Origin of the sequence: Chimaeribacter coloradensis, from assembly GCF_002858715.1 — a bacterium.
Taxonomy (GTDB): Bacteria; Pseudomonadota; Gammaproteobacteria; order Enterobacterales; family Enterobacteriaceae; genus Chimaeribacter; species Chimaeribacter coloradensis.
Map to the genome: position 1 here is coordinate 286,970 of NZ_PJZH01000003.1, position 115,343 is coordinate 402,312.

The 115,343-nt window shown below is 61.3% G+C and carries 99 protein-coding genes (2 of these 99 running past the window's edge); 69 read left to right on the forward strand and 30 right to left on the reverse strand.

Annotated features, from left to right (window positions below; translation table 11 throughout):
* From ilvI to lpxC, 19 genes are all read left to right on the forward strand, one after another.
* A protein-coding gene (ilvI, locus tag CYR32_RS05760) for an acetolactate synthase 3 large subunit (protein WP_101823435.1) crosses the window boundary here: on the forward strand, positions 1-1,493 show its 3' portion. It extends 226 nt beyond the left edge of the window; 1,493 of the gene's 1,719 nt are visible here — the last part of the coding sequence; the start codon falls outside the window, past its left edge; it ends in the stop codon at positions 1,491-1,493.
* A gap of 2 nt (positions 1,494-1,495) precedes the next feature.
* A complete protein-coding gene (gene ilvN / locus CYR32_RS05765) occupies positions 1,496-1,987 on the forward strand; it encodes an acetolactate synthase small subunit (protein WP_165698185.1) in 492 nt (163 codons plus the stop codon).
* 261 nt (positions 1,988-2,248) lie between these two features.
* A complete protein-coding gene (cra, locus tag CYR32_RS05770; protein ID WP_101823436.1) occupies positions 2,249-3,253 on the forward strand; it encodes a catabolite repressor/activator in 1,005 nt (334 codons plus the stop codon).
* A 717-nt stretch (positions 3,254-3,970) separates the two neighbouring features.
* On the forward strand, positions 3,971-4,429 hold the full coding sequence (gene mraZ, locus CYR32_RS05775) for a division/cell wall cluster transcriptional repressor MraZ (RefSeq protein WP_072928818.1): 459 nt from the start codon (positions 3,971-3,973) through the stop codon (positions 4,427-4,429).
* A gap of 2 nt (positions 4,430-4,431) precedes the next feature.
* On the forward strand, positions 4,432-5,373 hold the full coding sequence (gene rsmH, locus CYR32_RS05780; RefSeq protein ID WP_101823437.1) for a 16S rRNA (cytosine(1402)-N(4))-methyltransferase RsmH: 942 nt from the start codon (positions 4,432-4,434) through the stop codon (positions 5,371-5,373).
* Positions 5,370-5,690 carry a cell division protein FtsL gene (ftsL, locus tag CYR32_RS05785; RefSeq protein ID WP_101823438.1) on the forward strand — a complete coding sequence of 107 codons (321 nt, stop codon included), beginning with the start codon at positions 5,370-5,372 and terminating at the stop codon, positions 5,688-5,690. Before rsmH ends, ftsL begins: the two co-directional genes overlap by 4 nt.
* A 23-nt stretch (positions 5,691-5,713) precedes the next feature.
* Positions 5,714-7,486 (forward strand): peptidoglycan glycosyltransferase FtsI, encoded by a 1,773-nt coding sequence (locus CYR32_RS05790; RefSeq protein ID WP_101823439.1) that lies wholly within the window; start codon positions 5,714-5,716, stop codon positions 7,484-7,486.
* Positions 7,473-8,960, forward strand: coding sequence for a UDP-N-acetylmuramoyl-L-alanyl-D-glutamate--2,6-diaminopimelate ligase (murE, locus tag CYR32_RS05795; protein WP_165698186.1), 1,488 nt, complete (start codon positions 7,473-7,475; stop codon positions 8,958-8,960). Before CYR32_RS05790 ends, murE begins: the two co-directional genes overlap by 14 nt.
* Positions 8,957-10,318: a UDP-N-acetylmuramoyl-tripeptide--D-alanyl-D-alanine ligase gene (murF, locus tag CYR32_RS05800; protein WP_101823440.1), complete on the forward strand. Its 1,362-nt coding sequence runs from the start codon at positions 8,957-8,959 to the stop codon at positions 10,316-10,318. The genes murE and murF overlap by 4 nt, the downstream gene beginning before the upstream one ends.
* Positions 10,312-11,394 carry a phospho-N-acetylmuramoyl-pentapeptide-transferase gene (gene mraY / locus CYR32_RS05805; RefSeq protein WP_101823441.1) on the forward strand — a complete coding sequence of 361 codons (1,083 nt, stop codon included), beginning with the start codon at positions 10,312-10,314 and terminating at the stop codon, positions 11,392-11,394. Before murF ends, mraY begins: the two co-directional genes overlap by 7 nt.
* Positions 11,395-11,396: 2 nt before the next feature.
* Positions 11,397-12,713, forward strand: a complete 1,317-nt coding sequence (gene murD / locus CYR32_RS05810; RefSeq protein ID WP_101823442.1) for a UDP-N-acetylmuramoyl-L-alanine--D-glutamate ligase — start codon at positions 11,397-11,399, stop codon at positions 12,711-12,713.
* Complete coding sequence (ftsW, locus tag CYR32_RS05815; RefSeq protein ID WP_420912820.1) at positions 12,713-13,933, forward strand: cell division protein FtsW; 1,221 nt, start codon at positions 12,713-12,715, stop codon at positions 13,931-13,933. The genes murD and ftsW overlap by 1 nt, the downstream gene beginning before the upstream one ends.
* Positions 13,934-13,935: 2 nt before the next feature.
* Entirely contained in the window at positions 13,936-15,042 is a 1,107-nt protein-coding gene (gene murG, locus CYR32_RS05820; protein ID WP_101823444.1) for an undecaprenyldiphospho-muramoylpentapeptide beta-N-acetylglucosaminyltransferase, read from the forward strand.
* Positions 15,043-15,063: 21 nt separating this feature from the next.
* Positions 15,064-16,539, forward strand: coding sequence for a UDP-N-acetylmuramate--L-alanine ligase (gene murC, locus CYR32_RS05825; RefSeq protein ID WP_101823552.1), 1,476 nt, complete (start codon positions 15,064-15,066; stop codon positions 16,537-16,539).
* Positions 16,532-17,452, forward strand: coding sequence for a D-alanine--D-alanine ligase (locus CYR32_RS05830; protein ID WP_101823445.1), 921 nt, complete (start codon positions 16,532-16,534; stop codon positions 17,450-17,452). Before murC ends, CYR32_RS05830 begins: the two co-directional genes overlap by 8 nt.
* A 1-nt stretch (position 17,453) precedes the next feature.
* A complete protein-coding gene (ftsQ, locus tag CYR32_RS05835) occupies positions 17,454-18,296 on the forward strand; it encodes a cell division protein FtsQ (RefSeq protein ID WP_101823446.1) in 843 nt (280 codons plus the stop codon).
* Positions 18,293-19,549 carry a cell division protein FtsA gene (gene ftsA, locus CYR32_RS05840; protein ID WP_072928843.1) on the forward strand — a complete coding sequence of 419 codons (1,257 nt, stop codon included), beginning with the start codon at positions 18,293-18,295 and terminating at the stop codon, positions 19,547-19,549. The genes ftsQ and ftsA overlap by 4 nt, the downstream gene beginning before the upstream one ends.
* Positions 19,550-19,620: 71 nt before the next feature.
* Positions 19,621-20,781, forward strand: a complete 1,161-nt coding sequence (gene ftsZ / locus CYR32_RS05845) for a cell division protein FtsZ (protein ID WP_101823447.1) — start codon at positions 19,621-19,623, stop codon at positions 20,779-20,781.
* 101 nt (positions 20,782-20,882) lie between these two features.
* Positions 20,883-21,800, forward strand: a complete 918-nt coding sequence (lpxC, locus tag CYR32_RS05850) for a UDP-3-O-acyl-N-acetylglucosamine deacetylase (RefSeq protein WP_072928848.1) — start codon at positions 20,883-20,885, stop codon at positions 21,798-21,800.
* Between the two features lie 8 nt (positions 21,801-21,808).
* On the opposite strand, the gene CYR32_RS05855 is transcribed toward lpxC, so the two are convergent.
* The gene (locus CYR32_RS05855) at positions 21,809-22,327 is read right to left on the reverse strand and encodes a DUF721 domain-containing protein (RefSeq protein ID WP_101823448.1); all 519 of its coding nucleotides are present in this window, start codon (positions 22,325-22,327) and stop codon (positions 21,809-21,811) included.
* Between the two features lie 27 nt (positions 22,328-22,354).
* Here CYR32_RS05855 and secM point away from each other — a divergent pair, with 27 nt between their 5' ends.
* The 3 genes from secM to mutT all read left to right on the forward strand — a co-directional run bounded on the left by secM (position 22,355) and on the right by mutT (position 26,251).
* Positions 22,355-22,879 (forward strand): secA translation cis-regulator SecM, encoded by a 525-nt coding sequence (gene secM / locus CYR32_RS05860; protein ID WP_101823449.1) that lies wholly within the window; start codon positions 22,355-22,357, stop codon positions 22,877-22,879.
* Between the two features lie 80 nt (positions 22,880-22,959).
* Positions 22,960-25,674, forward strand: a complete 2,715-nt coding sequence (gene secA / locus CYR32_RS05865; protein WP_101823450.1) for a preprotein translocase subunit SecA — start codon at positions 22,960-22,962, stop codon at positions 25,672-25,674.
* Between the two features lie 184 nt (positions 25,675-25,858).
* On the forward strand, positions 25,859-26,251 hold the full coding sequence (mutT, locus tag CYR32_RS05870) for an 8-oxo-dGTP diphosphatase MutT (RefSeq protein ID WP_101823553.1): 393 nt from the start codon (positions 25,859-25,861) through the stop codon (positions 26,249-26,251).
* A gap of 44 nt (positions 26,252-26,295) precedes the next feature.
* Here mutT and yacG read toward each other — a convergent pair whose 3' ends face one another.
* From yacG to coaE, 3 genes are read right to left on the reverse strand one after another with little or no spacing between them, the layout of a single operon-like run.
* Positions 26,296-26,496: a DNA gyrase inhibitor YacG gene (yacG, locus tag CYR32_RS05875; protein WP_101823451.1), complete on the reverse strand. Its 201-nt coding sequence runs from the start codon at positions 26,494-26,496 to the stop codon at positions 26,296-26,298.
* Between the two features lie 31 nt (positions 26,497-26,527).
* On the reverse strand, positions 26,528-27,280 hold the full coding sequence (gene zapD, locus CYR32_RS05880; RefSeq protein ID WP_101823452.1) for a cell division protein ZapD: 753 nt from the start codon (positions 27,278-27,280) through the stop codon (positions 26,528-26,530).
* A 5-nt stretch (positions 27,281-27,285) separates the two neighbouring features.
* Positions 27,286-27,897 carry a dephospho-CoA kinase gene (coaE, locus tag CYR32_RS05885; protein WP_101823453.1) on the reverse strand — a complete coding sequence of 204 codons (612 nt, stop codon included), beginning with the start codon at positions 27,895-27,897 and terminating at the stop codon, positions 27,286-27,288.
* Positions 27,898-28,201: 304 nt separating this feature from the next.
* Between coaE and CYR32_RS05890 the strand changes: the two genes are divergently transcribed.
* Positions 28,202-29,242 carry a GMP reductase gene (locus CYR32_RS05890; protein ID WP_101823454.1) on the forward strand — a complete coding sequence of 347 codons (1,041 nt, stop codon included), beginning with the start codon at positions 28,202-28,204 and terminating at the stop codon, positions 29,240-29,242.
* 89 nt (positions 29,243-29,331) lie between these two features.
* On the opposite strand, the gene hofC is transcribed toward CYR32_RS05890, so the two are convergent.
* The 4 genes from hofC to nadC all read right to left on the reverse strand — a co-directional run bounded on the left by hofC (position 29,332) and on the right by nadC (position 33,524).
* Positions 29,332-30,537 (reverse strand): protein transport protein HofC, encoded by a 1,206-nt coding sequence (gene hofC, locus CYR32_RS05895; protein ID WP_101823455.1) that lies wholly within the window; start codon positions 30,535-30,537, stop codon positions 29,332-29,334.
* Positions 30,530-31,966 (reverse strand): type II secretion system protein GspE, encoded by a 1,437-nt coding sequence (gene gspE / locus CYR32_RS05900; RefSeq protein WP_175578804.1) that lies wholly within the window; start codon positions 31,964-31,966, stop codon positions 30,530-30,532. Before gspE ends, hofC begins: the two co-directional genes overlap by 8 nt.
* Positions 31,966-32,406, reverse strand: coding sequence for a prepilin peptidase-dependent pilin (gene ppdD, locus CYR32_RS05905; protein WP_101823457.1), 441 nt, complete (start codon positions 32,404-32,406; stop codon positions 31,966-31,968). Before ppdD ends, gspE begins: the two co-directional genes overlap by 1 nt.
* Before the next feature lie 227 nt (positions 32,407-32,633).
* Positions 32,634-33,524, reverse strand: a complete 891-nt coding sequence (gene nadC / locus CYR32_RS05910; RefSeq protein WP_101823458.1) for a carboxylating nicotinate-nucleotide diphosphorylase — start codon at positions 33,522-33,524, stop codon at positions 32,634-32,636.
* 129 nt (positions 33,525-33,653) lie between these two features.
* On the opposite strand from nadC, the gene ampD reads away from it, so the two are divergent.
* Positions 33,654-34,205, forward strand: coding sequence for a 1,6-anhydro-N-acetylmuramyl-L-alanine amidase AmpD (gene ampD, locus CYR32_RS05915; RefSeq protein ID WP_101823459.1), 552 nt, complete (start codon positions 33,654-33,656; stop codon positions 34,203-34,205).
* 44 nt (positions 34,206-34,249) lie between these two features.
* Positions 34,250-35,104, forward strand: coding sequence for a beta-lactamase regulator AmpE (gene ampE / locus CYR32_RS05920; protein ID WP_101823460.1), 855 nt, complete (start codon positions 34,250-34,252; stop codon positions 35,102-35,104).
* A gap of 150 nt (positions 35,105-35,254) precedes the next feature.
* Here ampE and CYR32_RS05925 read toward each other — a convergent pair whose 3' ends face one another.
* Both CYR32_RS05925 and CYR32_RS05930 read right to left on the reverse strand, forming a co-directional pair.
* The gene (locus CYR32_RS05925; RefSeq protein ID WP_101823461.1) at positions 35,255-36,211 is read right to left on the reverse strand and encodes a glycoside hydrolase family 43 protein; all 957 of its coding nucleotides are present in this window, start codon (positions 36,209-36,211) and stop codon (positions 35,255-35,257) included.
* On the reverse strand, positions 36,208-37,638 hold the full coding sequence (locus tag CYR32_RS05930) for a glycoside-pentoside-hexuronide (GPH):cation symporter (protein WP_101823462.1): 1,431 nt from the start codon (positions 37,636-37,638) through the stop codon (positions 36,208-36,210). The genes CYR32_RS05925 and CYR32_RS05930 overlap by 4 nt, the downstream gene beginning before the upstream one ends.
* Here CYR32_RS05930 and CYR32_RS21965 point away from each other — a divergent pair.
* Positions 37,637-37,762, forward strand: a complete 126-nt coding sequence (locus tag CYR32_RS21965) for a hypothetical protein (protein WP_277621938.1) — start codon at positions 37,637-37,639, stop codon at positions 37,760-37,762. The two genes, CYR32_RS05930 and CYR32_RS21965, sit on opposite strands and share 2 nt — an antisense overlap.
* Positions 37,763-37,880: 118 nt before the next feature.
* Here the strand turns inward: CYR32_RS21965 and CYR32_RS05935 are convergent, their stop codons facing one another.
* A complete protein-coding gene (locus tag CYR32_RS05935) occupies positions 37,881-39,233 on the reverse strand; it encodes an amino acid permease (protein WP_101823463.1) in 1,353 nt (450 codons plus the stop codon).
* 662 nt (positions 39,234-39,895) lie between these two features.
* Between CYR32_RS05935 and pdhR the strand changes: the two genes are divergently transcribed.
* The 6 genes from pdhR to yacL all read left to right on the forward strand — a co-directional run bounded on the left by pdhR (position 39,896) and on the right by yacL (position 51,061).
* Positions 39,896-40,660: a pyruvate dehydrogenase complex transcriptional repressor PdhR gene (pdhR, locus tag CYR32_RS05940; protein WP_101823464.1), complete on the forward strand. Its 765-nt coding sequence runs from the start codon at positions 39,896-39,898 to the stop codon at positions 40,658-40,660.
* A 121-nt stretch (positions 40,661-40,781) separates the two neighbouring features.
* Positions 40,782-43,445: a pyruvate dehydrogenase (acetyl-transferring), homodimeric type gene (gene aceE / locus CYR32_RS05945; RefSeq protein ID WP_101823465.1), complete on the forward strand. Its 2,664-nt coding sequence runs from the start codon at positions 40,782-40,784 to the stop codon at positions 43,443-43,445.
* A gap of 15 nt (positions 43,446-43,460) precedes the next feature.
* Positions 43,461-45,386 (forward strand): pyruvate dehydrogenase complex dihydrolipoyllysine-residue acetyltransferase, encoded by a 1,926-nt coding sequence (aceF, locus tag CYR32_RS05950; protein ID WP_101823466.1) that lies wholly within the window; start codon positions 43,461-43,463, stop codon positions 45,384-45,386.
* 252 nt (positions 45,387-45,638) lie between these two features.
* Positions 45,639-47,063 carry a dihydrolipoyl dehydrogenase gene (gene lpdA, locus CYR32_RS05955; protein WP_101823554.1) on the forward strand — a complete coding sequence of 475 codons (1,425 nt, stop codon included), beginning with the start codon at positions 45,639-45,641 and terminating at the stop codon, positions 47,061-47,063.
* A gap of 883 nt (positions 47,064-47,946) precedes the next feature.
* Positions 47,947-50,544 (forward strand): bifunctional aconitate hydratase 2/2-methylisocitrate dehydratase, encoded by a 2,598-nt coding sequence (gene acnB / locus CYR32_RS05960; protein WP_101823467.1) that lies wholly within the window; start codon positions 47,947-47,949, stop codon positions 50,542-50,544.
* Between the two features lie 154 nt (positions 50,545-50,698).
* Complete coding sequence (yacL, locus tag CYR32_RS05965; RefSeq protein ID WP_101823468.1) at positions 50,699-51,061, forward strand: protein YacL; 363 nt, start codon at positions 50,699-50,701, stop codon at positions 51,059-51,061.
* 54 nt (positions 51,062-51,115) lie between these two features.
* Here yacL and CYR32_RS05970 read toward each other — a convergent pair whose 3' ends face one another.
* A complete protein-coding gene (locus CYR32_RS05970) occupies positions 51,116-51,928 on the reverse strand; it encodes a hypothetical protein (protein ID WP_241523752.1) in 813 nt (270 codons plus the stop codon).
* A 650-nt stretch (positions 51,929-52,578) separates the two neighbouring features.
* On the reverse strand, positions 52,579-52,926 hold the full coding sequence (locus CYR32_RS05975) for a YacC family pilotin-like protein (RefSeq protein ID WP_101823555.1): 348 nt from the start codon (positions 52,924-52,926) through the stop codon (positions 52,579-52,581).
* A gap of 263 nt (positions 52,927-53,189) precedes the next feature.
* Between CYR32_RS05975 and hpt the strand changes: the two genes are divergently transcribed.
* Positions 53,190-53,726 (forward strand): hypoxanthine phosphoribosyltransferase, encoded by a 537-nt coding sequence (gene hpt / locus CYR32_RS05980; RefSeq protein ID WP_101823470.1) that lies wholly within the window; start codon positions 53,190-53,192, stop codon positions 53,724-53,726.
* Between the two features lie 100 nt (positions 53,727-53,826).
* Here the strand turns inward: hpt and can are convergent, their stop codons facing one another.
* Positions 53,827-54,477 (reverse strand): carbonate dehydratase, encoded by a 651-nt coding sequence (gene can / locus CYR32_RS05985; RefSeq protein WP_101823471.1) that lies wholly within the window; start codon positions 54,475-54,477, stop codon positions 53,827-53,829.
* A gap of 142 nt (positions 54,478-54,619) precedes the next feature.
* Between can and CYR32_RS05990 the strand changes: the two genes are divergently transcribed.
* Positions 54,620-55,546, forward strand: coding sequence for an ABC transporter ATP-binding protein (locus CYR32_RS05990; RefSeq protein WP_101823472.1), 927 nt, complete (start codon positions 54,620-54,622; stop codon positions 55,544-55,546).
* On the forward strand, positions 55,543-56,313 hold the full coding sequence (locus CYR32_RS05995) for an ABC transporter permease (RefSeq protein ID WP_101814785.1): 771 nt from the start codon (positions 55,543-55,545) through the stop codon (positions 56,311-56,313). Before CYR32_RS05990 ends, CYR32_RS05995 begins: the two co-directional genes overlap by 4 nt.
* A gap of 107 nt (positions 56,314-56,420) precedes the next feature.
* On the opposite strand, the gene panD is transcribed toward CYR32_RS05995, so the two are convergent.
* From panD to panB, 3 genes are all read right to left on the reverse strand, one after another.
* Complete coding sequence (gene panD, locus CYR32_RS06000) at positions 56,421-56,801, reverse strand: aspartate 1-decarboxylase (protein ID WP_101823473.1); 381 nt, start codon at positions 56,799-56,801, stop codon at positions 56,421-56,423.
* A gap of 104 nt (positions 56,802-56,905) precedes the next feature.
* A complete protein-coding gene (gene panC, locus CYR32_RS06005; RefSeq protein WP_101823474.1) occupies positions 56,906-57,760 on the reverse strand; it encodes a pantoate--beta-alanine ligase in 855 nt (284 codons plus the stop codon).
* Between the two features lie 35 nt (positions 57,761-57,795).
* Positions 57,796-58,590, reverse strand: a complete 795-nt coding sequence (gene panB / locus CYR32_RS06010) for a 3-methyl-2-oxobutanoate hydroxymethyltransferase (protein ID WP_101823475.1) — start codon at positions 58,588-58,590, stop codon at positions 57,796-57,798.
* Positions 58,591-58,746: 156 nt separating this feature from the next.
* On the opposite strand from panB, the gene qseB reads away from it, so the two are divergent.
* Positions 58,747-59,409, forward strand: a complete 663-nt coding sequence (gene qseB, locus CYR32_RS06015; RefSeq protein ID WP_101823476.1) for a quorum sensing response regulator transcription factor QseB — start codon at positions 58,747-58,749, stop codon at positions 59,407-59,409.
* Positions 59,406-60,755 (forward strand): quorum sensing histidine kinase QseC, encoded by a 1,350-nt coding sequence (gene qseC, locus CYR32_RS06020; RefSeq protein ID WP_101823477.1) that lies wholly within the window; start codon positions 59,406-59,408, stop codon positions 60,753-60,755. The genes qseB and qseC overlap by 4 nt, the downstream gene beginning before the upstream one ends.
* A gap of 4 nt (positions 60,756-60,759) precedes the next feature.
* On the opposite strand, the gene folK is transcribed toward qseC, so the two are convergent.
* The 6 genes from folK to thpR all read right to left on the reverse strand — a co-directional run bounded on the left by folK (position 60,760) and on the right by thpR (position 65,623).
* Positions 60,760-61,239 (reverse strand): 2-amino-4-hydroxy-6-hydroxymethyldihydropteridine diphosphokinase, encoded by a 480-nt coding sequence (gene folK, locus CYR32_RS06025; RefSeq protein ID WP_101823478.1) that lies wholly within the window; start codon positions 61,237-61,239, stop codon positions 60,760-60,762.
* Positions 61,236-62,654: a polynucleotide adenylyltransferase PcnB gene (pcnB, locus tag CYR32_RS06030; protein ID WP_101823479.1), complete on the reverse strand. Its 1,419-nt coding sequence runs from the start codon at positions 62,652-62,654 to the stop codon at positions 61,236-61,238. Before pcnB ends, folK begins: the two co-directional genes overlap by 4 nt.
* Before the next feature lie 135 nt (positions 62,655-62,789).
* Positions 62,790-63,662: a tRNA glutamyl-Q(34) synthetase GluQRS gene (gluQRS, locus tag CYR32_RS06035; protein ID WP_101823480.1), complete on the reverse strand. Its 873-nt coding sequence runs from the start codon at positions 63,660-63,662 to the stop codon at positions 62,790-62,792.
* Between the two features lie 59 nt (positions 63,663-63,721).
* A complete protein-coding gene (gene dksA / locus CYR32_RS06040) occupies positions 63,722-64,177 on the reverse strand; it encodes an RNA polymerase-binding protein DksA (RefSeq protein WP_072928917.1) in 456 nt (151 codons plus the stop codon).
* 192 nt (positions 64,178-64,369) lie between these two features.
* Positions 64,370-65,077, reverse strand: a complete 708-nt coding sequence (gene sfsA, locus CYR32_RS06050) for a DNA/RNA nuclease SfsA (RefSeq protein ID WP_101823481.1) — start codon at positions 65,075-65,077, stop codon at positions 64,370-64,372.
* Between the two features lie 18 nt (positions 65,078-65,095).
* The gene (gene thpR / locus CYR32_RS06055; protein ID WP_101823482.1) at positions 65,096-65,623 is read right to left on the reverse strand and encodes an RNA 2',3'-cyclic phosphodiesterase; all 528 of its coding nucleotides are present in this window, start codon (positions 65,621-65,623) and stop codon (positions 65,096-65,098) included.
* A gap of 90 nt (positions 65,624-65,713) precedes the next feature.
* Here thpR and hrpB point away from each other — a divergent pair, with 90 nt between their 5' ends.
* The 7 genes from hrpB (at position 65,714) to fhuB (ending at position 78,732) form a co-directional block, all read left to right on the forward strand.
* Complete coding sequence (hrpB, locus tag CYR32_RS06060; protein WP_175578805.1) at positions 65,714-68,179, forward strand: ATP-dependent helicase HrpB; 2,466 nt, start codon at positions 65,714-65,716, stop codon at positions 68,177-68,179.
* A gap of 182 nt (positions 68,180-68,361) precedes the next feature.
* Entirely contained in the window at positions 68,362-70,953 is a 2,592-nt protein-coding gene (gene mrcB / locus CYR32_RS06065; RefSeq protein WP_101823483.1) for a bifunctional glycosyl transferase/transpeptidase, read from the forward strand.
* A gap of 170 nt (positions 70,954-71,123) precedes the next feature.
* Positions 71,124-72,521, forward strand: coding sequence for a CBM96 family carbohydrate-binding protein (locus CYR32_RS06070; protein WP_101823484.1), 1,398 nt, complete (start codon positions 71,124-71,126; stop codon positions 72,519-72,521).
* Between the two features lie 237 nt (positions 72,522-72,758).
* The gene (gene fhuA, locus CYR32_RS06075) at positions 72,759-74,945 is read left to right on the forward strand and encodes a ferrichrome porin FhuA (protein ID WP_101823485.1); all 2,187 of its coding nucleotides are present in this window, start codon (positions 72,759-72,761) and stop codon (positions 74,943-74,945) included.
* A gap of 102 nt (positions 74,946-75,047) precedes the next feature.
* Positions 75,048-75,854 carry a Fe3+-hydroxamate ABC transporter ATP-binding protein FhuC gene (fhuC, locus tag CYR32_RS06080; protein ID WP_101823486.1) on the forward strand — a complete coding sequence of 269 codons (807 nt, stop codon included), beginning with the start codon at positions 75,048-75,050 and terminating at the stop codon, positions 75,852-75,854.
* Positions 75,854-76,750, forward strand: a complete 897-nt coding sequence (gene fhuD, locus CYR32_RS06085) for a Fe(3+)-hydroxamate ABC transporter substrate-binding protein FhuD (RefSeq protein WP_101823487.1) — start codon at positions 75,854-75,856, stop codon at positions 76,748-76,750. Before fhuC ends, fhuD begins: the two co-directional genes overlap by 1 nt.
* Positions 76,747-78,732 (forward strand): Fe(3+)-hydroxamate ABC transporter permease FhuB, encoded by a 1,986-nt coding sequence (gene fhuB / locus CYR32_RS06090; RefSeq protein WP_101823488.1) that lies wholly within the window; start codon positions 76,747-76,749, stop codon positions 78,730-78,732. Before fhuD ends, fhuB begins: the two co-directional genes overlap by 4 nt.
* Positions 78,733-78,808: 76 nt before the next feature.
* Here fhuB and hemL read toward each other — a convergent pair whose 3' ends face one another.
* Entirely contained in the window at positions 78,809-80,098 is a 1,290-nt protein-coding gene (gene hemL, locus CYR32_RS06095) for a glutamate-1-semialdehyde 2,1-aminomutase (protein WP_101823489.1), read from the reverse strand.
* A 236-nt stretch (positions 80,099-80,334) separates the two neighbouring features.
* Here hemL and clcA point away from each other — a divergent pair, with 236 nt between their 5' ends.
* Positions 80,335-81,765 carry a H(+)/Cl(-) exchange transporter ClcA gene (gene clcA, locus CYR32_RS06100; protein WP_101823557.1) on the forward strand — a complete coding sequence of 477 codons (1,431 nt, stop codon included), beginning with the start codon at positions 80,335-80,337 and terminating at the stop codon, positions 81,763-81,765.
* Between the two features lie 93 nt (positions 81,766-81,858).
* The gene (gene erpA / locus CYR32_RS06105) at positions 81,859-82,206 is read left to right on the forward strand and encodes an iron-sulfur cluster insertion protein ErpA (protein WP_072928938.1); all 348 of its coding nucleotides are present in this window, start codon (positions 81,859-81,861) and stop codon (positions 82,204-82,206) included.
* Between the two features lie 122 nt (positions 82,207-82,328).
* Here the strand turns inward: erpA and CYR32_RS06110 are convergent, their stop codons facing one another.
* The 4 genes from CYR32_RS06110 to mtnN form a co-directional block, all read right to left on the reverse strand.
* Entirely contained in the window at positions 82,329-82,601 is a 273-nt protein-coding gene (locus CYR32_RS06110) for a hypothetical protein (protein ID WP_101823490.1), read from the reverse strand.
* 311 nt (positions 82,602-82,912) lie between these two features.
* On the reverse strand, positions 82,913-83,533 hold the full coding sequence (locus CYR32_RS06115; RefSeq protein WP_101823491.1) for a TRIC cation channel family protein: 621 nt from the start codon (positions 83,531-83,533) through the stop codon (positions 82,913-82,915).
* Between the two features lies 1 nt (position 83,534).
* Entirely contained in the window at positions 83,535-84,386 is an 852-nt protein-coding gene (gene btuF, locus CYR32_RS06120; RefSeq protein WP_101823492.1) for a vitamin B12 ABC transporter substrate-binding protein BtuF, read from the reverse strand.
* A complete protein-coding gene (gene mtnN, locus CYR32_RS06125; RefSeq protein WP_101823493.1) occupies positions 84,386-85,087 on the reverse strand; it encodes a 5'-methylthioadenosine/S-adenosylhomocysteine nucleosidase in 702 nt (233 codons plus the stop codon). The genes btuF and mtnN overlap by 1 nt, the downstream gene beginning before the upstream one ends.
* Positions 85,088-85,225: 138 nt before the next feature.
* Between mtnN and dgt the strand changes: the two genes are divergently transcribed.
* From dgt to CYR32_RS06140, 3 genes are all read left to right on the forward strand, one after another.
* On the forward strand, positions 85,226-86,746 hold the full coding sequence (gene dgt / locus CYR32_RS06130) for a dGTPase (RefSeq protein ID WP_101823494.1): 1,521 nt from the start codon (positions 85,226-85,228) through the stop codon (positions 86,744-86,746).
* 165 nt (positions 86,747-86,911) lie between these two features.
* Positions 86,912-88,363 carry a serine endoprotease DegP gene (gene degP, locus CYR32_RS06135; protein ID WP_101823495.1) on the forward strand — a complete coding sequence of 484 codons (1,452 nt, stop codon included), beginning with the start codon at positions 86,912-86,914 and terminating at the stop codon, positions 88,361-88,363.
* 277 nt (positions 88,364-88,640) lie between these two features.
* On the forward strand, positions 88,641-89,798 hold the full coding sequence (locus CYR32_RS06140) for a CdaR family transcriptional regulator (protein WP_101823496.1): 1,158 nt from the start codon (positions 88,641-88,643) through the stop codon (positions 89,796-89,798).
* Between the two features lie 12 nt (positions 89,799-89,810).
* Here CYR32_RS06140 and barA read toward each other — a convergent pair whose 3' ends face one another.
* Complete coding sequence (gene barA / locus CYR32_RS06145) at positions 89,811-92,573, reverse strand: two-component sensor histidine kinase BarA (protein WP_101823497.1); 2,763 nt, start codon at positions 92,571-92,573, stop codon at positions 89,811-89,813.
* Between the two features lie 467 nt (positions 92,574-93,040).
* Between barA and relA the strand changes: the two genes are divergently transcribed.
* From relA to CYR32_RS06180, 7 genes are all read left to right on the forward strand, one after another.
* Positions 93,041-95,281 carry a GTP diphosphokinase gene (gene relA / locus CYR32_RS06150; RefSeq protein ID WP_101823498.1) on the forward strand — a complete coding sequence of 747 codons (2,241 nt, stop codon included), beginning with the start codon at positions 93,041-93,043 and terminating at the stop codon, positions 95,279-95,281.
* Between the two features lie 81 nt (positions 95,282-95,362).
* Positions 95,363-96,178: a nucleoside triphosphate pyrophosphohydrolase gene (mazG, locus tag CYR32_RS06155; RefSeq protein WP_101823499.1), complete on the forward strand. Its 816-nt coding sequence runs from the start codon at positions 95,363-95,365 to the stop codon at positions 96,176-96,178.
* A gap of 112 nt (positions 96,179-96,290) precedes the next feature.
* A complete protein-coding gene (locus CYR32_RS06160) occupies positions 96,291-96,560 on the forward strand; it encodes a hypothetical protein (protein WP_241523753.1) in 270 nt (89 codons plus the stop codon).
* A 209-nt stretch (positions 96,561-96,769) separates the two neighbouring features.
* Positions 96,770-98,407, forward strand: coding sequence for a glutamine hydrolyzing CTP synthase (pyrG, locus tag CYR32_RS06165; protein WP_101823500.1), 1,638 nt, complete (start codon positions 96,770-96,772; stop codon positions 98,405-98,407).
* A gap of 78 nt (positions 98,408-98,485) precedes the next feature.
* Positions 98,486-99,781: a phosphopyruvate hydratase gene (gene eno, locus CYR32_RS06170; RefSeq protein ID WP_072928962.1), complete on the forward strand. Its 1,296-nt coding sequence runs from the start codon at positions 98,486-98,488 to the stop codon at positions 99,779-99,781.
* 165 nt (positions 99,782-99,946) lie between these two features.
* Positions 99,947-100,618: a 7-carboxy-7-deazaguanine synthase QueE gene (queE, locus tag CYR32_RS06175; protein ID WP_101823501.1), complete on the forward strand. Its 672-nt coding sequence runs from the start codon at positions 99,947-99,949 to the stop codon at positions 100,616-100,618.
* Between the two features lie 357 nt (positions 100,619-100,975).
* Positions 100,976-102,211: a DUF2235 domain-containing protein gene (locus CYR32_RS06180; RefSeq protein WP_165698187.1), complete on the forward strand. Its 1,236-nt coding sequence runs from the start codon at positions 100,976-100,978 to the stop codon at positions 102,209-102,211.
* 64 nt (positions 102,212-102,275) lie between these two features.
* Here CYR32_RS06180 and queD read toward each other — a convergent pair whose 3' ends face one another.
* Positions 102,276-102,638 carry a 6-carboxytetrahydropterin synthase QueD gene (gene queD / locus CYR32_RS06185; protein WP_101823503.1) on the reverse strand — a complete coding sequence of 121 codons (363 nt, stop codon included), beginning with the start codon at positions 102,636-102,638 and terminating at the stop codon, positions 102,276-102,278.
* A gap of 394 nt (positions 102,639-103,032) precedes the next feature.
* On the opposite strand from queD, the gene cysJ reads away from it, so the two are divergent.
* From cysJ to surE, 13 genes are all read left to right on the forward strand, one after another.
* Positions 103,033-104,838, forward strand: coding sequence for an NADPH-dependent assimilatory sulfite reductase flavoprotein subunit (gene cysJ, locus CYR32_RS06190; RefSeq protein ID WP_101823504.1), 1,806 nt, complete (start codon positions 103,033-103,035; stop codon positions 104,836-104,838).
* Entirely contained in the window at positions 104,838-106,553 is a 1,716-nt protein-coding gene (cysI, locus tag CYR32_RS06195; protein WP_101823505.1) for an assimilatory sulfite reductase (NADPH) hemoprotein subunit, read from the forward strand. The genes cysJ and cysI overlap by 1 nt, the downstream gene beginning before the upstream one ends.
* A 41-nt stretch (positions 106,554-106,594) precedes the next feature.
* Positions 106,595-107,326 (forward strand): phosphoadenylyl-sulfate reductase, encoded by a 732-nt coding sequence (locus CYR32_RS06200; RefSeq protein ID WP_101823506.1) that lies wholly within the window; start codon positions 106,595-106,597, stop codon positions 107,324-107,326.
* Between the two features lie 198 nt (positions 107,327-107,524).
* Positions 107,525-108,943, forward strand: a complete 1,419-nt coding sequence (gene cysG / locus CYR32_RS06205) for a siroheme synthase CysG (RefSeq protein ID WP_101823507.1) — start codon at positions 107,525-107,527, stop codon at positions 108,941-108,943.
* Between the two features lie 9 nt (positions 108,944-108,952).
* Positions 108,953-109,861: a sulfate adenylyltransferase subunit CysD gene (gene cysD, locus CYR32_RS06210; RefSeq protein ID WP_101823508.1), complete on the forward strand. Its 909-nt coding sequence runs from the start codon at positions 108,953-108,955 to the stop codon at positions 109,859-109,861.
* Positions 109,862-109,873: 12 nt separating this feature from the next.
* Positions 109,874-111,301 carry a sulfate adenylyltransferase subunit CysN gene (gene cysN, locus CYR32_RS06215; protein ID WP_101823509.1) on the forward strand — a complete coding sequence of 476 codons (1,428 nt, stop codon included), beginning with the start codon at positions 109,874-109,876 and terminating at the stop codon, positions 111,299-111,301.
* A 2-nt stretch (positions 111,302-111,303) separates the two neighbouring features.
* Positions 111,304-111,906 carry an adenylyl-sulfate kinase gene (gene cysC, locus CYR32_RS06220; RefSeq protein ID WP_241523754.1) on the forward strand — a complete coding sequence of 201 codons (603 nt, stop codon included), beginning with the start codon at positions 111,304-111,306 and terminating at the stop codon, positions 111,904-111,906.
* 60 nt (positions 111,907-111,966) lie between these two features.
* Complete coding sequence (locus CYR32_RS06225; RefSeq protein WP_101823511.1) at positions 111,967-112,329, forward strand: DUF3561 family protein; 363 nt, start codon at positions 111,967-111,969, stop codon at positions 112,327-112,329.
* 166 nt (positions 112,330-112,495) lie between these two features.
* The gene (ftsB, locus tag CYR32_RS06230; RefSeq protein WP_101823512.1) at positions 112,496-112,816 is read left to right on the forward strand and encodes a cell division protein FtsB; all 321 of its coding nucleotides are present in this window, start codon (positions 112,496-112,498) and stop codon (positions 112,814-112,816) included.
* 4 nt (positions 112,817-112,820) lie between these two features.
* On the forward strand, positions 112,821-113,537 hold the full coding sequence (ispD, locus tag CYR32_RS06235) for a 2-C-methyl-D-erythritol 4-phosphate cytidylyltransferase (RefSeq protein WP_101823513.1): 717 nt from the start codon (positions 112,821-112,823) through the stop codon (positions 113,535-113,537).
* Positions 113,537-114,010, forward strand: coding sequence for a 2-C-methyl-D-erythritol 2,4-cyclodiphosphate synthase (gene ispF, locus CYR32_RS06240; RefSeq protein WP_101823559.1), 474 nt, complete (start codon positions 113,537-113,539; stop codon positions 114,008-114,010). The genes ispD and ispF overlap by 1 nt, the downstream gene beginning before the upstream one ends.
* 4 nt (positions 114,011-114,014) lie before the next feature.
* Positions 114,015-115,061, forward strand: a complete 1,047-nt coding sequence (gene truD / locus CYR32_RS06245; RefSeq protein ID WP_101823514.1) for a tRNA pseudouridine(13) synthase TruD — start codon at positions 114,015-114,017, stop codon at positions 115,059-115,061.
* Positions 115,042-115,343, forward strand: the start of a protein-coding gene (surE, locus tag CYR32_RS06250) for a 5'/3'-nucleotidase SurE (protein WP_101823515.1). 460 nt of this gene lie beyond the right edge of the window; only the first 302 of its 762 coding nucleotides appear in the window; it begins with the start codon at positions 115,042-115,044; the stop codon falls past the right edge of the window. Before truD ends, surE begins: the two co-directional genes overlap by 20 nt.

The window sequence follows — 115,343 nt, forward strand, 5'->3', positions numbered from 1 at the left end:
GCCCCGGTGCCACCAATGCCATTACCGGCATTGCCACCGCCTACATGGACTCTATTCCGATGGTGGTGCTCTCCGGGCAGGTGCCCAGCTCGCTTATCGGCTATGACGCCTTCCAGGAGTGCGACATGGTGGGGATCTCGCGCCCGGTGGTGAAGCACAGCTTCCTGGTGAAACGCGCGGAAGACATCCCGACTATCCTGAAAAAAGCCTTTTACCTAGCCTCTACCGGCCGCCCCGGCCCGGTGGTGATCGATCTGCCGAAAGATGTGGTGAACCCGGCGGTGAAACTGCCCTACGCCTACCCGGAACAGATCGCCATGCGCTCCTATAACCCGACGGTACAGGGGCACCGCGGCCAGATTAAGCGCGGCTTGCAAACGCTGCTGGCGGCGAAAAAACCGGTGCTGTATGTGGGCGGAGGGGCGATCACGGCCGGCTGCCATGCCGAGCTGGTGCAGCTGGCCGAGGCGCTGAACCTGCCGGTGACCAGCTCACTGATGGGGCTGGGCGCGTTTCCCGGCTCGCACCGCCAGAGCCTGGGGATGCTCGGGATGCACGGCACCTATGAAGCCAATATGGTGATGCACAACACCGACCTGATTTTCGCCGTCGGCGCGCGCTTTGATGACCGCACCACCAATAACCTGATGAAGTATTGCCCGAATGCCACGGTGCTGCACATCGACATCGACCCGACCTCAATCTCCAAAACCGTTAACGCCGATATTCCGATCGTCGGTGACGCGCGCCAGGTGCTGACCCAGATGCTGGAGCTGCTGGCGCAAGGCAGCGACGGGCAGGATCAGGCGGCACTGAGCGGCTGGTGGCAGGAGATTGAACAGTGGCGCGCCCGCCATTGCCTGGCCTATGAGAAAGCCGGTAACACCATCAAGCCGCAGGCGGTGATCGAGACCCTCTACCGGCTGACCAACGGCGACGCTTACGTCACGTCTGACGTCGGCCAGCACCAGATGTTCGCTGCGCTTTACTACAAATATGACAAACCGCGCCGCTGGATTAACTCCGGTGGCCTCGGCACCATGGGCTTCGGCCTGCCGGCCGCGCTGGGGGTAAAACTCGCTCTGCCGGAGGAGACCGTGGTCTGCGTCACCGGTGACGGCAGCATCCAGATGAACATTCAGGAGCTTTCCACCGCGCTGCAATATGGCCTGCCAGTGGTGGTGGTGAACCTCAACAACCGCTATCTGGGCATGGTGAAGCAGTGGCAGGACATGATCTATTCCGGCCGCCACTCCCAGTCCTATATGGAGTCCCTGCCGGACTTCGTGAAACTGGCGGAGGCGTATGGGCATGTCGGTATCGCCATCCGTACGCCGGACGAGCTGGAAAGCAAACTGGCGGAGGCGCTGGCGCAGAAAAACCGCCTGGTGTTTGTGGATATCACCACCGACGAGACGGAGCACGTCTACCCGATGCAGATCCGCGGGGGTGGGATGGATGAAATGTGGTTAAGCAAAACGGAGAGGACCTGATCATGCGCCGGATTTTATCGGTATTACTGGAAAACGAATCGGGCGCCCTGTCCCGCGTGGTCGGCCTGTTCTCCCAGCGCGGCTACAACATCGAAAGCCTGACGGTCGCCCCGACGGATGACCCGACGCTCTCCCGCATGACCATCCAGACGGTGGGGGATGAGAAGGTAATCGAGCAGATCGAAAAGCAGCTGCACAAGCTGGTGGATGTGCTGCGCGTCACCGAGCTGGCCCAGGGCGCACACGTCGAGCGTGAGATTATGCTGGTGAAAGTGCAGGCCAGCGGCTACGGGCGGGAAGAGGTCAAACGCTGCGCGGACATTTTCCGCGGCCAGATCGTCGACGTCACGGCAACGCTTTACACCGTTCAGCTCGCCGGAACCAGCGACAAGCTTGATGCATTTTTAAGCGCCGTGCGCGATGTGGCGGAGATCGTTGAGGTCGCCCGCTCCGGCGTGGTCGGCGTTTCGCGCGGTGATAAGATCATGCGCTAAACGCGTAAAATAACAGGCTTAATTAGGCGAAGGGGCCGGGCAGAATATGTCCGGCCCCTTTTTTTGCGCGCGCGCTGATACCTTTCGGCAAAACACCTTGCTCCACCCCGGCGATTGGGGTTAGATAAATACAGGTTATTTATCCCGGCGGCCCCATTCACCTGCTTATAACAAGACGCATCCGGGAAATATTGGCTGTGCGCCCCTGCTGTGACCCGACAAGGCGGGGCGGAATATCACTTCAAGCAATGAGAGGACGTCGTGAAACTGGATGAAATCGCGCGGTTAGCCGGTGTTTCGCGTACCACGGCCAGTTATGTCATTAATGGCAAAGCGAAGCAGTACCGTGTCAGCGATAAAACCGTTGAAAAAGTCATGACGGTCGTCAGGCAGCACAATTACCACCCCAATGCTGTGGCGGCCGGGTTACGCGCCGGCCGGACGCGCTCCATCGGGCTGGTGATCCCCGATCTGGAGAACACCAGCTACACCCGGATTGCCAACTACCTGGAACGCCAGGCGCGCCAGCGCGGCTATCAGCTGCTGATCGCCTGTTCGGAAGATCAGCCGGACAACGAAATGCGCTGTGTGGAGCACCTGTTGCAGCGGCAGGTGGATGCGATCATCGTCTCGACTTCCCTGCCGCCGGAGCACCCGTTCTACCAGCGCTGGGCCAACGATCCCTTCCCGATCATCGCGCTGGACCGTGCGCTGGACCGTGAGAATTTTGTCAGCGTGGTGGGGGCCGATAAAGAAGATGCCGTAATGCTGGCCACGGCGCTGCGCAGCTTTCCGGCTGAATCGATCCTCTACCTGGGGGCGCTGCCGGAGCTGTCCGTGAGTTTCCTGCGTGAGCAGGGGTTCCGCGAGGCCTGGGCTGACGATGCACGGACGGTCGACTATCTCTACGCCAACAGCTTTGAGCGCGCTGCCGCCGGTGAGCTGTTCCGCACCTGGCTCAAAACCAACCCGATGCCGCAGGCGCTGTTCACGACTTCATTCCCGCTGTTGCAGGGGGTAATGGATGTGGCGCTGGCGCAGCAGGGGCAGCTACCGACCGACCTGACCATCGCGACCTTTGGCGATAATGAGCTGCTCGACTTCCTGCAATGCCCGGTGCTGGCCGTGGCACAGCGCCACCGTGACGTAGCGGAGCGGGTACTGGAACTGGTGCTCGCCAGCCTGGATGAGCCGCAAAAACCCAAACCGGGGCTGACGCGCATCCGCCGTAATCTTTATCGCCGTGGCGCGTTAAACCGTAAATAAAAAGCCGGTGCAACCCTGTTGCACCGCAATTATTTCCGTCCTGTAGACCGGGCTATTTGCATTCTTTACAGTTTTTTACGTGCAATTAAGCGCAGCGGCTGAATGACGAAAGAAAGCGGAAATAATTTATGTAAGAAATTAATTCAATACGGTGAGCAGCCAATTAAGATGAATCTTAATAATAACGCAGGAAATATAATTGATCCGGGCCTAATAATTTCTGAGCATTATTTACGGCTTTTTGTCAGCTGCGAATAAAGTCTGCAGGAAATAAGCGCGGAAAGATGGCCGTAATTTAAGCTATCCCCTTTCTCATCAGCACGTTATCTGCTGCCGGGGGCGCAAACCCGCCGTAACCAACGCCGCTGCGCTCCCCGTCTGTTAACCTTTTAAGCCGCCATGCCTGCCGTCAAAAGCCGGATAAAAATGAGAGATTGATAACAGAAGAATATAAGAAGCTATTTATTGTCCAATTTGCCTCTTTTTTAATCTATTGCAGCAGGGTAAGAAAATTTTCCTCAGCTAATCATAACGTTATTATTTATAACCTGACGAAAGGGTTGGAAGGCAGTCAATTTCGCTCTGCTAACCCCTCAGAAATATTGCGAAACCGCCTCCGCGCTGGCTTGACAAGGTTTTCATACCCTCCGTAAACTCCTTTAGGTGGGAATTTGTGGGGGAAAGTGGTGAAAATGGTTATCAAGGGGTAATTCAGCCATGTTCCGAGGGGCGACGCTCGTTAACCTCGACAGTAAAGGGCGGCTCGCCGTTCCTACCCGGTACCGGGAAATGCTGACCGAGGGTTCCCAGGGCCAACTGGTATGTACCATTGACCTTCACCAGCCCTGCTTACTGCTTTATCCCCTCCCTGAATGGGAAGTCATAGAACGAAAATTGTCCCGTCTGTCGAGCATGAACCCCGCCGAGCGCCGCGTGCAGCGCCTGCTTCTGGGGCATGCCAGTGAATGCCAGATGGATAACGCCGGGCGCCTGCTGATTGCCGGTACGCTGCGCCAGCACGCCGGGCTCACCAAAGAAGTGATGCTGGTCGGGCAGCTTAACAAGTTTGAGCTGTGGGATGAACAGACCTGGTATCAACAAGTTAAGGAAGATATTGACGCTGAACAATCGAGTCAGGAGCCTTTGTCTGACCGGTTACAGGACTTGTCATTATAAGCATGTTGGAAAATTATAAGCATAAGACCGTGCTGCTTGATGAGGCCGTTAATGGCCTGAACATCCGCGGCAATGGCATTTACATCGACGGTACTTTTGGTCGCGGTGGCCACTCTCGCCTGATTCTGTCCCAGCTCGGGCCGGACGGGCAACTGCTGGCAATCGACCGTGACCCTCAGGCCATTCAGGCTGCCCAGTCTATTACCGATCCCCGCTTCACTATCGTACACGGCCCGTTCTCTGAGTTGTCGCACTATGTGCGCGAACGCGGCCTGGAAGGGAAGATCGACGGCATTTTGCTCGATCTGGGCGTCTCTTCTCCCCAGCTGGATGACCCGGAGCGCGGCTTCTCCTTTATGCGTGACGGCCCGCTGGACATGCGTATGGACCCGTCCCGTGGCCTGTCAGCCGCCGAATGGTTGCAGAAAGCCGAGGCCGAGGACATCGCCTGGGTGCTGAAAACCTTTGGCGAAGAGCGCTTTGCCAAACGTATCGCCCGCGCCATTGTGGAGCGCAATCGTGAACTTCCGATGACACGCACCAAAGAGCTGGCGGAGCTTATCGCGGCCGCGACGCCCATCCGTGACAAACACAAACACCCGGCGACCCGCAGCTTCCAGGCTATCCGCATCTATATCAACAGCGAGCTGGAGGAGATCGAGCGTGCGCTCGACGGCGCGCTTGAGGTGCTGGCGCCCGGCGGCCGCCTGTCGGTGATCAGCTTCCACTCGTTGGAAGACCGCATCGTGAAGCGCTTTATGCGCCAGCACAGCCGCGGCCCGCAGGTGCCTGCCGGCCTGCCGATGACTGAGCAGCAGCTCAGCGAGCTGGGCGGCCGCTCCCTGAAAGTGGTCGGCAAAATGATGCCGTCAGAGCCGGAAGTGGCTGAAAACCCGCGCGCCCGCAGTTCGGTGCTGCGCTTCGCTGAGAGGACCGGCGCGTGATTGGCACTGAGCGGCATGGCCTGGTCGGCGTCATCGGCGGTGATCTGCTGCGCCACGGCAAAATTCCGGTGATCTTACTGGTTGCCGTGCTGGTCTCCGCCATTCTGGTGGTGACCACCGCTCACCGCACCCGCCTGCTGACGGCAGAACGTGAACAACTGGTTCTGGAACGGGACGCGCTGGACATCGAATGGCGCAACCTGATTCTGGAAGAGAATGCCCTGGGCGACCACAGCCGGGTTGAGCAGATCGCCACGCAGAAGCTGCAGATGCAGCATGTCGATCCTGCACAGGAAAACATCGTGGTTAAACAATAATTACCGGAGCCGATAAGTCGCGCATGAAAGCCACACGTGGAGTGAAGTTAAAACGCCAGGAAGATCAAGCCAGCTTTGTCAGCTGGCGTTTTGCGTTGCTGTGTGGCTGCATTTTGCTGGCGCTGGTCGGGCTGATGCTGCGGGTGGCCTACCTGCAGGTGATTAACCCTGACCGGCTGGTGAGGGAAGGGGACATGCGCTCCCTGCGGGTGCAGCAGATCCCGACGGCGCGCGGCATGATCAGTGACCGGGCCGGGCGGCCGCTGGCGGTGAGTGTGCCGGTCAACGCCATCTGGGCCGATCCGAAAGAGCTGAACGAGCACGGCGGCATCACGCTCGACACCCGCTGGAAAGCGCTCTCCGATGCGCTCTCCATCCCGCTTGACCAGCTCTCTGCCCGCATCAACGCCAACCCGAAAGGGCGCTTTGTCTATCTCGCCCGCCAGGTGAACCCGGCGATTGGCGACTACATCCATAAACTGAAACTGCCGGGGATTTTCCTGCGGCAGGAGTCCCGCCGCTACTACCCGGCCGGCCAGGTCACCGCGCATGTGATTGGCGTGACCAACATTGACGGCAAAGGGATCGAGGGCGTGGAAAGCAGCTTCAACCGCTGGCTGACCGGCCAGCCGGGCGAGCGTACCGTGCGTAAAGACCGTTATGGCCGCGTCATCGAGGACATCTCCTCGGTGGACAGCCAGGCAGCGCACAATCTGGCGCTCAGCATTGATGAACGGTTGCAGGCGCTGGTCTACCGCGAGCTGAACAATGCGGTGGCGTTCAACAAAGCGGAGTCGGGTACTGCGGTGCTGGTGGATGTGAACACCGGTGAAGTGCTGGCGATGGCCAACAGCCCCTCCTACAACCCGAACAACCTGAGCGGCACCCCGCAGGAAGCGATGCGCAACCGCGCCATCACTGACATTTTTGAGCCGGGCTCCACCGTCAAACCGATGGTGGTGATGACTGCGCTGCAACACGGCGTGGTGCGCGAAAATACTGTGCTCAACACCTTGCCCTACCGGGTAAACGGCCACGAGATCAAAGACGTGGCGCGCTATAACGAGCTGACCCTGACCGGGGTTCTGCAAAAATCGAGTAACGTCGGTGTGTCAAAGCTGGCGTTAGCGATGCCCTCCTCGGCGCTGGTAGAGACTTACTCGCGTTTCGGGTTGGGAAAAGCGACCAATTTGGGGTTGGTCGGAGAGAGCAGTGGCTTATATCCCCATAAACAACGGTGGTCTGACATAGAGAGGGCCACCTTCTCCTTTGGCTACGGGCTGATGGTAACGCCGTTACAGTTAGCGCGTGTCTACGCCACCATCGGCAGCCTGGGCATCTACCGCCCGCTGTCGATCACCAAGGTTGACCCGCCGGTCTCCGGGGAGCGCGTCTTCCCGGAACAGCTGGTGCGCACGGTGGTGCATATGATGGAAAGCGTCGCCCTGCCGGGCGGCGGCGGCACCAAAGCCGCCATCAAGGGTTACCGCATCGCCATCAAGACCGGTACGGCCAAGAAAGTCGGGCCGGACGGCCGGTACGTCAATAAATATATCGCCTATACCGCCGGTGTGGCCCCGGCCAGTAACCCACGTTTTGCGCTGGTGGTGGTCATCAACGATCCCCAGGCAGGTAAATACTACGGCGGCGCGGTCTCGGCACCGGTGTTCGGTGCCATCATGGGCGGCGTGCTGCGTACGATGAATGTGGAGCCGGATGCGTTGACGACCCCGCCAACCGGCGAGAAAAATGATTTGGTAAATAACAAAAATGAGGGTTCAGGTGGCCGATCGTAATTTGCGCGACTTACTCGCTCCTTGGGTGTCTGACGCCCCTGAGTGCGCGCTGCGGGAAATGACACTGGACAGCCGCGTGGCGGCTGCCGGGGATCTGTTTGTGGCCGTTAAAGGCCATCAGGCAGATGGGCGCCGCTATATTCCGCAAGCCATTGCCCAGGGCGTGGCCGCCGTGGTCGCCGATGCAGACAGCGCCGCCGGACACGGCACGCTGACCATGACGCACGGCGTGCCGGTCATCGCTATCCATAACCTGCAACAGCAGCTGTCAGCGCTGGCGGGCCGCTTCTACCAGCAACCCGGCGACAAGCTCCGCCTGATTGGCGTGACCGGTACCAACGGCAAAACCACCACCACCCAACTGCTGGCGCAGTGGAGCCAGGCGCTGGGCGAAACCAGTGCCGTGATGGGCACCATCGGCAATGGCCTGCTGGGGCAGGTGGTACCGGCGGAAAATACCACCGGTTCCGCCGTGGAGGTGCAGCAGGCGCTGTACCAGCTGGCGGAAAAAGGCGCGACCTTCGCCGCGATGGAAGTCTCCTCGCACGGGCTGATCCAGCACCGTGTGGCAGCGCTGCCGTTTGCGGCTGCACTGTTTACCAACCTGAGCCGCGATCACCTCGACTACCACGGTGACATGGCCGGCTATGAAGCGGCGAAGTGGCTGCTGTTCTCGACCCATCAGGCCGGGCAGAAAATCATTAATGCTGACGACGAGGTCGGCCTGCGCTGGCTGCAACAGCTGCCGGATGCGGTGGCGGTCTCGGTCGACGGCAAAGTGCCGGCAGGGTGGGGCGGCCAGTCGCTCTCCGCCCACGCGGTGCAGTACCACGACAATGGCGTCCGGGTGGAGTTCAGCTCCAGCTGGGGTAACGGCGTGCTGGACGCGCGGCTGATTGGTGCCTTCAATGTCAGCAATGTACTGATGGCGCTGGCGACCCTGCTGGCGCTGGGTTACCCGCTGGCGGCCCTGCTTGAGGCCGCCCCGCAACTCCAGCCGGTCTGTGGCCGGATGGAAGTCTTCACCGCCCCGGGCAAACCTACGGTGGTGGTGGATTATGCCCACACGCCGGACGCCCTGGAAAAAGCGCTGGCCGCCGCGCGCCTGCACTGCACCGGCAAACTCTGGTGCGTATTTGGCTGTGGCGGTGACCGCGACAAAGGCAAGCGCCCGCTGATGGGCGGCATCGCCGAGCAGTATGCCGATCGCGTGGTAGTCACTGATGACAACCCGCGCAGCGAAGAGCCGCACAGCATCGTCGCGGACATCCTGCGCGGCATGCTGGACGCGGGCCGGGCGCAGGCCATTCATGGCCGCACCGAAGCGGTAACCAATACCATTATGCAGGCGAAGCCCGACGATCTGGTGCTGATCGCCGGCAAAGGCCATGAGGATTACCAGCTGGTAGGCAACCGCCGCCTCGACTACTCCGACCGCCTGACGGTCGCCCGGCTGCTGGGGGTGATGGCATGATCGCGGTCTCCCTGAAAACGCTGGCCGGGGTGCTGAACGCCGAACTGATCGGCCACGACGCCCGGATCGACTCCGTCGCGACCGATACCCGCCAGCTCAGCGCCGGCAGCCTGTTCGTCGCGCTGAAAGGCGAAAATTTTGATGCCCACACCTTCGCGGACAATGCCGTGGCTGCCGGTGCGGCCGCGCTGCTGGTCAGCCGCCCTGTCGGGGTGGATGTGCCGCAGCTCTGCGTGGCGGACACCCGCATCGCGCTGGGGCAACTGGGTGCCTGGGTGCGCCAACAGGTTCCGGCACGCATTGTGGCGCTGACCGGCTCCTCCGGGAAAACCTCGGTGAAAGAGATGGCGGCCACCATTCTGCGTGAATGCGGCAACGTGCTCTTTACCCAGGGCAACTTTAATAATGACATCGGCGTGCCGCTGACCTTGCTGCGCCTTGAGCCGCAGCATGATTTCGCGGTGGTGGAGATGGGCGCGAACCATATCGGTGAGATTGCCTACACCACGGCACTGGTGCAGCCGGAAACCGCGCTGGTGAACAACCTGGCGGCCGCCCATCTGGAGGGCTTCGGCTCACTGGCCGGTGTGGCCAAAGCCAAAGGTGAAATTTTTGACGGCCTGCCGCCAGAGGGCGTGGCGATCCTGAATGCGGACAGCAACGACTGGCCGCACTGGCAGACGGCGCTGGCCGGGAAAACCGTCTGGCGTTTCTCGCCGCAGGCCGCGGCTGACGTCGACTTTTTCGCCAGTGACATCGTTATCGACCATCAGGGCACGGCGTTTACCCTGCACTCCCCGTTTGGTGAAGTAAGCGTTCGCTTACCTCTGCCGGGGCGTCACAACGTGGCGAATGCGCTGGCGGCCGCCGCGCTGACGATGTCTGTCGGGGCGTCACTGGAGGCGGTGCGCATTGGGCTGTCCAAACTTCAGTCCGTGCCGGGAAGACTGTTCCCGGTGTCGCTGGGGCAGGGGAGGCTGGTGCTGGATGACAGCTACAACGCCAACGTCGGGTCAATGACCGCGGCGGCGCAGGTATTGGCCGAGATGCCCGGCTACCGGGTGATGGTAGTCGGCGACATGGCGGAGCTGGGGGCGGAAAGTGAAGCCTGCCACCGCCAGGTGGGCGAGGCGGCGAAAGCGGCCGGTATCGACAAAGTATTAAGCGTTGGGCGCGAGAGCCGGCTGGTGAGTGAGGCCAGCGGCTGTGGCGAACATCTGCAGGACAAGACAGCAGTGGTGGCCCGGTTAACGAGCTTACTGTCTGAACATGCGGTAATTACCGTTTTGGTTAAAGGTTCACGTAGTGCCGCAATGGAGCAGGTAGTACGCGCGTTACAGGAGAATGCAACATGTTAGTTTGGCTGGCCGAGCATCTGGTCAAGTATTATTCCGGCTTCAACGTCTTTTCGTATCTGACGTTCCGCGCCATTGTCAGCCTGCTTACTGCGCTGTTTATCTCCCTGTGGATGGGCCCGCGCCTGATCGCCTATCTGCAGAAGCTGCAAATCGGCCAGGTCGTCCGTAATGACGGCCCGGAGTCGCACTTCAGCAAGCGCGGCACCCCGACCATGGGCGGCATCATGATCCTCACCTCGATCACCATTTCGGTGCTGATGTGGGCTTACCCGTCTAACCCCTATGTCTGGTGCGTGCTGTTTGTGCTGGTGGGCTACGGCATCGTTGGCTTTGTGGATGACTACCGCAAAGTGGTGCGCAAGAACACCAAGGGGCTTATCGCCCGCTGGAAATATTTCTGGCAGTCGGTGATTGCCCTGGTCGTGGCGTTCGCGCTGTATGCCATCGGCAAAGACACCCCGGCTACCCAGCTGGTGGTGCCGTTCTTTAAAGACATCATGCCGCAGCTGGGCCTGCTCTATATCCTGCTCTCTTACTTTGTGATTGTCGGCACCAGTAACGCCGTCAACCTGACGGACGGCCTCGACGGCCTGGCGATCATGCCGACGGTGTTTGTGGCCGCCGGGCTGGCGCTGGTCTCCTGGGCCACCGGCAACATGAATTTTGCCAACTACCTGCATATTCCCTATCTGCGCCATGCCGGTGAGCTGGTGATTGTCTGTACGGCGATTGTCGGGGCCGGGCTGGGCTTCCTGTGGTTCAACACCTACCCGGCGCAGGTCTTTATGGGCGATGTCGGCTCACTGGCACTGGGCGGCGCGCTCGGCACCATCGCGGTGCTGCTGCGTCAGGAGTTCCTGCTGGTGATCATGGGTGGGGTGTTTGTGGTGGAAACCCTGTCAGTGATCCTGCAGGTAGGGTCATTCAAGCTGCGCGGTCAGCGCATCTTCCGGATGGCACCGATCCACCACCACTATGAACTGAAAGGCTGGCCGGAGCCGCGCGTGATTGTGCGCTTCTGGATTATTTCGCTGATGCTGGTGCTGATTGGCCTGGCGACGCTGAAGGTGCGGTAATCATGATTGACTATCAGGGTAAGCAGGTTGTCATCATCGGGTTGGGCCTGACCGGGCTCTCTTGTGTTGATTTCTTCATGGCGCGCGGCGTGACGCCCCGTGTCATGGATACCCGTGTCAATCCGCCGGGGCGCGATAAACTGCCGCCCGGCGTTGAGTGCCATGTCGGTTCACTGAATGAAACCTGGCTGCTGGCGGCCGATCTGATTGTCGCCAGCCCCGGCATGGCGCTGGCGCACCCGGCGCTGAGCGCCGCGGCAGACGCCGGCGTTGAGATTGTGGGTGACGTCGAGCTGTTCTGCCGCGAAGCCCAGGCCCCGATTGTGGCCATCACCGGTTCCAACGGCAAAAGCACCGTCACCACGCTGGTGGGGGAGATGGCGAAGGCCGCAGGCTGGCAGGTGGGCGTTGGCGGCAATATCGGCCTGCCGGTGCTCTCGCTGCTGGCACCGCATTACCAGCTTTATGTGCTGGAACTCTCCAGTTTCCAGCTGGAGACCACCTCCAGCCTGAAAGCCGCAGCGGCGACCATTCTCAACGTGACGGAAGATCATATGGATCGCTATCCGTTCGGGTTGCAGCAATACCGTGCCGCCAAGCTGCGTATTTATGAAAACGCGGCGGTCTGCGTGGTCAATGCGGATGACGCCCTGACCATGCCGGTGCGCGGTGCTGACACACGCTGTGTGAGTTTCGGTGCCGATGTGGGGGATTACCACCTCAACCGCCAGCTGGGTGAAACCTGGCTGCGGGTACGCGGCGAGAAGGTGCTGAACACCAAAGAGATGGCGCTGACCGGCCAGCATAACTACACCAATGCGCTGGCGGCGCTGGCGCTGGCCGATGCCGTGGGCCTGCCGCGCGCGTCCAGCCTGAAGGCGCTGACCACCTTCGGCGGCCTGGCGCACCGTTTCCAGCTGGTGCATCAGCACAACGGCGTGCGCTGGATCAATGACTCCAAAGCCACCAACGTCGGCAGCACCGAAGCGGCGCTGAAAGGGTTACAGGTAGAGGGCACGCTGCACCTGCTGCTGGGCGGGGACGGTAAATCAGCCGATTTCTCCCCGCTGACGCCTTACCTGCAGCGGGAGGCGATCCGCGTTTACTGCTTCGGCCGTGACGGCGAGGCCCTGGCGCAGTTGCGCCCGGAGGTGTCTCTGCTGACCGGCACAATGGAAGAGGCAATGCGCGCGCTGGCCCCCACGCTGCAACCCGGCGATATGGTGCTGCTCTCCCCGGCCTGCGCCAGCCTGGATCAGTTCCGTAACTTCGAGCAGCGCGGCGATGCGTTCGCCCGGCTGGCTAAGGAGCTGGGCTGATGAAACTTCCGGGACTGATGTGGGTAGGGCGCGCCTCCGGCAGCCTGTTCGGCAAGCTCAATGACTGGGTGATGGGCGCGCGGGAAAGTGATAACACCAGCATGGTGCTGTATGACCGCACCCTGCTGTGGCTCACCTTCGGGCTGGCGATTATCGGCTTCGTGATGGTGACCTCGGCCTCGATGCCGATCGGCCAGCGGCTGGCGGACGACCCGTTCCTGTTTGCCAAACGTGACGCGCTCTATCTGGGGCTGGCCTTTGTGCTCTCCCTGGTAACGCTGCGGGTGCCGATGGCGGTGTGGCAGCGCTACAGCAACGTGATGCTGCTGGTGTCGCTGGTGATGCTGCTGATTGTGCTGGTGGTGGGCAGCTCGGTAAACGGGGCATCCCGCTGGATCGCCCTCGGGCCGCTGCGTATCCAGCCGGCGGAGTTCTCCAAGCTGTCGCTGTTCTGCTACCTCGCCAGCTATCTGGTGCGGAAAGTGGAAGAGGTACGCAGTAACTTCTGGGGCTTCTGCAAGCCGATGGGCGTGATGGTGATCCTGGCGGTGCTGCTGCTGGCCCAGCCGGACCTCGGTACCGTGGTGGTGCTGTTTATTACCACCCTGGCGATGCTGTTCCTGGCCGGGGCGAAAATGTGGCAGTTCCTGGCGATTATCGGGTCAGGGGCCTTTGCGGTGGTGCTGCTGATTATCGCGGAACCCTACCGTATGCGCCGCGTGACCTCGTTCTGGAACCCGTGGGCCGATCCGTTCGGCAGCGGCTACCAGCTCACCCAGTCACTGATGGCGTTCGGCCGGGGTGAATTCTGGGGGCAGGGGCTCGGTAACTCGGTACAAAAACTGGAATATTTGCCGGAAGCGCACACCGATTTTATTTTCTCGATTCTCGGCGAGGAGCTGGGGTATTTCGGTGTGGTTTTAGCGTTGTTAATGGTATTCTTCGTCGCTTTTCGCGCGATGTCTATCGGGCGCAAGGCACTGGAGATTGACCAGCGTTTTTCCGGCTTTCTGGCCTGTTCTATCGGCGTCTGGTTCAGCTTCCAGGCCCTGGTTAACGTCGGTGCGGCAGCGGGGATGTTGCCGACCAAAGGCCTGACGCTGCCGCTGATCAGTTACGGCGGCTCCAGCTTGTTAATTATGTCCACGGCAATCGTGCTGTTGCTGCGGATCGATTTTGAAACGCGGATGACGAAAGCGCAGGCGTTTGTAAGGGGTTAATGATGAGTGGCAAGACCAAGCGTTTACTGGTGATGGCAGGCGGAACCGGCGGGCATGTGTTCCCCGGCCTCGCCGTGGCCCATCACCTGATGGCGCAGGGCTGGCAGGTACGCTGGCTGGGAACTGCCGACCGGATGGAGGCCGACCTGGTGCCGAAGCACGGCATTGAGATCGATTTCATCCGCATTTCAGGGCTGCGTGGCAAAGGGGTGAAAGCCCAGTTGCTGGCCCCGGTGCGTATTTTCCGTGCCGTGCGTCAGGCGAAAGCCATTATGCGCGCCTATCAGCCGGACGTGGTGCTGGGCATGGGCGGTTACGTCTCCGGCCCCGGCGGGCTGGCAGCCTGGCTGAGCGGCGTCCCGGTGGTGCTGCATGAGCAGAACGGCATCGCCGGGCTGACCAACCGCTGGCTGTCAAAAATCGCGAAGAAAGTGTTGCAGGCGTTTCCCGGTGCGTTCCCGCACGCGGACGTGGTCGGCAACCCGGTGCGTACTGATGTGCTGGCCCTGCCGCTGCCTGGCACCCGCCTGGCGGGGCGTGAAGGCCCGGTGCGCGTGCTGGTGGTAGGCGGCAGCCAGGGCGCGCGCGTCCTGAACCAGACCATGCCTGCCGTTGCGGCCTCGCTGGGCGAGCGCATTACCCTCTGGCACCAGGTCGGCAAAGGGGCGCTGGATGAGGTGGTACAGGCTTACCAGCACGCCGGGCAACCCCAGCACAAGATCACCGAATTTATTGATGACATGGCCGCTGCTTACGCCTGGGCGGATGTGGTGGTCTGCCGCTCCGGCGCGCTCACCGTGAGTGAAATTGCTGCCGCCGGGCTGCCCGCCATCTTCGTGCCGTTCCAGCACAAAGATCGCCAGCAGTACTGGAACGCCCTGCCGCTGGAGCAGGCCGGGGCCGCCAAAATTCTTGAGCAGCCTGAGTTCACCGCGGAAGCAGTGTGCGGGCTGTTGACCCAATGGAACCGCCCGGTGTTGGCTGAGATGGCGCAACGTGCCAGGGCGGCGGCCATTCCGGATGCCACCGAGCGGGTGGCCGCCGAGGTATGTGCGGCAGCGCACATTGAATATGAACGATCTGCGCCGCGCGCGGTCGTCAATCAGTAACGATGAAAAGTGAAAAATAACGTGAATACACAACAATTGGCGAAACTGAGAACCTTCGTGCCCGAGATGCACCGCGTCCGGCACATCCACTTTGTCGGCATTGGTGGTGCCGGCATGGGGGGTATCGCCGAAGTGTTGGCCAACGAAGGCTACCAGATCAGCGGCTCTGATCTGGCGCCAAACCCGGTGACGCAGCACCTCACGGCACTGGGCGCACAGATTTACTACCACCACCGTGCCGAAAACGTGCTGGATGCCAGCGTCGTGGTGGTCTCGTCGGCCATCAGCCAGGACAACCCGGAGATTGTGGCCGCGCGTGAGGCGCGTATTCCGGTGATCCGCCGCGCGGAGATGCTGGCTGAACTGATGCGCTTCCGTCACGGCATCGCCGTGGCCGGTACGCACGGTAAAACCACCACCACCGCGATGGTGAGCAGTATCTATGCCGAGGCCGGGCTGGACCCGACCTTCGTCAACGGCGGGCTGGTAAAAGCAGCGGGCACGCACGCCCGGCTGGGCACCAGCCGCTACCTGATTGCCGAGGCGGACGAAAGCGACGCCTCTTTCCTGCATCTGCAACCGATGGTGGCGATTGTGACCAACATCGAAGCGGACCATATGGATACCTATCAGGGCGATTTTGAAAACCTGAAGCAGACGTTCATCAACTTCCTGCACAACCTGCCGTTCTATGGCCGTGCCGTGATGTGTATTGATGATCCGGTGGTGCGTGAATTGCTGCCGCGCGTCGGCCGCCATGTCACCACGTACGGGTTCAGTGACGATGCTGATGTCCGCATCGAAAGTTATCACCAACAGGGCGCACAGGGGCACTTTACGCTGAGCCGCCACGACAAGCCGTTGATGACCGTGACGCTGAATGCGCCGGGCCGCCATAACGCCCTGAATGCCGCTGCGGCCGTGGCCGTGGCCACGGATGAAGGCATTGCCGATGCGGCGATCCTCAGCGCACTGGCGGGCTTCCAGGGCACCGGCCGCCGTTTCGACTTCCTCGGGGAGTTCCCGCTGGAGCCGGTCAACAGCAAAACGGGCGCCGCCATGCTGGTGGATGATTATGGCCACCACCCGACCGAAGTGGACGCGACCATCAAAGCGGCGCGCGCCGGCTGGCCGGATAAGCGCCTGGTGATGATCTTCCAGCCGCACCGCTATACCCGCACCCGCGATCTCTACGACGATTTCGCCAATGTGCTGTCGCAGGTGGATGTGTTGCTGATGCTGGATGTCTACGCCGCCGGTGAAGCGCCGATTCCGGGCGCGGACAGCCGCTCACTCTGCCGGACTATCCGTGGGCGCGGTAAGATTGATCCTATTTTGGTTTCCGATGTGGACACCGTGCCGGAAAATTTGGCGCAGATCCTGGAGAATGATGACCTGGTTCTGGTACAGGGCGCCGGGAACGTCGGCAAGGTGGCCCGTAAATTGGCTGAGCAGAAGTTTCAGCCCGTAAGAAAAGGTGAAGAGCAGCATGGCTGATAAAGTCGCGGTATTACTGGGCGGAACCTCCGCCGAACGCGAAGTGTCGTTGCAGTCCGGGCAGGCGGTACTGGCCGGCCTGCGTGAATCAGGCATTGATGCTTACGCAATTGACCCAAAAGAGACGCCGGTCACAGAGCTGAAAGCGCTGGGCTTTACCAAGGTATTTATCGCGCTGCATGGCCGCGGCGGAGAAGACGGCACCCTGCAGGGGCTGCTGGAGCATCTCGGCCTGCCCTACACCGGCAGCGGCGTGATGGCTTCCGCCCTGACGATGGACAAGCTGCGTACCAAGCGCATCTGGCAGGCGATGGGCCTGCCGGTCTCGCCGTTTGTGGCGCTGAACCGTGCCCAGTTCACCTCAGGTGAGATGGGCGAGGATGCCACCACGCTGGCCGCGCTGGGCTTCCCGCTGATTGTGAAGCCGAGCCGTGAAGGCTCGAGCGTCGGGATGAGCAAAGTCGACAGCATCGAGCAGTTACAGCCGGCGCTGGACGAAGCATTCCGCCATGATGATGACGTGCTGGTGGAAAAGTGGCTGAGCGGGCCGGAATTCACGGTGGCGATCCTGGGTGACGAGGTGCTGCCCTCTATCCGCATCCAGCCTGCCGGCGTGTTTTACGATTATGAGGCGAAATACCTCTCAGACGAGACGCAGTATTTCTGCCCAAGCGGCGTCAGCGAGGCGGATGAAGCCCGCCTGGCTGCGCTGGCGTTACAGGCTTACCGTGCGCTTGACTGCCGCGGCTGGGGCCGGGTGGACATTATGCAGGACAGCGACGGCGGGTTTTACCTGCTGGAAGTGAATACGTCACCGGGGATGACCAGCCACAGCCTGGTGCCGATGGCCGCCCGTCAGCATGGCCTGAGTTTTGCCCAGCTGACGGCGCGCATTCTGGAGCTTGCTGACTGATATGTCGCAGGCGGCCTTGAATACACGCGAGCGCGATGAGCCTACGGTCAGCCGTAGCCTGCGCCGCAGTAACGGTACCCAGCTGGCGGGGATTCTCTTCCTGCTGATGGTACTGGGGACCATCGGCTGGAGCGGCTGGGCAGTGCTGGGGTGGATGAAAGATGCCAACCGGCTGCCGCTCTCCCGGCTGGTGGTGACGGGTGAACGCCATTTCACCACGCATGACGACATCCGGCAGGCCATTATGGCCCTCGGGTCGCCGGGCACCTTCATGACGCAGGATGTGAATGTCATCCAGCAGCAGATTGAGCGGTTGCCCTGGATCAAGCAGGCCAGTGTCCGCAAGCAGTGGCCTGACGAGCTGAAGATTCATGTGGTGGAGTATGTGCCCGTCGCCCGCTGGAATGACCTGCATATGGTTGATGCTGAAGGCAAGTCCTTCAGCGTGCCGTCGGAGCGGATGAGCAACCAGAAGATGCCGCTGCTCTACGGGCCGGAAGGCAGTGAACAGGATGTTTTGCAAGGTTACAGAACGATGAGCCAGACGCTGGCCGCCGGTAAGTTTACGCTGAAGATGGTCTCGATGACCGCGCGTCACTCCTGGCAACTGGCGCTGGATGACGATATCCGTATTGATCTGGGCCGTGATGACCGTGCAGGACGCTTGCAGCGCTTTATTGAGCTGTTCCCGGTATTGCAGCAGCAGGCGCAGACGGACAACAAGCGCATCAGCTATGTCGATCTGCGTTATGACACCGGTGCGGCAGTGGGCTGGGCTCCGGCATTCGTTGAGCAGCAAAACAGTAATCAGCAACAAAATCAGGCACAGGCAAAACAACAATGATCAAGTCGACGGACAGAAAACTGGTAGTTGGACTGGAAATCGGTACGGCAAAGGTTGCGGCATTGGTAGGGGAAGTTCTGCCCGATGGCATGGTCAACATTATTGGGGTGGGCAGTTGCCCCTCCCGCGGCATGGATAAAGGTGGCGTCAACGATCTTGAGTCGGTGGTAAAATGCGTTCAACGTGCCATCGATCAGGCGGAATTGATGGCAGATTGCCAGATATCGTCGGTTTACCTGGCGTTATCCGGTAAACACATCAGTTGCCAAAACGAAATCGGGATGGTTCCTATTTCGGAAGAGGAAGTCACACAGGAAGATGTGGAAAACGTGGTCCATACCGCTAAATCGGTACGTGTCCGTGATGAACACCGTATTCTGCATGTGATTCCGCAGGAGTACGCTATCGACTACCAGGAAGGGATCAAAAACCCGGTAGGGCTGTCCGGCGTGCGGATGCAGGCGAAAGTGCATCTGATTACCTGCCATAACGACATGGCGAAGAATATTGTTAAAGCCGTGGAACGCTGCGGCCTGAAAGTTGACCAACTGATCTTTGCCGGGCTGGCAGCCAGCTATGCGGTTCTGACGGAAGATGAGCGCGAGCTGGGCGTCTGTGTGGTGGATATCGGCGGCGGCACCATGGACATCGCTGTCTATACCGGCGGCGCGCTGCGCCACACCAAGGTGATTCCGTATGCCGGCAATGTGGTGACCAGTGACATCGCCTACGCCTTCGGTACGCCGCCTACCGATGCGGAAGCCATCAAAGTGCGTCACGGATGCGCACTGGGTTCCATTGTCAGCAAGGATGAGAGCGTTGAAGTGCCCAGCGTCGGCGGCCGCCCGCCACGCAGTCTGCAGCGTCAGACACTGGCCGAGGTGATTGAGCCGCGTTACACCGAGCTGCTGAACCTGGTCAACGATGAGATCCTGCAGTTGCAGGAACAGCTGCGCCAGCAAGGCGTAAAGCATCATCTGGCCGCCGGCATTGTCCTGACCGGCGGCGCGGCACAAATCGATGGTCTGGCAGCCTGTGCCCAGCGGGTGTTCCACACCCAGGTCCGCATCGGCCAGCCGCTGAACATCACCGGGCTTACGGATTATGCGCAGGAGCCTTACTACTCCACAGCAGTGGGGTTACTGCACTACGGAAAAGAGTCTCACCTGAGCGGTGAGGCGGAAGTGGAAAAACGCGCCTCAGTGGGCAACTGGTTCAAACGAATCAATAGCTGGCTGAGAAAAGAATTTTAATGTTTAACAAGAGATCAAGCTGATCCTCTTTTTTTGATCTCGAAGCGACAGGCACAAAACGGAGAGAAATTATGTTTGAACCTATGGAATTAACCAATGACGCGGTGATTAAAGTCATCGGCGTCGGCGGTGGCGGCGGTAATGCCGTTGAACATATGGTGCGTGAACGCATCGAAGGTGTTGAATTCTTCGCCGTAAACACAGACGCCCAGGCGCTGCGTAAGACGGCGGTGGGCCAAACCATCCAGATCGGCAGCGGGATCACCAAAGGGCTGGGCGCAGGCGCCAACCCGGAAGTGGGCCGCAACTCTGCCGAAGAGGACCGCGAGGCACTGCGTACGGCGCTGGAAGGCGCTGATATGGTCTTCATCGCGGCCGGCATGGGCGGCGGTACCGGTACCGGTGCTGCGCCTGTTGTCGCTGAAGTGGCAAAAGATCTGGGTATTCTGACCGTGGCCGTGGTGACCAAGCCTTTCAATTTCGAAGGCAAGAAGCGTATGGCCTTTGCCGAGCAGGGCATCGCTGAGCTCTCCAAGCACGTTGACTCCCTGATCACCATCCCGAATGACAAGCTGCTGAAAGTGCTGGGCCGCGGCATCTCCCTGTTGGATGCGTTCGGCGCAGCCAACGACGTGCTGAAAGGCGCGGTACAGGGCATCGCTGAGCTGATCACCCGCCCGGGCCTGATGAACGTCGACTTTGCGGACGTGCGTACCGTGATGTCCGAAATGGGTTACGCCATGATGGGTTCCGGCGTGGCCTGTGGGGAAGACCGTGCAGAAGAAGCGGCCGAAATGGCGATCTCCAGCCCGCTGCTGGAAGACATCGACCTCTCCGGCGCCCGCGGCGTGCTGGTCAACATCACCGCCGGCTTCGACCTGCGTCTGGATGAGTTCGAAACCGTGGGTAACACCATCCGCGCCTTCGCGTCCGATAACGCGACCGTGGTCATCGGTACCTCACTGGATCCGGAAATGAACGACGAACTGCGCGTCACCGTGGTGGCGACCGGCATCGGCATGGACAAGCGTCCGGAAATCACGCTGGTGACCAACAAGCAGCAGACCCAGCAGCAGCCGGTTATGGATCACCGTTACCAGCAGCATGGCCTGGCACCGCTGCCGCAGGAGAACAAACCTGCCGCCAAAGTGGTTAACGAGCAGAATACGCAGTCGAACAAAGAGCCTGATTATCTGGATATTCCGGCTTTCCTGCGTAAGCAGGCGGATTAATTGTCGCTGCTTTAGCATCTCCGCTCTTTGTGCTAAACTGTCCCGCCGATCCTGGTATAAGCTGGGATCGGTAGGATGGATAACATTGCGAGATAAAAACGATGATCAAACAACGCACATTAAAACGTATTGTTCAGGCGACAGGCGTCGGTTTGCATACCGGTAAGAAGGTCACGCTGACTCTGCGCCCTGCACCGGCCAACACCGGGGTCATCTATCGTCGCACTGACTTGAATCCACCGGTAGATTTCCCGGCAGATGCCAAATCCGTGCGTGATACCATGCTCTGTACTTGCCTGGTCAATGAGCATGACGTACGTATTTCTACGGTTGAGCACCTGAATGCTGCCCTGGCCGGCCTGGGCATCGACAACATCGTGATTGAAGTCGATGCGCCGGAAGTGCCGATCATGGACGGCAGCGCCGCGCCTTTCGTCTACCTGCTGCTGGATGCCGGTATCGAAGAGCTGAATGCCGCCAAGAAATTCCTGCGGATTAAAGAGACTGTCCGCGTGGAAGAGGGTGACAAGTGGGCCGAACTGCGACCGCATAATGGTTTCAGCCTCGACTTCACCATCGATTTTAATCACCCGGCGATTAACAGCAGTTCGCAGCGTTACCGTATGGATTTCTCGGCAGACGCCTTTGTCCGCCAGATCAGCCGCGCGCGTACGTTCGGTTTCATGCGTGACATCGAGTACCTGCAGTCCCGCGGCCTCTGCCTGGGCGGCAGCTTTGACTGCGCGATCGTGGTCGATGACTACCGTGTCCTGAACGAAGACGGCCTGCGTTTTGAAGACGAGTTTGTCCGTCACAAAATGCTGGATGCCATCGGTGACCTGTTCATGTGCGGCCATAACATCATTGGCTCCCTGACGGCGTATAAGTCAGGCCATGCACTGAACAACAAACTGCTGCAGGCTGTGCTGGCGAAGCAGGAAGCGTGGGAATATGTGACCTTCCAGGACGAAGCAGAAATGCCGCTGGCATTCAAAGCGCCGTCCGCTGTGTGGGCCTGAACCTTAGCTTAGTTTTTCTTATCACGACTGGTTGCACTGGTACTCTCTCCGGCCAGGGCAGCCAGCCGTTCTAATGCCTTTTTCAATTTTTCCGGGCTACGGTCCGCGACGCCACGCAACACATCCGCACTTTGTGGGCTTAACTGCCGGTAGACTTCCCGTTTCTCTTCAGTCTGCGGTTTTTGCGCAGCCGCTTCCGCTTTTGCCATTAATGAGGGATTTATCCTGATGTCGATCGCGGACAATGATGGTAATATTTGCGCGCGCAATGCAGAGAGAAGGGTGGACTGTTCGTAGCGTAATCGCATCAGCCAACTGGCATTCGCCGTTTCAAGCACTAAAATACCCTGTCGATAATTCGCGACGCGGCACCAGGGGTGCAATTGAGCAGGCAACAGGCCTTTCACTGCACGGTTAAGCTTTAACAGCGCAGTGGCGCGCTGTTGTACGCTTTTCAACGGGCTTTTTTCTCCTGCCGACGCATCGTCGAACAGGACATCTAACAACTGTGGTCGGCTATCGCGCATGGCGGGGCTCCGGCGGATCTAACACTCGTGATTGGTATTCTAAATCGTTGGCGACAATTTGGCAGACGTTATTTCTGGCCGCATCTTCTGCTGGGGATGGTCGCGGCGAGTTTTGGCGTGTCCTCAGGGTTGGGCGGTTCGTCTGACCAGTCGTCGCTGCCCAATCCGTCGTCCACATTAAACCGACAGAACAGCGCCAGTACAGCCTTTACGCGTCTGATGCTGCTGCAAGAGGCGCACCGCCGCCCCGCCTTCAGCGTCGACTACTGGCATCAGCATGCCATCCGCACGGTTATCCGGCACCTCTCGTTTGCCCTGGCACCTGCCGCCGTCTACCAGGCCGCCACAGATGCTGAAGCCATTCAGGCCGTGCCGCTCCAGGCACAGCGCCTGGCCTTGCTGGTCACGCTTAACGCGTTACTGACGCACGAGCCAAAACCACCGACGATTATCCGCTCAACCTCCGGCCGCCTTTTTATGGCGATGACCCGCTACCACGCGGGCTTATGGCTGGCGCAGGTGCAAGGTATTCGTGCCGGTCCGATTGCATAATTCTCCCAATACCTTTAAAACAATTGATAAATCAATAAAGTAGTGGCTAATAATTAGCCAGCTGAGAGATATTAAGAATTATGTTAATCAAATTATTGACCAAAGTATTTGGTAGCCGCAACGACCGCACCCTGCGCCGTATGCGCAAAGCTGTAGAGCAGATCAACCGCCTTGAGCCGGAAATGGAAAAGCTTTCCGATGACGCGCTGAAGGCCAAAACCGACGAATTCCGCGCGCGCCTGGCCAAAGGCGAGGTGCTGGAGAGCCTGATCCCGGAAGCGTTCGCTGTGGTGCGTGAAGCGAGTAAACGCGTCTTCGGGATGCGCCACTTTGACGTCCAGCTGCTGGGCGGCATGGTGCTGAACGACCGCTGCATCGCGGAAATGCGCACCGGTGAAGGTAAAACGCTGACCGCGACCCTGCCGGCTTACCTCAATGCGCTGAGCGGCCGCGGCGTCCACGTTATTACCGTCAACGACTATCTGGCCCAGCGTGACGCCGAAAACAACCGCCCGCTGTTTGAGTTCCTTGGTCTCTCCGTCGGCATCAACCTGCCGGGGATGCCGGCACCGGCCAAACGCGCCGCCTATGCCGCTGACATCACCTACGGTACCAACAACGAATACGGCTTTGACTACCTGCGTGACAACATGGCGTTCAGCCCGGAAGAGCGCGTGCAGCGCAAACTGCACTATGCGCTGGTGGATGAGGTTGACTCCATTCTGATCGATGAAGCGCGTACTCCGCTGATCATCTCCGGCCCGGCAGAAGACAGCTCGGAAATGTACATCAAGGTCAACAAGCTGATCCCTAAACTGATCCGTCAGGAGAAAGAGGATTCAGAGACCTTCCAGGGTGAAGGCCACTTCTCCGTGGATGAAAAAGCCCGCCAGGTGCACCTGACCGAACGCGGCCTGATCCTGATTGAAGAACTGCTGATGGACGCCGGCATTATGGAAGAGGGCGAGTCACTCTACTCCCCGACTAACATCATGCTGATGCACCATGTCACCGCAGCCCTGCGCGCCCATGTGCTGTTCACGCGTGACGTGGACTACATCGTAAAAGACGGTGAGGTGATCATCGTTGATGAGCACACCGGCCGTACCATGCAGGGCCGCCGCTGGTCTGACGGCCTGCACCAGGCGGTGGAAGCCAAAGAGGGCGTGGAGATCCAGAACGAGAACCAGACCCTGGCCTCCATCACCTTCCAGAACTACTTCCGCCTGTATGAGAAACTGGCCGGGATGACCGGTACAGCGGACACCGAAGCGTTCGAATTCAGCTCCATCTATAAGCTGGACACCATTGTGGTGCCGACCAACCGCCCGATGATCCGTAAAGATTTGCCGGATCTGGTCTATATGACCGAGCAGGAGAAGATCGGCGCGATCATCGAAGACATCCGCGAGCGTACGGCCAATGGCCAGCCGGTGCTGGTGGGCACCATCTCCATTGAGAAATCAGAAGTGGTTTCCAATGAGCTGACCAAAGCCGGCATCAAGCACAACGTGCTGAACGCCAAGTTCCACGCCCGCGAAGCGGACATCGTGGCCCAGGCCGGCCAGCCGGGTGCCGTAACCATCGCGACCAACATGGCCGGCCGTGGTACGGACATCATGCTGGGCGGCAGCTGGCACGCCGAGGTGGAAGAGCTGGAGAATCCGACCCAGGAGCAGATCGACGCCATCAAAGCCGCGTGGAAGCAGCGCCATGACGCCGTACTGGCCTCCGGCGGCCTGCATATCATCGGTACTGAGCGCCACGAATCGCGCCGTATCGACAACCAGCTCCGCGGTCGTGCCGGTCGCCAGGGTGACGCCGGCTCCTCCCGTTTCTACCTGTCGATGGAAGATGCGCTGATGCGTATTTTCGCCTCCGACCGCGTCTCCAACATGATGCGTAAACTGGGCATGAAACCAGGTGAAGCGATTGAGCACCCGTGGGTGACCAAGGCGATTGCCAATGCACAACGCAAAGTGGAAAGCCGCAACTTCGACATCCGTAAGCAACTGCTGGAGTATGATGATGTGGCCAACGACCAGCGCCGCGCGATCTACACCCAGCGTAATGAGCTGCTGGACGTCTCTGACGTCAGTGAAACCATCGCCAGCATCCGTGAAGATGTGTTTAAAGCGACGCTCGACAGCTATATCCCGCCGCAGTCGCTGGAAGAGATGTGGGACATTCCGGGCCTGCAACAGCGCCTGAAAACCGACTTCGATCTCGACCTGCCGATCGCTGAGTGGCTGGACAAAGAGCCGCAACTGCATGAAGAGACCCTGCGTGAGCGCGTCCTGCAACAGGCGGTTGAGGTTTACCAGCGCAAAGAGGAAGTGGTCGGCGTCGAGATGATGCGTAATTTCGAAAAAGGCGTGATGCTGCAAACCCTGGACTCCCTGTGGAAAGAGCATCTGGCAGCGATGGACTACCTGCGCCAGGGCATCCACCTGCGCGGCTATGCGCAGAAAGATCCAAAGCAGGAGTACAAACGTGAATCCTTCGCCATGTTCGCGGCGATGCTGGAATCACTGAAATATGAAGTCATCAGCACCCTGAGCAAAGTCCAGGTTCGCCTGCCGGAAGAGGTAGAGGCACTTGAGCAACAGCGCCGCGAAGAGGCGGAGCGCCTGGCCCAGCAGCAGCAACTGAGCCACCAGACTGACGCGGCCATTGAAGCAGAAGCAGCGCGCAGCGGCGCAGCAGCAGGCGAGCGCAAAGTCGGGCGTAATGACCCATGCCCTTGCGGTTCAGGGAAAAAATACAAGCAGTGCCACGGCCGCCTGCAGAAGTAGGCCGGCCGCCATAACCGCGCCGCGGTGACCGGGCGCGAAGCGTGAAAAACAGGGGTTCAGCGTGCTGAGCCCCTGTTTTTTTGTTATTTATTCAGCACACTGCATTTATTCAGAAAACCGCATCGATTCAGACGCGCGCATCCGCCAGAAACCGGATGTGAAGAAAACCGAAAAGGAGAAAGGCGTGACGTTAAAGCACCTGACCATTGCCGTGGGCATTATCCGCAACCCACAGCATGAGATTTTCATTACCCAGCGCAATGCCGCATCCCATATGGCAGGGTTCTGGGAATTCCCCGGCGGCAAAGTGGAAGCGGGTGAAACGCCGGAACAGGCCCTGAAACGGGAGCTGGGTGAAGAGACCGGCATTGTGCCGCTGGCGGTACAGCCCCTGAAAATCGTAGAGCACACGTTCGACGATCGCCGGGTGACGCTCCATTTCTTTCTGGTGGAGGCGTGGCAAGGCGAACCCTACGGCCGGGAAGGGCAGCCGATGCGTTGGGTCAGCCAGCATGCGCTGCGGGAAGAGGAGTTCCCCCCTGCCAACGCCGGGATTATCGCCCTGCTGAAAGCCTGATGGCAATGCGGCGCTCCCCAGCGGGAAGCGCCCCCAACCGCGTCTCAGTGTTCGTCTTCTTCACTCCACTTTTCGGCGTCATTGATGTCGTTCTGGCTGGGAATGCGTTTCTCTTCGTCTGCCCATTCGCCGAGGTCGATGAGCTGGCAGCGCTTGCTGCAGAACGGGCGGTAAGGGCTCTCTTCCCCCCAGATCACCGGCTTGCGGCAGGTCGGGCAGTTAACCATGGTGTGTTCGGTATCCATATATTCTCCTGAAAATTAAGCCGGACGGTCGTCAACAGCAGGCAAGCGTGAAAGAGAGACGCGCCGGGACCTGTCCACGCTCACTGTCCAGTGATAAGAACCGGATAGCGTAACGGGTTTTATGGCCTGAAATCTGCGGGTAGATCTGGTGCTCCAACCCCACGCGCAGCCGCAGCAGATCGGCATCTTCCGCATTATCCTGGAAGAAACCGTTCAGGCTGATCTGATTTTTAAACGGGCCGGACTGGCGGATCAGATCAAGGATGATGGTCAGCGCATCGCTGAGCGGGGCGAGGGTGGCGAGCCAGCGGTTTACCTGGCTGTTGCGCGCCTCCTGCTCCAGGTGCAGCCACATGTGCAGCGTCGGCAGGTCGAAACTGCAACAGCCGCCGGGAATGCTCAGCCGCTGTTTGACCAGGCCAATCAACCGATCTTCACGCAGTGACTGCCCAAGCCGCGGTGCCGCCATCAGGGCGCTGGAGCGCTGTTTCAGCTGCTGGCGCAATGCCTCAACACGCGCCATATCCACGCCCGGCACGTCAGCCCATAACAGTAATTTTTGCTGCTGGCGTTCCAGCTCTTTAACCAGCTCAGTGCGGACTTCACCGCGTTCCAGCACATCCAGCAGGTCGGAAATGGTGCGGAAAAAGGCGAGCGCGGTGGCGATGTCACCCAACACCGGGTACTGCTGCAACTGCTGCAATAAAAACTCAATGCGCAACCAGGTGCGCATCTTCTCATTCAGGGGGTGTTCAAACAGAACGGTAGGGGAGAGGTCACTCATGTCTATTAATCCTGTTGGGTTGCCGCCGCCAGTTGCAGGTAATGCTGGTGAAGGGCAGCAACGCGCGGTTCGATCGCCGAGGGATCGCCGCTGTTATCAATCACATCGTCGGCACAGGCCAGGCGTTGTTCGCGTGTTACCTGTGCGGCAAGAATATTTTCGGCCTGCTGACGGGATACGCCGTCACGGGCGGTGGTCCTGGCGAGTTGCGTCTCGCGATCGACGTCGATGACCAGCACCCGGTCAGCACGCGCCTGCAGGCCATTTTCGATCAACAGCGGCACCACCCACAGCACATAGGGGGTGGTGGCCTGCCGGATCTGATGTTGTGTCTCCTGCTGGATCAGCGGATGCAGCAGGCCGTTCAGCCACGCTTTCTCAGTGGGATCGGCAAAGATCAGCTCACGCAGACGGGCGCGGTTCAGGCTGCCGTCAGGGTGCAGCAGCGTATTGCCGAAGTGCGCCGCAATGGCGCTGAGTGCCGGTGTGCCCGGCTCCACAACCTGACGGGCAATCACATCCGCGTCAATCACCGTCACACCTAAGCGGGAAAACGCATTTGCCACGGTACTTTTGCCACTGCCGATGCCGCCTGTCAGTGCAACAAGATAGCTCATGGTTATGCTCTCAGTAAGAAAGACAGATGAAACAGTATGATACCCGGATTCTCCTTCCCTGTAACAGGGTAGACAGAGAGCGTCGCCGGCCTGCCGTCAGTGATAACCGTGAGCAGGGTCACGCCGGTATTTATCTAGTTAAATTTCTGTGATTGTAGCGTAAATAAAGTCAAATTCGCAGACTTGTTCGGTGATTATTCCGGCGTATGATGACGTCACTGGGAATGGCAGCACGACTCTTCGCGCACCTTTCTGCCCGATCACCTTTTTGCGATCCGTCGCCTACGACCAGGAAACCGTCACCATGCGCATTGAAGAAGATGTAAAACTCGGTTTTAAAGATGTATTGATCCGCCCGAAACGCTCCACGCTGAAAAGCCGCTCTGATGTTGACCTGCAACGCGACTTCCGTTTCAAACATGCCGGTGCGGCGTGGTCCGGCGTACCGGTTATTGCCGCCAACATGGATACGGTCGGCACCTTCCGCATGGCCACGGTACTCGCTTCATTCGATCTGTTGACCGCCGTGCATAAGCATTACAGCGTTGAGCAATGGCGCACCTTTATTGACGGCGCAACGGATGAGGTGCTGAGCCATGTGATGGTCTCGACCGGCACATCAGACGCTGACTTCGTTAAAATGAAGCAGATCCTGGCACTCTCTCCGGCCTTAAAATTCATCTGCATCGATGTGGCTAACGGCTATTCCGAGCATTTTGTCGCTTTCCTGCAACGGGCGCGTGAAGCCTGCCCGGATAAAGTGATCTGCGCCGGAAACGTGGTCACCGGTGAAATGGTGGAGGAGCTGATCCTCTCCGGGGCGGACATTGTCAAAGTAGGCATTGGCCCCGGGTCAGTCTGTACCACCCGGGTGAAAACCGGCGTGGGTTACCCGCAGCTTTCCGCCGTGATTGAATGTGCGGACGCTGCCCACGGGCTGGGCGGTCAGATCGTCAGCGACGGCGGCTGTGCCGTACCGGGCGACGTGGCAAAAGCGTTCGGCGGCGGGGCGGATTTCGTGATGCTCGGCGGGATGCTGGCCGCGCATAACGAGTGCGAAGGCACTCTGGTGGAAGAGAACGGCCAGGAGTTCATGCTGTTCTACGGCATGAGTTCTGAGTCCGCCATGAAGCGCCATGTCGGCGGTGTGGCAGAGTACCGGGCCGCCGAAGGCAAAACGGTCAAATTGCCGCTGCGCGGGCCGGTTGAGCACACGGTGCGTGACATCCTGGGCGGCCTGCGTTCCGCCTGCACCTATGTCGGGGCTGAGCGGCTGAAAGAGCTGACCAAACGCACCACCTTTATCCGGGTGGCTGAGCAGGAAAACCGCCTGTTCGGGCAGTAATCGCTTCATCCTCCAGCAGCAGGGCATGTAGCCCTGCTGCATCGTCATACCCTCTCCACCTAAACCCCTTCCTGTGTAAGCCTTGCTTTTCACCCGTTGCCCATCACACTGCCCAGCTGGAAAATCGGCAGATACATGGCGATCACCAGCCCGCCCACCACGCAACCTGTCACCACCATCATCAGCGGCTCCAGCGTTTGCGCCAGCCCCTCCGCCTGTTGCAGGGTCTGTTGCTCGTACCACTGCGCCAGCCGCACCAGCAGGGTATCCAGCGAACCGGACTCCTCACCGACGCGGGTTAACTGCCGGCACAACGGGGTAAACAGCGGCTCCAGAGTGAGGGCCTGGTGCAGCGGCACCCCCTGGCCGACCTGGTCCCGGACACGCATGACCGCCTGCTGATAGCAGAGGTTGGGCACCGCCCGGGCGGCCGCCTGCAACCCGGTGAGCAGATCCAGCCCGGCCCGCTGGGTCAGCGCCAGGGTGGAAAAGATCTGGGCAATGCTGCCGCCCTGAACCAGCCCGGCAATCAACGGCAGGCGTAACACCACCTGCTGCTCCCGCTGCTGCCAGCGCGGCTGCGGGTGCAGCCGGAACCGGTACGCCAGCCCCGTCAGGCTGAGCAGGAGAAGCAGCCACGGCCCCTGCGTGGTCAGGTAACCTGAGGCAGTAATCAGCGCGCGGGTGAACCAGGGCAGCGGGGCATTAAAGCTCTGGTAGATGGCCGCAAAGGCAGGCAGCACCAGCGTCAGCATCAGGATGCAGACCAGCAGCGCAATCGCACTGACAATCAGCGGGTAGCGTACCGCTTTCCGGATCATCTGCCGCAGCCGCTGGGCACGCTCCTCAAGTTGGGAAAATTGCTGGCAGCAGTGATCGATATTCCCCGTCAGTTCCCCGACCTCCATCATCTGAACGCAGATGGCCGGGAACACCGCCGGGTAGTGGGCCAGTACGGCGGAAAAGGGCAGGCCGCCTGCGATCGCGGTGGCCAGCTCGCGCAGAACACAGCGCCACCCCGCCCTGGGGTGCCCCTCAGCCAGCAGCGTCAGGCTTTCCATCAGCGGCAGCCCGGCCTGAAGCAGGGTCGCCAGTTGCTGGAACAGTGCGCTGCGTTCTGCGGGCTTCCAGTGCCCTTTGCCCACCCGGCCATGAGAAACGATCCGCAGAGGTTGTAACCCCTGCGTAATGATGTGCTCAGACGCCGCCTGCTTGTTGGCCGCCAGCAGATCACCCTGCTGAAACTGCCCCTGGAGGTCAATCGCCTGCCAGCTGAACAGGCAAGGGTCAGCCATCCTGCGCCCCCACCACCCGGTAGACCTCTTCCAGCGACGTGATGCCCTCCGCCGCCAGCGCCAGCCCGGCGTTCAGTAACGACGCCTGTCCCTGCTGGCGGGCGATCTCTGTCAGCGCCTGTACGGTGGCTTGCCGGGTCAGGGCCTGTTGAATCTCCGGGGTCACCACCAGCATTTCATATAACCCGGTGCGGCCATAATACCCGGCGCAACAGTGGTCGCAGCCGGTTGCCCGCCAGGGAAACAGCGGGCCGGGCAGGCTGCCCGGCGGCAGGGGTGCCGGTTCCTGGCTGCGGGCGCGGCAATGGGGGCAGAGGCGGCGCACCAGCCGTTGGGCAATCACCAGCTTCAGGCAGGAGGCGATAAGGTACCCCTCAATGCCCATCTGGTTCAGGCGCACCAGCGTCTCAGCCGTGGAGTTGGTATGTAAGGTGGAAAGCACCAGATGCCCGGTCTGCGCGGCATTAACGGCGATCTCCGCCGTCTCTGCATCACGGATTTCACCAATCATGATGATGTCCGGGTCCTGGCGCAGCAGCGCACGCAGGATGCGGGCAAAGCTCAACTCCGCTTTCGGGTTGACCTGCGTCTGGTTGATGCCCTCAACCGGAATTTCCACCGGATCCTCCACGCTGCAAAGGTTATGTGCCGGGCTGTTAAGCAGCGTCAGGCCGCTGTAGAGCGTCACGGTTTTGCCGCTGCCGGTGGGGCCGGTGACCAGCACCAGCCCCTGTGGTTGCGCCAGCACGCGCCGGAAACAGGCCAGCGCCTCCGGGGCCATGCCGAGCTGGGTGATGTCCGGTGCCTGCTGGGGGCCATGTTGCAGGCGGAGCACCAGCTTTTCACCATACAGGGTCGGCAGTGAGGAGAGGCGCAAGGCAACCGGCTGGCCGCCGGGTTGCACGGTGCACTGCCCATCCTGCGGCAGGCGGCGTTCGGCGATGTCCAGCTTGCCCATCACTTTCAGCCGCGCGACGATCTGGTTACCCAACTCACCCGGCGGCGGCGCGATCTCCTGCAACACGCCATCAATCCGCAACCGCAGGCGGTAACGCCCGGCCCCGGGTTCAAGATGGATGTCTGAAGCGCGCCGTTGCAGCGCCAACAGCAGCATCTCCCGGATAAAGGCCGCAGCCGGGGTAGCGTCATCCGCCAGCGTCACCCCGGCGTGGCTGCCGGGGGGCGGGGCGGGCGGCTCCGCATTACTCTGGGCTGCGGCCTGGCGTGCCTGCTCCAGCCGCGCTGCCGGCCAGCACTCGGTGTGCAATGTCTGGGGGCAGGCGAACCGCAACGCCTCACTCAGTGCTTCCAGCACCTCCGCCTGCGCCGCCACATGCAGTTGCCGGGCATCATGGTGGATGATCACCGCCTGAAAGCGCGCGCAGATCTGGTGCAGCGCGGCCGTCTGCTGTTCGGTAACCGGCAGCATCAGGCGTTCCCCGCATCAAACCGGAACACCTCTTCGCACAGCGTCTGCAACGTGCCTGCTGCGGCCTCACACCGGCGCTGCCACACTAGCCCACCGGCCTGGGTATCCGGCACCGGGGTCAGGGTCACGCTCAGGCCGTTCAGCGCCGCCTGGCCGGTGAGGGTAATCACGCCGTTGGTCACCGCTACGCCGCTGACGTAATGGGTAGACTTGCTGGCCGGAATGCCCGCCGTGCCGAGGTTGCAGCCGGTCAGCGCGCCCTGCTCAATGGCGCAAAGCTCTGTCGCCATCTTGTAAGGGGTCATCGCCTGTAACATATCGGTCAGCGCCGCTTTCTGGATATAGCTCTGGTAGGCCGGTATGCCGACGGCGCTCAGGATAGCGATGATGGCAATCACCACCATCAGTTCAATCAGGGTAAAACCTTGCTGGTTACGCATTTTTCACTCCGTGGGGTAAGGAGCCGCCACGGTAAGCATCCGGCCGGTAGGGTGCCAGCGGCCGGGCGCAAGGTTTCGGCACATCCCGAAATAAAAATCTGCTGTTCAGCGGGTTACAAAAAAGAGTGGAAGCAAGCTCGCAAGGTATGAGGAAAGGAGAACGCGGGAAGGAAAAGCGGCGTATAACGGCGCAACGGCTCCCGGTATGGTGGCCGGGAGCCGGTCACTCAGCGAAAGCGCATGGAGAGGTCCATCGCCCGGAGATGCTTGGTCAGGGCACCGACAGAGATGTAATCCACCCCGGTTTCTGCAAACTGACGCAGGGTTACATCGGTCACATTGCCGGACACCTCCAGCTTGGCGCGCCCCTGAGCCAGGGCAACGGCCTCGCGCATCATCTCCAGGCTGAAGTTGTCCAGCATGATGATGTCCGCTTCAGCATCCAGGGCCTGGCGCAGCTCGTCGAGGGACTCGACCTCCACTTCAACCGGCACATCGGCGTGCAGCCAGAACGCCTGTTCCACTGCCTTCTGGATGGAGCCGGTGGCGATAATGTGGTTTTCCTTGATCAGGAACGCATCAGAGAGGCCCAGGCGGTGGTTAGCGCCGCCGCCGCACAGCACGGCATATTTCAGCGCGGTACGCAGGCCGGGCAGGGTCTTGCGGGTGTCGAGCAGCTGGGTGCGGGTGCCCTCCAGCAGCGCCACATAACGGCTGACCTCGGTGGCCGCGCCGGAGAGAGTCTGCACAAAGTTAAGGGCCGTGCGTTCGCCGGTCAGCAGCGTGCGGGCCGGGCCGCTGAGCTCACACAGGATCTGGTCCGGCACTACGCGATCCCCGTCTTTGACGTGCCAGGTCACGTGTACCCGGTTGCCGAGCTGGATGAAGACCTCATTCAGCCAGCGCGCACCGCAAAACACACCCGCCTCCCGGGTGATGATGGTCGCTTCTGCCTGCGTGTCTGCCGGCAGGAGCTGGGCGGTGAGATCGCGGTCAGCGTCGACGTCGCCGCCAAGATCTTCACGCAGCGCCTGGGCAACCAGGTCAGGAATATCATGTTGGATACGGTTGAGTAATTCAGTCCGGCGGCTCTCGGCACTGTAGCTGCGGGTTGGCATGAAAATCTCCGAAATGGCGGATTAGGGGGTAGGGGAAACATGCTACCCTGTTGCCCGGATAAGTACCATATCGGGCCGTGGCGCGTACCCGGCCACCGGCAATCCCCGGCGTACGGGAAGAGGTGAAGGATGAAACTGGAGAAAGGGTGGCTGACAGGGGTCAGAAAGGTGGTGTCACCGCATTGTGATCAACGCCCGGAAGGCACGGTGCCGAGTCTGTTGATTATTCATAATATCAGCCTGCCGCCCGGCCGGTTCGGCGGCCCCTATATTGACCAGCTGTTTACCGGCACACTGAACCCGGAGGATGACCCGTTCTTTGCGGAGATTCATACCCTGCGGGTAGCGGCGCACTGCCTGATCCGGCGTGACGGCGAGATTGTGCAGTATGTCTCGTTCGACGACCGCGCCTGGCATGCCGGGGTGTCGCAGTGGCAGGGGCGTGAGCGCTGCAACGATTTCTCCATCGGCATTGAGCTGGAAGGCACCGATACCCTGCCGTTTACCGATGCCCAGTACCAAAGCCTGGCAACGGTCAGCGAATTGTTAATTAACGCGTATCCTATTACTGTAGAAAGCATTACCGGCCACAGTGATGTGGCCCCAGGACGCAAAACCGATCCTGGCCCGGCGTTTGACTGGGCCGGTTATCGTCAGCAACTCAGCGCCGTACAGCGCTGAGGCGCCTGGTCAGGCACGTGTGAAATAAGGGGATACCTCGGCAGATGACGCTTTTTACTTTATTGCTGGTTTTAGCCTGGGAGCGCCTGTTTAAACTGGGCGACCACTGGCAACTGGACCACCGACTGGAACGGGTCTTTCAGCGCAGCCACAGTGCATCATGGCCGAAAACGGTGCTGATGCTGTTGTGCTGGGTCGGTGTGGTATGGGGGCTGTTGTGGGTGGTACATGGGCTTTTCTTTGGGGTACTGAGCCTGATGCTGTGGGTGGTGATTGGCCTGCTGTGCATCGGGGCCGGCAGCAAGCGGCGGCACTACCGCGCTTACCTGAAAGCCGCCCGGCAGGGCGACGCCCGCGCCTGTGAAAACCTGGCGGACGAGCTGGCGCTGATTCACGGCCTGCCGGTGGATTGCACCCAGGAACTGCGGCTGCGGGAGCTGCAAAACGCGCTGCTGTGGATTAACTTCCGTTACTACCTGGCCCCGCTGTTCTGGTTTGTGGTGTGCGGGCCTTATGGGCCGCTGGCGCTGGCGGGCTACGCCTTCCTGCGCGCTTACCAGACCTGGCTGGCGCGGCACGGCTCCCCGCTGCTGCGGGCGCAGTCCGGGATTGATGCCCTGCTGCACCTGCTGGACTGGGTGCCGGTACGGCTGGCCGGGGTGGCTTACGCCCTGCTTGGGCATGGGGAACGGGCGCTGCCGGCCTGGTTCGCCTCAATCTGGGATCGCCACACCCCCCAATATACGGTGCTGACCGGGCTGGCCCAGTTTTCGCTGGCGCGGGAACCGCATCTGGACCCGATCCAGACGCCGCGCGCCGCCGTGGCGCTGGCGAAAAAAGTTACCATGATCATTGTGGTAGTGGTGGCGCTGCTGACCATCTACGGCACGCTGACCTGACGGACAGCGTGCCCGGCGGCAACAGGGGCAGCATGGCATAAAAAAAGCACGGCGCGCGCCGTGCTTTTTTGTTTGCGTCACTTCACGAGCCGGAACAAAGGCTGCCCGGCGCACCGTCATCCGCTGGCGGAGGCCGGTGCGCGCGTTACCTCAGCGGTTATCCGCCGGCGGCACGCCGAACACCGGCATGCCTTGCTTGTCCCATTCCAGATCTTTGATACGGGTGTGGCGGTTTGGGTCGTAGAGCGGGTCGCCCTCAATCTCGGTGTAGTTGCGGGCGTGGTAAACCAGCACATCCCCGCCCTGGGCATTGACGGTAAAGCTGTTGTGCCCCGGCCCGAACTGGCGGTTCTCCCAACTGGTGGTAAAGACCGGCGTGGGGGATTTATGCCAGCTGGCCGGGTTCATCAGGTTACTGCTGAGGTCAGCCCAGAGCAGGCCGATGCAGTAGTTCTCGTCGGTGGCGCTGGCGGAATAGCTGATGAAAATCCGCTCGCCGTGCACAATCACCGCCGGCCCCTCGTTGACCCAGAAACCGCGCGTCTCCCACTCCAGCTCCGGCTTGCTCAGCATCACCGGGGTGCCTTTCAGCCGCCAGGCGTTCTCCATTTCACACAGGTAGAGGTTGGAGTTGCCGCGGATGGCCGGGTCTTTCTGCGCCCACAGGTAGTAGCGCTTGCCCTGGTGCTCAAAGCTGGTGGCGTCCAGCGAGAAGCTGTCGAACTGGGTATGGATGCGCCCGCGCTCGATCCAGCGGCCGCGCAGCGGGTCGGCATCGGCGCACTCCAGCGCATACATCCGGTGCTGGAACAGGCCGTCGACAATGGTCTGGGAGGGCGCAGCCGCGAAGTAGATAATCCACTTGCCGTCGATGTAGTGCAGTTCCGGTGCCCAGATCAGCGCGCTCATCGGGCCGCGCTCCGGCTTGCGCCAGACGATGTACGGCTCAGCGGTGGCCAGTGCCTCCAGCGAGGCGGCACGGCGCAGCTCCAGCCGGTCATACTCCGGCACAGAGGCAATAAAGTAGTAGTGCCCGTCCTCATGGCGGTGGATAAACGGGTCGGCACGCTGGGTAATCAGCGGGTTAGGGTAATGTGTTGCAGTCATGCCTGCGGCTCCTTATCTGCGGCAATCAGGGGCGCACCCTCATGGTGCTTGCTGCCCTTGTACTCCGCCAGTTCACGGTAGTTCTGGCGGCGTTTTTCCAAATCAAGCTGAATCTGTGCCATCAGGCTGCGGTCAACCTTCAGCAGGCGTACCACCCCGGCGGTGATCAGGTAGCCCACGCCCGGAATGACGGTAAACAGCAGCACGATGCCGTTCACTGCGGAGGCACTCTGCTGTTTCGCCCCGGCATCATAACCATAGAACGAGAGCAGGAAGCCGACCATCGCCCCGGCGATCGCCAGCCCGACCTTCAGGAAGAACAGGTTACCGGAGAAGCTGATGCCGGTGATACGCTTGCCGGTTTTCCACTCGCCGTAATCATCCACGTCCGCCATCAGCGACCAGTGCAGCGGGGAGGGGATCTGGTGCAGGATGTTCAGCACAAAATAGGCGACCAAAATCAGGTTGGTGAGCTGCGGGTCGAGGAAGTAGAAGCCGCTGGAGCAGATCGCCAGCACGATGTTGGTCCAGAAGAAGACTTTCAGCTTGCAGAACTTATCCGTGAGCGGTTTGGCCAGCGCCGCGCCGATCATCATGCCGACCACCCCCAGGCTGATAAAGAAGCTGGCGAAAGAGGCGGACTGCCCCATCACCCAGGTGACGTAGTACATGGTGGCCGCCATGCGGATAAACCCGGGGCAGACGTTGCACAGCGTCAGCAGCAGGATGCGCACCCACTGGTCGTTTTTCCACACATCTTTCAAGTCCGATTTCAGGGCATCGCGGCTCGGCACCGCCGGCTGGATGCGCTCGCGCACGGTGGCAAAGCAGAACAGGAACATAAACAGCGCGATCACCGCCATCACGCCCATCGACATCTGGTAGCCGCGCGCCCGGTCATCACCGCCGAACCACTCCGCCATCGGCAGCAGGGTAGAGGAGAGGATCAGGGTGGCGATGCCGACCATAAAGAAGCGGTAGGACTGGCAGGAGACGCGTTCGTGCGGGTCAGCGGTGATCACCCCGCCCAGGGAACAGTAAGGAATATTGATGGCGGTATAGGTCAGGGACATCAGGAAATAGGTGACAAAGGCATAGATCACCTTGCTGTTGTAGCTCCACTCGGGGGTGGTGAACATCAGCACGCTGAACAGCACATAAGGCACGGAAATCCAGAGCAGGTAGGGGCGGAAACGCCCCCAGCGGCTCTCGGTGCGGTCGGCAATCGCCCCCATAATCGGGTCAGTGACGGCATCGATCACCCGCACGGAGAGCAGCAGCACGCCCACCAGCGCCGGCGCCAGGCCAAACACATCGGTATAAAAATAGTTGAGAAAGAGCATGATGGCGCCGCCAATCATGTTGCAGCCGGCGTCGCCCATCCCATAGCCAATCTTCTCTTTAATCGAAAGCGCCCCACCTTTCATGGATCTTTTCTCCGTGATGGATAAAAACTGCGTCAGGCGACGATTATTGCGCCCTCTGCCGCACACTATGCAGAAGCCGATGGTTATAGAGATGGACAAATCAGTCACGCTGGTGAAAGTGTGAGATCGTTAGCAAGTTAACAACAAACTTGCTTATTTATTAACAAGGTTAACGGCCGGACGGCGCGAAACGGGCATAAAAAAAGCCCGGCGAAGGCCGGGCTTGTCGCAGCAGGGAGAAATCAGCGGCGTTTGCGGGTAAACATGAAACCGATGCCCAGGATCACCAGCCAGACCGGGATCAGCAGCACCGAGATACGGATGCCCGGTGTCAGGTACATGATCACCAGCACGGCAAGCATAAAGGCCAGGCAGAGGTAGTTGCTGAACGGGTACCAGAACGCCTTGAACTTCGGCTCAATGCCTTGCAGGCGTTTCACCTTGCGGAACTTCAGGTGCGCGAGGCTGATCATTGCCCAGTTGATCACCAGCGTGGAGACCACCAGCGCCATCAGCAGCTCAAACGCTTTGCCCGGCATCAGGTAGTTGATCAGCACGCACAGCGCAGTCGCCAGCGCGGAGATACCGATCGCGGCCACCGGCACGCCCCGGCGATCGACGCTCATCAGGGATTTCGGCGCGTTACCCTGTTTGGCCAGGCCGTACAGCATCCGGCTGTTGGAGTAGACGCAGCTGTTATAAACCGACAGCGCCGCCGTCAGCACCACGATGTTCAGCACCGTCGCCACCACATTGCTGTTCAGTGCGTGGAAGATCAGCACAAACGGGCTGCCGCCTTCCACCACTTTGCCCCACGGGTAGAGCGACAGCAGAATCGCCAGCGAGCCGATGTAGAAAATCAGGATGCGGTAGATCACCTGGTTGGTGGCTTTCGGGATGGTGACATCCGGGTTATCCGCTTCAGCCGCGGTGATGCCGATAAGCTCCAGCCCGCCGAAGGAGAACATGATCACCGCCATCGCCATCACCAGCCCGCCGATGCCGTTCGGGAAGAAGCCGCCCTGCGCCCAGAGGTTGGTCACGGTGGCTTCCGGGCCGCCGTGGCCGCTCAGCAGCAGCCAGCCGCCGAACACGATCATGCCGACAATCGCCACCACTTTGATAATGGCGAACCAGAACTCCATCTCGCCATAGATCTTCACGTTGGTCAGGTTAATGGCGTTGATCAGCACAAAGAACACGGCTGCGGTGACCCAGGTCGGGATCTCCGGCCACCAGTACTGGATATAGATGCCGACGGCGGAGAGTTCTGCCATCGCCACCAGGACGTAAAGCACCCAGTAGTTCCAGCCGGAGGCGAAACCGGCGAAGTTGCCCCAATATTTATAGGCGAAGTGACTAAATGAGCCGGCTACCGGCTCCTCCACCACCATCTCACCCAACTGGCGCATAATCAGGAAAGCGATAAAGCCCGCGACCGCATACCCCAGCAGCACCGAGGGGCCTGCCATTTTTATTGTCTGTGCGATGCCGAGAAAAAGCCCGGTCCCAATGGCACCACCTAAGGCAATAAGCTGAATGTGGCGGTTTTTCAGCCCACGTTTCAGCTCATCGCCGTGCTGTTTTTCATCCATTTACTGTCCTCTGTCACTTTGGGGCAAACGTCTTACCAGGCGCAGATCCACCCTGTGTAAGACTATAGTTACAATTATTGTATTAATAGGTTTACGGAACGGGAGGAAGGAAGAGACGCCGTACGCTACCGTTGCGGCCAGAATAGTGGTAAGCGAAAAAGTTTGCACCTGGTTTCTGAATGTAACTGCCTAATTGGCGTCCGGTTAATCACCGGGCAGCCCACACCTACAGAAATCCCCTCCTGTGCGCAGCCGCGGTCATCGAACGGTCATCACCGGCAACAATAATTCAGTTAAAAAGTATTAATGGTAAGAGGGTTTTGGCTGGGCGGGGCAGGCACCGCGTTTTTGCCGCTGACATGACCAATGCATGAGTATGCGGAAATTCCACGGTTTCAGGCAGAGTTATGCAGTAAGGCACGTTTCAGCAGCCGGGCTTATTTGTTTCGTAAACGTTAAAAATTGATCTGCATCAAAATTGGTTATACCAAGCCCAGACGGGGCCTTTGACGGGGGCAGGTAAAATCTTTGTTAAAATGTGCGAGCCTGGCGCTTTTCATTCGTGCGATATGGACAGAAGGTGAATACTTTGTTAGTTTACGGGCACGTTTTATAAATTGGTATTACCAATTTACTACGCGCTTTCCGGCGAGAAGAATAACATGGCCTACAGCAAGATCCGCCAGCCCAAATTATCGGATGTGATTGAGCAGCAACTGGAGTATCTGATTCTGGAAGGGACGCTGCGTCCCGGCGAGAAATTACCCCCGGAGCGTGAGCTGGCGAAACAGTTTGATGTGTCGCGTCCTTCTCTCAGAGAGGCCATCCAGCGTCTGGAGGCCAAGGGCCTGCTCCTGCGGCGTCAGGGCGGCGGCACCTTCGTCCAAAAAAATCTGTGGCAAAGCTTCAGCGACCCGCTTGCTGAACTGCTGGCCGACCACCCTGAATCACAATTCGACCTCCTGGAAACCCGCCACGCGCTGGAGGGGATCGCCGCATACTACGCGGCCCTGCGCGGCACAGAGGAAGATCTGCTGCGCATCCGCGACTGCCACCTGCTGATCCAGCAGGCGCAGGACAGCGGCGATCTGGATGCCGAAGCGGACGCCGTGATGCAGTACCAGGTGGCGGTGACAGAGGCGGCGCATAACGTGGTGCTGCTGCACCTGTTACGCTGTATGGGCCCGATGCTGGAAAAGAACGTCCGACAGAACTTTGAATTGCTCTACTCCCGCCGCGAAATGCTGGCGAAAGTGAGCAGCCACCGTGCCGGCATTTTTGAGGCGATTGTGGCGCGTGAGCCGGAGAAGGCCCGCGAGGCGTCGCACCGGCACCTGGCGTTTATTGAGGAAATTTTGCTGGATCTCAGCCGAGAACACAGCCGGCGGGAGCGATCGCTGCGCCGTCTCCAGCAACGCAGGGACTAAGCGCTTAGTTAAGCACTGATAGCGGCAACCCATAACGGGCCTGTCTTCGTGTGTTCTGCCCCAGAGCACAGGAAGACAGGCTCCATTACACCAACGTATAGAGAAGATAAGGAATCCCACCATGTCAGAACGTGTAAATAATGACGTGGATCCGATCGAAACCCGCGACTGGGTACAGGCGATCGAATCGGTCATCCGTGAAGAGGGTGTTGAGCGTGCTCAGTTCCTGATTGATCAGGTTTTGGGAGAGGCACGTAAAGGCGGCGTTCAGGTCGCTGCCGGTGCTGCCGCACGCAACTACGTCAACACCATCAGCGTGGAAGACCAGCCGGCGTACCCCGGCAACCTGGAGCTGGAGCGCCGCATCCGTTCCGCCATCCGCTGGAACGCCGTGATGACCGTATTGCGCGCGTCGAAAAAAGATCTGGAGCTGGGCGGCCACATGGCGTCCTTCCAGTCTTCCGCGACCTTCTACGAAGTCTGCTTCAACCACTTCTTCCGTGCGCGCAACGAGAAAGATGGCGGCGACCTGGTCTACTTCCAGGGCCACATCTCCCCGGGCGTTTACGCACGTGCCTTCCTGGAAGGCCGCCTGACCGAAGAGCAGATGAACAACTTCCGTCAGGAAGTGCACGGTAAAGGCTTGTCCTCTTACCCGCACCCGAAACTGATGCCGGAATTCTGGCAGTTCCCGACCGTGTCGATGGGCCTCGGCCCGATCAGCGCCATCTACCAGGCGAAGTTCCTGAAATACCTGGAGCACCGCGGCCTGAAAGACACCTCTGAGCAGACCGTTTACGCCTTCCTGGGCGACGGCGAGATGGACGAGCCGGAATCCAAGGGCGCGATCACCATCGCCACCCGTGAGAAGCTCGACAACCTGGTGTTCGTGATCAACTGTAACCTCCAGCGCCTCGACGGCCCGGTGACCGGTAACGGCAAGATCATCAACGAGCTGGAAGGCATCTTCGGCGGTGCCGGCTGGGAAGTGATCAAAGTCATCTGGGGTTCCCGTTGGGACGAGCTGCTGCGTAAAGACACCAGCGGCAAGCTGATCCAGCTGATGAACGAAACCGTGGACGGCGACTACCAGACCTTCAAGTCCAAAAACGGTGCCTATGTGCGTGAGCACTTCTTCGGCAAATACCCGGAAACCGCGGCGCTGGTGAAAGACCTGAGCGACGACGAGATCTGGGCGCTGAACCGTGGCGGCCACGATCCGAAGAAAATCTTCGCTGCACTGAAAAAAGCGCAGGAGACCAAAGGCAAGCCGGTGGTGATCCTGGCCCACACCGTGAAGGGTTACGGCATGGGCGTCACCGCGGAAGGCATGAACATCGCCCACCAGGTGAAGAAGATGAACATGGAAGGCGTGCGTTACTTCCGTGACCGTTTCAATGTGACCGTCACTGACGAAAACATCGAATCGCTGCCGTTCATCAAATTCGAAGAGGGCTCAGAAGAGCACAAATACCTGCATGAGCGCCGCCAGGCCCTGAAAGGCTACGTGCCGACCCGCCTGCCGAACTTTACCCAAAAGCTGCAGATGCCGGCGCTGGAGGACTTCTCCGCTCTGCTGGAAGAGCAGAAGAAAGAGATCTCCACCACCATCGCTTTCGTGCGTGCGCTGAACGTGATGCTGAAAAACGACTCCATCAAGGATCGTCTGGTGCCGATCATCGCTGACGAAGCGCGTACCTTCGGTATGGAAGGCCTGTTCCGCCAGATCGGGATCTACAGTCCGAACGGCCAGCAGTACACCCCGCAGGACCGTGAGCAGGTTGCCTACTACCGTGAAGACGAGAAAGGCCAGATCCTGCAGGAAGGGATCAACGAACTGGGCGCTGCCTCCTCCTGGCTGGCTGCGGCAACGTCGTACAGCACCAACGACCTGCCGATGATCCCGTTCTACATCTACTACTCGATGTTCGGCTTCCAGCGCATCGGTGACCTCTGCTGGCTGGCGGGCGACCAACAGGCGCGCGGCTTCCTGGTTGGCGGCACCTCCGGGCGTACCACGCTGAACGGCGAAGGCTTGCAGCACGAAGATGGCCACAGCCACATCCAGTCGCTGACCATCCCGAACTGCATCTCCTATGACCCGGCCTATGCTTATGAAGTGGCGGTGATCATGCATGACGGCCTGGAGCGCATGTACGGTGAGAAGCAGGAGAACGTCTACTACTACATCACCACCCTGAACGAGAACTACCACATGCCGGCGATGCCGGAAGGTGCCGAAGAGGGTATCCGCAAGGGTATCTACAAGCTCGACACCCTGGAAGGCAGCAAAGGCAAAGTGCAGCTGCTCGGCTCCGGTGCCATCCTGCGCCATGTGCGTGAAGCGGCAGAAATCCTGTCGAAAGAGTACGGCGTGGGCTCTGACGTCTACAGCGTCACCTCCTTCACTGAACTGGCGCGTGACGGCCAGGACTGCGAGCGCTGGAACATGCTGCACCCGTCTGAAGAGCCGCGTGTGCCGTACATCGCCCAGGTGATGAGCGACGCTCCGGCCGTGGCCTCCACCGACTACATGAAACTGTTTGCCGAGCAGGTGCGCAGCTTCATCCCGGCCAGCGAGTTCCGCGTACTGGGTACTGACGGTTTCGGCCGTTCCGACAGCCGTGAGAACCTGCGTCACCACTTCGAAGTGGACGCTTCCTACGTGGTAGTGGCTGCACTGGGTGAACTGGCAAAACGTGGCGACATCGACACCAAGGTAGTGGCAGAAGCGATTACCAAATTCGGCATCGATGCTGACAAAGTTAACCCGCGTCTGGCATAAGAGGGTAAAGAAAAGATGGCTATCGAAATCAACGTACCGGACATCGGTGCAGATGAAGTTGAAGTCACCGAAGTGATGGTGAAGGTTGGCGATAAAGTTGAGGTTGAACAATCGCTGATCGCCGTTGAGGGTGACAAAGCCTCAATGGAAGTGCCCTCCCCGCAGGCGGGTGTGGTGAAAGAGATCAAAGTTTCCGTGGGCGACAAAGTCGAAACCGGCAAACTGATCATGACCTTCGAAGAGGCCGGTGCGGCCTCTGAAGAGAAAGCGCCGGCCCCGGCCGCGCCTGCCGCGAAAGCGGAAGAGAAACCGGCTGCCGCCGCCGCCGGTGCCAGCAAAGAAGTCAACGTTCCTGACATCGGTTCCGATGAAGTGGAAGTGACCGAGGTGATGGTGAAAGTGGGTGACAAGGTCGAGGCTGACCAGTCCCTGATCGCCGTGGAAGGCGACAAAGCCTCCATGGAAGTACCGGCACCGTTCGCCGGTACGGTCAAAGAGATCAAGATCGCGACCGGTGACAAAGTCAGCACCGGCTCCCTGATCATGGTGTTCGAAGTCGCAGGCGCGGCAGAACAGCCGCAGAGCGCGCCGAAACCGGCCGGTGAAACTGAGCCTGCGAAAGCGCAGGGCGGCTCCGCCAGCAAAGAGGTCAGCGTGCCGGACATCGGCGGTGATGAAGTAGAAGTTACCGAGGTGATGGTCAAGGTTGGCGACAAGGTCGCGGCTGAGCAGTCCCTGATCACCGTGGAAGGCGACAAAGCCTCGATGGAAGTGCCGGCACCGTTCGCGGGCACCGTCAAAGAGATCAAGATCGCGGCCGGCGACAAGGTGAAAACCGGCTCCCTGATCATGATCTTCGAGGTCGAAGGCGCAGCCCCGGCACAGCAGGGCAGTGCGAAGCAGGAAACTGCTGCCCCGGCGAAAGCGGAGCAGGAATCCAACGCGACAGCAGCGGCCCCGGCCAAAGCGGAAAGCAAGCCGGAAGCCAAAGGCGAGTTCGCGGAAAATGATGCTTACGTCCACGCCACGCCGGTGATCCGCCGTCTGGCGCGTGAGTTCGGCGTCAACCTGGGCAAAGTGAAAGGCACCGGCCGTAAGGGCCGCATCCTACGCGAAGACGTCCAGAGCTACGTGAAAGACGCAGTGAAACGCGCTGAGTCTGCCCCGGCCGCTGCGGCGGCAACCGGTGGCGGCCTGCCGGGCATGCTGCCGTGGCCGAAAGTGGACTTCAGCAAGTTCGGTGAGATCGAAGAAGTCGAGCTGGGCCGCATCCAGAAAATCTCCGGTGCCAACCTGAGCCGTAACTGGGTGATGATCCCGCACGTCACGCACTTCGACAAAACCGACATCACCGAGCTGGAAGCGTTCCGCAAACAGCAGAATGCCGAAGCTGAGAAGCGCAAACTGGACGTGAAATTCACCCCGGTGGTCTTCATCATGAAAGCCGTGGCTGCCGCCCTTGAGCAGATGCCGCGCTTCAACAGCTCCCTGTCCGAAGATGGCCAGAAGCTGACGCTGAAGAAATACATCAACATCGGTGTGGCGGTAGATACCCCGAATGGCCTGGTGGTTCCGGTCTTCAAAGACGTGAACAAGAAGGGCATCACGGAGCTCTCCCGCGAGCTGATGACCATCTCCAAAAAAGCGCGCGACGGCAAGCTGACGGCCGGCGAAATGCAGGGCGGCTGCTTCACCATATCCAGCCTGGGCGGTATCGGGACGACGCACTTCGCGCCGATCGTTAACGCGCCGGAAGTGGCGATCCTCGGGGTTTCCAAATCCGCGATGGAACCGGTCTGGAACGGTAAAGAGTTCACACCGCGTCTGATGATGCCGATGTCGCTCTCCTTCGACCACCGCGTGATTGACGGGGCTGATGGTGCGCGTTTCATCACCATCATCAATAACATGTTGTCTGACATCCGCCGTCTGGTGATGTAAGCACACAGGCCGGCCCTCGGGCCGGCTTCTCTATTTTTGGCATCGGCCTGGTTGCCCGGCCTGTTTCACATGGGGTGTAACCCGTCGCAACCAGATAGCTAAGACACTGAACACTCGAACTTGCTTTGCAGGTTGTTAACAATTCTGTAAACTGCTCGCGGTGTAAGCGTCCCGGTGGATGAAGGGCGTTATGAATTCTACAAGCGACAAAACTGACGTCTGACCCGCCGGACAATCAATTAAGAGGTCATGATGAGTACAGAAATCAAAACCCAGGTTGTGGTACTTGGGGCAGGCCCGGCAGGTTACTCTGCGGCCTTTCGTTGCGCTGATTTAGGTCTTGAAACGGTTCTGGTTGAACGCTATTCCACGCTGGGCGGTGTCTGCCTGAACGTGGGCTGTATCCCTTCCAAGGCGCTGCTGCACGTTGCCAAAGTCATTGAAGAAGCCAAAGCACTGGCGGAACATGGCGTGGTCTTCGGCGAGCCGAAAACGGACATCACCAAAATCCGTACCTGGAAAGAGAAAGTCATTAACCAGCTGACCGGCGGCCTCTCCGGCATGGCCAAACAGCGTAAGGTTAAAGTGGTGAACGGTTTCGGTAAATTCACCGGTGCCAACACCCTGCAGGTTGAAGGCGAAAATGGTGCGACCACCATCACCTTCGACAATGCCATCATCGCGGCGGGTTCCCGTCCGATCCAATTGCCTTTCATTCCGCACGACGACCCGCGCGTGTGGGATTCCACCTCTGCCCTGGAGCTGAAAGAGGTGCCTGAGCGCCTGCTGGTTATGGGCGGCGGCATCATCGGCCTGGAAATGGGCACCGTCTACCATGCACTGGGGTCCAAAATCGACGTGGTCGAGATGTTTGACCAGGTGATCCCGGCCGCCGACAAAGACGTGGTGAAAGTCTTCACCAAACGCATCAGCAAGCAGTTCAACCTGATGCTGGAAACCAAAGTCACCGCGGTAGAAGCCAAAGAAGACGGCATCTACGTGACGATGGAAGGCAAGAAAGCCCCGGCAGAACCGCAGCGTTACGACGCGGTGCTGGTGGCGATCGGCCGTGTGCCGAACGGCAAACTGATGGATGCCGGTAAAGCGGGCGTAGAAGTGGACGACCGTGGTTTCATCCACGTCGACAAGCAGATGCGTACCAACGTGCCGCACATCTTCGCCATCGGCGACATCGTCGGCCAGCCGATGCTGGCGCACAAAGGCGTGCATGAAGGCCACGTGGCGGCGGAAGTGATCTCCGGTAAGAAACACTACTTCGACCCGAAAGTGATCCCGTCCATCGCCTACACCGAGCCGGAAGTCGCCTGGGTCGGCCTGACCGAGAAAGAAGCGAAAGAGAAGGGCATCAGCTACGAGACCGCCACCTTCCCGTGGGCAGCCTCCGGCCGTGCCATCGCCTCTGACTGCGCAGACGGCATGACCAAACTGATCTTCGACAAAGAGACTCACCGTGTGATCGGCGGTGCCGTGGTCGGCACCAACGGCGGCGAGCTGCTGGGCGAAATCGGCCTGGCGATCGAGATGGGCTGTGATGCGGAAGACATCGCGCTGACCATCCACGCGCACCCGACCCTGCACGAGTCCGTGGGCCTGGCCGCCGAGATCTTCGAAGGCAGCATCACCGACCTGCCGAACCCGAAAGCGAAGAAGAAGTAATTCCCGCCGCGGTTCAGCCTGAGAAAACGGTGCCGGAAGGCACCGTTTTTTTTGCCTGAAAAAAGGCCACGCCGAAGCGTGGCCAGTCGCTTACTTGCTCTGATGAATCACGTTAACGGTGAAAGAAATGTCAGAAATTGACCATCCGCCATTCCCTGCACCTAACGCCATTCCCAGTACAACAATCAGGAGATAAAGCGAGCTCCTTCTCATTGCGTGTTCCTTACAGGACTACGACCGTCTGTTTTCCACCGGGAAAAAAGAGACGAAACAAGCGCTCTGTAGCACTTGTATCGCAGCAGAACAGATCTGTTCCCTGAGCCCGGTGACCTGCTGCTAAACAGGCGGAACAGCCCCGCACAATGGTACACAAAAAGAGGGGGTAATGTTGTATTTATCGCCTGCCCCAGATTGCAATTTGCCTGAAAATAGCGCATGATCGCCTGGCTCTGTAGCGCTTGTATCGTTCATCGATGTAAGTATTCCTGAGGTGCCTGCTAACACCAACGGAATGAAAAAGCCGCCTTTATGGCGGTTTTTTTGTCTCCGTAAGTACACGTTTGTCCGGCTATCCCCACACCCCGCCTGTGCCTTAGTTGATTCCCCTGTGGTTAACGATTCAGCAAAGATTTAATGTTGCTTTTATGTGAACGAATTAACAACCGATTCAAATCCTGATATGCTGGCTGGGCGGAACCGGGCGCTGTACCCTTACAGCCCAGGTGATTGACCGCAGTGCTGTGGCGTTTCATGAAGTCGAGCGTTGAAAAGGCAAAGCATCTCATCAGGCGAAAAACCCTGTGCGCAGGGCGGCAGGTTTTACACCGGTATGAAATATGGATAGCCAGGCACAATAAATGACAATGAGAGCGAGGAGAGAGTCGTGCTAGAAGAATACCGTAAGCACGTAGCCGAGCGTGCTGCAGAGGGCATCGCCCCCAAGCCATTAGATGCTTCCCAAATGGCCGCGCTGGTTGAGTCACTGAAGAATCCGCCCGCGGGCGAAGAAGAAGTCCTGTTAGACCTGTTGATTAACCGTGTACCGCCGGGCGTTGATGAAGCTGCCTACGTAAAAGCCGGCTTCCTGGCCGCGGTCGCCAAAGGCGACACCCACTCCCCCCTGATTACCCCGGAAAAAGCCATCGAACTGCTGGGCACCATGCAGGGCGGCTACAACATCCAGCCCCTGATTGAAGCCCTGGACCAGGAGCAACTGGCCCCGATCGCGGCCAAGGCGCTGTCCCACACGCTGCTGATGTTCGATAACTTCTATGATGTGGAAGAGAAGGCGCAGGCGGGGAACGTTTACGCGCAACAGGTGATGAAATCCTGGGCGGACGCTGAATGGTACCTGAGCCGCCCGCAGCTGGCGGACAAACTCACCGTGACCGTGTTCAAAGTCACCGGTGAAACCAATACCGATGATCTGTCACCGGCACAGGACGCCTGGTCGCGCCCTGACATCCCGCTGCATGCGCTGGCGATGCTGAAAAACGCCCGTGAAGGCATTGAGCCGGACCAGCCGGGCAGCGTCGGCCCGATCAAACAGATCGAGGCGCTGAACCAGAAAGGCTTCCCGCTGGCCTACGTCGGTGACGTGGTCGGTACCGGTTCTTCCCGTAAATCCGCCACCAACTCGGTGCTGTGGTTTATGGGCGATGACATCCCGTTCGTGCCGAACAAGCGCGGCGGCGGCGTGGTGCTGGGCGGCAAAATCGCCCCGATCTTCTTCAACACCATGGAAGATGCGGGCGCACTGCCGATCGAGCTGGACGTCTCCAACCTGAACATGGGCGACGTGATCGACATCTACCCCTACAAAGGGGAAGTGCGTAACCACGACACCAATGAAGTGATCGCGACCTTTGAGCTGAAAACCGACGTGCTGCTGGACGAAGTGCGCGCCGGCGGCCGTATCCCGCTGATTGTCGGCCGTGGCCTGACCTCGCGCGCGCGTGAGTCCCTGGGCCTGCCGCACAGCGATGTATTCCGCAGCGCCCGCCCGGTAGCGGCCAGCGACAAAGGCTTCTCCCTGGCGCAGAAAATGGTGGGCCGCGCCTGCGGCGTCGCCGGTGTGCGCCCGGGTGAATATTGCGAACCGAAAATGACCTCGGTCGGCTCGCAGGACACCACCGGCCCGATGACCCGTGACGAGCTGAAAGACCTGGCTTGCCTCGGCTTCTCCGCCGACCTGGTGATGCAGTCCTTCTGCCACACTGCGGCTTATCCGAAGCCGGTGGACGTGACCACCCACCACACCCTGCCGGACTTCATCATGAACCGCGGCGGCGTGTCGCTGCGCCCGGGTGACGGCATCATCCACTCCTGGCTGAACCGTATGCTGCTGCCGGACACCGTCGGCACCGGCGGTGACTCCCACACCCGCTTCCCGATCGGGCTGTCGTTCCCGGCCGGTTCCGGGCTGGTCGCCTTCGCGGCTGCCACCGGCGTGATGCCGCTGGATATGCCGGAGTCCGTGCTGGTGCGCTTCAAAGGCAAAATGCAGCCGGGCATCACCCTGCGTGACCTGGTACATGCCATCCCTTACTACGCCATCCAGCAGGGCCTGCTGACCGTGGAGAAGAAGGGCAAGAAGAACATCTTCTCCGGCCGTATCCTGGAGATCGAAGGGCTGCCGGAACTCAAAGTGGAGCAGGCATTCGAACTGGCTGACGCCTCCGCCGAGCGCTCTGCGGCCGGCTGTACCATCAAGCTGGACAAGGCACCGATCACCGAGTACCTGACCTCCAACATCGTGCTGCTGAAGTGGATGATTGCCGAAGGCTACGGCGACCGCCGCACGCTGGAGCGCCGCATCCAGGGCATGGAAAAATGGCTGGCTGACCCGCAACTGCTGGAAGCGGACGCCGACGCCGAATACGCGGCGGTGATCGAGATCGATCTGGCTGACGTCAAAGAGCCGATCCTCTGCGCGCCGAACGACCCGGACGACGCGCGCCTGCTCTCCTCGGTGGCCAACAGCCACATTGACGAGGTGTTCATCGGCTCCTGCATGACCAATATCGGCCACTTCCGTGCTGCCGGTAAGCTGCTGGATCAGCACAAAGGCCAGTTGCCGACCCGCCTGTGGGTCGCCCCGCCGACCAAGATGGACGCCGCCCAGCTTACCGAAGAGGGCTACTACAGCGTCTTCGGCAAGAGCGGTGCGCGCATCGAGATCCCGGGTTGCTCCCTCTGCATGGGTAACCAGGCGCGGGTAGCGGACGGCGCGACGGTGGTCTCCACCTCCACGCGTAACTTCCCGAACCGCCTGGGTAACGGCGCAGACGTCTACCTGGCGTCCGCTGAGCTGGCGGCCGTGGCCTCGCTGCTGGGCCGCCTGCCGACCCCGCAGGAGTACCAGGAGTACATGGCGCAGGTGGATAAGACCGCGGTGGACACCTACCGCTATCTGAACTTCGACCAGCTGACCCAGTACACCGAAAAAGCGGATGGCGTCATCTTCCAAACCGCGGTGTAAGCGGCTATAGTGCGCGACGCAACAAGGAGGCCCCCGGGCCTCCTTTTTTTATGGCCTGTTTTTACACGCCTGCTCAGCCGGAAATGGGCGCGGCATAGCGCTTTGCCGGGCGGCAACGGGCTACACTTAGCGGGTTCACAGGGGAGAGACCATCATGGACTATGAATTTTTACGCGACATCACCGGTCAGGTACAGGTGCGGTTCTCAATGGGCCACGAAGTGGTGGGCCATTGGTTCAATGAAGAGGTAAAAGGCGATCTGGCCCTGCTGGATGAGGTCGAGACGCAGGCAGCCACGGTCAAAGGCACCGAGCGCCAGTGGCAGCGCGAAGGGCGTGAGTACACGCTCTGGCTGGATGGCGAAGAGGTGATGATCCGTGCCAATCTGCTGGAGTTCGAAGGGGACGAGATGGAAGAGGGCATGAGCTACTACAACGAGGAGAGCCTGTCGCTGTGCGGCCTGGAGGATTTTCTGGAAGTGGTGAACAACTATCGCGCCTTTCTGAAGGGGCGCTGAGTGTGCCGGCCAGTGACTGGCCGGCAGTGCGCGGCATCCATGACCTGTTATTCCTTAATAGTAGAAACCAATCTCCATGCCGACCGACGACGTGGTGGTCGCAGGCTGGTAGAAGTTCATCGCTTTATCGCCCAGCATGCCGCGTTCGCTGTCAGATTTGCCATATTTCTGGTGCACGTAATAGGCCTTCACAAACACATCACGCGTCACGTTCCAGGTCAGCGCCGCAAAAGGCGACAGGCGGGATTTCGGCTGCAACCAGACATCCCCGGCGTTGCTGTGGGTCCAGGTCTGGATAGGGTAGAGCGCGCCGCCCTCCAGGCTCACCTGGGACGCCGGCGTCATCTGCCAGTTCACTCCCGCGCCCGCTTTGGCATAGGGCTGGAGCGACACTTCCACCGCGCCGAACCGGCGGGTACGCTGCTCAGAGGCGATGTACATATCGTCTGAACGGATGTTACGCAGCCACGCCTGTGCGCCCACCGCGCCTTTCACGTCAAAAGAGATTGTCTCGGAGGCACGCATGCGGTAGCCGCGCGTGATGTCCGCGCTGTAGCCGGTGTACCAGGTTTCGCCTTTCAGCGAGCCGGGCGGCAGGTTGTATTTCGGGTCGAGCGCGCCGCCCCGGTAGCTGACAGCCCCGGCCATCAGGCTCATTTCCCAGCCTTTCAGCATCCCGCGGCGGGCGTCCATATAGTTGTTTGCGCCTACATTGCCCTTTAGCCGCGGCCCGTGCTCCTGCACATATTTCCGGTTGAGGTTATCAACACGTTCATCCCATTTGAAATATTCCACACCGGCACTGGCGTAATTGCGGGTCGCGGCGCTGAACGGATTTTCCCCGGCGTTGGCTACGCCAGAAATCAAAACACCGGCCGTTGCGAATGCGGCAGCAGACGCGGTGCAAAATGTCATTTTCATTATCGGAATTCTTTAGAGTGATTAACGGGAGCGCTGATTGTAGAAAAAGAGAGCGAATGCTAACGGCAGAATAAGATGGGATAAATAGCTCATTTTAAAATCAATAAAAACAGTGGCTTATTTAAAGAAGTAACGCAAATTACCCGGCGCAACCCCTGATAAATTGACTTAATGATTCTGTGATGCGCTGTTTATTTGAGTTACCGCAAAGCAGGCCTGCTGGTACGGGGAATTAAATTTGACTTAATGACAGGAAATAACAGGCAGGGAAGCGAAAATAAATTTAGCTTAACGTTAAGAACGCGTAAAGAAATAGGAATAAATACCCTACCGCGATTTGGGAAATAGCACAAGCGTTTACAATATCATTATTTCAACAATTATTTAACAGCAGGTAAGCGCTTCTTTTTGCCCTTAACCGCCTGTGGGCGATCGCGGTCACAGTAAACCGGTTGCCGGGGTTGCCCGGAAAATTGTAATCCCTTGCGCGTGGCAGGCCAGAACAGAACACGGGAGAGTACAAAACAGGAGATTATGCTGGAGGCCGCAGGGGAAACAGGGAAAGAAAAGTGCCCGCAGCGCGGGCAGCAGGGAGGTTACTGCGCGTAGGCCAGCAGCCCCAGGGAGTCCCGGGCCAGTGCTTTGCACTTATTCGGCGTGGAAATGGCGATGCCGCTCAAATCGCGGTAGCTCTCTTCGCCCAGCCGGCGCATGTTAAAGGTGTTGTAGTTGCTCAGGTCCCAGCTGTTCTGCTGGGCGAAGTAGACAATCGCCTGCTTGATCTGGGTGTTCGGCAGATCGTGGTAGCCGCAGTTGTTCTTCAGGTAGACAAACACCGCCGTCAAATCGGCAAGATCTTCCGCTTCGGTGTCACTCAGCGCCTGGCTGGCAGAGGAGAAGCCCAGCAGCCCCAGCAGCAGCATCATCAGTGTCGTTCGTTTCATTGCCATCAGTGACTTATTCATGGTTAGCAGACGTTATCACACTTACTTATTCACGCACCAAATTAATTGCGCGCCCGGCAGGCGGGCGATCTGCCGCAGGGAAAGGGGGGAGGTCTGTCAGGGAAAGAAGGGGTAAGTATAGCCTATCCGCAGCGCGGCCCCACGCACAGCGCACTTAACACGCTGGCCGCGCCGCCGCGTCGATCCGCCGCAGGGGCTATGTTAAACTCTGATACCCCGTACAGGTAACAGACAAATTATTTATGAAACACACTGTAGAAGTCATGATTTCCGAGCAAGAGATCCGGCAGCGCATCGCGGAACTGGGCCAGCAGATCACCAATGACTACCGCGACAGCGGCAGCGACATGGTGCTGGTCGGGTTGTTGCGCGGTTCCTTCATGTTTATGGCCGATCTCTGCCGCCAGATTGAGGTGCCGCATGAAGTCGATTTCATGACCGCCTCAAGCTACGGCAACAGCATGTCCAGCAGCCGTGACGTGAAAATTCTCAAAGATCTGGATGAGGATATCCGTGGCAAAGATGTGCTGATCGTGGAAGACATCATCGATTCCGGCAACACCCTGAGCAAGGTGCGGGAGATCCTGGCACTGCGCGAGCCGAAGTCCCTGGCCATCTGCACACTGCTGGATAAACCGTCACGCCGGGAAGTCAGCGTGACGGTGGAGTATATCGGTTTCTCGATCCCGGATAAATTTGTGGTCGGCTACGGAATCGATTACGCCCAGCGCTACCGCCACCTGCCTTACATCGGCAATGTGGTGCCGGACGCTGAATAATAGCCTTAACGCCGCTGTTTCATCCTGAAAACCGCAGGGTAAAAGCGCTTGGAAAGCTAATTTTTACGCTGCGGTATTGGCTATGCTCCGTGCCTGCCGGTCAAACGCCCGGCAGCAGCTTGGCAATGGCGTTGTGGTAGTTCATTTCCAGGTTTTCACGGTTAGCGGTCGTGACATTCAGGTCATTGAGCTGGCCGTTCTGCAAGCCGTACACCCAGCCGTGCAGCATCACTTTCTGACCGCGTTTCCAGGCGCCCTGCATAATGGTGGAGTGGCCGAGGTTATACACCTGCTCTACCACGTTGATCTCACACAGGGTATTCAGGCGCTCATCCGGCGGGAGTTCGCTGAGTAACGCGCTATGCTTGTACCACAGGTCGCGGATGTGCAGCAGCCAGTTGTTGATCAGGCCCAGTTCCGGGTTCTCGACCGCCGCCGCGACGCCGCCACAGCCGTAGTGGCCGCAGACAATCACATGTTCTACCTGCAGCACGTCAATGGCGTACTGAACCACGGAGAGGCAGTTGAGATCGGTATGGATGACCAGGTTGGCCACGTTGCGGTGTACGAACAGCTCGCCCGGCTCCATGCCGGTCAAACGCTCTGCCGGAACCCGGCTGTCCGAGCACCCAATCCACAGGAAGCGCGGCTTCTGGGCCTGGGCCAGGCGTTCAAAGAAAGCGGGATCGTCTTTGGTGATGGTCTCAGACCAGGCGCGGTTGTTGGCAATAAGCCTTTCGATTTCTTTCATGGGATATCATTAATCTCATATGAAGTGTGAACAATCTGTAATGCGCAGATTGCAGCTTTAATATAGGACATACATCACGAATTTGAAATCTGATCCTGACAGGGTGATCAGATAAACGACAGCACAAGGTGATTCTACTTTTATGACATATGCACTGGAACTCACGCAGCTGACCAAAACCTACGCAGGTGGGGTACAGGCGCTGCGCGGTATCGATCTGAAGGTTGATGCCGGCGATTTTTATGCGCTCCTGGGGCCGAACGGGGCCGGGAAATCCACCACCATCGGCATCATCAGTTCGCTGGTCAACAAAACCGCCGGCAAGGTGCGGGTGTTTGGTTATGACATCGACCAGGACATCGTGAACGCCAAGCGCCAGCTCGGGCTGGTGCCGCAGGAATTCAACTTCAACCCGTTTGAAACCGTGATGCAGATTGTGGTCAACCAGGCCGGTTACTACGGTGTAAAACGCCGTGAGGCGCTGGAGCGGGCCGAGAAGTACCTGACGCAGCTCGATTTGTGGGGCAAGCGCAACGAGCGGGCGCGGATGCTCTCCGGCGGCATGAAGCGCCGCCTGATGATTGCGCGCGCGCTGATGCATGCGCCGAAGCTGCTGATCCTCGATGAGCCGACCGCCGGGGTCGACATCGAGCTGCGCCGCTCCATGTGGGGCTTTTTGAAAGATCTCAACGCCCAGGGCACCACCATCATCCTCACCACCCACTATCTGGAAGAGGCGGAGATGCTGTGCCGCAACATCGGCATCATCCAGAACGGTGAACTGGTGGAGAACACCAGCATGAAAGCGCTGCTGGCGACGCAGAAGTCCGAGACCTTTGTGCTGGACCTGGCGGCGAAAAGCCCGCTGCCGAAGCTGGAGGGGTACAAAAGCAAGCTGGTGGACACTTCCACTCTGGAAGTGGACGTGATGCGCGAGCAGGGGCTGAACGGCGTGTTCAGCCAGCTGAGCAAACAGGGCATTCAGGTGCTGAGTATGCGTAACAAGGCAAACCGGCTGGAAGAGCTGTTCGTCAACCTGGTCAACGGCAACGAGGGAGAAAACGTATGACCCGTCTCTATTGGGTGGCGCTGCAAAGTATCTGGTACAAAGAGATTAACCGTTTCGGCCGCATCTGGATCCAGACGCTGGTGCCGCCGGTGATCACCATGACGCTCTATTTCATCATCTTCGGCAACCTGATCGGCTCGCGCATCGGTGAGATGCACGGCTTTGATTACATGCAATTTATCGTGCCGGGGCTGATCATGATGGCGGTGATCACCAACTCCTACGCCAACGTCGCCTCCTCCTTTTTCAGCGCCAAATTCCAGCGCAACATTGAGGAGCTGCTGGTGGCCCCGGTGCCGACCCACGTGGTGATCGCCGGCTATGTCGGCGGCGGCGTGGCGCGCGGCATCTGCGTCGGCGTGCTGGTCACGGCGGTGTCGCTGTTCTTTGTGCCGCTGCACGTCCACGCCTGGTGGGTAATTGCCGCGACGCTGCTGCTGACGGCGATCCTCTTCTCGCTGGCCGGGCTGCTGAACGCGGTGTTTGCCACCACCTTTGATGACATCAGCCTGATCCCGACCTTTGTGCTGACGCCGCTGACCTACCTCGGCGGGGTGTTCTACTCCCTGACGCTGCTGCCGCCGTTCTGGCAGGCGGTGTCGAAGCTGAACCCGATCGTCTACATGATCAGCGGCTTCCGCTACGGGTTCCTCGGCATCAGCGACGTGCCGCTGGCGTTCACCATGGCGGTGCTGGTGGCGTTTATCGTGGTGTTCTACCTGCTCGCCTGGTACCTGATCCAGCGCGGCCGCGGGCTGCGTTCGTAACCACGTATTACGCCAATCAGTCAAAACAGAAAGCCGGGCACGCCCGGCTTTTTTACGCCATAAAAAAGGGAGCCTTCCGGCTCCCTGCGGTATGACGGCAGATAACGTCAGGCGACCTGAACCGGGATCGCCTTCGCCTGGCGCTGTAGCTGGTTGTCGCCTTCAAAGTAGGCCACTTTCGGCTTGTGCGCGCGGGCGTCGGCGTCGGTCATCTGCACGTAGGAGCAGATGATCAGCTTGTCGCCGACGCAGGCGAGGCGGGCGGCCGCGCCGTTGACGGAAATAATCCGCGAGCCGCGCTCGGCGGCAATGGCGTAGGTGGAGAAGCGCTGGCCGTTATCGACGTTGTAGATGTCGATGGCTTCATATTCCAGAATGCCGGAGGCGTCCAGAAAATCCTGATCGATGGCGCAGGAGCCTTCGTAGTGCAGGTCAGCCTGCGTCACCTTGACCCGGTGAAGCTTGCCCTGCAGCATGGTGCGTACCATAACGTTGTTACCTTTCCAAAAAAGAAAACAGAGGGTTATGCAACCGGCCAATGCGCGGCCGGTCTCTTGCTGGGTGCATCCTGCGTTCAGCGGTTACGAGCCGGTCAGGCCGTCAAATCCACCTGCCGGTTATCAATCAGTCGCGCCTTGCCGAGCCACGCCGCCATCAGGATCACTGCGCGGGTGCTGGCGACGGTCAGCGGTTGCAGGGTGTCAGCATCGCGGATGAACAGCTCATCCGGCGTGAAACCGGCCTCACGCAGCTGCGCCCCGGCCTGTTCCAGCATCTCTTCTACGTGGCGCTCGCCTTGCAACAACTGCTCTGCCAGGCCATTCATCACCCGGCTCAGCGCCGGGGCCAGCTTGCGTTCATCGGCGGTCAGGTAGCCGTTGCGTGAGCTGAGCGCCAGCCCGTCATTGGCGCGCACCGTGGGCACGCCGACGATCTCGATGTCGTAGCCCATGTCCGCCACCATTTTGCGGATCAGTGCCAGCTGCTGGTAATCCTTCTCGCCGAAGCAGGCGAGATCCGGCTGCACCAGGTTAAACAGCTTGCTGACGATGGTCGAGACGCCGCGGAAGTGGCCGGGGCGGCTGGCACCTTCCAGCATCTGGGAGAGGCCGGGCACCTCAACAAAGGTCTGCGCCTCCAGCCCTTGCGGGTAGAGGTCGGCAGCGGCCGGGGCGAACACCAGGTCGGCCCCGCGGCGCTTCAGCAGCTCGCTGTCCTCCTGCAGGGTGCGCGGGTAACGCGCCAGGTCATCGGCATTATTGAACTGCATCGGGTTGACGAAGATGCTTACCACCACCACGTCGGCGCGGGCTTTGGCCTCGTCCACCAGCGTCATATGGCCTTCGTGCAGGTTCCCCATAGTCGGCACCAGCGCAATGCGCTGGCCGTCCTGCCGCCATCGGCGGATCTGTCGGCGCAGCAGCGGCAACGTTTCAATGATTACCACGTTACATCTCCTTGAGTCTCTGCCTGGCGGCAGCGTTAGTTAAAGGTATGTTCTGGTGCCGGGTAGGCCCCGGACGCCACCTGATCCACATAGGCGCGCGCGGCGCTGCGCAGGTCACCCGCCTCCGCAAGGAAGTTCTTGGCGAACTTCGGCACATGGCCGCCGGTGATGCCGAAGGCGTCATGCATCACCAGAATCTGGCCGTCCGTGACGTTACCGGCCCCGATGCCGATCACCGGGATCTGCAACGCACGGGTCACGCGCTCCGCCAGCGCCACCGGCACGCACTCCAGCACCATCAGTTGTGCGCCCGCCTGCTCAAGGTTGAGCGCGTCCTGCAACAGCTGGTCAGCGGCGGCTTCATCGCGCCCCTGGACTTTATAGCCGCCGAAAATGTTTACCGACTGCGGCGTCAGCCCGAGGTGGCCGCAGACCGGCACCGCGCGCTCGGTGAGCTTTTTCACCGTGTCGCACAGCCAGCTTCCGCCCTCCAGCTTCACCATGTTCGCCCCGGCGCGCATCAGCGTGGCGGCGTTCTCACAGGCCTGCTCCGGCGTGTTGCAGCTCATAAACGGCAGGTCAGCCATCAGCAGGCTGTGCGGCGCGCCCCGGCGCACGCAGCGGGTATGATAGGCGATCTCCTCCACGGTGACCGGCAGGGTAGAATCGTGCCCCTGCACCACCATCCCTAACGAATCCCCAATCAGCATCACGCTGATGCCTTGCTCCTCAAAAAGCTGGGCGAAGCTGGCATCATAGGCGGTAATGGTCGCAAATTTGCGCTGCTGCTGTTTCCACTGCCGTAAATGGCTGACTGTGGTGGATTTCATAATAACCTCTTATACGACTTTATATTGGTATTCATCCGGTGGGTCATTCTAAAGATAACCGCAGCAGGTGGGTAGCGGCCTGTGCACCGGCTTAAGATCCTGTTAAGAAGATCGTGCTTAACTGTAGGGCTAACCGCGAACGAAAAGGGAGTAGCGATGCGCATTTTATTGATTGAGGATGACCGGCTGATCGGCGACGGCCTCCGCGCCGGGCTGGGCAAACTCGGCTTCAGCCTGGACTGGTTCACCGACGGCCCGACCGGCCGTGACGCCCTGCGGGCCGCGCCCTATGATGCAGTGATCCTGGACTTAAGCCTGCCGGGGCTGGACGGCATGGCGCTGCTGCGTGCGTGGCGCACCGAGGGGCAGGACACGCCGGTGCTGATCCTCACGGCGCGTGACGCGCTGGATCAGCGGGTGGCCGGGCTGCAGGCAGGCGCGGATGACTACCTCTGCAAGCCGTTCGCGCTGGTGGAGGTGGCCGCCCGGCTACAGGCGCTGATCCGCCGCCGCCACGGCACCCTGACGCCGCACCTGACCCACGGCGCGGTGGCGTTTGACCCGGCGGCGCGCAGCGTCACGCTGGCAGGCGAGCCGGTGACGTTAACGCCCAAAGAGCTGGCGGTGCTGGAGCTGCTGCTGACCCACAAAGGCCGGGTGCTGGCGCGTACGCTGATCCAGGAGAAGCTTTACAGCTGGGACGAGGAGGTGAGCAGCAACGCGGTGGAGGTGCATATCCACCATCTGCGGCGCAAGCTGGGCAATGCGCTGATCCGCACCGTGCACGGCGTCGGCTATACGCTGGGGGAGGAGGTATGAAGGCACTGAGCCTGCGCACGCGGCTGATCCTGCTGTTCAGTCTGGTGTTGCTGCTGGTCTGGGGCATCGCCAGCGCGCTGGCGTGGGTGCGTACCCAGCAGACGATCGATGAACTGTTCGACACCCAGCAGATGCTGTTCGCCAAGCGGCTGGCCACCGCCCGGCTCGGGGAGCTGAGCGCCGGGGAGCCAGTGCGGCTGCCGAAAACCCGCACGCTGGTGCGCCACGGCAACCGCGGCGAGCTGGAGGATGACGCGCTGGCGTTCGCCATTTTCGACCGGCACGGCGAGATGCGGCTCAATGACGGCGAGAACGGCCGGGACATCCGCTTTGATGCGCGGCACCAGGGCTTTGTGGAGGGCACGCTCGCCGGGGATGACGACCGCTGGCGGCTGCTCTGGCTGACCGCGCCGGGCGGTGACCGCATCGCGGTAGGGCAGGAGGTGGAGTACCGCGAGGAGATGGCGTGGGCGGTGGTCTCCGGGCAGTTTATGCCGTGGCTGGTGTCGCTGCCGCTGCTGCTGTTGCTGATGGCGTGGCTTATCGGCCGTGAACTTGGCCCGCTGCGGCAGGTGGCGGCAGAGCTGCGGCAGCGCGCGCCGGAAGATGGCCGCCCGCTGGCGACCGGGCGGCTGCCCGCCGAGGTGCTGCCGCTGGCGGCGGCGCTGAATGCGCTGTTTGCCCGCGTCTCCTCGATGCTGCTGCGTGAGCGGCGCTTTACCTCAGACGCCGCCCACGAGCTGCGCAGCCCGCTGGCGGCGCTGCGGGTGCAGACGGAAGTAGCGCAGCTGGCCGGGGATGACGAGGCGATGCGCCATCATGCGCTCGCGAACCTCACCGAAGGCATCGACCGCGCCACCCGGCTGGTGGATCAACTGCTGACCCTCTCGCGGCTGGAGGCGCTCAGCGGGCCGGAGACCCTGGAACCGGTGGACTGGGCGGCGCTGGTGCAGCAGGCGCTGGCTGAGGCAGAACCGGCAGCGCGCGCCAGACAGATCCGGCTGGAACTGCATACCGAAGGCACGCCACCGGCGGGGCGCGGGCAGCCGCTGCTGCTGTCGCTGCTGCTGCGTAACCTGCTGGATAACGCGGTGCGCTACTCGCCGGGCGGCACAATGGTCAGGGTGACGCTGGGGCGGGCGATCCGGGTGGAGGATCAGGGGCCGGGCATGACGGCGGAACAGCTCGCCCGGCTGGGGGAGCGTTTTTACCGGCCGCCGGGGCAGACGGAGAGCGGGAGCGGGCTGGGGATGTCGATCGCGTTGCGCATCGCGGCGCTGCACGGCATCACGCTGCGGGCGGAAAACCGCCCAGCAGGGGGGCTGGCGGTGACGATCACCGCCTGAGGCGTTACCAGTGGGTGAGGCCGTTGCGGTCGATGCCGGTCAGGTGCTGTGTGAGCACAGTGCCGTCCGGGAAGATCAGATCCGGCGCGATCTCCGCCAGCGGGTAGAGCATAAACTCGCGGTTCATCATGTCGTAGTGCGGCACCGTCAGGCGTGGGGTGTTAATCACCTGGTCGCCATACAGCAGCATGTCGAGGTCCAGCGTGCGCGGCCCCCAGCGTTCCGCCTTGCGCACCCGCCCCTGCTGCTGCTCAATCGCCTGGGTGGCGTCGAGCAGCGCCTCGGGTGCCAGGGTGGTGTCGAGCGCCACCACGGCATTCAGGTAGTCGGGCTGGTCTTGCGGCCCGAGCGGCGTGCTGCGGTAGAAGGAGGAGCAGGTCACGAGCTGCGTCTGGGGCAGGGCAGCCAGCGCCGCCAGAGCGGCGTTGACCTGATCCAGCGGCTGGGCGAGGTTGCTGCCCAGCGCAAGGTAGACGCGGATCATACGCTGTTGTCGCGGCGCGGCGCGCGTTTGCGCGGGCGGCGGGCGCGGCTGCGGCGCGGGGCGGCATCGTCACCCAGGTTGGTCAGCATCCCTTTCTGGCGCATCGGGGTGGCCTCCTGGAATTCGTCCCACCACTGGGTCAGCTGTTGCAGGTCGCGGCTGTTCTCCGCCTCACCGCGCAGTGCCAGCAGGTCGAAGGCGGCCCGGAATTTCGGGTGCTCCATCAGCTTGTGGGCGCGTTTGCCCTGGCGGCGTGACAGGCGCAGTTGCAGCGCCCAGATGTCACGCACCAGCGTGGTGATGCGTTTCGGGATCGCCAGTGACCGGCACTGCTCATCCAGCACGTCGTTCATCGCCAGCGCGAAGGCGTCGAAATAGGCCAGCCCGCTCTCCTGCGCCAGCTTCTGCGCATGTTCAATCAGCGGGTACCAGAGCATCGCGGCAAACAGGAACGCCGGGTTGACGCGCATGTCGGTCTGGATGCGGTGGTCGGTATTCTTCAGCACCTGCGCCAGGATGCGCTCCATCGGGCTGTCACCGCTCTCGGTGAACTGGCGGGCGATCAGCGGGAACAGCGGCTGGAACAGCTGGTATTCACACAGCAGACGCCAGGTCGGGTAACCGTGCCCGGCCTGCAGCAGCTTCAGCGACTCCTCAAACAGCCGCGCCGGCGGGATCTCATGCAGCAGCGGGGCGAGGCGCGGGATCGGCGCGGCGGTGTCGTCACTGAGCGTCATGTTCAGCTTGGCGGCGAAGCGCACGGCGCGCAGCATCCGCACCGGATCTTCACGGTAGCGGGTTTCCGGATCGCCGATCAGGCGGATCACGCCCTCTTCAAGATCCTTCAGGCCGCCGGTGTAATCACGTACCGAGAAGTCCGCCACGCTGTAGTAGAGGCTGTTGATGGTGAAGTCACGGCGTTGCGCGTCTTCCTCAATCGAGCCGAAAATGTTGTCACGCAGCAGCATGCCGTTCCGGCCCTGCTGGGAGGCGTTCTTGTCGGTCTGCGGCTGTTCCTGCTCGTGGTGGCCGCGGAACGTCGCCACCTCGATAATCTCCGGGCCGAACATCACATGGGCCAGGCGGAAACGGCGGCCGACCAGGCGGCAGTTGCGGAACAGCTTGCGCACCTGCTCCGGCGTGGCGTTGGTGGTCACGTCAAAATCTTTGGGCTTCTTACCGAGCAGTAAGTCACGCACGCCGCCGCCGACCAGATAGGCCTCAAAACCGGATTTGTTCAGACGGTACAACACCTTCAGGGCATTTTCACTGATATCCCGGCGGGAGATCGCATGTTGATCGCGCGGAAGGATAGTGACAGTCGGCAAAGGCGCCGGCACGGGTTCAACCGTGTCAGGAACGTCGTTTTCGCGGGCCAGTACCTTTCGGCAAAAATTGGCTACTCGGGTAAAAATGGGACACCTCGATAGTGACTAAAATGGACAGAGCAAAAAACAGCGGCTAATCATAGCTCATGCCGGGGGGTTTGAGAATAATGTTATATGGCTGTCAACGCCCGGTTGCCGCGCATTCTGCGGGGTGCGGGGCGTTTATGGCACGATATCTGAGGCTTGCCACTGGTCGACGGCATACGCCAGGAGCTGCGGCAGGCTCAGATCCTGCCACTGCGCCGGCACCGGCTGGTGCAGGAAGCGCAGCGCCGCCACCAGCGTCGGGCGCGGGTCACCGGCGGGCAGGGGCGGGGCGTGGTTCTGCTTGGAGAGCTTGTCGCCGTGCGCGTTCAGCGCCAGCGGCAGGTGGATGTAGCGCGGCGCCGGCCAGCCGAGCTGCCGGTAGAGCGCGATCTGGCGCACCGTCGGCTCGATCAGGTCGGCTCCGCGCACAATCTCCGTCACGCCCTGGTGGTGGTCATCCACCACCACCGCCAGATTGTAGGCGAACAGCCCGTCGCGCCGGTGGATGATGAAATCCTCCTCCGCCATGCGCGTGTCTGCCGCCAGCCAGCCGCGCAGCCCATCCTCAAAGCCGTAGACCGGCGCGGTCTGGTGCAGGCGCAGCGCGGCATGCTCCGCGCCCCGGTGCAGCAGGCGGCAGTGGCCGTCATAGAAGCCGCCGATCGACTGGATGCGGCTGCGGCTGCAGGTGCAGTAGTAAGCCTGCCCACCGGCGATAAGCTGCCCCAGCACCGCGCGGTAAGCGTCATGGCGATCGGACTGGTAGAGCACCTCGCCGTCCCAGGTCAGGCCGTACTGTTCAAGCTGTTGCAGGATGCGGGCGGCTGCGCCCGGCACTTCACGCGGCGGGTCGATGTCTTCAATGCGGACCAGCCAGCGGCCCCGGCAGGCGCGGGCGCGCAGATAACTGCCCAGCGCGGCAATCAGCGAACCAAAGTGAAGCTCACCGGAAGGCGACGGCGCAAAGCGGCCAATATAGGGGGAGGGGGCGGTCAGGGAATCTGGCATAAGGGTGGCGACGAAAGCGCGGTGCCGGGGCACCGCGTCAGTCGTTGTGATACGTCTGCTTAACCGGCCATCTGCTTTTCGCGGATTTCAGCCAGGGTTTTGCAGTCGATGCACAGATCGGCAGTCGGGCGCGCCTCAAGGCGGCGGATGCCAATCTCAACACCACAGGACTCGCAGAAGCCGAAATCTTCGTCTTCTACTTTCTTCAGCGTTTTCTCGATCTTCTTAATCAACTTACGCTCGCGGTCGCGGTTGCGCAGTTCCAGGCTGAACTCCTCTTCCTGGGCAGCACGGTCTACCGGATCAGGGAAGTTAGCGGCTTCGTCCTGCATATGAGACACAGTACGGTCGACTTCATCCCTGAGCTGGTTGCGCCACGCTTCAAGAATACGCTTGAAGTGAGTGAGCTGGGCGTCGTTCATATACTCTTCGCCTGGCTTCTCTTGATACGGCTCCACCCCAGCGATGGCGAGAATGCTCAAGGAGGATGTTTTACGGGTTTGCCCTTCTTGCATGTTGCTTCTCCTCATAACACGCACTATCGATCCCCAACGTGGGGAAAAATCAGGCCGCTATAAATAACAGATGGGAAGGTAGATGGCAATTATTCCTCACACCTGCTTGACAACCCTGTGAGCCGCGGCGTTTTTGGCTTCGCCGCGTGGCACACCACAGCCTGGCTGTGGGTTGTCGGGCCTTAGGCTTTTTTATCCGCTTACTAATGAAATGGGTTGGACCAGGGCAATACCGGCTGGTGAAAGCTGCGCTCCATAGCTAATCACCTCAACCCCCTGATGTTGCGCCTCTGCCAGCAAAGCGGCATAGCGTGGGTCGATGTGGCGGGCGGCGGCCACCTCCCGGATGCCGGAGTGCAGCACGGCGAAAAACAGCACCGCCCGCCGGCCCGCGGCCACCATCTGCTGCAACTCCCGCAGGTGCTTCTGGCCGCGAAGGGTCACGGCATCAGGAAAGTAACCACGATTATGTTGCAACAACGTTACAGACTTCACTTCAATATAGCAGTCGGGCCGGTTTTCTGCCTGTAATAACAGATCGATACGGCTGTTTTCGCCACCATATTTTATTTCAGACTGCACCTGACTGTAACCGGACAATTCAGGAATGCGGCCCTGTTCCACCGCCTCCCGCACCAACCCATTGGCACGCTGAGTATTAACGCAAATCCAGTGGCCCTGTTGCGTTTCAGATAACTCCCAGGTGTGGGCATATTTGCGTTTCGGGTTTGCGGAGGTGGAGTACCAGACGGTGTCGCCCGGGGTGGCGCAGCCGGTCATCGCGCCGGTATTGGCGCAGTGCAGCGTCAGCACCTCGCCCGCGGGGGTGATGACATCCGCCAGAAAACGTTTGTAACGCTTAATCAACGTGGCCTGTTGCAGTGGGGGGGTAAATAACATGACTCTCCTTGCGCGGCGTCAGGCCAGCGGCCAGCTCTGAAGCGCCTGGTAACGGGTGCGCCCGCGTTCAGTGCGGGATTCATACAGACAGAAGTGGGTGGCCTCCAGCGTCCAGCCCGGCGTGGCGGGCGGCAGCGCGACCGGGTGAACCGCGCCGCGCAGCAGGGTGATGTGCGGGTGGAACGGCTGCGCACTCTGCGGACAGCCGTTGCGCGCCGCCTGCGCGCGCAGTAGTGCCGCCAGCTGCAACAGCCCGCGCGGCGCGCGGCGGGTGCCGAGCCACACCACGCCGGGGCGCGGCCAGTGGCCGAGGTCATCCAGCGTCAGCGTAAAGCGCGGCTGCACGATGTTGCCCGCCAGCGCGGCCAGCGCCTCTGCTTTGCGGTCGCTGACCTCGCCCAGAAACGCCAGCGTCAAATGCAGGTTGGCGGCGGCAATGGGCCGCCCGGCCTCAGGCGGGAACGCCGTGGCGCGCCAGGCGACCGCCGCCTGTTGCAGGGCATCCGGCAGGGGCAGGGCGAAAAAGAGGCGGCGTGAGTCGGGCATAAGCGCTCCTGAATGAATTGTCCCAAGGGGGCAGGGGGGCAATGCTACAATGCGCGGCTGAGAAAGTTAACTGAGGATAAGGGGAAAGGTATGGGGGCGGTGACACAGGGCGCGCAAACGGCGCTGCCGGTCAGCGAGGTGGTGGAGGAACTGCTGGCAGCGCTGGCAGCGGCCCCGCAGGTGCTGCTGAACGCACCCACCGGCGCGGGCAAATCCACCTGGCTGCCGCTGGCGATCCTGGCGCGCGCCGGGCTGCCGGGCCGCATCATCATGCTGGAACCGCGGCGGCTGGCGGCGAAAAACGTCGCTCACCGGCTGGCGCAGCAACTGGGGGAGACGCCGGGGCAGCAGGTCGGCTACCGGATGCGTGCCGACAGCAAAACCAGCGCCGCCACCCGGCTCGAGGTGGTGACCGAAGGCATCCTGACCCGCATGGTACAGCAGGACCCGGAGCTCTCCGGCGTCTCGCTGGTGATCCTCGACGAGTTCCACGAGCGCAGCCTCCAGGCGGATACCGCGCTGGCGCTGCTGCTGGATGTGCAGCAGGGGCTGCGGGATGACCTGACACTGCTGGTGATGTCCGCCACCCTCGACAACGCCCGGCTGGCGCAGCAACTGCCGGAGGCACCGGTGATCGTCTCCCAGGGGCGCAGCTTCCCGGTGGAACGGCGCTACCAGCCGCTCGCCACCCATGAGCGGCTGGAGGAGGGCGTGGCCGCGGCGGTGCGGCGGCTGGTGCAGGAGGAGCCCGGCTCGCTGCTGCTGTTTTTGCCCGGCGTGGCGGAGATCCACCGGGTGCAGGAACGGCTGGCGGGCACGCTTCCCACCGATACCGACCTCTGCCCGCTCTACGGTGCGCTGCCGCTGGCGCAGCAGCAGAACGCCATTCAGCCCGCGGCCGCCGGTCGGCGCAAAGTGGTGCTGGCGACCAACATCGCCGAAACCAGTTTGACGATTGAGGGCATCCGGCTGGTGGTGGACAGCGGGCTGGAGCGCACGACCCGCTTCGACCCGCGCACCGGCGTAACCCGGCTGGTGACGCAGCGCATCAGCCAGGCGTCGATGACCCAGCGCGCCGGCCGCGCCGGGCGGCTGTCGCCGGGCATCTGCCTGCATCTCTTCAGCCGGGAACAGGCGGAGCGCGCTGCCGAGCAGAGCGAGCCGGAGATCCTGCAAAGCGATCTCAGCAGCCTCTGGCTGGATCTGGTGCAGTGGGGCTGCCGATCGCCGGACGATCTCACCTGGCTGGACGCCCCCCCGGCCCCGGCGCTGGCCGCCGCGCAGGATCTGCTGTTGCGCCTCGGCGCACTGGACGATCAGGGGCGGCTCACCCCCACCGGGCAGCGCATGGCGGCGCTCGGCGTGGAGCCGCGGCTGGCGGCGATGCTGGTGGCCGGGGCGGCGCACAGCGGGGAGGCGCTGGCGACCGCCGCGTTGCTGGCCGCGATCCTGGAGGAGCCGCCGCGCAGCGGCACGCCCGACCTCAGTGACTGGCTCACCCGCCCGCAGCCGCACTGGCAGCGCCGCGCCGCGCTGCTGGCAAAACGCAGCGGCCGCGCTGCCGGGCAGGTTTCGCCGGACGAGGCGGGCTGGCTGCTGGCGCAGGCCTTCCCGGACCGCATCGCCCAGCGGCGCGGCGACGATGGCCGCTACCTGCTGGCCAACGGGCTGGGGGCCTCGCTGCCGCAGGACGAGGCACTGACCCGGCACGGCTGGCTGGTGGCCCCATCGCTGTTGCAGAACAGCAGCAGCCCCGACGCCCGTATCCTGCTGGCGCTGCCGGTGGACGCGGAGGCGCTGGCAGCCCGCCTGCCTGCGCTGGTGGAACGCCGCGCCGCCGTGGAGTGGGACGAGGAGAAAGGCACGCTGCGCGCCTGGCAGCGCGAGATGATCGGGCGGCTGGTGTTGCGCGCCCGGGTGCTGGCGAAGCCCTCCGACGAAGAGCTGCAACAGGCGCTGATCGGCTGGGTGCGCCAGCAGGGCCTGAACGTGCTGAACTGGGAACCGGCCGCTGAACAGCTGCTGCTGCGGCTGCGCTGCGCCCGCCGCTGGCTGCCGGAGGCGGACTGGCCGCCGGTGGAGGAGGAAGACCTGCTGGCAAGCCTTGACGCGTGGCTGCTGCCGTCGCTGGGCAAGGTGCGTGACCTGCGCGCCCTGCGGCAGGTGAACCTGAGCGAGGCGCTGGGCCGCCTGTTGAGCTGGCCGCAGCGGCAACGGCTGGATAGTGCGCTGCCGAGCCATTACACTGTGCCGACCGGCAGCCGCCTGCCGCTGCGCTATGACGCGGAAAAACCGCCGGTGCTGGCGGTGCGGCTGCAGGAGATGTTCGGTGAGGAGGCCAGCCCGCGCGTCGCCGAAGGGCGGGTGGCGGTGGTGCTGGAGCTGCTCTCCCCGGCGCACCGGCCGCTGCAGATCACCGCCGATCTGGCCGCGTTCTGGCGCGGCGCTTACCGCGAGGTGCAGAAAGAGATGAAAGGGCGCTACCCGAAGCACCCCTGGCCGGATGACCCGGCGCAGGCACTGCCGACGCGGCGCACCAAGAAATATCAGCCCTGAATGGCCCCCTTGGCCGCCGATTTTCAGATGTTTCCGCTGGCCGGGCCGGGCAGCGGGTAACAGAGTAGCGCCTTCGCCGGCCCTGTCGATAAACACAGCAATCTGAAAAGCCACTGCAGGACGCCGCGACTTTTCTCTGGAAATGTCAATGATGAAAGAAAACAGTAGCGTGGAGAACAGCAATGTCAGGTGATGACCGCGAACCCATCGGGCGTAAGGGAAAAACGCCGCCTCCCGTCCGCAAGCCTTCCAGGCAGCGGCCGCGTTATCGCCGGGATGAGGATGTTGACGAGTTTGAAGACAATGTAGAGGCCGGAGCGGCTGAACAGGACAATGACAATAAAGGTAAGCAACGTATGCCACGTAAGGTAAAAGCGGGCAAACCGCGCAAGAAGCGCGGCTGGCTCGGCCTGCTGATTAAAATAGGGATTGTGCTGGCGGTCGGGTTGGCCATTTATGGCTTCTACCTGGACGGGCAGATCCGCAGCCGGATTGACGGCAAAGTGTGGCAATTGCCGGCTGCGGTCTATGGCCGCATGGTCAACCTTGAGCCGGGCATGAACTACAGCAAGAAAGAGATGGTGGCGCTGCTGGAGGGCACGCAGTACCGCGAGGTGACGCGCATCACCCGGCCGGGCGAATTCACCGTGCGCGCCAACAGCATCGAACTGCTGCGCCGCCCGTTTGAATTCCCGGACGGCAAAGAGGGGCAGATCCACGCCCAGCTGACCTTCAAAGGTGACCGCCTGGCGCAGATCCAGAACATGGACAACCAGCGCAACTTCGGCTTCTTCCGCCTCGACCCGCGCCTGATCACCATGTTGCAGTCGCCGAACGGCGAGCAGCGGCTGTTCGTGCCGCGTGCCGGGTTCCCCGACCTGCTGGTGGACACGCTGCTGGCCACGGAAGACCGCCACTTCTACGAGCATGACGGCATCAGCTTCTATTCGATCGGCCGCGCGATGCTGGCGAACCTCACGGCGGGCCACACGGTGCAGGGGGCGAGTACCCTGACGCAGCAACTGGTGAAGAACCTGTTCCTCACCAACGAGCGCACCTACTGGCGTAAGATCAACGAGGCCTACATGGCCCTGCTGGTGGACAGCCGCTACAGCAAAGACCGCATCCTGGAGCTCTACCTGAACGAGGTCTACCTCGGCCAGAGCGGCAATGACCAGATCCGCGGCTTCCCGCTCGCCAGCCTTTACTACTTCGGCCGCCCGGTGGATGAGCTGAGCCTCGACCAGCAGGCGCTGCTGGTGGGCATGGTGAAAGGGGCGTCGCTCTATAACCCGTGGCGTAACCCGAAACTGGCGCTGGAGCGCCGTAACGTGGTGCTGAAGCTGCTGGAGCAGCAGAAGATCATCGACAACGAGCTCTACACCATGCTGAGCGCCCGCCCGCTGGGCGTGCAGCCGAAAGGCGGGGTGATCTCGCCGCAGCCGGCCTTTATGCAGATGGTGCGCCAGGAGCTGCAACAGCGCCTGGGTGACAAGATCAACGAGATGTCCGGCGTGAAGATCTTCACCACCCTTGACCCGGTCTCGCAGGATGCCGCCGAGCAGGCGGTGGAAGAGGGCGTGCCGCTGCTGCGCAAAAAGAGCGGGCTGAAAGACATCGAGACCGCGATGGTGGTGGTTGACCGCTTCACCGGCGAGGTGCGGGCGATGGTCGGCGGCGCGGAGACGCAGTTTGCCGGCTTCAACCGCGCCATGCAGGCGCGCCGCCAGGTCGGCTCGCTGGCCAAACCGGCCACCTACCTGACGGCGCTGGCACAGCCAGACAAGTACCGCCTCAACACCCTGCTGGCTGACCAGCCGCTGGCGCTGAAGCTCTCCAACGGCCAGACCTGGAAACCGCAGAACGACGATCACCAGTTCCGCGGGCAGATGATGCTGGTGGATGCGCTGGCGCGGTCGATGAACGTACCGACGGTTAACCTCGGTATGGCGGTGGGGCTGGATGAGATCACCAAAACGCTGGTGACGCTGGGCGTGCCGCCGAACGTGCTGAACCCGGTGCCGTCGATGCTGCTCGGCGCGATTGCGCTGACGCCGATGGAAGTGGCGCAGGAGTACCAGACCATCGCCAGCGGCGGCAACAAAGCGCCGCTGTCGGCGGTGCGTTCGGTGATCGCCGAGGATGGCTCGGTGCTCTACCAGAGCTTCCCGCAGGCGGAACGCGCGGTGCCGGCCCAGGCCGCCTACCTGACGCTCTACGCGATGCAGCAGGTGGTCAACGAGGGGACCTCCCGCGCGCTGGCGGTGAAATTCCCCAACCTGCACCTGGCGGCGAAAACCGGTACCTCCAACGACCTGCGTGACAGCTGGTTCGCCGGGGTGGATGGCGACCAGGTGGCGATCACCTGGGTCGGCCGGGATAACAACGGCCCGTCCAAACTCTGGGGCTCCACCGGCGCAATGGCGCTCTACAGCCGTTACCTGACCAACGAAACGCCGCAACCGCTGGACCTGCAGGCACCGGAAGACATCACTGAGATGCGTGTGGACTCCGCGGGCAACTTCGTCTGCGGCGGCGCGCTCACCGGCGGCCTGACCGGCGGGGTGGTGCGCAGTATGCCGGTCTGGACCAGCGACCCGGACAGCCTCTGCCAGGCGAGCCTGGCGGCGCAACAGCAGCAGATGCAACAGCAGCAACAGCAGATGCAACAACAGCAGATGCAGCAGCAACAGCAACAGCAGCAGGCGCCGCAGGGTGAGGAGAAAGAGAGCAACGGCATGGCCGGCTGGCTGAAGGATATGTTCGGCCAGTAACGGCGCAAGCCGTCACTGATAACCGGGTGTGATGCGTGATGACCGCGCATCGCACCCTTTTTTTATCAGCGTTATCAATCAGCTGTGATGTGAGTTGGTGACTGGCGGCCGCGGCCGCGTTTTGGGTATTCCTTATTGTGCCTTTTCTGACTGCATAATAAGGAGTCCCTATGCACCCGCTTTTCCCCCTGACCCTCGCCGGACTGGCCGCGCTGGTGCCGTTTCACAGCCAGGCGCTGAACGGGCAGACCAACGTCCAGTGCGGTTACAGCCACACCCTGCCGGATGACGCCATCATGATGCCGGGGATGCCCGGCATGGCGATGTCCCACGACTTCTTCGGCAACACCCACGCCAACGCCTACACCACCAATGAACAGCTGCTGGAGGATTTCTCCACCACCTGCAACAACAGTTCCGATCACTCCGCCTACTGGGCACCCTCGCTGCGGCTGCCCGACGGCACCGTGGTGCGCCCGGCGTACCAGAAAACCTACTACCAGGCGAGCCAGGTCGAGAAGTACCCGATCCAGCCGTTCCCGGCGGGGCTGCAACTGCTGGCCGGCACCCACAACGGCACCAGCCCGAATAAAGTCGCCGTGGACTATTTCTGCCAGGGGCTGGGCTACTCCGACATCCCCAAAAGCAGCTGCCCGCCGCAGGCCGACGGCACGGTGCAGATGAACATCGCGCTGAAGTTTCCCAACTGCTGGGACGGCGTTACCCTTCACCCCGCCATCGGGGTAAAAAATGCTGATTATGCGGTCAATGATGTTTGCCCGGCGGCGTATCCGGTGAAGATCCCGATGGTCAACATGAACATCGCTTACCTGATCCCCAACTCAAAACCGATCGACATGACCAGGGTTGAGCTGTCGCTCGACCCGGTGATCGTGAACGGGAAAGTTGTCGAGCAATGGGGGTCGATCTACAGCGCCCACGGCGATTTTATGAATGGCTGGACGGCGCAGGGCGCGGACTTTATGGCGAACCACTGCATGAACCTCGGCCTCGCCTGCGACACCAATATCCCGTTTGCCTATGAGATGGCGTTGCAGGATGTCACCGTCAGTAATCTGGATCAGGCGGACAAGAATTTCGCCGGGGAGGAGACGCTGCACGTACAGGATAACTGGCAGGGCACCCGCAGCCAGAATAAAGAGGAGATCGGCCTGATCCAGTTCACCATCCCGGCCTGGCCAGCAGCGCTGGACATCAACACCAACACGGAATTTACCTATAAAATCCGGCTCTTTGGCGGCAACGTCTCTGACGCCAACGCCCGCACAATTTATCTCTACGGCACCCACAATGACTGGGATGAGCACCAGGTCACCTGGAACAGCCGCCCGGCCTGTAACAGCAAGGCTGCCGGGTCGCTGTATGCCAATAATAAGCAGTCTTACCGCTATATTCCGGTGGATGCGGCCGTGAAAGAGGCAATTAAAAACAAGCAGACCACCATCTCATTCTGCATCGGCGGCGAGCGCAAAGGCCACGCTTACGCGTTCAGCTCTGCGGAAAGCCCCAACCCCCCGATATTAATGTTGCAGGGGTTTAAGAAATAATGCGCAGGCTATTAATTAATAGTGAAACCCGTAACTGCGAGGTTACGGGTTTTTATTTATCTGCACCGAAACGCGTTAATAAAAAATAGCCGTTTATTTCATGCGGCCATTTCTTCAGCATATCCGCCTGTGACAAAGTATTTCTGCTTGAGTTTAAAAATTCATCCGAATATGATTCTGGCTTCATAATAATAATTCTCGTTTACATTCCTGTTTATCATCATCAGAGAAACAACCATGCGCACACGTTCAGGCACACCGGCCCAGGCGGCCTTTCCTGTTGGCAAAGTGACCCTTGCCATTGCTGTTACGTTAGGAACTTTCGCGTTGCCCGCCCTGGCGGCGGAGAGCGGCGATACCATCACCGTGGTCGGCAGCGGGCCGGATGTGGCGCAGGAGAGCGCGTGGGGGCCGGCCGCGACCGTGGCGGCCAAACGGAGTGCCACCGGCACCAAAACCGACACGCCGCTGGTGAAAACGCCGCAGTCCGTCTCGGTGGTGACCAGTGACGAGCTGGAGATGCGCCAGCCGGACACCGTCAAAGAGGCGCTGAGCTACACGCCGGGCGTGTTCGCCAGCCGCGGCAGCTCCGATATTCTGGATGCGGTGGCGATCCGCGGTTTCACCAACACCAACACCAACCAATACCTGGACGGCATCAAACTCCAGGGCGACAACTACTCTGAAGTGTCGATGGACCCGTACTTCCTCGAGCGTGTGGAAGTGCTGCGCGGCCCGTCGTCAGTGCTGTACGGCAAAAGCAACCCCGGCGGCCTGGTGTCGATGGTCAGCAAACGCCCGACCACCGAGACCCTGCGCGAAGTGCAGTTCTCCATGGGCACCGACAACCTCTACCAGACCGGCTTTGATTTCGGCGGCGCCATCGATGACGCCGGCGTCTACAGCTACCGCCTGACCGGCCTGGCCCGCAGCCAGGATGCCCAGCAGGCGATGTCGCAGGAGAAGCGCTACGCCATTGCGCCGTCTTTCACCTGGCACCCGGATGACAACACCACCTTCACCTTCCTGAGCAACTTCCAGAACGATCCGGAAGCGGGCTACTACGGCTGGCTGCCGCGTCAGGGCACCGTGGTGCCGTACACCGACGCCAACGGCAACCAGCGTAAGCTGCCGGTGGACTTCACCGAAGGCGAGCAGGAGGACAAGTTCTCCCGCAACCAGAAGATGGTCGGCTACAGCGTCGAGCACGCGTTCAACGACACCTGGACGGTGCGCCAGAACCTGCGCTACACCATGCTGAGCACTCACTACATCGGCCATTACGGCAACGGCTACGTCGCCCCGGCGACTATCCAGCGCAACTTTGTCGATTCCAGCGAGAAGCTGAATAACTTCGACGTTGATACCCAGGCGCAGGCCAAATTCGCCACCGGCCAGGTTGACCATACCCTGCTGATGGGCGTCGACTATATGCGGATGCGCAACGACATCAACGCCGACTACGCCCTCGGCACCGTCAGCAGCATCAATATGACCGCGCCGCAGTACGGCAATGACGGCTACGACATCACCTACCGTTACCACATCCTGAACCGCCAGGAGCAGACCGGCCTCTATGTGCAGGACCAGGCAGAGTGGAACCACTGGCTCCTGACCCTGGGCGGCCGCTATGACTTCGCCAAAACCACGGTGCTGACCCGCAGCAGCGGTGCCACCGACAAAGACCGCGATGAGCAGTTCACCTGGCGCGGCGGTCTGAACTACCTGTTCGACAACGGCATTTCGCCGTACTTCAGCTACAGCGAATCTTTCGAGCCGGTCAGCGGCGCGACCCAGGACGGCAAAGCCTTCGACCCGTCCCACGGCAAGCAGTATGAAGCCGGGGTGAAATATATCCCGGAAGACCGGCCGATCAGCCTGACGGCGGCGGTCTACCAGCTCACCAAAGACAACAACCTGACGGCTGACCCTACCAACAGCAGCTTCAGCGTGCAGTCGGGTGAGATCCGCTCGCGCGGCGTGGAGCTGGAGGCGAAAGCGGCGGTCAACGCCAACATCAACCTTACCGCCTCCTACACCTTTACCGATGCGGAATACACCAAGGACACCAACCTGAAGGGCCAGCGCCCGGTGGAAGTGCCGCGTAACATGGCCTCGCTGTGGGCGGACTACACCTTCCATGAAACGGCGCTCAGCGGCCTGACTATCGGCAGCGGCGTGCGTTACGTGGGCGCGACCAACACCATTGACGCGGCGAACCAGCAGTACAACGTGGCGGCCTACACGCTGGTGGATGCCACCGTGAAATATGACCTGGCGCGCGTCGGCCTGCCCGGCTCCACGGTGGGGCTGAACATCAACAACCTGTTCGACCGCGAATATGTCTCCAGCTGCTACCGCGATTACGCCTGCTACTGGGGCAGCGACCGCCAGATCGTCGCCACCGCGACCTTCCGCTTTTAATTCAGGCAGGGCCCGGCGTTCATGATGAACCCGGTGCCGCCCTGACATATCACACTGACCTTCGGGCACGGCATGCCGTGCCCGTTTTCAAGACAGGGAATTATGCAGGATAACAACATTCAACCCGTCGTCCCTCACGCCACGCTGAGCCTGCATCAGGTGAGCTTTTCCGTTCCCGGCCGCACACTCCTGGCCCCCCTGACGCTGACCTTCCCGCAGGGCAAATTCTGCGGCCTGATCGGCCACAACGGCTCCGGCAAATCCACCCTGCTGAAGATGCTCGGCCGCCACCAGCCGCCCTCCGGCGGCACGCTGCGGCTGAATGATAAGCCGCTCGGCGAGTGGGAGAGCAAAGCCTTCGCCCGCGAAGTGGCCTATATGCCGCAGCAGCTGCCGCCCGCCGAAGGGATGACGGTGCAGGAGCTGGTGGCGATCGGCCGCTACCCGTGGCACGGCGCGCTGGGGCGTTTCCGCCACCACGACCGCGAGGCGGTGGAGCAGGCGATCGCGATGGTCGGCCTCAACGCCTTCGCCCACCGGCTGGTGGACAGCCTCTCCGGCGGCGAGCGCCAGCGCGCCTGGCTGGCGATGATGATGGCGCAGGAGACCCGCTGCCTGCTGCTGGATGAGCCGACCTCAGCGCTCGACATCGCCCACCAGGTCGAGGTGCTGGCGCTGATCAAACGGCTGAGCGCGGAGCGCGGCCTGACGGTTATCGCCGTGCTGCATGACATCAACGTGGCGGCGCGCTACTGCGATCACCTGATCGCGCTGCGCGAAGGGCAGATGATTGCCGAAGGCAGCCCGCAGGCGATGATGCAGGGGCCGGTGCTGGAGAAAATTTACGGTATCCCGATGGGCGTGCTGCCGCACCCCGGCGGCGGTGCCCCGGTGAGCTTTGTCTACTGATGAAATCTTATCAACCTGACGGAACCCGCCGCCGCCTGTTGCAGGCGCTGGCGCTGGCCCCGCTGCTGCCTGCCTGGCCGTCGGTGTCGGCCACACGGCCCGACCTGAAACGCATCGTCACGCTGGAGTGGTCACCCACCGAGCTGCTGCTCTCGCTGGGGGTGACGCCGCTGGGCGTCGCGGATACCTACAACTACCGCCTGTGGGTGAAAGAGCCGGCGCTGCCGCCGGGTGTGGTGGATGTCGGCACCCGCACCGAGCCGAACCTGGAGATGCTGCAACAGCTGCGCCCGTCGCTGCTGCTGCTCTCGGCAGGCTATGGCCCGTCACCCGAGGCGTTGCAGCGCATTGCACCCTCAATGGGGCTGGCGTTCTACACCGGCAAAGAACCGCCGCTGCTGCTGGCGCGCCGCGCGCTCTGCCAGCTGGCGGAACGGCTCGACCTGATGCCGGTGGCCGACCGCTTCCTGGCAGCGGCCGATGCGCAGCTGGCACAGACGCGGGCGCAGTTGACGCCCGCCGCCCGCCGCCCGGTGCTGCTCTTCTCCTTCCTCGACGCCCGCCATGTGCTGGTGTTCGGCAAAGGCAGTCTGTTTATGAATGTGATGGATGAGCTGGGCGTCCCCAACGCCTGGCCCGGCGAGACCAACCTGTGGGGCAGTGCGGTGATCGGGATCGAGCAACTGGCCACGGTGAAACCGGCCCATGCGCTCTGCTTTGACCACGGCGACCACCGCCTGCGTGACGAGATCACCGCCACGCCGCTCTGGAAATCCCTGCCGCTGGCGCGTGACGGGGTGATCACCGAGGTGCCCGCCATCTGGTTCTACGGCACCACTCTCTCGGCGATGCGCTTCTGCCGCCTGCTGCCGCACGCGCTGGGAGGCCGCCCATGAGCCGCCGTACCCCCACCGCTGCGCTGCTGACTTTCTGCCTGTTGACCGCCGCCTGCCTGGCGCTCAGCGCCTATAACCTGCGCTGGCAGTTGCCCCTTTCCCTCTGGCCGCAAGGCTTCTGGCACCCGGCGGTGGAGGACGTCCGCCAGATGGTGTTCCACTTCAGCCTGTTGCCGCGCATCGTGGTGGCGCTGCTGGCCGGGGCCGGGCTGGCGCTGGCCGGGGTGCTGTTCCAGCAGGTGCTGCGTAACCCGCTGGCGGAACCGGCGACCCTGGGCGTTTCTGCCGGGGCGCAGCTCGGGCTGGCGATTGTCACCCTCTGGCCGATGCCGGGCGGCGCGCTGACGCAGCAGTTCGCGGCGATGGCCGGGGCGCTGCTGATCGGCGCGCTGGTGTTCGGCGTCGCCTGGGGCAAGCGGATGTCACCGGTGACGCTGATCCTCGCCGGGCTGGTGCTCAGCCTCTACTGCGGGGCGGTGAACGGCCTGCTGGCGCTGTTCAACTACGACCAGTTGCAGAGCCTGTTCCTCTGGAGCAGCGGCGCGCTCAACCAGCAGGACTGGCACATCGCCGCGTTCCTGCTGCCGCGGCTGGCGCTGGCGCTGGTGGTGTCACTGCTGCTGCTGCGGCCGATGACGCTGCTGGGGCTGGATGACGGCATCGCCCGTAACCTCGGGCTGGGGCTGTCCGCCGCGCGGCTCGGGGCGCTCGGCGTGGCGATTGTGCTCAGCGCGCAAATCGTCAACGCCGTCGGCGTGATCGGCTTTGTCGGGCTGTTCTCGCCGCTGCTGGCGACGCTGCTCGGCGCGCGCCGCCTGATGAGCCGTTTGCTGCTGGCCCCGCTGCTGGGGGCGCTGCTGCTGTGGCTCACTGACCAGATCATGCTCTGGCTCAGCCACGTCTGGCAGGATGTGCCGACCGGCGCGGCCACCGCGCTGGTGGGTGCGCCGCTACTGCTGTGGCTGCTGCCGCGCCTGCGCCACCGCACCGCCCCGCCGATGGGGCAGGGCGGCAGCGTACCGGCCGAGCGCGGCCACCTGCCGCTCTGGATCGGCGGCGGGCTGCTCTGCCTGCTGGCCGGGCTGTGGCTGGCGCTGGCGTTCGGCCGCGATATGTCCGGCTGGGTCTGGGCGCACGGTGACCTCTTCACGCAACTGCTGCCGTGGCGGATGCCGCGGGTCATGGCGGCGCTGGCGGCCGGTGTGATGCTGGGCGCGGCAGGCACCCTGATGCAGAAGCTCACCGGCAACCCGATGGCCAGCCCGGAAGTGCTGGGCATCAGCTCCGGCGCGGCGTTCGGCGTGGTGCTGATGCTGTTCCTGGTGCCGGGGGACGCCTTCGCCTGGCTGCTGCCTGCGGGCAGCCTGGGCGCGGCGGGCACGCTGCTGATCATTATGCTGGTGGCCGCGCGCGGCAGCTTCTCCCCGGCGCGGATGCTGCTGGCGGGGATCGGCCTCAGCACCGCTTTCACTACGCTGATTACGCTGCTGATGGCGAGCGGCGACCCGCGCATGGGCCGCCTGCTGACCTGGATCTCCGGTTCCACCTATTCGGTGACGCCGGAAGAGGCGTGGCGCAGTGCGCTGCTGGCTGTGCTGCTGCTGGCCGTGGCCCCGCTCTGCCGCCGCTGGCTGGTGATCCTGCCGCTGGGCAGCGCGACTTCCCGCTCTGTCGGGCTGGCGCTGGCCCCGACGCGGCTGGCGATCCTGCTGCTGGCAGCGGTGATGACGGCGGTGGCGACGCTGACCATCGGCCCGCTGAGCTTTGTCGGGCTGATGGCCCCGCATATGGCGAGGATGATGGGCTTCCGCCGCGCGGTGCCGCAACTGGTGATGGCCTCGCTGCTGGGCGGGATGCTGATGCTGCTGGCGGACTGGGGGGGGCGGATGCTGCTGTTCCCGAACCAGATCCCGGCCGGGCTGCTGGCGACCTTTATCGGCGCGCCCTACTTCATCTACCTGCTGCGCAAGCAGGCGGCGTAGGCCGGGGCAGAACGCAGAAACAAGACATGCAGAAACAACAAAGGGGCCAGACGGCCCCTTTTTTCATGGTGTGACCTCAGAGCTGCGCGAAGCAGCGGCGGGCGGCGTCGATGGTGCGCTGAATATCTTCCTGCGTGTGCGCGAGGGACATAAACCCGGCCTCAAACGCAGACGGTGCCAGATAGACCCCTTCCTCCAGCATCAGGTGGAAGAAGCGCTTGAAGCGCTCCACGTCGCACCCCATCACATCCTGGTAGCAGGTGATGCGTTCGGCGTCGGTGAAGAAGAGGCCGAACATGCCGCCGACGCGGTTCACCACCAGCGGGATGTTCTCCGCTTCTGCCGCCGCCAGCAGGCCGGTGGCGAGGTTTTCGGTGAGGTCGGTCAGCGTCTCATGGGTGCCCGGCTGGGCGATCTGCGTCAGGCAGGCGTAACCGGCCGCCATGGCGATCGGGTTGCCGGAGAGCGTTCCGGCCTGGTAGACCGGGCCGGTCGGCGCCAGCGCGGCCATCACGTCGCGGCGGCCGCCGAACGCGCCCACCGGCATCCCGCCGCCGATGATTTTGCCCAGGCAGGTCAGGTCCGGCACCACGCCGTAGTGCGCCTGCGCACCCGCCAGCGCCACGCGGAAGCCGGTCATCACTTCGTCGATGATCAGCAGCGCGCCGAACTCATCACACAGTGCGCGCAGCCCCGGCAGGAATTCCGGCAGCGGCGGCACGCAGTTCATGTTACCGGCCACCGGTTCGACGATGATACAGGCGATGTCGTCCGGGAACTGTTCAAACGCGGTGCGCACGGAACCGAGGTCGTTATAGGTGCAGGTCAGGGTATGTTTGGCGAAATCCGCCGGGACGCCCGGCGAGTTCGGCTGGCCGAGGGTCAGTGCGCCGGAACCGGCTTTGACCAGCAGGTGGTCAGCGTGGCCGTGGTAGCAGCCTTCAAACTTGATGATCTTGTCGCGGTGGGTAAAGCCGCGCGCCAGGCGGATGGCGCTCATGGTCGCCTCGGTGCCGGAGTTCACCATCCGCACCATGTCCATGGTCGGCACCAGTCCGGTCACCAGCTCCGCCATCTTCACTTCCATCTCGGTAGGCGCGCCGAAGCTCAGGCCACGGGAGGCCGCCTCAATCACCGCTTCGCGGATTTCCGCATTATTGTGCCCCAGCACCATCGGCCCCCAGGAGCCGACATAGTCGATGTAGGCTTTGCCGTCGGCATCAAACAGGTAGGCCCCGTCCGCATGTTCGACGAACAGCGGCACGCCGCCGACGCCGGTAAAGGCACGTACCGGCGAGTTAACGCCGCCGGGAATAAGGTCCTGCGCCCGGGTAAACAGACTCTCGGACTTGCTGTGTTGGCTCATGAAACGGCTCCTGAAAAGGTTCGCATCGTCGGGATGCAGAAGATAACCCCATTATTCTAGTGAAGTGGGGCGCGTTATGAAATCGTTGCCGGGCAGTGAACGGCCCGCCACGGTGAGAAAAACGTGCCATTTTGTTGCAGCCGCTGTGCGGCAGCGTAGGATAACCGGCGCTGATGTGTGGGACGCGCCGCCCCGGCGCGTTGTTTTCCCCAATGCCTGTTGGAAGAACCCGGATGATGACCCAAGACCAGACCCGCCCGCTTTCCCCCCTCCGCCTGCGGCGCAGTGACCTGCTGCGGCACTTTCTGCGGCGTGACAAAACCCCGGTGGCGATCCTGGTGGTGGCGGCGCTGGTAGGCGGCGTGACCGGCCTGCTCGGCGTGGGCTTTGAGCGGGCGGTGGGCTGGGTAACGCAGCAGCGGCTCGGCGCGCTGCACGGGGCAGCGGGGCAGGCGTGGCTGCTCTGGCCGCTGGCGTTTGTGCTCTCTGCCCTGCTGGCGATGGTGGGCTACCTGCTGGTGCGGAAATATGCGCCGGAAGCGGGCGGCTCCGGCATCCCGGAGATTGAGGGCGCGCTGGAGGAGCTGCGGCCGGTGCGCTGGTGGCGGGTGATCCCGGTGAAGTTCGTCGGCGGCATGGGCACGCTGGGGGCCGGGATGGTGCTGGGGCGCGAGGGGCCGACGGTGCAGATCGGCGGCAACGTCGGCAAAATGCTGGTGGATCTGTTCCGCCTGAAAAGCGCGGAGGCGCGCCACTCGCTGCTGGCCACCGGCGCGGCGGCCGGGCTGTCTGCGGCCTTCAACGCGCCGCTGGCCGGTATCCTGTTTATTATCGAGGAGATGCGCCTGCAGTTCCGCTACAGCCTGATCTCCATTAAAGCCGTGTTCATCGGCGTGATCGCCTCCAGCGTGGTGTACCAGGCGTTTAACGGCAGCGCGACCGTGATTCAGATCGGCAAATTACAGGCGGCGGCGATGCCTACGCTGTGGCTCTATCTGCTGCTCGGGATGCTGTTTGGGCTGGTCGGCGTGCTGTTCAACGCACTGATCTTCCGCACCCAGGATCTGTTCCAGCGGCTGCATGGCGGGCAGTTGCGCAGGATCCTGTTGACGGGCGGGCTGCTGGGCGGGCTGTGCGGTGTGCTGGGGCTGATGATGCCGGCGGCCGCGGGCGGCGGCTTTGGGCTGATCCCGCAGGCGGCGCTGGGGCACTACACGCTGGGGACGCTGCTGGCCCTCTTTTTCACCCGCATCATCACCACGCTGCTCTGTTTCTGCTCCGGCGCGCCGGGCGGAATTTTCGCGCCGATGCTGGCGCTCGGCACGCTGGGCGGCACCGCCTTCGGCCTGGCCTGCAGCATGCTGTTCCCGCACTATGGCCTGCAGGCAGGCACCTTTGCGATAGCCGGTATGGGGGCGCTGTTTGCCGCCACCGTGCGCGCGCCGCTGACCGGCATTGTGCTGGTACTGGAGATGACGGACAACTACCAGCTGATCCTGCCGATGATCATTACCTGCCTGGGCGCGACGCTGGTGGCGCAATTTCTCGGCGGCAAGCCCTTGTATTCCACCCTGCTGGCCCGCACGTTAGAACGTCAGGCCCGTGAACAGCGGGCGAAAGCGCCGCAAGCGGCTGACAATCCTCAGGGAAACCGCCCCCTGCGGTGAATACTTGAACAGACCACTCAGGTATTGGATAATCAGGGTATTATTCAGGCGGCTATGGGTGCACCCTGAAGTAAAACTGGTTGGAGTATAAAAATGAGTGATGACGTCGTAGCACTGCCCCTGCAATTTACTGAAGCAGCCGCACACAAAGTAAAAAACCTGATTGCGGACGAAGAGAACCCGAACCTGAAACTGCGGGTCTATATCACCGGTGGGGGGTGCAGCGGGTTCCAGTATGGCTTCACCTTTGACGATCAGATCAACGACGGTGACATGACCATCGAGAAAGCGGGCGTGGCGCTGGTCGTCGACCCGATGAGCCTGCAATACCTGGTGGGCGGCTCCGTGGACTACACCGAAGGGCTGGAAGGGTCGCGCTTTATTGTGACCAACCCGAATGCCAAAACCACCTGCGGCTGCGGCTCGTCCTTCAGTATCTGACGCGGCAAACGCTGCACAGAAAAAAACCCGTGTGCCGGTGGCAGACGGGTTTTTTATTAATGTTATTAGTATATTTGGGTAAAACGCATTGCTGTGTGTAGTGCGGCCCACCCTCGCAACCCTTACCATTCAAAGGTCACAAGCTGCGTCTGTTGCGCCGCGTTGCCCGTCAGAGGGGCCTCTTTCTTCAGCGCCTGAGTGCGGATAACCGGCTGATAGCGGGCATCGCTGCCGCAGTCTGCCGTGGGTGTGGCATTTGTCACCGTGACTGCGCATTGCGGCACAATCACCAGACGGACATTTATCACGCCCTGGGCACCCATGCCCTGACTTCCGATGGCCGCTGCCGGCAATACCCACAGCGCAAACAGCGCGCTGAAAAGGTGTTGTCGCATAGGTCATAATCCTGGTGTTAAAGCGGTGCTCAACGCACCAGTAATCTCATTATCGGCATGGGATGATGCCGGCTTTAGCCGATCTGGGCATCCCGTAAGTTAACCGGTTTACTGGTGCGTTGTTTTCCAAGCCGTCTTGAGTCTCAAGGAAGGAATCAGGGGCGGCATCAGAGGGGTAATTGAGAAGCGAAACAGTGAACGCCCGCTTCTCAATGCGCATGAATATAACAGAATCGATCAGTTTGGCGAATGTTTTTTAATCAATAAATAATTAATTAATATTTAAGCAAATGCGAATTGTTCGCGGACGTTTAATGGCTGCTGTTTTCCAGCTCAAAGGTAGGCAATTTCAGGTGCCAGCGGATCGCTGCCAGCCGGATCGCCAGGGTGATCGCCATGCCGAGCAGCGTCGCCTGGGAGAGCGGCATCCCCAGGGCATAAGCCACCGTGTGGGCGATGCCGCCGGCGATACAGGCGGTGGCGTAGATCTCGGTGCGCAGGATCATCGGAATTTCACGCGCCAGGATGTCGCGGATGATGCCGCCGCCCACGCCGGTGATCACCCCCATGCAGACCGCCACCAGCGGGCCGGTGCCGGCCGCCAGCGCCTTGTTGACGCCGATGCCGACAAACACCGCCAGCCCGACGGCGTCCAGCACCGGCAGCACCCACTTCGGCAGCCGCCGCGGCTGGCGCACCAGCCCGATGGTCAGCAGACAGGTAACCATCGCCACCACCAGATCGGTGGGGTCACGCACCCAGAACACCGGGCCGTGGTCCAGCGCCATGTCGCGGATGGTGCCGCCGCCAATCGCCGTGACCACGCCGAGCACCAGCACACCAAACGGATCCATACGCAGTTTACCCGCCAGCAGCACGCCGGAGATGGCAAACACCGCCGTGCCTAAAATATCCAGAATATAGAGCAGCATATCAACGATCGTTCCGGGCAGAAGAAGAGGGGGCGGGCAGGGCCGCCAGCTGCGGGCAGAGCTGCCGCGCGGCCAGCATAATACGCGGCCCGGCCCGGCTGAACCAGTCTGAATTGAGGGCGATCACCGGCACGCTTAATTGGGGCTGCCACCAGGCGGCCACCGCCCGTTGTGCGGCCTGGTCGCCGGGGGTGACGATCGCTGCCGGGCGGCGCATCAGCACCTGTTCACGGCTCACCTGCGGCCAGGGCACCGGGCTTTGGGCAAACAGGTTTTGCGCGCCGCACAGCGTCAGGATCTCGCTCTGCAGCGTCTTCCCGGAGGCGGTGAACAGCGGCCGGGTGCCGAACTGCAACAGCACCGGCAGCGGCGTGGCGCGCGCATACTGCCGCTGCAATGCCGCCCGCTCCGTGCGTAACTGCTGGGCCGCCCGGTGGCCGGTCTCCGGCTGCGCGCTGTAGCCCGCCAGCTGATCCAGCGCCGCGGCCACCTGCTCCACGCTCTGGGGATCGAGGGTGATCACCGGCACCCCGAGCGACTGCAGTTGATCCAGCGACCGCTGCGGGTTGCCGCCACGCCACGCCAGCACCAGATCCGGCTTCAGTGCCACGATCCGCTCCAGGTTGATCCCCTGCCAGCTGGCGACCCGCTCCAGCTTTTCCGCGCCCGGCGGGTAGTCGGCGTAGTCACTGGCGGCCACCATCTGCGGCCCCAGCCCGGCGGCGTAGGCCAGCTCCGTGAGGTTGGGTGCCAGGGCGATCACCCGCTGAACGGGCGCGGCAGCAGCGGCATAGGCCACAAAAAAAGGCACTGCCGTCAGCAGTGCCTTGAAAACCCGTAACCGGCGCATCATCAGCCGCGCTGCGCCAGCGCCTGCACCATGGCGTCCACCATGCGCGTGGATTGCTCGGCCGCCACCACCAGGAACTCCTCAAAGCTCAGGTGGGAGGCCTGGTCAGCCACGTCGGAGATGGCGCGTACCACCACAAACGGGGTGCCGAACAGGTGGCAGACGTGGCCGATGGCCGCCGCTTCCATCTCGACGGCCGCCACCTGCGGGAAGGTGGCGCGGATGCGCGCCAGCGGCTCTGCGCCGTTGATGAAGGCGTCACCGCTGCAGACCAGCCCGCGCACCGCGTTGAGGCCGAGATCGCTGATGCAGCGCGCCGCCAGGTCGATCAGCGCCGCGTCCGCGGTGAAGGCGGCCGGGCAGCCCGCCATCTGTCCCGGCGCATAGCCGAAGGCGGTGACGTCGGCGTCGTGGTAGCGCACTTCATCGGAGACCACGATGTCACCCACTTTCAGGGTGCTGGCCAGCCCGCCGGCGGAGCCGGTGTTGATCACCACGTCCGGTTGGCAGTGCTCCAGCAGCAGGGTGGTCCCCATCGCGGCAGAGACTTTGCCGATGCCGGATTTCAGCAGCGCCACGTCGACGCCGTGCAGCGTACCGGTGTAAATTTCACACCCGGCGCGTTGCAGGGTTTCACGGTTTTCAATCTTGTCGCGCAGCAGGGTGACTTCCTGCTCCATTGCGCCGATGATGCCAACTTTCATAGGGATACTCGCAAATGAGATGAGGGTAAATGAACGCGCCGGTTGATGCAGGCAGGCACGTTTATAAAGCCGGATAGTCTATCATGGCTACAGGTCAGCGCTAATGGCTAATAGACCGCCCCGCGCGGAGGGAGCAGCATGTCAGAAATCGATTTCAGCAAAAAATTCAGCATAGAGCGCCCGTTCAGCCCGCCGCGGCGTGACCTGGCAGAGCTCGATGCCTATGACATCGTGCGCCAGTTCGAGAGCGACCGCGGGCGCATCATCAACTCTGCGGCGATCCGCCGCCTGCAACAGAAAACCCAGGTCTTTCCGCTGGAGAAGAATGCGGCGGTGCGCAGCCGCCTGACCCACTCGCTGGAGGTGCAGCAGGTGGGGCGGCACATCGCCAAGGAGATCCTGCACAAGCTCGGCAAGCAGGGGCGGCTGGAGGCGCTGGGGCTGTCGGCGCTGGTGGCGCCCTTTGAGAGCGTGGTGGAGATGGCCTGCCTGATGCATGACATCGGCAACCCGCCGTTCGGCCACTTCGGGGAATCGGCGATCAATGACTGGTTCGGGCGGCGCATGGCGATTGCGGATGCCCTGACGCCGGAACAGGACAGCTGCCGGGTGCCGCTGCTTACTTTGCGCACCGGAGAGGCGGCGCTCAACGCCCTGCGCTGCCGCATCCGCCACGATCTCAGCCACTTTGAAGGCAACGCGCAGGCGATCCGGCTGGTGTTCAGCCTGCTGCGCCTCAACCTGACCCACACCCAGGTGGCCTGCATCCTGAAATATACCCGCCCGGCGTACTGGGCCGGGCCGGTGCCGCCCGCCTACAGCTACCTGATGAAAAAACCGGGCTACTACCTGGCGGAGGAGCCGCTGATTACCCAGTTGCGTGACAAGCTCCAGCTCGGCGAATTCCAGCGCTTCCCGCTGACCTACATCATGGAGGCGGCGGACGACATCTCCTACTGCATTGCCGACCTGGAAGACGCGGTAGAGAAGAAGATTTTCACCGTGGAGCAGCTCTACCACCACCTGCAACAGGAGTGGGGCAGCGCACAGGCCGGCGATCTGTTTGATCTGGTGGTGGGGACAGCCTATAAGAAGATGACGGCGGCGCAAAACTACCGCCACCCGATCGACTATTTCTTTATGGAGCTGCGGGTGCAGACGGTGAAACGGCTGGTGCCCCATGCCGCGCAGCGCTTTATCGATAACCTGCCGCAGATCTACGAGGGCACGCTGAACCAGGCGTTGCTGGAGGATCAGAGCCAGGCCAACCGGCTGCTGGAGATCTTCAAGAACGTGGCGTTCCGGCGAGTGTTTAACCACCATGAGGTGGAGGAGCTGGAGTTGCAGGGCTACCGGGTGATCAGCGGCCTGCTGGATATCTACAGCCCGTTGCTGGAGATGCCGGTGGAGGATTTCCGCCAGTTGAATGAGCAGGACACCCACCGGCGCTACCCGATTGAGACGCGGCTGTTCCACAAGCTCTCCGGCAAGTACCGCCTGGCCTACACCCAGGCAGTGAGCGAACTTGCCGGCCTGCCCGCCGCTGAGCAGCCGGTCTGGGAGTACTATTTCCGCGCCCGGCTGATTCAGGATTACATCAGCGGCATGACCGACCTGCACGCCTACGACGAGTACCGGCGGCTGGCCGCCGCAGAGTAGGGCAGGGGAGGTTAAAAAATGGACTTTTGTAAAGGCGTTGAACACTTTTTTACCATTGCTGAATCGACGCCGGTGAACTTAAGGTGATTAATTACATCTTACTCAGCACGGCTACACCGTCAGTATTGTTCTTGTCGCATCAATAAATTAAAGAGATACAGACAAATGAAAAAATCATCTTTGTTCCTCAGCGCCCTGGCGCTAAGTATTGGAATGGCCCTTGGCCCGGTTTCGACGGCTAACGCGGCGGAAACCGCCTCCTCCAGCAGTGCCCAGCTGCCCAGCCTGGCACCGATGCTGGAAAAAGTGATGCCTTCGGTGGTCAGCATCAATGTGGAAGGCAGCACCGCCATCAACACCCCACGCATGGGGCGCAATTTCCAGCAATTCTTCGGCGATAACTCCCCGCTCTGCCAGGACGGCTCGCCGTTCCAGCAATCCCCGCTGTGCCAGGATGGCGGTGACGGCAGTGACGAAGGCCCCGGCAGCGTCGCCCCGCAGCCGAAGCAGGCGTTCCAGGCACTCGGCTCCGGCGTGATCATTGATGCCGACAAAGGCTATGTGGTCACCAACAACCACGTGGTGGACAACGCCACCAAAATCGTGGTGCAGCTGAATGACGGCCGTAAGTTTGACGCCAAGGTGATCGGCAAAGATCCGCGCTCCGACATCGCGCTGATTCAGATCAAAGAGGCGAAAAACCTCACGGCGGTGAAAATGGCGGATTCCGAATCCCTGCGCGTCGGGGATTACACCGTGGCGATCGGTAACCCGTACGGCCTGGGCGAAACCGCCACCTCGGGCATCGTCTCGGCGCTGGGCCGCAGCGGCCTGAACATCGAAAACTACGAGAACTTCATCCAGACCGACGCCGCCATCAACCGCGGCAACTCCGGCGGCGCACTGGTTAACCTGAACGGTGAGCTGATCGGCATCAACACCGCGATCCTGGCACCGGACGGCGGCAACATCGGCATCGGCTTTGCCATCCCGAGCAACATGGTGAAAAACCTCACCGCCCAGATGATCGAGTTCGGCCAGGTGAAACGCGGCGAGCTGGGCATTATGGGCACCGAGCTGAACTCTGAGCTGGCGAAAGCGATGAAAGTCGACGCCCAGCGCGGGGCGTTCGTCAGCCAGGTGATGCCGAAGTCCGCCGCGGCGAAAGCCGGGATCAAGGCGGGTGACGTGATCCTCACCATGAACGGCAAAGCGATCTCCAGCTTCGCGGCGTTCCGTGCCGAAATCGGCACCCTGCCGATCGGCTCCAAGCTGACGCTGGGGCTGCAACGTGACGGCAAACCGGTAACGGTTGAGGTGACGCTGGAGCAGAGCCAGCAGGCGCAGGTCGATTCCGGCACCATCTACACCGGCATTGAGGGCGCGGAGCTGAGCAACACCGAAGTGAACGGCCAGAAAGGGGTGAAAGTCGACAACGTGAAGCCCGGCTCCTCCGCCGCGCGCATCGGCCTGAAAAAAGGCGACGTGATCCTGGGGGTCAACCAGCAGCCGGTGGCCAACCTCGGCGAACTGCGCAAGATCCTCGACACCAAGCCGTCGGTGCTGGCGTTGTCGATCCAGCGCGGCGACAGCTCGCTCTACCTGCTGATGCAGTAACTGTCTCTCTTGCCGGGATCGTGTTCCCGGCAACAGACCAGAAGGCACGGGAAACCGTGCCTTTTTTTATGGCCGCAGGATCCGATCCCGCAGGCGGTCACTATTTTTGCCACCCGCTGCACACCTGGTTGCGCTTCTTTTGTTCTGTTGCGTTGCAAAAATCTGTGATAGCTGCCACAGCTTTTGGGCATCTGCCCGAGCTTTGTGCGTTTGCACAATGCAGGCGGCCGGTCTGCTCAGTATGCTGAGAAAAAAGGGGCAGGCGAGAGGGAAAGGAATGGCAGCATATCATCTGGATGCCAGACTGGCACAGGAGATCGTGGCCCGTACCATGCGCATAATCGACAGCAATGTCAACGTCATGGATGGGCGCGGCAGGATTATCGGCAGCGGTGACCGGGAGCGGCTGGGGGAGCTGCATGAGGGGGCGCTGCTGGCGATCTCCCAGGGCCGGGTGGTGGACATCGACGACGCGGTGGCGCGCCACCTGCACGGGGTGCGGCCCGGTGTGAACCTGCCGCTGCGGCTTGACGGCGACATCGTCGGGGTGATCGGCCTGACCGGTAACCCCGGCGACCTGCACCAGTACGGGCAACTGGTCGGCATGACCGCCGAGATGATGCTGGAACAGGCGCGGCTGCTGCATATGCTGGCGCAGGACAGCCGCCTGCGCGAGGAGCTGGTGCTGAACCTGATCCGCGCCGAGAGCCTCTCCCCGGCGCTGAGCGAATGGGCGCAGCGGCTCGGCATCGACCTCAGCCAGCCGCGCGTGGTGGCGGTGGTGGAAGTCGACAGCGGCCAGCTCGGGGTGGACAGCGCCATGGCGGAGTTACAGCAGTTGCAGACGCTGCTCACCACGCCGGAGCGGGACAACCTGATCGCCATCGTCTCACTGACGGAGATGGTGGTGCTGAAACCGGCGCTCAACAGCCACGGCCGCTGGGACGCCGACGCCCACCGCACGCGCATTGACAGCCTGCTGGCGCGGATGACCGAGCGCGGCCGGTTGCGCATCCGGCTGGCGCTCGGCAACTATTTCCCGGGGCCGGGCGGCATCGCCCGCTCTTACCGCACCGCCCGTACTACCATGAGCGTTGGCAAACAGCGGATGCCCGACCAGCGCAGCTACTTTTACCAGGATCTGATGCTGCCGGTGCTGCTCGACAGCCTGCGCGGCGGCTGGCAGGCCAATGAGCTGGTGCGCCCGCTGGCGCGGCTGAAAACCATGGATAACAACGGCCTGCTGCGCCGTACGCTGACCGCCTGGTTCGCCCATAACGTGCAGCCTACCGCCACCGCCAAAGCGCTCTATATCCACCGCAACACGCTGGAGTACCGCCTGAACCGGATCTCTGAACTCACCGGCCTCAACCTGGGGAATTTTGACGATCGCCTGCTGCTCTATGTGGCGCTGCAACTGGATGACGATCGTTGAACAGCGGGGCGATCAGGCACCCCGCAGCCGGATCTTCGCCGCATTGGTCACATTTTCAATCTCGTCGAGCAGCTCCAGCCACTCCGGCTCCAGCGCCTGGACGCTGACGTTCTGCCGCAGCTGCTGCTCCAGATAGGCACACAGCTGCTTCAGGCGCGGCACGCCGCTGTAACTGCAACTGCCGTGCAGTTTGTGGATCAGCGCCAGGATCGCGTCATCATTGGCACCGTCAACAATCGCCTGCACCCGCTCACTGACCTGCGGCAGGAAGTCGATCAACATCTGCAACAGGTCGTTCGCCAGATCCTCTTTATTCGCCGACTGGCGCAGCGCCAGCGCCCAGTCCAGCGAGGGCAGCGGCTCACCGGATGCCTGGCTGACCAGCGGCGGCGGGGCGTCCGGCTCGGTGGCGGCCGGGGCGTGGTGGCGCGCCAGCACCCGTTTCAGCATCGCCTCGTCAATCGGTTTTGCCAGGTAATCATCCATGCCGGCCTGCAGCAGGGACTCCCGCTCACCGGGGAGTGAGTGGGCGGTCACGGCGATGATCGGCGTGCGGGCGTGGTGCGGCAGCTGGTGGATCAGCTCCGCAGCGCGGATGCCGTCAATCTGCGGCATCTGGATATCCATCAGAATTACGTCCAGTTGCTGCTCACGCGCCAGCGCCAGCGCATCCACGCCGCTGTCACAGAGCAGCGTGTGCTCGACCAGCTCCTCCAGCAGGGTGCCGATCAGTTTCAGGTTGGCCGGGTTGTCATCCACCGCCATGACCGTCAGCGGCAGGCGTGGCGGCCGGTGGGCCTTATTGCCCAGCAGGCCCGCCTGGCTGTCATCCAGCAGCAGCGGCAACAAGCGCACACTGGAGATCGGTTTGATCAGGCAGCCCTGCACCCCGAGCTTCTTCAGCGCCTCGGCATCGATCTGCAATTGGGCGGGCACCGCCATGATCACGCGGTCCGCCAGCGCCAGGATGCCCGGCATCCGCGCTTTATACTCCTCGCGCATGTGGCGTTTGTTCAGCGGCACGCCGATCAGCAGGATGTCAAAGTGCTCCTCCGGCAGCTGCGCGAGCTGGGTGCCGTGCGTCACTTCCAGCGGGGTGGTGGCCAGGATCTCCAGCGTGGCCTTGGCGGCGGCGTCGTTGGCCTCGATGTAGGCGAGCCGCTTGCCTTGCAGGGTCTCCATCGGCTGGGCGCTGGGCAGGAAGTTATCGTTGAGTTCAATATTAATGTGGAACCAGAAGGTCGAGCCGCGGTTGAGCTGGCTGTAGAAGCTGATGTCGCCGCCCATCTCCTTGACCAGTTTCTGGGTGATCACCAGCCCCAGCCCGGTGCCGCCGTGGCGGCGTGAGATGCTGGCGTCCGCCTGGCGGAACGCCTGGAACAGCTGCGACTGCTGGCGCTCTGAAATGCCGATGCCGGTGTCGTGGATCTGCACCTCCAGCTCCGCTTTCATGTTGTCATGGGAGCGCAGCTCCACATTGATGTCGATGTTACCGCTCTCGGTGAATTTCACCGCGTTGCCGAGCAGGTTGGTGACCACCTGTTGCAGCCGCAGCGGGTCACCGATCACCTGTTCCGGCACGTTGTTCTGCACGTTCAGCGTCAGCTCCAGCCCCTTCTCATGGGCGGTGTGCGCCAGCAGCACCACCACCTCATCCAGCGTCTCGCGCAGGGCAAAGGGGATGTGCTCCAGCACCAGCTTGCCCGCCTCCAGCTTGGAGAAGTCGAGCACGTCATTGATGATGGTCAGCAGGTTATTGGCAGAGCGCTCAATGGTTTGCAGGTAGTCGCTCTGGGTAGGCGTCAGCGGGGTTTTCAGCGTCTGGCGGGTAAAGCCGATCACGCCGTTAAGCGGGGTGCGCAGCTCATGGGACATATTCGCCAGGAACTCCGACTTGATACGCGCCGCCTCCTGCGCCCGCTTCTTCGCCAGATCCAGCTCGACGTTCTGGATCTCCATCTGCTCCAGCGTTTCGCGCAGGTCAGAGGTGGCCTGATCGATGTTCTGCTGCATCTCCTCATGGTAGGCGGTCAGCGACATCGCCATCGAGTTGATGCCGTTTTTCAGCATATCCAGCTCGCCGAGCATATAGCCCTCGACCCGGCTGTCGAGCTGGCCGCGGCGGATGCGGTCCACGGTGTTGACCATGTTGCGGATCGGGCCGGTGACGTCGCGCATCAGCCGGTAGGCGAACAGGATGGCGATGCAGAGGCTCAGCACCAGCAGCAGCGTCGCCACAAAGACCTCTTTATACTGCTGGAGGCGCACGGCGTTGAGGTCCAGCTCAATGGCGATGTAGCCGAGGTTGTCCGGTTTGGCGGCGGTGACGACGGCGTTGTCAGTCTCGTCCGGGGCGCTCTCCTCCGCGGTGATAGGCGTACGCAGGATCAGCTCATTGCCGTAGCGGCTCAGCATCAGCTCGGTGGGCATCGGCTCGCCCTGGCTTATCTGCAACTGGCTGTAGTTGCGGTGGTAGTTGGAGGTGACAAACAGCCGGTTATTACGGTCAAACACCGTAATCGAGCGCACAATGTCGGAGTGGCGGCGGTGCAGCAGGCTGACCAGTTGGCGCACCGACTCCCGGTTATGGAAAGCCATGCCATACTCACTGGCCACCGCCAGCGGCTCAATAATACTGGCGCCGGAGTCCACCAGCTGATTTTGTAATTCGTTGTAGCGGTGAACCACAAAAAACGTGCTGAGCAGCAGCCCAATCAACAGGGTCGGGGCGAGGATTAACACCATCATCCGGGCGCGAAGGCTATATTTGGTCATGGGATTCCACTGTGGGAGAATGGGCCGCCGGCCCGCGTGACGAAGACGGGTAGTGCCGGCACAAGGCTTGATTCTACCTTGCAAACAGCCGTGTGACGACCCGGCAAACAGCGTGGCCTGCCGTCGTGCCGGGCAGGCCGTGAAGGTATTGCCACGCTGGTGGTGAATGGGCAATATAATGCACCTATAAATTCGCTGAATATTTCCCGTTTTTTTGCCCGGTGGCGGCAGCGGGGGGCGCGGGCGGCACAAGGAACCAACAGGGTGCCGCCCGGTGCGCGGGGCGGAGCAGGCAAACTTTCCCCGCGGCAGCGTGTCTATCTCTCCTGACCCCCATGAAAGGGGGGCGGGACAATCAGGTTTTGCTGGGAACAGGCTATCCTCTGGCTGAGGTGCTGACGCCGCGCAGGCGTGGGCAGGCCCTGTTTATCAACCGGTCCGCTACGCCGGACAAGTAGGGAGTCGATATGGTTGCGGTAAGAAGTGCACATTTGAACACGGCGGGCGAATTTGCGCTGGATGCGTGGATTGACAGTTTAGGCTTATCCAGCCCCCAGTCAGGTGAGCGTCTGGCCGAAACCTGGCGTTACTGCGAGCAGCAGACCCAGGGCCACCCCCAGGCGTCGCTGCTGCTGTGGCGCGGCCTGGAGATGGTGGAGATCCTCTCGACCCTCAGCATGGACAATGACAGCATGCGCGCCGCGCTGCTGTTCCCGCTGGTCAATGAGGGCATCATTGACGAGGCGACCCTCACCGCGGCGTTCGGCCAGAGCATCACTTCGCTGGTGCATGGCGTCATCGATATGGACGCCATCCGCCAGCTGAAAGCCACGCAGAATGACTCGATGGCGTCGGAGCAGGTCGATAACGTGCGCCGGATGCTGCTGGCGATGGTGGAAGATTTCCGCTGCGTGGTGCTGAAGCTGGCGGAGCGCATCGCCCACCTGCGCGAAGTCAAAGACGCGCCGGAAGATGAGCGCGTGCTGGCGGCCAAAGAGTGTACCAACATCTATGCGCCGCTCGCCAACCGCCTCGGCATCGGCCAGCTCAAATGGGAGCTGGAGGATTTCTGTTTCCGCTACCTGCACCCTGACGAATACAAACGCATCGCCAAACTGCTGCATGAGCGCCGCATCGACCGCGAGCAGTACATCGACGACTTCGTCGGCAATCTGCGCCGGGCGATGCAGGTCGAGAACATCAAAGCGGACATCTACGGCCGCCCGAAACACATCTACAGCATCTGGCGCAAAATGCAGAAGAAGTCACTCGCCTTTGATGAGCTGTTTGACGTGCGCGCGGTGCGGATCGTGGTGGATCGGTTGCAGGACTGCTACGCCGCGCTGGGGATCGTGCACACCCATTACCGCCACCTGCCGGATGAGTTCGACGATTACGTCGCCAACCCGAAACCCAACGGCTACCAGTCGATCCACACCGTGGTGCTTGGCCCGCGCGGTTTGCCGCTGGAGATCCAGATCCGTACCCGGCAGATGCATGAAGATGCAGAGCTGGGCGTGGCCGCGCACTGGAAATATAAAGAGGGTGCGCCGGTGGTGGGCGCCCGCACCGGCTACGAGGAGCGCATCGCCTGGCTGCGTAAACTGATCGCCTGGCAGGAGGAAATGGCGGACTCCGGCGAAATGCTGGACGAAGTGCGCAGCCAGGTGTTCGACGACAGGGTCTACGTCTTTACGCCGAAAGGCGATGTGGTTGACCTGCCCACCGGATCCACGCCGCTCGATTTCGCCTACCACATCCACAGCGATGTCGGGCACCGCTGCATCGGCGCGAAAATCGGCGGGCGTATCGTGCCGTTCACCTATCAGTTACAGATGGGTGACCAGATCGAGATCATCACCCAGAAGCACCCGAACCCGAGCCGTGACTGGCTGAACCCGAACCTCGGCTACATCACCACCAGCCGCGGCCGGTCGAAAGTGCAGAACTGGTTCCGCAAACTGGATCGCGACAAGAACATCATCGCCGGGCGGCAGATCCTGGATGATGAACTGGCGCGGCTTGGCATCAGCCTGAAAGAGGCGGAGAAGGTGCTGATCCCGCGGTATAACGTCAACTCGCTGGACGAAGTGCTGGCGGCGATTGGCGGCGGCGACATCCGCCTCAACCAGATGGTCAACTTCCTCCAGGCGCAGCTGAACAAGCCGACGGCCGAAGAGCTTGACCGGGAAGCGCTGCGCCAGCTGACGCAAAAAAGCGCGCCGTCGCACCAGCGCGCCGCCAACAAAGACAACGGCCGCGTGGTGGTGGAGGGCGTCGGCAACCTGATGCACCACATCGCGCGCTGCTGCCAGCCGATCCCGGGCGATGAGATTGTCGGCTTTATCACCCAGGGGCGCGGCATCTCGATCCACCGCGCCGACTGCGACCAGCTGGCCGACCTGCGCTCCCACGCGCCGGAGCGGCTGGTGGACGCCGTCTGGGGCGAAAGCTACTCCAGCGGCTATTCGCTGGTGGTGCGGGTCACGGCCAACGACCGCAGCGGCCTGCTGCGTGACATCACCACCATTCTGGCGAATGAGAAGGTGAATGTGCTGGGCGTCGCCAGCCGCAGCGACACCAAAGAGCAGCTCGCCACCATCGACATGGAGATTGAGATCTACAACCTCCAGGTGCTGGGCCGGGTGATCGCCAAACTGAACCAGCTGCCCGACGTGCTGGAAGCCCGCCGGCTGCACGGCAGCTGATGCTTACCACAGGGCCCGGTTATCCGGGCCTTGTGCTCTCTTTTCCCGGAACCGCCGTTCCGCCTACCGTTGAGATGTACCATGACTGAACACGCCCCCCTTGACCGCCTGCTTGCCATTATGAAAACCCTGCGCGACCCGCAACAGGGCTGCCCGTGGGATCGCGAACAGACCTTCGAGACCATCGCCCCCTATACGCTGGAAGAGACCTACGAGGTGCTGGATGCGATCCAGCGCCGTGACTACGCGGATCTGCGCGACGAGCTGGGCGACCTGCTGTTCCAGGTGGTGTTCCACGCCCAGATGGGCAGCGAGCAGGGCTTATTTACCTTTAATGATGTCTGTGACGCCATCAGTGACAAGCTGGAGCGCCGCCATCCGCATGTGTTTGGTAAGGAGGGCGATAAGCGCAGCGGCGGGCCGTCGGCGGCGCGCTGGGAGGGGCTGAAAGCGCAGGAGCGGGCGGGCAAAGCGCTGCATTCGGCGATGGATGACATCCCGGAGGCGCTGCCCGCGCTGATGCGGGCGCATAAAATCCAGAAGCGCTGTGCGGCCGTCGGCTTCGACTGGGAAACCCTGGGGCCGGTGGTGGACAAAGTGCATGAAGAGATTGATGAGGTGATGCACGAGGCGCAGCAGGCGGTGGTGGATCAGGAGAAGCTGGGCGAGGAGATCGGCGACCTGCTGTTCGCCACCGTTAACCTGTCACGCCACCTCGGCCATAAGGCGGAAAATGCCCTGCAAGCCGCCAACCGCAAGTTCGCCCGCCGCTTCCGCTCGGTCGAGACGATCATTCAGGCGCAAGGGCTGACCACGGAACAGGCGACGCTGGAACAGATGGAAGACGCCTGGCAGCAGGTAAAGCGCGATGAGGCGAAGGATCAGAACCCCGCATAAGCGCAGCCCGATCGCGTAAGCCCGGCCCTGTTATTTTCAGCCAAAGTGCGGGCTTACAGCGGCGTTTATCAGCGCTAGACTGGCCGCCTTTCCCCTGACAGGAGCGGCCAGTATGTTAAGAAAGTTATCCGGTATCAGTGTGATGGTGTGTGCGGCGACCCTGAGTATGACGGCGCTCGCCGGCCCGCGCGCCTCATCCCTCTCTTCTACGGTGCAACAGGTGCGCGAGGCGGTGAATACCCACAATATTGCGCCGTGCCGCGGTAAAAAAGAGGGCGATAAAGTGACCCTTTCCACCCGCGGCGGCGGCACGGCACAGGCCACCTGCACCCTGACGGCGATCCGCGATCCGGCGCAGAACAGCGGCGTCACGCCGCGCTGAGGCGGGCATCACCAATCAACAGAACAGATAAATAAAGTGCCACAATCCGTGGCGTAAAATGGCCAAAAAGAGGGGCAAAACAGCGCGGAAATCCGCTTTGCGCACCCTGAGCCATAAAACGATCAATTGTGGCCTCCCCAAGGTTCCGGTATACTACTTTCCCGTCCTGGTTCTTCCATCGTCTTTAAACCTAAACTCTCAGGTTCAGCATGACAACTAATTATATTTTTGTGACCGGCGGGGTCGTCTCCTCTCTGGGTAAAGGCATTGCCGCAGCCTCCCTGGCGGCTATTCTTGAAGCCCGTGGCCTCAACGTTACCATCATGAAACTGGACCCGTACATCAACGTGGACCCGGGCACCATGAGCCCGACTCAGCATGGTGAGGTTTTCGTCACCGAAGACGGCGCAGAAACTGACCTCGATTTAGGTCACTACGAGCGTTTCATCCGTACCAAAATGTCCCGCCGCAACAACTTCACCACCGGCCGCATCTACTCCGATGTGCTGCGCAAAGAGCGCCGTGGTGACTATCTGGGCGCGACCATCCAGGTTATCCCGCACATCACCAACGCCATTAAAGAGCGCATCATCGAAGGCGGTGAAGGCCACGATGTGGTGCTGGTTGAAATCGGCGGCACCGTGGGTGACATCGAATCCCTGCCGTTCCTGGAAGCGATCCGCCAGATGGCGGTGGACGTGGGCCGCGAGCACACCCTCTACATGCACCTGACGCTGGTGCCGTACATGGCCGCGGCCGGTGAGGTGAAAACCAAACCGACCCAGCACTCGGTGAAAGAACTGCTCTCTATCGGCATCCAGCCGGATGTGCTGATCTGCCGCTCTGACCGCGCTGTGCCTGCCAACGAACGCGCAAAAATTGCGCTGTTCTGTAACGTGCCGGAAAAAGCGGTTATCTCCTTAAAAGATGTTGATTCAATTTATAAAATCCCGGCGCTCTTGAAATCACAGGGCCTGGACGATTATATTTGTAAACGATTCAGCTTGAACGCGCCGGAAGCGAACCTGGCCGAATGGGAACAGGTTATCTATGAAGAGGCCAACCCGGGCGGTGAAGTGACCATCGGTATGATCGGCAAGTACGTGGAACTGCCGGATGCCTATAAGTCGGTGATTGAGGCGCTGAAACATGGCGGACTGAAAAACCGCCTGACGGTTAACATCAAGCTTATCGACTCGCAGGACGTGGAAACCCGCGGCGAAGAGGTGCTCAAAGACCTCGACGCTATCCTGATCCCCGGCGGCTTCGGCTACCGTGGGGTAGAGGGGAAGGTGTTCGCCGCCCGTTATGCGCGTGAAAACAAGATTCCTTATCTGGGCATTTGCCTGGGTATGCAGGTGGCACTGATGGAGTTCGCCCGCCACGTGGCCGGCATGGACAACGCAAACTCCACTGAGTTTGTGCCAGACTGTAAGTATCCGGTGGTTGCGTTGATCACCGAGTGGCGCGATGAAAACGGCAACGTTGAAGTGCGCGACGAGAAGAGTGATTTGGGTGGGACCATGCGTGTGGGTGGGCAGCAGTGCCACCTGACCGAAGGCAGCCTGGTCCGCCAGATGTATGGCGAGCCGACCATCGTAGAGCGTCATCGTCACCGTTATGAAGTCAACAACATGTTGTTGAAGCAGATCGAAGCGGCGGGTTTGCGTGTTGCCGGTCTCTCTGCAGACAAGCAGTTGGTGGAAATTATTGAGATCCCGAACCACCCGTGGTTCGTGGCGTGTCAGTTCCACCCGGAATTTACGTCAACGCCGCGTGATGGTCACCCGTTGTTTGCAGGCTTCGTCAAGGCTGCCGGTGAGTATCAGAAGCGTCAGGTAAAATAAAATATCGATGAGCAGTGCGCACCCCGGTGCGCACTGTTTGTCTGGAGTTTTAGTTTAACTTGTACTGAGGAAAACCTAATGTCCAAAATCGTTAAAGTCATCGGTCGCGAAATCATCGACTCCCGTGGTAACCCGACGGTAGAAGCTGAAGTGCATCTGGAAGGTGGTTTCGTTGGTCTGGCGGCGGCACCATCAGGTGCATCTACCGGTTCCCGTGAAGCACTGGAACTGCGTGACGGTGACAAATCCCGTTTCCTGGGTAAAGGCGTGACCAAAGCCGTTGACGCGGTAAACGGCCCGATTGCGCAGGCTGTAACCGGTAAAGATGCTAAAGACCAGGCGAACATCGACAAGATCATGATCGAGCTGGACGGCACCGAGAACAAATCCCAGTTCGGCGCCAACGCCATCCTGGCGGTTTCCCTGGCTGCGGCCAAAGCCGCTGCAGCAGCGAAAGGTATGCCGCTGTACGAGCACATTGCTGAACTGAACGGCACCCCGGGCAAATTCTCCATGCCGCTGCCGATGATGAACATCATCAACGGTGGTGAGCACGCTGACAACAACGTCGACATCCAGGAATTCATGATTCAGCCGGTTGGCGCGAAAACTGTGAAAGAAGCCATCCGTATGGGTTCTGAAGTTTTCCATAACCTGGCAAAAGTACTGAAATCCAAAGGCATGAGCACCGCCGTAGGTGACGAAGGCGGCTACGCGCCGAACCTGGGGTCCAACGCCGAAGCACTGGCCGTTATCGCGGAAGCGGTAAAAGCAGCCGGTTACGAGCTGGGCAAAGACATCACCCTGGCGATGGACTGCGCCGCCTCTGAGTTCTACAAAGACGGCAAATATGTGCTGGCCGGCGAAGGCAACAAAGCCTTCACCTCTGAAGAGTTCACCCACTTCCTGGAAGACCTGACCAAACAGTACCCGATCGTCTCCATCGAAGATGGCCTGGACGAATCTGACTGGGACGGTTTCGCCTACCAGACCAAAGTGCTGGGCGACAAAATCCAGCTGGTGGGTGACGATCTGTTCGTGACCAACACCAAGATCCTGAAAGAAGGGATCGAGAAAGGCATCGCTAACTCCATCCTGATCAAATTCAACCAGATCGGTTCCCTGACCGAAACCCTGGCTGCGATCAAAATGGCTAAAGACGCCGGCTACACCGCGGTTATCTCCCACCGTTCCGGTGAAACCGAAGACGCCACCATTGCTGACCTGGCAGTGGGTACCGCAGCAGGCCAGATCAAAACCGGTTCTATGAGCCGTTCTGACCGCGTTGCCAAGTACAACCAACTGATCCGTATCGAAGAAGCGCTGGGCAACCGTGCGCCGTTCAACGGTCTGAAAGAAGTGAAAGGCCAGTAATCGCTGCGCCGGACACCTCTGATAAAACCCGCTCCGGCGGGTTTTTTTATGGGCTTTTTTCAGGGCAGTAACGCCCCGAAACAGTAAAGGCTGCGCTATATTTGGTCAGCGCGGCGTTATCTGCCATAATCACGCCCCTTCAAAACCACTACTAATGAGAATGTCATGCAGTACCCGATTAATGAGATGTTCCAGACCCTGCAAGGGGAAGGCTATTTTACCGGCGTGCCGGCCATTTTTATTCGCCTGCAGGGATGCCCGGTAGGGTGCAGCTGGTGCGACACCAAACACACCTGGGACAAATTGGCCGATCGGGAAGTCGCGCTGGATGAGATTCTGGTCAAGACCACCGAGACCGACGCCTGGGGCGCGGCGACCACCGAAGATCTGCTGGCGGTGATTGAGCGCAACGGTTATACCGCGCGCCATATCGTGATCACCGGCGGCGAGCCGTGCATCCACGATCTCGGCCCACTGACATTGCTGCTGGAAAAAAGCGGCTTCACCTGCCAGATCGAAACCAGCGGCACCCATGACGTGCGCTGCTCGCCGAACACCTGGGTCACGGTGTCGCCGAAAGTGAATATGCGCGGCGGCATGGAAGTGCTGGACCAGGCGCTGAAACGGGCCGATGAGATCAAACACCCGGTGGCGCGTGAGCGTGACATCGAAGCGCTGGACGCCCTGCTGGCGCGGCTGCATGACGATAAGTACCGTGTGGTGGCCCTGCAGCCGATCAGCCAGAAAGAGGACGCGACCCGCCTCTGTATCGAAACCTGTATCGCGCGTAACTGGCGTCTGTCGATGCAGACGCACAAGTACCTCAATATCGCCTGATTCAAAAACCCGCTGCGGCGGGTTTTTTTATGGGCCGGTTTTGAAACACGTCACAAATCGCAATTATTCCCCGGCGGGGCAGGCGGCCCGCCGGTTTTCCTCTGCCTTCGCCGGGGCAGTGCCCCGGCCTGTCCCGGTGGTGGCTGAAAGCATACAAAATCAATCATCTTCCTGAGAACGCGCCTGACCCCGTTAACGAAAAAAATGCTGAGCTTTATCGCATCCTTGAACAGAAAAAATTAACGCGATAATGGTTATTTTGCTTATGAATAAACCCCGCTTTTGGCCCTCTTGCTATTTATTCGTCGCAGGTATGTGATGAGGGAGAATACCCCCGAACCCTGTGCGGAGTTTATCATGAGCAAAAACATCGTTTTTTGTGCGGATGGTACGTGGAATGGGATCGCCAATGACGATAACGACGATAACGAGTTTGAATGCAGCAATGTATTAAAACTCTTTAAAAGCCTGAAAGGCGTGCCGGAAGAATTAAACCACGTCCAGCCCGAGGAGCAGGAAAAGGTCTTTACCGAAAATGGGCAGCTGAAGCAGGTGGCTAAATATATTCATGGCGTCGGCGACAGCAATAACTGGCTGATCAAAAACCTTGAAGGGATATTCGGCAGCGGCACCATTCAGCGCATTGTGCGGGGGTACACCTTTATCAGCCGCCACTATCAGCGAGATGACAAAATATTCATCGTCGGTTTCAGCCGGGGGGCTTATACCGCGCGGGCGCTGGCGGGCATGATTGCTTCCCAGGGGCTGCTGGATGCAGAGAAACTGAACCTGGCTGATGAGAGTGAAGAACATAAAGCGCAGGCCTACCGCTGGGGGACGGCCGTCTGGGCAGAGTACCGCCGTAAGGCCAGACACGAACCATCGTGGCAGGACAGGATCGCCTCTTTTAAACGTTCGCTGTTTGGCGATGACCCAGGCCCGGTTGACCCGGAGTCGATGATCTTTTTTGTGCCGGTCGAGATGGTGGCCGTGTGGGATACCGTCGGCTCGCTGGGGATCCCTCATTATAATAAGGACGAGCGGATCGATTTATTCCGCTTTGCCGATACCGCCCTGAATGACAGAGTGAAATTGGGCCGCCATGCGATTTCCCTCGACGAACAGCGGATCGATTTTACCCCGGTATTATGGGATGCCCGCCAGGGAATACAGCAGGTTTTATTTCCCGGCGCGCATTCCGACGTCGGCGGCGGTTACCCGGAAAAAGAGAGCGGCCTCTCCAATGGGGCCTATCACTGGATGCACGAGGAGCTGGCGGAGGCGGGACTATTCCTGAACCCGCATCACTATGTCAGCGATCACCGGGCGCTCTGCCACTGCCCCTGGTTTAATAAAGAGTTCTATAAAACCACTGCCCGGCAATTAACCTCACCGCTGAAAAAAAGCCTGCCCTATCTTTTTGACGGAAATTACACGCTGGCGGTACACCAGTCGGTGCTTGAACGTTGTGCCGAGGAGCAGGTCTCTATTCAGGACCCGGTGACCGGGGAGATCGTCAGCATCCCTTACCGCTCTGACTATCTGGCGGGCTTTATCCAGGATAAGGAGATCATGGTGGTGCCGGTGAAATAAAGGGGGGAGGGGAATAAAAAGCGGGGGCGCATGAACCACCGGGCGGTGGTTCATGCTGTCAGGGTCAGTCGCCCTTATAGATGCAGCCCGCGGTGCAGGTCTCTTTCACCAGCACAGCGCTCAGGATCGGCAGTTGCGGCTTCAGCTCATCCCAAATCCATTTCGCCAGCACTTCGCTGGTCGGGTTCTCCAGGCCGGGGATGTCATTCAGGTAGAAGTGATCCAGACGTTCCCAGGTCGGCTTGAAGAGCGCTTTCAGCTCGGAAAAGTCCATCACCCAGCCGGTATGCGGGTCCACTTCGCCGGTGATCTCCAGACGCACCATAAAGGAGTGGCCGTGCAGACGACCGCATTTATGCCCTTCCGGCACATGGGGAAGCCGGTGGGCGGCTTCAAATTGAAAATCTTTAAACAGCGTGGTTACCATTGCTACCGTCTCATTGACTCAAAAAACCGGCGAATACTACCGGAAAGCGCCGCCCCGCGCCATGAAATCTCACCGGTTTCCCTGAATGCCGCGAAACTTTTTTTCAGCGGCCTGTTTGCCCCGGTACAGTGCTTTATCAAGGTGTTAGGCCGATTTGCCGGAGAAAAGATGAACGAATTCAACGCTATGAAAATGCGCTTTTACCACTTTTTCCGGTAACTCCCACCACTAAAACAGCTTAGGCATTTTAGTTATTTGTTATGTCCATCCCTTATTTACGTGTTGCCAGACCACTGGGTAACCTTACAAACTCTCTACTTTCTCTCTTTTTCCCAGTCTCACCCGACTCGACGAAAACAGACACTGACTTACGCACAAGGGAATCGGTACTGCAATGACGACTCAGGCACCACCTACTTCGCTGCTCCCGCTCACGCCCGAGCAACTGGCACGCCTGCAAGGCGCAATCGGTGAGTTTTCACCGACCCAGTTGGCCTGGCTCTCCGGCTATTTCTGGGGCATGGTTAACCAGCAACCGGGCGCAGCCGTGCCTGCTGCCCCGGCCGCGCCGGCGGCCAGCAGCATCACGCTGATCTCCGCCTCGCAAACCGGCAATGCCCGCCGTCTGGCAGAGCAGCTGCGTGATGACCTGCTGGCCGCCAACCTCACGGTGAACCTGGTCAACGCCGGTGATTACAAATTCAAGCAGATCGCGCAAGAGAAGCTGCTGGTGATGGTCGCCTCCACCCAGGGGGAGGGCGAACCGGCCGAAGAGGCGGTGGCCCTGCATAAGTTCCTGTTCTCGAAAAAAGCGCCGAAGCTCACCGACACCGCCTTTGCGGTGTTCGGCCTGGGTGACACCTCCTACGAGTTCTTCTGTAAAGCGGGCAAAGACTTTGACGCCAAACTGGCGGAGCTGGGCGGTGAACGCCTGCTCGACCGCGTGGACGCGGACGTAGAGTACCAGGCGCAGGCGGAGCAGTGGCGTAAGCAGGTCGTCGGGGTGCTGAAAGCGCGCGCCCCGGCACAGCCCGCGGCCGCCGTCCAGGCGGCGCAGAGCGGCACGGTGAACCAGGTGGTCTCGACCCCTTACACCAAAGAAGAGCCGCTGACCGCCACGCTGCTGCTCAACCAGAAAATTACCGGCCGCAACTCCGATAAAGATGTGCGCCACATTGAGATCGACCTCGGCGACGCCGGCCTGCACTATCAGGCGGGTGACGCGTTGGGCGTCTGGTTCGACAACGACCCGGCGCTGGTGGATGAACTGCTGGGCCTGCTGTGGCTCAAGGGCGATGAAAGCATCACCCTGGAGGGCAAGCCGCTGACGCTGCGCGATGCGCTGATCCGCCACTATGAGCTGACGCAAAACACCCCGGTGATCGTCAGCAACTATGCCGCGCTGGCACGCAATGAAGAGCTTACCGCGCTGATTGCCGACAAAGCCCGCCTGCAACACTACGCGCAGACCACGCCGATTGTAGACATGGTGCGCCAGGCACCGATGGAGCTGAATGCTGACCAGCTCACCGGGCTGCTGCGCCCGCTGACGCCGCGCCTCTACTCTATCGCCTCTTCCCCGGCGGAAAATGAGGGAGAAGTGCACATTACCGTGGGCGTGGTGCGTTACGAAATTGACGGCCGCCCGCGTACCGGCGGGGCGTCCGGTTACCTGGCCGACCGCCTGGAAGAGGAGGGCGAGGTGCGGGTGTTTATCGAGCACAACGACAACTTCCGCCTGCCTGCCGACCCGGACGCGCCGGTGATCATGATTGGCCCCGGCACCGGCATCGCGCCGTTCCGCGCCTTTATGCAACAGCGTGACAACGACGGCGCAGGCGGCAAAAACTGGCTGTTCTTCGGCAACCCGCACTTCACGGAGGATTTCCTCTACCAGGTGGAGTGGCAGCGTTATGTGAAAGAGGGGCTGCTGACCCATATCGACCTCGCCTGGTCACGCGATCAGGCGGAAAAAGTCTACGTACAGGACAAACTGCGCGAGAAGGGCGCGGAAGTCTGGCAGTGGATCCAGGAAGGCGCGCACATCTATGTCTGCGGCGACGCCAACCGGATGGCCAAAGATGTTGATCGGGCACTGGTGGAACTGGTGGCAGAACACGGTGCGATGGACGCCGAGTCAGCCGATGAATTTTTAAGTGAGCTGCGCCTTGCGCGCCGTTATCAGCGAGATGTGTACTAATGAGCGATAAACACCCCGGGCCTCTGGTTGTGGAAGGCAAACTCAGCGATGCCGAGCGCATGAAGCGCGAAAGTAACTACCTGCGCGGCACCATTAAAGAAGACCTGAACGATGGCCTGACCGGTGCCTTCAACGGCGACAACTTCCTGCTGATCCGTTTCCACGGCATGTACCAGCAGGATGACCGCGACATCCGCGCCGAGCGCGCCGCCCAGAAGCTGGAACCGCGCCACGCGATGATGCTGCGCTGCCGCCTGCCGGGCGGCATCATGACGCCGCAGCAGTGGCTGGGCATCGACAAATTTGCCGCCGAGAGCACGCTCTACGGCAGCATCCGCATCACCAACCGCCAGACTTTCCAGTTCCACGGCATCCTGAAGCCGAACGTGAAGCCGGTACACCAGCTGCTGAACAAGCTGGGGCTGGACGCGCTGGCCACCGCCAACGACGTCAACCGTAACGTGCTCTGCACCTCTAACCCGGTGGAGTCGGAACTGCATCAGGAAGCGTACCAGTGGGCGAAAAAGCTCTCGGAGCACCTGTTGCCGCGCACCCGCGCCTATGCGGAAGTCTGGCTGGATCAGGAGAAAGTCGAAACCACCGACGAAGAGCCGATCCTCGGTGCGACCTACCTGCCGCGTAAATTCAAAACCACGGTGGTGATCCCGCCGCAGAACGACGTTGACCTGCACGCCAACGACCTGAACTTTGTGGCCATCGCCGACAACGGCAAACTGGTGGGCTTCAACGTGCTGGTGGGCGGCGGGCTTTCCATCGCCCACGGTGACAAGAAAACCTACGCGCGCACCGCGAGCGAGCTGGGCTTTATCCCGCTGGAGCACACCCTGGCGGTGGCGGAAGCGGTGGTCACCACCCAGCGCGACTGGGGCAACCGTACCGACCGTAAAAACGCCAAGACCAAATACACCCTGGAGCGGGTCGGCGTTGACACCTTCAAAGCGGAAGTGGAAAAGCGCGCCGGCATCCTGTTTGCACCGGTCCGCCCTTACGCTTTTACCGGCCGTGGCGACCGCATCGGCTGGGTGAAAGGCATCGACAACCAGTGGCACCTGACGCTGTTTATCGAGAACGGCCGCATCCTTGACTACCCGGGCCGCCCGCTGAAAACCGGCCTGGCGGAGATTGCGAAGATCCACAAAGGGGATTTCCGCCTTACCGCCAACCAGAACCTGATCGTGGCCGGTGTGCCGGAGCAGGAGAAGGCGCGCATTGAAGCGCTGGCGCGCGATCATGGGCTGATCGATGACCAGCTCACCGAGCAGCGTAAAAACTCGATGGCCTGCGTCTCCTACCCGACCTGCCCGCTGGCGATGGCCGAGGCAGAACGCTTCCTGCCGGAGTTCGTCACGCAGGTCGAGGAGATCATGCACCGCCACGGCGTCGGCAACGAGCACATCGTGCTGCGCGTCACCGGCTGCCCGAACGGCTGCGGCCGGGCGCTGCTGGCGGAGATCGGGCTGGTGGGCAAGGCGATCAACCGCTACAACCTGCACCTGGGCGGTAACCTGGCCGGGACGCGCATCCCGCGGATGTACCGCGAGAACATCAGCTCAGAAGAGATCCTGACGATTATCGATGAGCTGGTGGGCCGCTGGGCGGCAGAACGCACGCCGGGCGAAGGCTTTGGTGACTTTACCATCCGTACCGGCATCATCCGCCCGGTGCTGGACCCGGCACGTGATTTCTGGGAGTAAGGCGTTTGCCTGACGACCCCTGTTTACGCTGAGGAGCACTGATGTCGCACTTTAATCTGGCAGAACTGAACGCCTTGCCGAAATCCGGCCAGGCACTGGCATTGGCAGAGGCCAACGCCGCCCTGGAGGCGCTGAGCGCCGAACAGCGTGTGGCCTGGGCGCTGGAGCAGCTGCCGGGGGAGTTTGTGCTCTCCTCCAGCTTCGGCATTCAGGCGGCGGTCTGCCTGCACCTGGTGACGCGCCAGCGCCCGGACATCCCGGTGATCCTGACCGACACCGGCTACCTCTTCCCGGAGACTTACCAGTTCATCGACGCGCTCACCGAGCAGCTCAACCTGAACCTGAAGGTCTTCCGGGCGGAGCAGTCGCCCGCCTGGCAGGAAGCACGCTACGGCAAGCTCTGGGAGCAGGGCGTCGAAGGGATTGAGCGCTACAACCAGCTCAACAAAGTGGAGCCGATGAACCGCGCCATGGAAACGCTGGGGGCGGGCACCTGGTTTGCCGGGCTGCGCCGCGAGCAGTCCGGCAGCCGGGCGCACCTGCCGGTGCTGGCGGTGCAGCGCGGGGTGTTCAAGGTGTTGCCGATCATCGACTGGGACAACCAGCAGGTCTACCGCTACCTGAAGCAGCACGGCCTGAGCTACCACCCATTGTGGGAGCAGGGTTACCTCTCGGTGGGCGACACCCACACCACCAAAAAGTGGGAGCCGGGCATGAAAGAGGAAGAGACCCGCTTCTTCGGCCTGAAACGTGAGTGCGGCCTGCACGAGTAAGCCCCCGCAGTCACAAAAGCGCGGCCCTGCAGGGGGCCGCGCTTTTTTATTGCCTGCTGCCTGCGGTATTCATTTGCCCCGCGTATTGTTGCCCCTATATTCCATAAAGGAACTAATCATTCCATTTCGTCATTTCATAAGGCGGAAGGGCACACCGTATAGTCTCGTTATCAATTTTTTAGCTATGTAAAGGCTGTTGTGGACTATCTCCCCCTTTTTGCCGACCTCAAACAACGTCCGGTTCTGGTGGTGGGCGGCGGCGAAGTCGCCTCGCGCAAAATCGAATTACTTCTGCGCGCAGGTGCGGAAGTGCGGATAGTGGCGCAGGCGCTTCACCCTGAACTCCAGGCCCGCCATGACCAGCAGCAGGTCATCTGGCTGGCGGAAGCCTTTGATCCCGCCCAACTCGATGACGTGTTCCTGGTGATTGCCGCCACTGACGACAACGCCCTGAATGCCGCCGTCTTTGACGAAGCAGACCGCCGCCGGGTGCTGGCAAACGTGGTGGATGACCAGCCGAAGTGCTCCTTTATCTTCCCGTCGATTGTTGACCGTTCACCGCTGGTCGTTGCCATCTCCTCCAGCGGCACAGCGCCGGTGCTGGCGCGTATGCTGCGCGAGAAGCTGGAAGCGCTGCTGCCTGCCAGCCTCGGCACCATGGCGGAGATCGCCGGCAACTGGCGCGGCCGGGTGAAAGACCAGCTGCGCTCCATGACGGAACGCCGCCGCTTCTGGGAGAAAGCCTTCGGCGGCCGCTTTGCCGCGCTGGTGGAGAGCGGCCAGCCTGAGCTGGCGGAGCAGGCGTTGGGGGAAACCCTGATGCAGCACCAGAAAGAGGGCGGGCAGGTGACGCTGGTGGGGGCAGGGCCGGGCGACGCCGGGCTGCTGACCCTGCGCGGTCTGCAGGTGATGCAGCAGGCTGACGTGGTGCTGTATGACCACCTGGTCAGCGACGAGGTGCTGGAGCTGGTGCGCCGTGACGCCGACCGCATCTGCGTCGGCAAGCGTGCCGGGGCGCACTCGGTGGCGCAGGAGGAGACCAACCGCCTGCTGGTGGAGCTGGCGCTGAAGGGCAAACGGGTGGTGCGCCTTAAAGGCGGTGACCCGTTCATCTTCGGGCGCGGCGGCGAGGAGCTGCAGGCGGTGAAGGCCGCCGGTATCCCGTTCCAGGTGGTGCCGGGCGTCACTGCGGCGGCCGGGGCTACCGCCTACGCTGGTATCCCGCTGACCCACCGCGACCACGCCCAGAGCGTGCAGTTTATTACCGGCCACTGCCGCCCGGACGGCGACGCCTTCGACTGGGCGACGCTGGCCCGCAGCCGCCAGACGCTGGCGATCTACATGGGCACCGTCAAGGCGGCGGAGATCAGCACGCAGCTGATCGCCCACGGCCGCGCCGCCGACACGCCGGTGGCGGTGATCGGCCGCGGCACCCGCGCCGACCAGCAGGTGCTGACCGGCACCCTGGCGCAGCTCGATATTCTGGCTCAACAGGCACCCACACCAGCTTTGCTGGTGATTGGCGAAGTGGTCTCACTCCATTCGCAACTCGCCTGGTTTGGGCATCAACCGCAGGCGGACGGCTTCCAACGCCCGTCCGTCGTGAATTTGGCTTAAGGATCTGTTATGGACGAAAAACGACTCACACATTTGCGGCAACTGGAGGCGGAGAGCATCCATATCATCCGTGAGGTCGCCGCTGAATTCGGTAACCCGGTGATGCTCTACTCCATCGGGAAAGACTCGTCGGTGATGCTGCACCTGGCGCGCAAAGCCTTCTACCCGGGCACCCTGCCGTTCCCGCTGCTGCATGTGGATACCGGCTGGAAATTCCGCGAGATGTACGAGTTCCGCGACCGCACCGCCAAAAACTACGGCTGCGAACTGCTGGTGCACAAAAACCCGGAAGGGGTGGCGATGGGCATCAACCCGTTCGTACACGGCAGCGCCAAGCACACCGACATCATGAAAACCGAAGGGCTGAAACAGGCGCTGAACAAATACGGCTTTGATGCCGCGTTCGGCGGCGCGCGCCGCGATGAGGAGAAATCCCGCGCGAAAGAGCGCATTTACTCCTTCCGCGACCGCTTCCACCGCTGGGACCCGAAAAACCAGCGCCCGGAGCTGTGGCATAACTACAACGGCCAGATCAACAAAGGGGAGAGCATCCGCGTCTTCCCGCTGTCGAACTGGACGGAGCTGGACATCTGGCAATATATCTACCTGGAAAACATCGAGATTGTGCCGCTCTACCTCGCCGCGCCGCGCCCGGTGCTGGAGCGCGACGGCATGCTGCTGATGGTGGATGATGACCGCATCGACCTGCAACCGGGCGAAGTGATTACGCAGAAGATGGTGCGCTTCCGTACCCTCGGCTGCTGGCCGCTGACCGGCGCGGTGGAGTCCGAAGCGCAAACGCTGCCGGAGATCATCGAAGAGATGCTGGTCTCCACCACCAGTGAGCGCCAGGGGCGCGCCATCGACCGCGATCAGGCCGGGTCGATGGAGTTGAAAAAGCGTCAGGGATATTTCTAAGGAACACGCCAGATGAATAATGCAATTGCACAACAGATCGCCGAACAGGGTGGCGTAGAAGGCTACCTGAAGAGCCAGCAGCACAAAAGCCTGCTGCGTTTCCTGACCTGCGGCAGCGTCGATGACGGCAAATCCACGCTGATCGGCCGCCTGCTGCACGACACCCGCCAGATTTATGAGGACCAGCTCTCCTCGCTGCACAACGACAGCAAACGCCACGGCACCCAGGGCGAGAAACTCGACCTGGCGCTGCTGGTGGACGGCCTCCAGGCCGAGCGCGAGCAGGGCATCACCATCGATGTGGCGTACCGCTACTTCTCCACGGAGAAGCGCAAATTTATCATCGCGGACACGCCGGGGCATGAGCAGTACACCCGCAACATGGCGACCGGTGCCTCGACCTGCGATCTGGCGATCCTGCTGATCGACGCCCGCAAAGGGGTACTGGACCAGACCCGCCGTCACAGCTTCATCGCCACGCTGCTGGGCATCCGTCACCTGGTGGTGGCGGTGAACAAGATGGATCTGGTGGAGTACAGCGAAACCGTCTACGAGCAGTTCAAGCAGGACTACCTCGATTTCGCCCAGCAACTGCCGGCGGATCTCGACATCAAATTCGTGCCGATGTCTGCGCTGGAAGGGGACAACGTCGCCACCCAGAGCAGCAAAATGGGCTGGTATACCGGCCCGACGCTGCTGGAGCTGCTGGAGACGGTCAACGTCATCAACGTCAGCGAACAGCAGCCGCTGCGCTTCCCGGTGCAGTACGTCAACCGCCCGAACCTCGACTTCCGCGGCTATGCCGGCACCCTGGCCGCCGGGGTGGTACGGGTCGGCCAGCGGGTGAAAGTGCTGCCGTCAGGCGTGGAGTCCACGGTGGCGCGCATCGTCACCTTCGACGGCGACCTGCAGGAAGCCTGGGCAGGTGAGGCGATCACGCTGGTACTGAAGGATGAGATCGACATCAGCCGCGGTGACCTGCTGGTAGACGCGGCCGACACCCTGAAGCCGGTGTACCATGCGCTGGTGGATGTGGTGTGGATGGCCGAACAGCCGCTGGTGCCGGGGCAGAGTTATGACATCAAGGTCGCGGGCAAGAAATCACGCGCGCGGGTGGAGAACATCCAGTATCAGGTGGAGATCAACTCCCTGACCCAGCGCGTGGTGGAAAACCTGCCGCTGAACGGCATCGGGCTGGTGGAACTCACCTTCGATGAGCCGCTGATGCTGGACAACTACCAGGCCAACGCCGTGACCGGCGGGATGATCTTTATCGATCGCCTGACCAACGTCACCGTGGGTGCAGGCATGGTGCGTGAAGCGCTCGAGACCGTGTTCGAAGAGCCGCGTGCCTTCAGCGCCTTTGAGCTGGAGCTGAACGCGCTGGTGCGCCGCCACTTCCCGCACTGGGGTGCGCGTGACCTGCTGGGTGGTAAATAAACGTGTCTGACCGCGACGAAAACATCGTCTGGCACCCGCACGCCGTCGCACGTGCGGACCGTGAGGCGCTGCACCGCCACCAGGGCACGGTGCTCTGGTTCACCGGGCTGTCAGGCTCCGGCAAGTCCACGGTGGCCGGGGCGCTGGAGCAGGCGTTGCACGCCCACGGCGTCAGCACCTATCTGCTGGATGGGGATAATGTGCGCCACGGGCTGTGCCGCGACCTCGGCTTCTCCGATGATGACCGGCGGGAAAATATCCGCCGGGTCGGGGAGGTGGCGAAGCTGATGGTGGATGCCGGGCTGGTGGTGCTCACCGCCTTTATCTCCCCGCACCGGGCAGAGCGGCAGATGGTGCGCGAGCTGCTCGGCGACCGCTTTATTGAAGTGTTTGTGGATACGCCGCTGGCACTCTGTGAAGCGCGCGATCCCAAAGGCTTATATAAGAAAGCGCGCGCCGGGGAGCTGAAAAACTTCACCGGGATTGACTCGGTTTACGAAGCGCCAGAAGCCCCTGATATCCATCTGAAAGGTGAACAATTAGTAACAAATTTAGTAGAGCAAATGTTAGACGTTCTGCGTCGCCGCGTTATTATCGAACCCTGAACCGGCTGTGGCCCCGCGCCTTCGCGCGCAGGGCCGCACTGAGACCACAGGGATCACCGTATGCAGACTATCCGCCCCTATTCCCCTGCCGGCCGCGAGGCCAATGCGCCGTCGCGGCCTTCGCGCCCGGTGGCTGAACGGCGTGACGGCGAGGAGCCTTCTTACTCCTTTCTGGGCGGCAGCGCGGGGTTCGTCTTCTACTGGCTCGCTTTTGCCCTTCCTTTTGTGGTGTATGGTGCCAATACCCTGTTTTTCCTGCTCTATACCTGGCCGTTCTTTCTGACGCTGATGCCGGTCTCGGTGCTGGCGGGCATCGCCATCAGTATGCTGCTGCGCGGCCATGTGCTGCTGACGTTGCTGCTGAGCGGTGCGGTGGTGATCTGCCTCTTCTGGCTGCTCTTCTCGTTTCTGACCGGTTGGTAAGCCCTGCCGCCGCTGTCTGCCGTTTTCCCTGCTTTTCCCCGGCCTGCCGCCGGCACCACCGGTTATCTGTGCGGAATCCGCGATCTATTCTCCCGGCCAATGCATTGCGCATGTGGAGTCGAACGTAAAGTTATGGGATGATTGCCGGGTTTTTCAGGGGGCGGGCATGGGCAAATTAACGCTGCTGTTATTGATTTTACTTGGCTGGCTCCAGTATTCACTGTGGCTGGGCAAGAATGGTATTCACGATTATGTCCGGGTGGATGATGACGTTACGGTCCAGAAGGCCAATAACGCCAAGCTGAAATCACGGAACGATCAGCTTTTTGCTGAAATAGATGATTTGAACGGCGGTCAGGAAGCGATCGAAGAGCGCGCGCGCAACGAACTCGGGATGATCAAACCGGGTGAGACCTTCTACCGGCTGGTGCCTGACCAATCCAAACGCAGCGCAACCACCGCGTCTGCGCAAAACAACGCACACTAATCAGATGAACAACGCAGGTTCCCTTCCAGAGATCATTGCCGTTGTGCCGGCCGCCGGAATCGGCAGCCGTATGCAGGCACAATGCCCGAAGCAGTACCTCACCATCGGCCACCAGACCCTGATTGAGCACGCCATCGCGGCGCTGCTGCGCCACCCGCGCATCAGCCGGGTGATTGTGGCCGTCAGCCCGCAGGACACGCACTTTACGTCTTTGCCGATTGCCGCAGACCCGCGGATTCACGTAGTGTCGGGCGGGGCAGAGCGGGCCGACTCCGTGCTGGCGGGGCTGGCATGCGCCGGCGACGCGGCCTGGGTGCTGGTGCATGACGCCGCGCGCCCCTGCCTGCATCAGGACGATCTGGCGCGCCTGCTGGCGATCACCGCCACCAGCGAGGTTGGCGGTATCCTGGCGGCCCCGGTGCGGGACACCATGAAGCGCGCCGAAGCGGGCGTGGCGGCCGTGGCGCACACCGTTGACCGGCAGAACCTGTGGCACGCCCTGACGCCGCAGCTCTTCCCGCTGGCGCTGCTCAAAGCCTGCCTCAGCCGGGCGCTGAGCGAGGGGGCCACCATCACGGACGAAGCCTCGGCGCTGGAGTATTGTGGTTACCATCCGCAGCTGGTGCCCGGCCGCGCGGACAACATCAAAGTGACGCAGCCGGAAGATCTGGCGCTGGCGGCATTTTATCTTTCTCATTTTTCAACACAGGAGCACGCATGATGCGTATCGGTCACGGATTTGATGTACATAAATTTGGTGGGGAAGGCCCACTGGTGATCGGCGGCGTGCGTATTCCGTACCCTCAGGGGCTGCTGGCGCACTCCGACGGCGACGTGGCGCTGCATGCGGCCACCGATGCGCTGCTGGGCGCGGCGGCGCTGGGAGACATCGGCAAGCTCTTCCCGGACACCGACCCGGCGTACAAAGGCGCAGACAGCCGCGCCCTGCTGCGTGAGGCCTACCGCCGCATTCTGGCGAAAGGCTACCGCCTCGGTAACCTCGACATCACCCTGATTGCGCAGGCACCGAAAATGGCCCCGCATATCCCGCAGATGCGGGTCAACCTGGCCGAGGATTTGCAGTGCCATATGGATGATGTCAACGTGAAGGCCACCACTACCGAGCAGCTCGGCTTTACCGGGCGCGGTGAGGGCATCGCCTGTGCGGCCGTCGCGCTGCTGATCAAGGCCTGATGTGATGGATATGACAACGCTGACCTGGCTGCACGGCGAACCGCGTTCCGGCGGCCTGCTGAAGGCCAACCCGGAAGATTTCCAGGTGCGTGAGGATCTGGGCTTCGAGCCGGATGGCGAGGGCGAGCACCTGCTGGTGCGCATCCGCAAAAACGGCTGCAATACCCAGTTCGTGGCGGAGGCGCTGGCGCGCTTCGCCGGCATTCCCGCCCGCGCCGTCAGCTACGCCGGGCTGAAAGATCGCCATGCGGTCACTGAGCAGTGGTTCTGCCTGCATCTTCCCGGCAAAGAGGCGCCCGATCTTGCGGCGTTTCAGCTCGAAGGGTGCGAAGTGCTTACCAGTGCCCGCCAGCGCCGCAAGCTGCGCATCGGCGCGCTGAAAGGCAACGCCTTTACGCTGGTGTTGCGTCAGGTCACTGACCGGGCGGACGTGGAGCAGCGGCTGGCGCGCATTGCAGAGCAGGGGGTGCCGAACTACTTCGGCGTGCAGCGTTTCGGGCATGGCGGCAACAATCTGGTGCAGGCCGCACGCTGGGCGCGTGACGAGATCCGCGTGAAAGAGCGCAGCAAGCGCAGTTTTTACCTCTCCGCCAGCCGCAGCGCGATGTTCAACCTGATCGCCGCTGAACGGCTGGCGCAGGGGCTGCACCGCACCGTGCTGGAGGGCGATGCCCTGCAACTCAGCGGGCGCGGAAGCTGGTTCGTGGCGAAAGCGGACGAACTGGCGACGCTTCAGGCGCGCCTGGAGGCGGGCGAGTTACAGATTACCGCCCCGTTGCCGGGTGACGGCGAGCTGGGCACCCAGGCGGCCGCCGAAGCGCTGGAGCAGGCCTGCCTGGCCCAACAGGGCGATCTGCTCGGCCTGCTGAAGCGCGAGCGGGTTGAGCCGGCGCGGCGTGCGCTGCTGCTCTACCCGCAACAGATGCAGTGGAACTGGTGGGACGATGTCACCCTTGAGCTGAATTTCTGGCTGCCGGCCGGCAGCTTCGCCACCAGTGTGGTACGTGAAATCCTGCGGCAGGACAACGGTAATGCGGATCTTACTGAGTAACGATGATGGCGTCAGCGCGCCGGGGATTCAGACCCTGGCGGCGGCGCTCAGGCAGTTTGCCGAGGTGCAGGTGGTGGCTCCCGACCGCAACCGCAGCGGTGCCTCCAATGCGCTGACGCTGGATGCGCCGCTGCGTACGCTGGCACTGCCCAACGGTGACATCGCCGTGCAGCAGGGCACCCCTACGGATTGCGTCTATCTGGGCGTCAACCAGCTGATGCGGCCGCGGCCCGATATTGTAGTCTCCGGCATTAATGCCGGGGCGAACCTCGGTGATGATGT

Coding starts and splice junctions, on each gene's coding strand:
- gspE (WP_175578804.1), bottom strand. CDS start 31,966: ATGCTGCCGGTTACCGAACAGCAGACGGCCGCGCTGCACCAGATCTGC.
- fhuD (WP_101823487.1), top strand. CDS start 75,854: ATGAAATCTTATCAACCTGACGGAACCCGCCGCCGCCTGTTGCAGGCG.
- clcA (WP_101823557.1), top strand. CDS start 80,335: ATGACCCAAGACCAGACCCGCCCGCTTTCCCCCCTCCGCCTGCGGCGC.
- eno (WP_072928962.1), top strand. CDS start 98,486: ATGTCCAAAATCGTTAAAGTCATCGGTCGCGAAATCATCGACTCCCGT.
- sfsA (WP_101823481.1), bottom strand. CDS start 65,077: ATGTTATTTACCCCCCCACTGCAACAGGCCACGTTGATTAAGCGTTAC.
- lpdA (WP_101823554.1), top strand. CDS start 45,639: ATGAGTACAGAAATCAAAACCCAGGTTGTGGTACTTGGGGCAGGCCCG.
- CYR32_RS06115 (WP_101823491.1), bottom strand. CDS start 83,533: ATGCTGCTCTATATTCTGGATATTTTAGGCACGGCGGTGTTTGCCATC.
- ftsA (WP_072928843.1), top strand. CDS start 18,293: ATGATCAAGTCGACGGACAGAAAACTGGTAGTTGGACTGGAAATCGGT.
- cysI (WP_101823505.1), top strand. CDS start 104,838: ATGAGCGATAAACACCCCGGGCCTCTGGTTGTGGAAGGCAAACTCAGC.
- ilvN (WP_165698185.1), top strand. CDS start 1,496: ATGCGCCGGATTTTATCGGTATTACTGGAAAACGAATCGGGCGCCCTG.
- mazG (WP_101823499.1), top strand. CDS start 95,363: ATGACTGAACACGCCCCCCTTGACCGCCTGCTTGCCATTATGAAAACC.
- CYR32_RS05990 (WP_101823472.1), top strand. CDS start 54,620: ATGACATATGCACTGGAACTCACGCAGCTGACCAAAACCTACGCAGGT.
- fhuB (WP_101823488.1), top strand. CDS start 76,747: ATGAGCCGCCGTACCCCCACCGCTGCGCTGCTGACTTTCTGCCTGTTG.
- ispF (WP_101823559.1), top strand. CDS start 113,537: ATGCGTATCGGTCACGGATTTGATGTACATAAATTTGGTGGGGAAGGC.
- relA (WP_101823498.1), top strand. CDS start 93,041: ATGGTTGCGGTAAGAAGTGCACATTTGAACACGGCGGGCGAATTTGCG.
- CYR32_RS05930 (WP_101823462.1), bottom strand. CDS start 37,638: ATGAAAGGTGGGGCGCTTTCGATTAAAGAGAAGATTGGCTATGGGATG.
- coaE (WP_101823453.1), bottom strand. CDS start 27,897: ATGAGCTATCTTGTTGCACTGACAGGCGGCATCGGCAGTGGCAAAAGT.
- CYR32_RS05830 (WP_101823445.1), top strand. CDS start 16,532: ATGGCTGATAAAGTCGCGGTATTACTGGGCGGAACCTCCGCCGAACGC.
- cysJ (WP_101823504.1), top strand. CDS start 103,033: ATGACGACTCAGGCACCACCTACTTCGCTGCTCCCGCTCACGCCCGAG.
- hpt (WP_101823470.1), top strand. CDS start 53,190: ATGAAACACACTGTAGAAGTCATGATTTCCGAGCAAGAGATCCGGCAG.
- CYR32_RS06180 (WP_165698187.1), top strand. CDS start 100,976: ATGAGCAAAAACATCGTTTTTTGTGCGGATGGTACGTGGAATGGGATC.
- queE (WP_101823501.1), top strand. CDS start 99,947: ATGCAGTACCCGATTAATGAGATGTTCCAGACCCTGCAAGGGGAAGGC.
- rsmH (WP_101823437.1), top strand. CDS start 4,432: ATGTTGGAAAATTATAAGCATAAGACCGTGCTGCTTGATGAGGCCGTT.
- btuF (WP_101823492.1), bottom strand. CDS start 84,386: ATGATGCGCCGGTTACGGGTTTTCAAGGCACTGCTGACGGCAGTGCCT.
- ftsZ (WP_101823447.1), top strand. CDS start 19,621: ATGTTTGAACCTATGGAATTAACCAATGACGCGGTGATTAAAGTCATC.
- CYR32_RS06070 (WP_101823484.1), top strand. CDS start 71,124: ATGCACCCGCTTTTCCCCCTGACCCTCGCCGGACTGGCCGCGCTGGTG.
- cysD (WP_101823508.1), top strand. CDS start 108,953: ATGGACGAAAAACGACTCACACATTTGCGGCAACTGGAGGCGGAGAGC.
- CYR32_RS05995 (WP_101814785.1), top strand. CDS start 55,543: ATGACCCGTCTCTATTGGGTGGCGCTGCAAAGTATCTGGTACAAAGAG.
- mtnN (WP_101823493.1), bottom strand. CDS start 85,087: ATGAAAGTTGGCATCATCGGCGCAATGGAGCAGGAAGTCACCCTGCTG.
- hrpB (WP_175578805.1), top strand. CDS start 65,714: ATGGGGGCGGTGACACAGGGCGCGCAAACGGCGCTGCCGGTCAGCGAG.
- hofC (WP_101823455.1), bottom strand. CDS start 30,537: ATGGCTGACCCTTGCCTGTTCAGCTGGCAGGCGATTGACCTCCAGGGG.
- ispD (WP_101823513.1), top strand. CDS start 112,821: ATGAACAACGCAGGTTCCCTTCCAGAGATCATTGCCGTTGTGCCGGCC.
- CYR32_RS05790 (WP_101823439.1), top strand. CDS start 5,714: ATGAAAGCCACACGTGGAGTGAAGTTAAAACGCCAGGAAGATCAAGCC.
- CYR32_RS05935 (WP_101823463.1), bottom strand. CDS start 39,233: ATGGATGAAAAACAGCACGGCGATGAGCTGAAACGTGGGCTGAAAAAC.
- qseC (WP_101823477.1), top strand. CDS start 59,406: ATGAAGGCACTGAGCCTGCGCACGCGGCTGATCCTGCTGTTCAGTCTG.
- fhuC (WP_101823486.1), top strand. CDS start 75,048: ATGCAGGATAACAACATTCAACCCGTCGTCCCTCACGCCACGCTGAGC.
- CYR32_RS05855 (WP_101823448.1), bottom strand. CDS start 22,327: ATGCGCGATAGCCGACCACAGTTGTTAGATGTCCTGTTCGACGATGCG.
- folK (WP_101823478.1), bottom strand. CDS start 61,239: ATGATCCGCGTCTACCTTGCGCTGGGCAGCAACCTCGCCCAGCCGCTG.
- ampE (WP_101823460.1), top strand. CDS start 34,250: ATGACGCTTTTTACTTTATTGCTGGTTTTAGCCTGGGAGCGCCTGTTT.
- murD (WP_101823442.1), top strand. CDS start 11,397: ATGATTGACTATCAGGGTAAGCAGGTTGTCATCATCGGGTTGGGCCTG.
- CYR32_RS06160 (WP_241523753.1), top strand. CDS start 96,291: ATGTTAAGAAAGTTATCCGGTATCAGTGTGATGGTGTGTGCGGCGACC.
- CYR32_RS21965 (WP_277621938.1), top strand. CDS start 37,637: ATGGATCTTTTCTCCGTGATGGATAAAAACTGCGTCAGGCGACGATTA.
- pyrG (WP_101823500.1), top strand. CDS start 96,770: ATGACAACTAATTATATTTTTGTGACCGGCGGGGTCGTCTCCTCTCTG.
- mraZ (WP_072928818.1), top strand. CDS start 3,971: ATGTTCCGAGGGGCGACGCTCGTTAACCTCGACAGTAAAGGGCGGCTC.
- queD (WP_101823503.1), bottom strand. CDS start 102,638: ATGGTAACCACGCTGTTTAAAGATTTTCAATTTGAAGCCGCCCACCGG.
- CYR32_RS06140 (WP_101823496.1), top strand. CDS start 88,641: ATGGCAGCATATCATCTGGATGCCAGACTGGCACAGGAGATCGTGGCC.
- yacL (WP_101823468.1), top strand. CDS start 50,699: ATGGACTATGAATTTTTACGCGACATCACCGGTCAGGTACAGGTGCGG.
- yacG (WP_101823451.1), bottom strand. CDS start 26,496: ATGGATACCGAACACACCATGGTTAACTGCCCGACCTGCCGCAAGCCG.
- nadC (WP_101823458.1), bottom strand. CDS start 33,524: ATGCCAACCCGCAGCTACAGTGCCGAGAGCCGCCGGACTGAATTACTC.
- CYR32_RS05925 (WP_101823461.1), bottom strand. CDS start 36,211: ATGACTGCAACACATTACCCTAACCCGCTGATTACCCAGCGTGCCGAC.
- panB (WP_101823475.1), bottom strand. CDS start 58,590: ATGAAATCCACCACAGTCAGCCATTTACGGCAGTGGAAACAGCAGCAG.
- ftsB (WP_101823512.1), top strand. CDS start 112,496: ATGGGCAAATTAACGCTGCTGTTATTGATTTTACTTGGCTGGCTCCAG.
- aceF (WP_101823466.1), top strand. CDS start 43,461: ATGGCTATCGAAATCAACGTACCGGACATCGGTGCAGATGAAGTTGAA.
- ftsW (WP_420912820.1), top strand. CDS start 12,713: ATGAAACTTCCGGGACTGATGTGGGTAGGGCGCGCCTCCGGCAGCCTG.
- qseB (WP_101823476.1), top strand. CDS start 58,747: ATGCGCATTTTATTGATTGAGGATGACCGGCTGATCGGCGACGGCCTC.
- pdhR (WP_101823464.1), top strand. CDS start 39,896: ATGGCCTACAGCAAGATCCGCCAGCCCAAATTATCGGATGTGATTGAG.
- zapD (WP_101823452.1), bottom strand. CDS start 27,280: ATGAGTGACCTCTCCCCTACCGTTCTGTTTGAACACCCCCTGAATGAG.
- CYR32_RS06200 (WP_101823506.1), top strand. CDS start 106,595: ATGTCGCACTTTAATCTGGCAGAACTGAACGCCTTGCCGAAATCCGGC.
- barA (WP_101823497.1), bottom strand. CDS start 92,573: ATGACCAAATATAGCCTTCGCGCCCGGATGATGGTGTTAATCCTCGCC.
- dgt (WP_101823494.1), top strand. CDS start 85,226: ATGTCAGAAATCGATTTCAGCAAAAAATTCAGCATAGAGCGCCCGTTC.
- degP (WP_101823495.1), top strand. CDS start 86,912: ATGAAAAAATCATCTTTGTTCCTCAGCGCCCTGGCGCTAAGTATTGGA.
- gluQRS (WP_101823480.1), bottom strand. CDS start 63,662: ATGCCAGATTCCCTGACCGCCCCCTCCCCCTATATTGGCCGCTTTGCG.
- CYR32_RS06110 (WP_101823490.1), bottom strand. CDS start 82,601: ATGCGACAACACCTTTTCAGCGCGCTGTTTGCGCTGTGGGTATTGCCG.
- ftsQ (WP_101823446.1), top strand. CDS start 17,454: ATGTCGCAGGCGGCCTTGAATACACGCGAGCGCGATGAGCCTACGGTC.
- lpxC (WP_072928848.1), top strand. CDS start 20,883: ATGATCAAACAACGCACATTAAAACGTATTGTTCAGGCGACAGGCGTC.
- CYR32_RS05890 (WP_101823454.1), top strand. CDS start 28,202: ATGCGCATTGAAGAAGATGTAAAACTCGGTTTTAAAGATGTATTGATC.
- truD (WP_101823514.1), top strand. CDS start 114,015: ATGGATATGACAACGCTGACCTGGCTGCACGGCGAACCGCGTTCCGGC.
- can (WP_101823471.1), bottom strand. CDS start 54,477: ATGAAAGAAATCGAAAGGCTTATTGCCAACAACCGCGCCTGGTCTGAG.
- thpR (WP_101823482.1), bottom strand. CDS start 65,623: ATGCCCGACTCACGCCGCCTCTTTTTCGCCCTGCCCCTGCCGGATGCC.
- erpA (WP_072928938.1), top strand. CDS start 81,859: ATGAGTGATGACGTCGTAGCACTGCCCCTGCAATTTACTGAAGCAGCC.
- secA (WP_101823450.1), top strand. CDS start 22,960: ATGTTAATCAAATTATTGACCAAAGTATTTGGTAGCCGCAACGACCGC.
- CYR32_RS06225 (WP_101823511.1), top strand. CDS start 111,967: ATGCAGACTATCCGCCCCTATTCCCCTGCCGGCCGCGAGGCCAATGCG.
- dksA (WP_072928917.1), bottom strand. CDS start 64,177: ATGCAAGAAGGGCAAACCCGTAAAACATCCTCCTTGAGCATTCTCGCC.
- ampD (WP_101823459.1), top strand. CDS start 33,654: ATGAAACTGGAGAAAGGGTGGCTGACAGGGGTCAGAAAGGTGGTGTCA.
- fhuA (WP_101823485.1), top strand. CDS start 72,759: ATGCGCACACGTTCAGGCACACCGGCCCAGGCGGCCTTTCCTGTTGGC.
- hemL (WP_101823489.1), bottom strand. CDS start 80,098: ATGAGCCAACACAGCAAGTCCGAGAGTCTGTTTACCCGGGCGCAGGAC.
- mrcB (WP_101823483.1), top strand. CDS start 68,362: ATGTCAGGTGATGACCGCGAACCCATCGGGCGTAAGGGAAAAACGCCG.
- CYR32_RS05975 (WP_101823555.1), bottom strand. CDS start 52,926: ATGAAACGAACGACACTGATGATGCTGCTGCTGGGGCTGCTGGGCTTC.
- cysN (WP_101823509.1), top strand. CDS start 109,874: ATGAATAATGCAATTGCACAACAGATCGCCGAACAGGGTGGCGTAGAA.
- ppdD (WP_101823457.1), bottom strand. CDS start 32,406: ATGCGTAACCAGCAAGGTTTTACCCTGATTGAACTGATGGTGGTGATT.
- murG (WP_101823444.1), top strand. CDS start 13,936: ATGAGTGGCAAGACCAAGCGTTTACTGGTGATGGCAGGCGGAACCGGC.
- panD (WP_101823473.1), bottom strand. CDS start 56,801: ATGGTACGCACCATGCTGCAGGGCAAGCTTCACCGGGTCAAGGTGACG.
- mraY (WP_101823441.1), top strand. CDS start 10,312: ATGTTAGTTTGGCTGGCCGAGCATCTGGTCAAGTATTATTCCGGCTTC.
- aceE (WP_101823465.1), top strand. CDS start 40,782: ATGTCAGAACGTGTAAATAATGACGTGGATCCGATCGAAACCCGCGAC.
- murF (WP_101823440.1), top strand. CDS start 8,957: ATGATCGCGGTCTCCCTGAAAACGCTGGCCGGGGTGCTGAACGCCGAA.